This is a genomic window from Streptomyces endocoffeicus, from assembly GCF_016741935.1.
GTDB lineage: Bacteria > Actinomycetota > Actinomycetes > Streptomycetales > Streptomycetaceae > Streptomyces > Streptomyces endocoffeicus.
Genome location: NZ_JAERRG010000003.1, coordinates 230,685 through 343,557, shown reverse-complemented (window position 1 = coordinate 343,557; position 112,873 = coordinate 230,685). Strand labels below are relative to the sequence as shown.

Annotated in this window: 107 protein-coding genes and 1 pseudogene (2 of these 108 only partly in view); 41 read left to right on the top strand and 67 right to left on the bottom strand. The window is 70.8% G+C overall.

Going from position 1 to position 112,873, the window contains the following annotated elements; all coding sequences use genetic code 11:
- Nucleotides 1-392 carry the 3' portion of a GntR family transcriptional regulator gene (locus tag JK364_RS11655; protein WP_201850386.1) on the top strand. 328 nt of this gene lie to the left of the window's left edge, so only the last 392 of its 720 coding nucleotides appear in the window; its start codon lies beyond the left edge, outside the window; the stop codon is at nt 390-392.
- A 124-nt stretch (nt 393-516) separates the two neighbouring features.
- Here the strand turns inward: JK364_RS11655 and JK364_RS11650 are convergent, their stop codons facing one another.
- From JK364_RS11650 to JK364_RS11620, 7 genes are all read right to left on the bottom strand, one after another.
- Entirely contained in the window at nt 517-2,061 is a 1,545-nt protein-coding gene (locus tag JK364_RS11650; RefSeq protein WP_201850385.1) for a sugar ABC transporter ATP-binding protein, read from the bottom strand.
- Nucleotides 2,058-3,125 carry an ABC transporter permease gene (locus JK364_RS11645; protein ID WP_201850384.1) on the bottom strand — a complete coding sequence of 356 codons (1,068 nt, stop codon included), beginning with the start codon at nt 3,123-3,125 and terminating at the stop codon, nt 2,058-2,060. Before JK364_RS11645 ends, JK364_RS11650 begins: the two co-directional genes overlap by 4 nt.
- Entirely contained in the window at nt 3,122-4,201 is a 1,080-nt protein-coding gene (locus JK364_RS11640; protein ID WP_201850383.1) for an ABC transporter permease, read from the bottom strand. The genes JK364_RS11645 and JK364_RS11640 overlap by 4 nt, the downstream gene beginning before the upstream one ends.
- The gene (locus tag JK364_RS11635) at nt 4,198-5,286 is read right to left on the bottom strand and encodes a mandelate racemase/muconate lactonizing enzyme family protein (RefSeq protein WP_201850382.1); all 1,089 of its coding nucleotides are present in this window, start codon (nt 5,284-5,286) and stop codon (nt 4,198-4,200) included. The genes JK364_RS11640 and JK364_RS11635 overlap by 4 nt, the downstream gene beginning before the upstream one ends.
- 95 nt (nt 5,287-5,381) lie before the next feature.
- A complete protein-coding gene (locus JK364_RS11630) occupies nt 5,382-6,434 on the bottom strand; it encodes a substrate-binding domain-containing protein (RefSeq protein WP_307841233.1) in 1,053 nt (350 codons plus the stop codon).
- Nucleotides 6,435-6,677: 243 nt separating this feature from the next.
- Complete coding sequence (locus JK364_RS11625) at nt 6,678-8,063, bottom strand: chitinase (protein WP_201850380.1); 1,386 nt, start codon at nt 8,061-8,063, stop codon at nt 6,678-6,680.
- A complete protein-coding gene (locus JK364_RS11620) occupies nt 8,060-9,340 on the bottom strand; it encodes a glycoside hydrolase family 16 protein (protein ID WP_201850379.1) in 1,281 nt (426 codons plus the stop codon). The genes JK364_RS11625 and JK364_RS11620 overlap by 4 nt, the downstream gene beginning before the upstream one ends.
- Nucleotides 9,341-9,772: 432 nt before the next feature.
- Here JK364_RS11620 and JK364_RS11615 point away from each other — a divergent pair, with 432 nt between their 5' ends.
- From JK364_RS11615 to JK364_RS11605, 3 genes are all read left to right on the top strand, one after another.
- Nucleotides 9,773-10,807: a chitinase gene (locus JK364_RS11615; RefSeq protein ID WP_201850378.1), complete on the top strand. Its 1,035-nt coding sequence runs from the start codon at nt 9,773-9,775 to the stop codon at nt 10,805-10,807.
- Nucleotides 10,808-10,821: 14 nt separating this feature from the next.
- Nucleotides 10,822-12,615 carry a pectate lyase-like domain-containing protein gene (locus tag JK364_RS11610; protein ID WP_230991769.1) on the top strand — a complete coding sequence of 598 codons (1,794 nt, stop codon included), beginning with the start codon at nt 10,822-10,824 and terminating at the stop codon, nt 12,613-12,615.
- A gap of 156 nt (nt 12,616-12,771) precedes the next feature.
- Complete coding sequence (locus JK364_RS11605; RefSeq protein WP_201850376.1) at nt 12,772-14,001, top strand: YyaL domain-containing protein; 1,230 nt, start codon at nt 12,772-12,774, stop codon at nt 13,999-14,001.
- A 25-nt stretch (nt 14,002-14,026) separates the two neighbouring features.
- Here the strand turns inward: JK364_RS11605 and JK364_RS11600 are convergent, their stop codons facing one another.
- On the bottom strand, nt 14,027-14,461 hold the full coding sequence (locus tag JK364_RS11600) for a MarR family winged helix-turn-helix transcriptional regulator (RefSeq protein ID WP_201850374.1): 435 nt from the start codon (nt 14,459-14,461) through the stop codon (nt 14,027-14,029).
- Between the two features lie 87 nt (nt 14,462-14,548).
- Here JK364_RS11600 and JK364_RS11595 point away from each other — a divergent pair, with 87 nt between their 5' ends.
- The 4 genes and pseudogenes from JK364_RS11595 (at nt 14,549) to JK364_RS56950 (ending at nt 18,796) form a co-directional block, all read left to right on the top strand.
- Nucleotides 14,549-16,246 (top strand): FUSC family protein, encoded by a 1,698-nt coding sequence (locus JK364_RS11595; protein ID WP_201850372.1) that lies wholly within the window; start codon nt 14,549-14,551, stop codon nt 16,244-16,246.
- A 319-nt stretch (nt 16,247-16,565) separates the two neighbouring features.
- Nucleotides 16,566-17,588, top strand: a pseudogene (locus JK364_RS11590) (chitinase); the annotation flags it as partial.
- Between the two features lie 84 nt (nt 17,589-17,672).
- Complete coding sequence (locus JK364_RS11585; RefSeq protein ID WP_201850368.1) at nt 17,673-18,668, top strand: aldo/keto reductase; 996 nt, start codon at nt 17,673-17,675, stop codon at nt 18,666-18,668.
- Nucleotides 18,665-18,796: a hypothetical protein gene (locus tag JK364_RS56950; RefSeq protein ID WP_269146217.1), complete on the top strand. Its 132-nt coding sequence runs from the start codon at nt 18,665-18,667 to the stop codon at nt 18,794-18,796. The genes JK364_RS11585 and JK364_RS56950 overlap by 4 nt, the downstream gene beginning before the upstream one ends.
- 68 nt (nt 18,797-18,864) lie before the next feature.
- Here JK364_RS56950 and JK364_RS11580 read toward each other — a convergent pair whose 3' ends face one another.
- Nucleotides 18,865-19,638 (bottom strand): oxidoreductase, encoded by a 774-nt coding sequence (locus JK364_RS11580; RefSeq protein WP_201850366.1) that lies wholly within the window; start codon nt 19,636-19,638, stop codon nt 18,865-18,867.
- Between the two features lie 94 nt (nt 19,639-19,732).
- Between JK364_RS11580 and JK364_RS11575 the strand changes: the two genes are divergently transcribed.
- Nucleotides 19,733-20,308 (top strand): TetR/AcrR family transcriptional regulator, encoded by a 576-nt coding sequence (locus JK364_RS11575; protein ID WP_201850364.1) that lies wholly within the window; start codon nt 19,733-19,735, stop codon nt 20,306-20,308.
- A 10-nt stretch (nt 20,309-20,318) separates the two neighbouring features.
- On the opposite strand, the gene JK364_RS11570 is transcribed toward JK364_RS11575, so the two are convergent.
- Nucleotides 20,319-21,188: a helix-turn-helix domain-containing protein gene (locus JK364_RS11570; RefSeq protein ID WP_201850361.1), complete on the bottom strand. Its 870-nt coding sequence runs from the start codon at nt 21,186-21,188 to the stop codon at nt 20,319-20,321.
- A 176-nt stretch (nt 21,189-21,364) separates the two neighbouring features.
- Here JK364_RS11570 and JK364_RS11565 point away from each other — a divergent pair, with 176 nt between their 5' ends.
- The 3 genes from JK364_RS11565 to JK364_RS11555 all read left to right on the top strand — a co-directional run bounded on the left by JK364_RS11565 (nt 21,365) and on the right by JK364_RS11555 (nt 24,354).
- Nucleotides 21,365-22,282 (top strand): alpha/beta hydrolase, encoded by a 918-nt coding sequence (locus JK364_RS11565; RefSeq protein ID WP_201850358.1) that lies wholly within the window; start codon nt 21,365-21,367, stop codon nt 22,280-22,282.
- A 131-nt stretch (nt 22,283-22,413) separates the two neighbouring features.
- Nucleotides 22,414-23,412, top strand: a complete 999-nt coding sequence (locus tag JK364_RS11560) for a glycoside hydrolase family 64 protein (RefSeq protein WP_201850355.1) — start codon at nt 22,414-22,416, stop codon at nt 23,410-23,412.
- 108 nt (nt 23,413-23,520) lie between these two features.
- A complete protein-coding gene (locus JK364_RS11555; RefSeq protein WP_307841232.1) occupies nt 23,521-24,354 on the top strand; it encodes a class I SAM-dependent methyltransferase in 834 nt (277 codons plus the stop codon).
- Nucleotides 24,355-24,373: 19 nt separating this feature from the next.
- On the opposite strand, the gene JK364_RS11550 is transcribed toward JK364_RS11555, so the two are convergent.
- The 6 genes from JK364_RS11550 to JK364_RS11525 are packed head-to-tail and all read right to left on the bottom strand — an operon-like array spanning nt 24,374 to nt 30,563.
- The gene (locus JK364_RS11550; RefSeq protein WP_230991768.1) at nt 24,374-25,123 is read right to left on the bottom strand and encodes a DNA alkylation repair protein; all 750 of its coding nucleotides are present in this window, start codon (nt 25,121-25,123) and stop codon (nt 24,374-24,376) included.
- Between the two features lie 35 nt (nt 25,124-25,158).
- Nucleotides 25,159-25,623 (bottom strand): ribose-5-phosphate isomerase, encoded by a 465-nt coding sequence (locus tag JK364_RS11545; RefSeq protein WP_201850350.1) that lies wholly within the window; start codon nt 25,621-25,623, stop codon nt 25,159-25,161.
- A complete protein-coding gene (locus JK364_RS11540; RefSeq protein ID WP_201850348.1) occupies nt 25,620-27,365 on the bottom strand; it encodes a dihydroxyacetone kinase family protein in 1,746 nt (581 codons plus the stop codon). Before JK364_RS11540 ends, JK364_RS11545 begins: the two co-directional genes overlap by 4 nt.
- Nucleotides 27,362-28,822 carry an FGGY-family carbohydrate kinase gene (locus tag JK364_RS11535; RefSeq protein ID WP_201850346.1) on the bottom strand — a complete coding sequence of 487 codons (1,461 nt, stop codon included), beginning with the start codon at nt 28,820-28,822 and terminating at the stop codon, nt 27,362-27,364. The genes JK364_RS11540 and JK364_RS11535 overlap by 4 nt, the downstream gene beginning before the upstream one ends.
- Nucleotides 28,819-29,889, bottom strand: a complete 1,071-nt coding sequence (locus JK364_RS11530) for a 2-hydroxyacid dehydrogenase (RefSeq protein WP_201850344.1) — start codon at nt 29,887-29,889, stop codon at nt 28,819-28,821. The genes JK364_RS11535 and JK364_RS11530 overlap by 4 nt, the downstream gene beginning before the upstream one ends.
- Before the next feature lie 5 nt (nt 29,890-29,894).
- Nucleotides 29,895-30,563 (bottom strand): HAD family hydrolase, encoded by a 669-nt coding sequence (locus tag JK364_RS11525; RefSeq protein ID WP_201850341.1) that lies wholly within the window; start codon nt 30,561-30,563, stop codon nt 29,895-29,897.
- 178 nt (nt 30,564-30,741) lie between these two features.
- On the opposite strand from JK364_RS11525, the gene JK364_RS11520 reads away from it, so the two are divergent.
- The 3 genes from JK364_RS11520 to JK364_RS11510 all read left to right on the top strand — a co-directional run bounded on the left by JK364_RS11520 (nt 30,742) and on the right by JK364_RS11510 (nt 33,785).
- On the top strand, nt 30,742-31,530 hold the full coding sequence (locus JK364_RS11520; RefSeq protein ID WP_201850339.1) for a DeoR/GlpR family DNA-binding transcription regulator: 789 nt from the start codon (nt 30,742-30,744) through the stop codon (nt 31,528-31,530).
- A 104-nt stretch (nt 31,531-31,634) separates the two neighbouring features.
- Complete coding sequence (locus JK364_RS11515) at nt 31,635-32,945, top strand: MFS transporter (protein ID WP_201850330.1); 1,311 nt, start codon at nt 31,635-31,637, stop codon at nt 32,943-32,945.
- Between the two features lie 147 nt (nt 32,946-33,092).
- Entirely contained in the window at nt 33,093-33,785 is a 693-nt protein-coding gene (locus JK364_RS11510; protein ID WP_201850328.1) for a carbon-nitrogen hydrolase family protein, read from the top strand.
- A gap of 71 nt (nt 33,786-33,856) precedes the next feature.
- On the opposite strand, the gene JK364_RS11505 is transcribed toward JK364_RS11510, so the two are convergent.
- From JK364_RS11505 to JK364_RS11495, 3 genes are all read right to left on the bottom strand, one after another.
- Complete coding sequence (locus JK364_RS11505) at nt 33,857-34,501, bottom strand: hypothetical protein (protein WP_307841231.1); 645 nt, start codon at nt 34,499-34,501, stop codon at nt 33,857-33,859.
- A 148-nt stretch (nt 34,502-34,649) separates the two neighbouring features.
- The gene (locus JK364_RS11500) at nt 34,650-35,084 is read right to left on the bottom strand and encodes a hypothetical protein (RefSeq protein WP_201850324.1); all 435 of its coding nucleotides are present in this window, start codon (nt 35,082-35,084) and stop codon (nt 34,650-34,652) included.
- Nucleotides 35,085-35,343: 259 nt separating this feature from the next.
- A complete protein-coding gene (locus tag JK364_RS11495; protein ID WP_201850322.1) occupies nt 35,344-35,877 on the bottom strand; it encodes a hypothetical protein in 534 nt (177 codons plus the stop codon).
- Between the two features lie 277 nt (nt 35,878-36,154).
- Here JK364_RS11495 and JK364_RS11490 point away from each other — a divergent pair, with 277 nt between their 5' ends.
- The 3 genes from JK364_RS11490 to JK364_RS11480 all read left to right on the top strand — a co-directional run bounded on the left by JK364_RS11490 (nt 36,155) and on the right by JK364_RS11480 (nt 38,801).
- Nucleotides 36,155-36,841 (top strand): hypothetical protein, encoded by a 687-nt coding sequence (locus JK364_RS11490; RefSeq protein ID WP_201850320.1) that lies wholly within the window; start codon nt 36,155-36,157, stop codon nt 36,839-36,841.
- A gap of 131 nt (nt 36,842-36,972) precedes the next feature.
- Nucleotides 36,973-38,127: a sensor histidine kinase gene (locus JK364_RS11485; RefSeq protein WP_201850318.1), complete on the top strand. Its 1,155-nt coding sequence runs from the start codon at nt 36,973-36,975 to the stop codon at nt 38,125-38,127.
- Nucleotides 38,124-38,801, top strand: coding sequence for a response regulator transcription factor (locus tag JK364_RS11480; RefSeq protein WP_201850316.1), 678 nt, complete (start codon nt 38,124-38,126; stop codon nt 38,799-38,801). The genes JK364_RS11485 and JK364_RS11480 overlap by 4 nt, the downstream gene beginning before the upstream one ends.
- 25 nt (nt 38,802-38,826) lie before the next feature.
- Here the strand turns inward: JK364_RS11480 and JK364_RS11475 are convergent, their stop codons facing one another.
- From JK364_RS11475 to JK364_RS11460, 4 genes are all read right to left on the bottom strand, one after another.
- Complete coding sequence (locus tag JK364_RS11475; protein ID WP_201850314.1) at nt 38,827-39,297, bottom strand: MarR family winged helix-turn-helix transcriptional regulator; 471 nt, start codon at nt 39,295-39,297, stop codon at nt 38,827-38,829.
- The gene (locus tag JK364_RS11470) at nt 39,297-40,739 is read right to left on the bottom strand and encodes an MFS transporter (protein WP_201850312.1); all 1,443 of its coding nucleotides are present in this window, start codon (nt 40,737-40,739) and stop codon (nt 39,297-39,299) included. The genes JK364_RS11475 and JK364_RS11470 overlap by 1 nt, the downstream gene beginning before the upstream one ends.
- Nucleotides 40,740-40,823: 84 nt before the next feature.
- Nucleotides 40,824-41,708: a hypothetical protein gene (locus JK364_RS11465; protein WP_201850310.1), complete on the bottom strand. Its 885-nt coding sequence runs from the start codon at nt 41,706-41,708 to the stop codon at nt 40,824-40,826.
- Between the two features lie 87 nt (nt 41,709-41,795).
- A complete protein-coding gene (locus tag JK364_RS11460) occupies nt 41,796-42,173 on the bottom strand; it encodes a peptidase inhibitor family I36 protein (RefSeq protein ID WP_201850308.1) in 378 nt (125 codons plus the stop codon).
- A 276-nt stretch (nt 42,174-42,449) separates the two neighbouring features.
- On the opposite strand from JK364_RS11460, the gene JK364_RS11455 reads away from it, so the two are divergent.
- A complete protein-coding gene (locus tag JK364_RS11455) occupies nt 42,450-43,388 on the top strand; it encodes an ArsR/SmtB family transcription factor (protein ID WP_230991767.1) in 939 nt (312 codons plus the stop codon).
- Here JK364_RS11455 and JK364_RS11450 read toward each other — a convergent pair.
- Entirely contained in the window at nt 43,385-43,567 is a 183-nt protein-coding gene (locus tag JK364_RS11450) for a hypothetical protein (protein ID WP_201850304.1), read from the bottom strand. The genes JK364_RS11455 and JK364_RS11450 overlap by 4 nt on opposite strands.
- A gap of 239 nt (nt 43,568-43,806) precedes the next feature.
- Here JK364_RS11450 and JK364_RS11445 point away from each other — a divergent pair, with 239 nt between their 5' ends.
- Nucleotides 43,807-44,664: a maleylpyruvate isomerase family mycothiol-dependent enzyme gene (locus JK364_RS11445; protein WP_201850302.1), complete on the top strand. Its 858-nt coding sequence runs from the start codon at nt 43,807-43,809 to the stop codon at nt 44,662-44,664.
- Nucleotides 44,665-44,805: 141 nt separating this feature from the next.
- Here the strand turns inward: JK364_RS11445 and JK364_RS11440 are convergent, their stop codons facing one another.
- Nucleotides 44,806-45,810, bottom strand: coding sequence for a LacI family DNA-binding transcriptional regulator (locus tag JK364_RS11440; protein ID WP_201850300.1), 1,005 nt, complete (start codon nt 45,808-45,810; stop codon nt 44,806-44,808).
- 228 nt (nt 45,811-46,038) lie between these two features.
- On the opposite strand from JK364_RS11440, the gene JK364_RS11435 reads away from it, so the two are divergent.
- The 3 genes from JK364_RS11435 (at nt 46,039) to JK364_RS11425 (ending at nt 52,388) form a co-directional block, all read left to right on the top strand.
- The gene (locus JK364_RS11435; RefSeq protein WP_230991766.1) at nt 46,039-49,059 is read left to right on the top strand and encodes an alpha-L-fucosidase; all 3,021 of its coding nucleotides are present in this window, start codon (nt 46,039-46,041) and stop codon (nt 49,057-49,059) included.
- Between the two features lie 22 nt (nt 49,060-49,081).
- Nucleotides 49,082-50,569, top strand: coding sequence for a glycoside hydrolase family 28 protein (locus JK364_RS11430; RefSeq protein ID WP_201850298.1), 1,488 nt, complete (start codon nt 49,082-49,084; stop codon nt 50,567-50,569).
- 157 nt (nt 50,570-50,726) lie between these two features.
- Nucleotides 50,727-52,388, top strand: a complete 1,662-nt coding sequence (locus tag JK364_RS11425; protein ID WP_201850296.1) for an alpha/beta hydrolase — start codon at nt 50,727-50,729, stop codon at nt 52,386-52,388.
- Between the two features lie 146 nt (nt 52,389-52,534).
- On the opposite strand, the gene JK364_RS11420 is transcribed toward JK364_RS11425, so the two are convergent.
- Both JK364_RS11420 and JK364_RS11415 read right to left on the bottom strand, forming a co-directional pair.
- Nucleotides 52,535-53,284 (bottom strand): SDR family oxidoreductase, encoded by a 750-nt coding sequence (locus JK364_RS11420; RefSeq protein WP_201850294.1) that lies wholly within the window; start codon nt 53,282-53,284, stop codon nt 52,535-52,537.
- Nucleotides 53,285-53,443: 159 nt separating this feature from the next.
- A complete protein-coding gene (locus JK364_RS11415; protein ID WP_201850292.1) occupies nt 53,444-54,349 on the bottom strand; it encodes an AraC family transcriptional regulator in 906 nt (301 codons plus the stop codon).
- A gap of 212 nt (nt 54,350-54,561) precedes the next feature.
- On the opposite strand from JK364_RS11415, the gene JK364_RS11410 reads away from it, so the two are divergent.
- A complete protein-coding gene (locus JK364_RS11410; RefSeq protein WP_230991765.1) occupies nt 54,562-55,974 on the top strand; it encodes an alpha/beta hydrolase in 1,413 nt (470 codons plus the stop codon).
- 30 nt (nt 55,975-56,004) lie between these two features.
- Here JK364_RS11410 and JK364_RS11405 read toward each other — a convergent pair whose 3' ends face one another.
- The 8 genes from JK364_RS11405 to JK364_RS11370 all read right to left on the bottom strand — a co-directional run bounded on the left by JK364_RS11405 (nt 56,005) and on the right by JK364_RS11370 (nt 63,077).
- On the bottom strand, nt 56,005-56,844 hold the full coding sequence (locus JK364_RS11405; RefSeq protein ID WP_201850290.1) for a putative hydro-lyase: 840 nt from the start codon (nt 56,842-56,844) through the stop codon (nt 56,005-56,007).
- Nucleotides 56,841-58,184, bottom strand: a complete 1,344-nt coding sequence (locus tag JK364_RS11400; RefSeq protein WP_201850288.1) for an MFS transporter — start codon at nt 58,182-58,184, stop codon at nt 56,841-56,843. Before JK364_RS11400 ends, JK364_RS11405 begins: the two co-directional genes overlap by 4 nt.
- A gap of 209 nt (nt 58,185-58,393) precedes the next feature.
- The gene (locus JK364_RS11395) at nt 58,394-58,846 is read right to left on the bottom strand and encodes a VOC family protein (protein WP_201850286.1); all 453 of its coding nucleotides are present in this window, start codon (nt 58,844-58,846) and stop codon (nt 58,394-58,396) included.
- 87 nt (nt 58,847-58,933) lie between these two features.
- Entirely contained in the window at nt 58,934-59,872 is a 939-nt protein-coding gene (locus JK364_RS11390) for a 5-oxoprolinase subunit C family protein (RefSeq protein ID WP_201850284.1), read from the bottom strand.
- Complete coding sequence (locus tag JK364_RS11385; protein WP_201850282.1) at nt 59,869-60,513, bottom strand: 5-oxoprolinase subunit B family protein; 645 nt, start codon at nt 60,511-60,513, stop codon at nt 59,869-59,871. Before JK364_RS11385 ends, JK364_RS11390 begins: the two co-directional genes overlap by 4 nt.
- Nucleotides 60,514-60,731: 218 nt before the next feature.
- A complete protein-coding gene (locus JK364_RS11380; protein WP_201850281.1) occupies nt 60,732-61,535 on the bottom strand; it encodes a LamB/YcsF family protein in 804 nt (267 codons plus the stop codon).
- Complete coding sequence (locus JK364_RS11375; protein ID WP_201850279.1) at nt 61,532-62,236, bottom strand: GntR family transcriptional regulator; 705 nt, start codon at nt 62,234-62,236, stop codon at nt 61,532-61,534. Before JK364_RS11375 ends, JK364_RS11380 begins: the two co-directional genes overlap by 4 nt.
- Before the next feature lie 94 nt (nt 62,237-62,330).
- Nucleotides 62,331-63,077, bottom strand: coding sequence for a dienelactone hydrolase family protein (locus JK364_RS11370; protein WP_201850277.1), 747 nt, complete (start codon nt 63,075-63,077; stop codon nt 62,331-62,333).
- 109 nt (nt 63,078-63,186) lie between these two features.
- Here JK364_RS11370 and JK364_RS11365 point away from each other — a divergent pair, with 109 nt between their 5' ends.
- Complete coding sequence (locus JK364_RS11365; RefSeq protein ID WP_201850275.1) at nt 63,187-63,675, top strand: MarR family winged helix-turn-helix transcriptional regulator; 489 nt, start codon at nt 63,187-63,189, stop codon at nt 63,673-63,675.
- Nucleotides 63,676-63,707: 32 nt separating this feature from the next.
- Here the strand turns inward: JK364_RS11365 and JK364_RS11360 are convergent, their stop codons facing one another.
- The 3 genes from JK364_RS11360 to JK364_RS11350 form a co-directional block, all read right to left on the bottom strand.
- Entirely contained in the window at nt 63,708-64,595 is an 888-nt protein-coding gene (locus JK364_RS11360; protein WP_201850726.1) for a serine hydrolase, read from the bottom strand.
- 275 nt (nt 64,596-64,870) lie between these two features.
- Complete coding sequence (locus JK364_RS11355; RefSeq protein ID WP_201850273.1) at nt 64,871-65,605, bottom strand: SDR family NAD(P)-dependent oxidoreductase; 735 nt, start codon at nt 65,603-65,605, stop codon at nt 64,871-64,873.
- 324 nt (nt 65,606-65,929) lie between these two features.
- A complete protein-coding gene (locus tag JK364_RS11350; RefSeq protein WP_201850271.1) occupies nt 65,930-66,526 on the bottom strand; it encodes a TetR/AcrR family transcriptional regulator in 597 nt (198 codons plus the stop codon).
- A gap of 228 nt (nt 66,527-66,754) precedes the next feature.
- Between JK364_RS11350 and JK364_RS11345 the strand changes: the two genes are divergently transcribed.
- The 3 genes from JK364_RS11345 (at nt 66,755) to JK364_RS11335 (ending at nt 69,398) form a co-directional block, all read left to right on the top strand.
- A complete protein-coding gene (locus JK364_RS11345) occupies nt 66,755-67,375 on the top strand; it encodes a hypothetical protein (RefSeq protein ID WP_201850269.1) in 621 nt (206 codons plus the stop codon).
- Nucleotides 67,376-67,476: 101 nt separating this feature from the next.
- Nucleotides 67,477-68,718, top strand: a complete 1,242-nt coding sequence (locus tag JK364_RS11340) for an alpha/beta hydrolase family protein (RefSeq protein ID WP_230991764.1) — start codon at nt 67,477-67,479, stop codon at nt 68,716-68,718.
- 245 nt (nt 68,719-68,963) lie between these two features.
- Nucleotides 68,964-69,398, top strand: a complete 435-nt coding sequence (locus JK364_RS11335) for a DUF6069 family protein (protein ID WP_201850267.1) — start codon at nt 68,964-68,966, stop codon at nt 69,396-69,398.
- A 126-nt stretch (nt 69,399-69,524) separates the two neighbouring features.
- On the opposite strand, the gene JK364_RS11330 is transcribed toward JK364_RS11335, so the two are convergent.
- The 6 genes from JK364_RS11330 to JK364_RS11305 all read right to left on the bottom strand — a co-directional run bounded on the left by JK364_RS11330 (nt 69,525) and on the right by JK364_RS11305 (nt 74,922).
- Nucleotides 69,525-69,965 carry a type II 3-dehydroquinate dehydratase gene (locus JK364_RS11330; RefSeq protein WP_201850265.1) on the bottom strand — a complete coding sequence of 147 codons (441 nt, stop codon included), beginning with the start codon at nt 69,963-69,965 and terminating at the stop codon, nt 69,525-69,527.
- A gap of 70 nt (nt 69,966-70,035) precedes the next feature.
- Nucleotides 70,036-70,842 (bottom strand): sugar phosphate isomerase/epimerase family protein, encoded by an 807-nt coding sequence (locus JK364_RS11325; RefSeq protein WP_201850263.1) that lies wholly within the window; start codon nt 70,840-70,842, stop codon nt 70,036-70,038.
- Nucleotides 70,839-71,930: a Gfo/Idh/MocA family protein gene (locus JK364_RS11320; protein WP_201850261.1), complete on the bottom strand. Its 1,092-nt coding sequence runs from the start codon at nt 71,928-71,930 to the stop codon at nt 70,839-70,841. Before JK364_RS11320 ends, JK364_RS11325 begins: the two co-directional genes overlap by 4 nt.
- Before the next feature lie 121 nt (nt 71,931-72,051).
- Nucleotides 72,052-73,416 carry an MFS transporter gene (locus JK364_RS11315; RefSeq protein WP_201850259.1) on the bottom strand — a complete coding sequence of 455 codons (1,365 nt, stop codon included), beginning with the start codon at nt 73,414-73,416 and terminating at the stop codon, nt 72,052-72,054.
- A gap of 342 nt (nt 73,417-73,758) precedes the next feature.
- The gene (locus JK364_RS11310) at nt 73,759-74,361 is read right to left on the bottom strand and encodes a TetR/AcrR family transcriptional regulator (RefSeq protein WP_307841230.1); all 603 of its coding nucleotides are present in this window, start codon (nt 74,359-74,361) and stop codon (nt 73,759-73,761) included.
- Between the two features lie 186 nt (nt 74,362-74,547).
- Nucleotides 74,548-74,922 (bottom strand): cupin domain-containing protein, encoded by a 375-nt coding sequence (locus JK364_RS11305; RefSeq protein WP_307841229.1) that lies wholly within the window; start codon nt 74,920-74,922, stop codon nt 74,548-74,550.
- A gap of 72 nt (nt 74,923-74,994) precedes the next feature.
- On the opposite strand from JK364_RS11305, the gene JK364_RS11300 reads away from it, so the two are divergent.
- Both JK364_RS11300 and JK364_RS11295 read left to right on the top strand, forming a co-directional pair.
- Nucleotides 74,995-75,468 carry a MarR family winged helix-turn-helix transcriptional regulator gene (locus JK364_RS11300; RefSeq protein WP_201850255.1) on the top strand — a complete coding sequence of 158 codons (474 nt, stop codon included), beginning with the start codon at nt 74,995-74,997 and terminating at the stop codon, nt 75,466-75,468.
- A 148-nt stretch (nt 75,469-75,616) separates the two neighbouring features.
- Complete coding sequence (locus tag JK364_RS11295) at nt 75,617-75,769, top strand: hypothetical protein (RefSeq protein ID WP_201850253.1); 153 nt, start codon at nt 75,617-75,619, stop codon at nt 75,767-75,769.
- 20 nt (nt 75,770-75,789) lie between these two features.
- On the opposite strand, the gene JK364_RS11290 is transcribed toward JK364_RS11295, so the two are convergent.
- A complete protein-coding gene (locus JK364_RS11290; protein ID WP_201850251.1) occupies nt 75,790-76,737 on the bottom strand; it encodes a CPBP family intramembrane glutamic endopeptidase in 948 nt (315 codons plus the stop codon).
- Nucleotides 76,738-77,013: 276 nt separating this feature from the next.
- On the opposite strand from JK364_RS11290, the gene JK364_RS11285 reads away from it, so the two are divergent.
- A complete protein-coding gene (locus tag JK364_RS11285) occupies nt 77,014-78,423 on the top strand; it encodes a sensor histidine kinase (protein ID WP_307841228.1) in 1,410 nt (469 codons plus the stop codon).
- On the top strand, nt 78,420-79,184 hold the full coding sequence (locus tag JK364_RS11280) for a response regulator transcription factor (protein WP_201850249.1): 765 nt from the start codon (nt 78,420-78,422) through the stop codon (nt 79,182-79,184). Before JK364_RS11285 ends, JK364_RS11280 begins: the two co-directional genes overlap by 4 nt.
- A 78-nt stretch (nt 79,185-79,262) precedes the next feature.
- On the opposite strand, the gene JK364_RS11275 is transcribed toward JK364_RS11280, so the two are convergent.
- Nucleotides 79,263-80,147, bottom strand: a complete 885-nt coding sequence (locus JK364_RS11275; RefSeq protein ID WP_201850247.1) for an SDR family oxidoreductase — start codon at nt 80,145-80,147, stop codon at nt 79,263-79,265.
- Nucleotides 80,148-80,259: 112 nt separating this feature from the next.
- Between JK364_RS11275 and JK364_RS11270 the strand changes: the two genes are divergently transcribed.
- Nucleotides 80,260-80,832 carry a TetR/AcrR family transcriptional regulator gene (locus JK364_RS11270; RefSeq protein ID WP_201850245.1) on the top strand — a complete coding sequence of 191 codons (573 nt, stop codon included), beginning with the start codon at nt 80,260-80,262 and terminating at the stop codon, nt 80,830-80,832.
- Nucleotides 80,833-80,838: 6 nt separating this feature from the next.
- On the opposite strand, the gene JK364_RS11265 is transcribed toward JK364_RS11270, so the two are convergent.
- Nucleotides 80,839-81,525: a DUF899 domain-containing protein gene (locus JK364_RS11265; protein ID WP_201850243.1), complete on the bottom strand. Its 687-nt coding sequence runs from the start codon at nt 81,523-81,525 to the stop codon at nt 80,839-80,841.
- A gap of 189 nt (nt 81,526-81,714) precedes the next feature.
- Here JK364_RS11265 and JK364_RS11260 point away from each other — a divergent pair, with 189 nt between their 5' ends.
- Complete coding sequence (locus tag JK364_RS11260) at nt 81,715-83,850, top strand: SpoIIE family protein phosphatase (protein WP_230991763.1); 2,136 nt, start codon at nt 81,715-81,717, stop codon at nt 83,848-83,850.
- Nucleotides 83,851-83,863: 13 nt separating this feature from the next.
- Here the strand turns inward: JK364_RS11260 and JK364_RS11255 are convergent, their stop codons facing one another.
- The 6 genes from JK364_RS11255 to JK364_RS11230 form a co-directional block, all read right to left on the bottom strand.
- Nucleotides 83,864-84,787: a LysR family transcriptional regulator gene (locus tag JK364_RS11255; protein WP_201850241.1), complete on the bottom strand. Its 924-nt coding sequence runs from the start codon at nt 84,785-84,787 to the stop codon at nt 83,864-83,866.
- Nucleotides 84,788-84,847: 60 nt separating this feature from the next.
- On the bottom strand, nt 84,848-86,200 hold the full coding sequence (locus JK364_RS11250; protein WP_201850239.1) for an MFS transporter: 1,353 nt from the start codon (nt 86,198-86,200) through the stop codon (nt 84,848-84,850).
- A 61-nt stretch (nt 86,201-86,261) separates the two neighbouring features.
- A complete protein-coding gene (locus JK364_RS11245; RefSeq protein ID WP_230991762.1) occupies nt 86,262-87,413 on the bottom strand; it encodes a M20 family metallopeptidase in 1,152 nt (383 codons plus the stop codon).
- A gap of 17 nt (nt 87,414-87,430) precedes the next feature.
- Nucleotides 87,431-88,105: a DUF1028 domain-containing protein gene (locus tag JK364_RS11240; protein WP_201850237.1), complete on the bottom strand. Its 675-nt coding sequence runs from the start codon at nt 88,103-88,105 to the stop codon at nt 87,431-87,433.
- The gene (locus tag JK364_RS11235; protein WP_201850235.1) at nt 88,102-88,581 is read right to left on the bottom strand and encodes a RidA family protein; all 480 of its coding nucleotides are present in this window, start codon (nt 88,579-88,581) and stop codon (nt 88,102-88,104) included. Before JK364_RS11235 ends, JK364_RS11240 begins: the two co-directional genes overlap by 4 nt.
- A gap of 10 nt (nt 88,582-88,591) precedes the next feature.
- Entirely contained in the window at nt 88,592-89,887 is a 1,296-nt protein-coding gene (locus JK364_RS11230; RefSeq protein ID WP_201850233.1) for a flavin-containing monooxygenase, read from the bottom strand.
- A 409-nt stretch (nt 89,888-90,296) separates the two neighbouring features.
- On the opposite strand from JK364_RS11230, the gene JK364_RS11225 reads away from it, so the two are divergent.
- Entirely contained in the window at nt 90,297-91,598 is a 1,302-nt protein-coding gene (locus JK364_RS11225; RefSeq protein ID WP_201850231.1) for a family 2 encapsulin nanocompartment cargo protein terpene cyclase, read from the top strand.
- Nucleotides 91,599-91,615: 17 nt separating this feature from the next.
- Nucleotides 91,616-92,521 (top strand): geranyl diphosphate 2-C-methyltransferase, encoded by a 906-nt coding sequence (locus tag JK364_RS11220; protein WP_372461939.1) that lies wholly within the window; start codon nt 91,616-91,618, stop codon nt 92,519-92,521.
- Between the two features lie 75 nt (nt 92,522-92,596).
- On the opposite strand, the gene JK364_RS11215 is transcribed toward JK364_RS11220, so the two are convergent.
- Nucleotides 92,597-93,568 carry a LacI family DNA-binding transcriptional regulator gene (locus tag JK364_RS11215; protein WP_201850228.1) on the bottom strand — a complete coding sequence of 324 codons (972 nt, stop codon included), beginning with the start codon at nt 93,566-93,568 and terminating at the stop codon, nt 92,597-92,599.
- 388 nt (nt 93,569-93,956) lie between these two features.
- Here JK364_RS11215 and JK364_RS11210 point away from each other — a divergent pair, with 388 nt between their 5' ends.
- Together JK364_RS11210 and JK364_RS11205 are read left to right on the top strand one after the other, a co-directional pair.
- On the top strand, nt 93,957-95,528 hold the full coding sequence (locus tag JK364_RS11210) for a purine-cytosine permease family protein (protein WP_201850226.1): 1,572 nt from the start codon (nt 93,957-93,959) through the stop codon (nt 95,526-95,528).
- Between the two features lie 59 nt (nt 95,529-95,587).
- Entirely contained in the window at nt 95,588-98,974 is a 3,387-nt protein-coding gene (locus tag JK364_RS11205) for an RbsD/FucU domain-containing protein (protein WP_307841227.1), read from the top strand.
- A 296-nt stretch (nt 98,975-99,270) separates the two neighbouring features.
- Here the strand turns inward: JK364_RS11205 and JK364_RS11195 are convergent, their stop codons facing one another.
- Complete coding sequence (locus JK364_RS11195) at nt 99,271-100,095, bottom strand: oxidoreductase (protein WP_201850224.1); 825 nt, start codon at nt 100,093-100,095, stop codon at nt 99,271-99,273.
- A 38-nt stretch (nt 100,096-100,133) separates the two neighbouring features.
- Between JK364_RS11195 and JK364_RS57525 the strand changes: the two genes are divergently transcribed.
- Entirely contained in the window at nt 100,134-100,703 is a 570-nt protein-coding gene (locus JK364_RS57525) for a TetR/AcrR family transcriptional regulator (protein ID WP_201850222.1), read from the top strand.
- Between the two features lie 52 nt (nt 100,704-100,755).
- On the opposite strand, the gene JK364_RS11185 is transcribed toward JK364_RS57525, so the two are convergent.
- Nucleotides 100,756-101,949, bottom strand: coding sequence for an alginate lyase family protein (locus JK364_RS11185; RefSeq protein WP_201850220.1), 1,194 nt, complete (start codon nt 101,947-101,949; stop codon nt 100,756-100,758).
- 155 nt (nt 101,950-102,104) lie between these two features.
- Nucleotides 102,105-102,770 carry a DUF4097 family beta strand repeat-containing protein gene (locus JK364_RS11180; RefSeq protein ID WP_201850217.1) on the bottom strand — a complete coding sequence of 222 codons (666 nt, stop codon included), beginning with the start codon at nt 102,768-102,770 and terminating at the stop codon, nt 102,105-102,107.
- Nucleotides 102,771-103,005: 235 nt separating this feature from the next.
- Between JK364_RS11180 and JK364_RS58025 the strand changes: the two genes are divergently transcribed.
- On the top strand, nt 103,006-103,725 hold the full coding sequence (locus tag JK364_RS58025) for a helix-turn-helix domain-containing protein (RefSeq protein WP_201850215.1): 720 nt from the start codon (nt 103,006-103,008) through the stop codon (nt 103,723-103,725).
- Nucleotides 103,726-103,789: 64 nt separating this feature from the next.
- Here the strand turns inward: JK364_RS58025 and JK364_RS11170 are convergent, their stop codons facing one another.
- The gene (locus JK364_RS11170) at nt 103,790-104,404 is read right to left on the bottom strand and encodes a dihydrofolate reductase family protein (protein ID WP_201850213.1); all 615 of its coding nucleotides are present in this window, start codon (nt 104,402-104,404) and stop codon (nt 103,790-103,792) included.
- A 109-nt stretch (nt 104,405-104,513) separates the two neighbouring features.
- On the opposite strand from JK364_RS11170, the gene JK364_RS11165 reads away from it, so the two are divergent.
- The gene (locus JK364_RS11165; RefSeq protein ID WP_201850212.1) at nt 104,514-105,116 is read left to right on the top strand and encodes a TetR/AcrR family transcriptional regulator; all 603 of its coding nucleotides are present in this window, start codon (nt 104,514-104,516) and stop codon (nt 105,114-105,116) included.
- 6 nt (nt 105,117-105,122) lie between these two features.
- Here JK364_RS11165 and JK364_RS11160 read toward each other — a convergent pair whose 3' ends face one another.
- From JK364_RS11160 to JK364_RS11120, 9 genes are all read right to left on the bottom strand, one after another.
- The gene (locus JK364_RS11160; RefSeq protein ID WP_201850210.1) at nt 105,123-105,980 is read right to left on the bottom strand and encodes a class I SAM-dependent methyltransferase; all 858 of its coding nucleotides are present in this window, start codon (nt 105,978-105,980) and stop codon (nt 105,123-105,125) included.
- 63 nt (nt 105,981-106,043) lie between these two features.
- Nucleotides 106,044-106,388: a VOC family protein gene (locus JK364_RS11155; protein ID WP_201850208.1), complete on the bottom strand. Its 345-nt coding sequence runs from the start codon at nt 106,386-106,388 to the stop codon at nt 106,044-106,046.
- Between the two features lies 1 nt (nt 106,389).
- The gene (locus JK364_RS11150) at nt 106,390-106,569 is read right to left on the bottom strand and encodes a ribbon-helix-helix protein, CopG family (RefSeq protein WP_201850206.1); all 180 of its coding nucleotides are present in this window, start codon (nt 106,567-106,569) and stop codon (nt 106,390-106,392) included.
- 55 nt (nt 106,570-106,624) lie between these two features.
- Entirely contained in the window at nt 106,625-107,314 is a 690-nt protein-coding gene (locus JK364_RS11145; RefSeq protein WP_201850204.1) for a siderophore-interacting protein, read from the bottom strand.
- Between the two features lie 176 nt (nt 107,315-107,490).
- On the bottom strand, nt 107,491-108,546 hold the full coding sequence (locus JK364_RS11140) for a 2,3-butanediol dehydrogenase (protein WP_201850202.1): 1,056 nt from the start codon (nt 108,544-108,546) through the stop codon (nt 107,491-107,493).
- 66 nt (nt 108,547-108,612) lie between these two features.
- Nucleotides 108,613-109,626, bottom strand: coding sequence for an aldo/keto reductase (locus JK364_RS11135; protein ID WP_201850200.1), 1,014 nt, complete (start codon nt 109,624-109,626; stop codon nt 108,613-108,615).
- 158 nt (nt 109,627-109,784) lie between these two features.
- Nucleotides 109,785-110,795 (bottom strand): ABC transporter permease, encoded by a 1,011-nt coding sequence (locus JK364_RS11130; protein ID WP_201850198.1) that lies wholly within the window; start codon nt 110,793-110,795, stop codon nt 109,785-109,787.
- Nucleotide 110,796: 1 nt separating this feature from the next.
- Nucleotides 110,797-112,314: a sugar ABC transporter ATP-binding protein gene (locus tag JK364_RS11125; RefSeq protein WP_201850196.1), complete on the bottom strand. Its 1,518-nt coding sequence runs from the start codon at nt 112,312-112,314 to the stop codon at nt 110,797-110,799.
- A protein-coding gene (locus tag JK364_RS11120; RefSeq protein ID WP_201850194.1) for an ABC transporter permease crosses the window boundary here: on the bottom strand, nt 112,311-112,873 show its 3' portion. Its footprint extends 481 nt past the window's final position; only the last 563 of its 1,044 coding nucleotides appear in the window; the start codon falls outside the window, past its right edge — the gene reads right to left on this strand; the stop codon is at nt 112,311-112,313. Before JK364_RS11120 ends, JK364_RS11125 begins: the two co-directional genes overlap by 4 nt.

The following is a 112,873-nucleotide window of genomic DNA, read 5'->3' as shown; positions in this document are numbered from 1 at the left end:
CGAGGGCGGCCGCCCTCGCCGCGGTCAACGCCAGTGAGGACCAGCTCGACGCCATCGAGCGGATCGCGGAGGAGATGCACACCCACCCGGGGACCGCCGCCGGACGCTATGCGGCCTACCGCGGCTTCGCCGCCCTCGACCAGCGCCTCCACGACGCGATCGCCCAGGCGTCCGGGCGGCCGCTGCTCGCGGACGCGGTGGAACGGCTCCACTCCCATCTGCATATCTTCCGGCTGAGCAGCCAACTCGGCGCCGATGACCCGACCCTCGCGGAGCACCAGCGCGTGGTCCACGCGATATTGCGCCGCAATGCCGACCGCGCGGCCGAGGCGATGGCGGAGCACCTCGTCCGCAGCCTCGGGCGTCAGCTCAGCCGGGACGAGGAGCCCTGACCCGCGCGGATGAGCCAGGGCCCCGCGCCACGTGGGTCAGGGCCCCGCGCCACGTGGGTCAGGGCCCCGCGCCACGTGGGTCAGGGCCCCGCGCCACGTGGGTCAGGGCCCCGCGCCAGGTGCGTTACGCCTCCACCGTCCGCGGGCCCACCGCCGACGTCGCGCGGTCGTGGATGATGCGGATGATCCGGCCGCTCATCCGCTCGTAGTCGCGGTCGTTGTCGACCTCACCGCGGATCCGGTGGTCGGCCATCACCACCACCCGGTCCGCGAGCGTGATCATCTCCGCGAGGTCGCTGCTGATCAGCAGAATGGGCAGGCCATCGCGGGCCAGCTCCCAGATGAGTTCGTGGAAGGCGTGCTTGGTGCGCACATCGACACCCACGGTCGGCTCGTCCACGATGAGCAGCCGGGTGTCGGCCGCCAGCCATTTCGCCAGGCTCACCTTCTGCTGATTGCCACCGGACAGCTCACCGGCGTTCTGCGCCAGTCCGGCGATGCGGATGCCGAGACGTTCGACGAGGTCATGCGCCACGTCCCGCTCCTCGCGCGCGGAGACAAAACCGAGCGCCTTCGCCAGCCTCTTCCACACCGTCACCGTGATGTTCCGGGCGATGGGCTGCTCCAGGAAGACCCCTTCCTCCTTGCGGTTCTCGGTGAGATAGCCGATGCCGAACCGGTGCAGCGCCTGCCGGGGAGAGGCGATGCGCACCGGCTCGCCGTGCACCCGGATCTCGCCGCCGGTGACGCGGTCGAGGCCGAGCACGGCCTTGACCAGTTCGCTGCGGCCCGCGCCGACCAGCCCGTACAGCCCGACGATCTCGCCGGGCCTGACGTCCAGGCCGATGTCCCGGTGGCCGGCGGCGGTGGAGACTCCGTCGAACGAGAGCACCGGCGCCGCGGAGGTGTCCACCTCCCGGGGACGCATCTCGGCCGCCGCGTGGGCACGGCCCACCATGAGACCGACCACGTCGTCCTGCGTGTGCTCGGCGAGCGGCGCGGATTCGAGCACGGAGGCGCCGTCGCGCAGCACGGTGACGGTGTCGCAGATGGCGAACACCTCCTCCAGCTTGTGGCTGACGAAGACGACACACGTCCCCCGGGCCTTCAGCCGCCGTACGACCTCGAAGAGGCGCTCCGCCTCGCGCGGGGAGAGGGAGGCGGTCGGCTCGTCGAGGAGCAGCACCCGGCTCTCGGTGTACAGGGCCTTGGCGATCTCCACCAACTGCTGCTGCGCCACGGACAGTTCGCGGACCGGCCGGTCCGGGTCGAGGTCCAGGCCCAGCTCCCCGAGGCACCGCAGCGCGGGGTCGGTCATGGCCGCGCGGTCGATGAGACCCCGGTGTGAGGGAGGGCTCTGCAGCGTGATGTTCTCGGCCACCGAGAAGCCGGGAATCAGATTGCGCTCCTGGTGCACCACGCCGATGCCGGTGCGGGTGGCCTCCAGGGGCGAGCGCGGACGCACTTCGCCACCGCGCCAGAGGAGACGGCCGCTGTCAGGCGCGTGCACCCCGGTCAGGACCTTGATGAGGGTGGACTTTCCCGCGCCGTTCTCGCCGAGCAGCGCGTGGACGGACCCGGCGGTGAGGCGCAGTCCGACGCCGTCCAGGGCCCGTACCCCGGGAAACACCTTGACGATGGCCTGGCATTCGAGAAGGACGTCGTTCATCCGGAGCCTCCCGTGTGCGGCGACACGGCGGCGGGCCGCGCGTCACTTCGCGGTGGTACGGGCGGTGCGCTCCCGCGCGAACCACCCCTCTTGGCCAAGTGGCTCTGGTGGATGCGGCCGCCGACCACCGTGCCGAGCACGACCACGCCGATGAGGAAGTTCACCCAGCTCGGATCGAGCGAGAACTGGGCGCGTGCGGCGTCGATGAGCCGCATCACGAAGGCCGCCAGCACCGTGCCGAGCACCGCGACCGAGCCACCGGTGAGCGCGACGCCGCCGATGATGGGGGCCGCGAAGCTGGGCAGCAGCCAGTCGCCGCCGACACTGCGGTTGACGCCCGGCAGTGACGCCGTGGCGGTCAGGGCGGCCACGCCGATCAGGAGCCCCGACAGGGCGTGGGCGAGCACGATCTGCCGGTCGGTGGAGATGCCCGACAGCCTGGCCGCCAGCGGATTGCCACCCGCCGCGAGCAGCCGCCGGCCGGCGGTGGCGCGGTACAGGAAGGCGGCGAGCAGGGCCGCGGCGGCCAGCGCGGTGACGAACACCAGCGGCACGTTCAGCGGGGCCGCCCGGCCGAAGTCCCGCAGGGCGGCGGAGTATCCGTCGACGGTGCGGGTGCCGGTCAGCCCGTACTGCGCCCCCTGGAGGATCGTCATCGTCCCGAGAGTGACGATAAAACCGTTGATCTTCGTCACCACGATGAACAGGCCCGTCACCAGACCGACGGCCGTGGCCGTCAGCACCCCGGCCACCACCGCGACCGGGGCGGGCACGCCCCGGTCCGCCATGAGGACACCCATCAGACAGGCGGTGAAGCCACCGAGCGCGCCCACCGCGAGATTGAGCTGTCCGACGCACAGCGCCACCATCTGGGCCAGCCCGATGAGGACGGGGGTGGCCAGGTACCGCAGGAAGGTGCGCACCGAAGGGCCCTCGAAGAACGAGCCGGAGGAGGCCACGCCCAGGGCGAGGTAGCCGATGAGCACCACGCCCAGCAGGGTCATCGTCGTGGAGCGGGAGAAGCGGCCCAGGGCCGCGACGCCCCGATCGCGGATCGTGTTCATGTGGAACGCACCACCTTGCGATGGGACACCACGGTGCGCACCCGGTCGGCCGAGAGGGCCAGCAGCAGAACGCAACCGAGGTAGATGTTCAGGCTTTCCAGACCCACCCCGAGCAGATCGAGTCCCTTGCGGATGACGCCGACCAGGGCCGTGCCCAGCAGCGCTCCCACGACGGAGACGACGCCACCGGTGAGCAGGGTGCCGCCGAGCACCGAGCCGAGGAACGAGGGCAGCATGAAGTCGTCCCCGATGGAGGCGCGGAAGGTTCCGGTGCCGACGGCGGCCATGAATCCGGCGAGCGCGGCGAGCAGCCCCGAGAGCGTGTGCGCCAGGATCACGCGGCGGCCGGTGGGAATGCCGGACAGCTCCGCCGCCGCGGGGTTGGCGCCGGTGAGCAGCAGCTCCCGGCCGATACGGGTGGCGCCGTACAGGAAACCGAGGCCGAGCAGGGCCAGGACGGTGAACTGCGCCAGCTGCGGTATCACCGGGGATCCGCACACCGGCCCGACGCAGATGTCGGCGAGCGAGTACGAGCGCAGTTCGTCGAGCCCCGACGGCTTGGTGGTGAAGGCGGCGTTCTCGGTCAGGGCCGAGTAGAGCAGGGAGACGAGTCCCAGCAGCGCGAAGTCCATCGCGAGGGTCACGACGAAGGAGCTCACCCCGGTACGGGTGATGATCCAGCCGGTCAGCGCGCCGATGGCGGCTCCGGCGCACAGACACAGCAGCAGGCCGAGCGGCAGTGGCAGACCCAGCCGGTCGTATCCGAGCCCCGCGAACAGCGCGCCGAAGGCGGCCATCCGTCCGACGGCAAGGTTCATATGCCCCACCGACAGGACGACCATCTGGGCGAGGGCCACCACGGTCAGCGTCGAGATGTCCCGCACCAGCGGGAACAGCACGAGCCGGGCGTCGAGGAAGGTCGGCTGCACCACACCGAACAGGGCGCTGAGGCCGACGACGAGCACGAGCAGGCCGAGCCGCTGGTTGACCCAGAACGGCAGCCGGTGCGCGGGACGCGACGGGGTGGCCCGGGTGGAGCGGATGTCACTGCCCGGCGGGATGACGGGCGTCGTCATGCCACCCTCCGGTCGTCGATGGCGTCCATGTCCCAGTCGATGCCGATGCCCGGTACGTCGGGCGCCACGGCCATCCCGTCGCGCAGCGTCAGCTCACCGCGGGTCACGGCCCGCAGCTGCGGGATGTGCTCGACGTAGCTGCCGTTGGGCACCGCGGCCACGAGGCTGACATGCAGTTCCATCAGGAAGTGCGGGCACACCATGACGTTGTGGCTCTCCGCGGTGTGGGCGACCTTGAGCCATGGTGTGATCCCGCCGACCCGGGCGGCGTCGACCTGCACGACGGAGGCGGCGCCCGTCTCGAGGTAGCCGCGGAACTGCGCCGGCGCGTAGAGGGATTCGCCGACGGCGACGGGAATCCGTGTCGCACGCGCCAGCCGGGCATGGCCGCTGATGTCGTCCGCCGGGAGGGGCTCCTCGATCCAGTACGGGTCGTAGGGCTCCAGCGCGGCCGCCAGCCGGAGGGCGGAGGACATCGTCTGCGACTGGTTGGCGTCCGTCATGATGTGCAGCGAGGGGCCGACCGCCTCGCGTACCGCGCGCAGCCGCTCGGCGTCCTCGGCGGGGTGGGGCCTGCCCACCTTGATCTTGATACCGGCCCACCCGGCCTTCTGCGCCCGCAGTGCCCCCTTGACCAGGTCGTCGGTGGTGAGGTGGAGCCAGCCGCCCTCGGTGTCGTAGACCGGAACCTCCTGGCGGTGGCCGCCGGCCAGCCGCCACAGCGGCTCCCCCGCGCGCTTGCAGCGCACGTCCCACAGGGCGGTGTCCACGGCGGCGAGCGCGAGCGAGGTGATGGCTCCGGTGGTGGTCGCGCGGGTCAGGGCGAACAGCCGCTGCCACAGCGCCTCGACATTGCGCGCGTCCTGCCCGATGAGAGCGGGCAGCAGGTGGTCCCGCAGCAGTGCCAGTACGGAGGTGCCGCCGGTGCCGATGGTGTACGCGTAGCCGGTGCCCGCGCTGCCGTCGGCCGTGGTGAGGTCGACGAGTACCGTCTCCTGCTTGACGAAGGACTGCACCGCGTCGGTGCGGTCGGTCTCCACGGCGATATCGGCCAGCTTGGCCGTGGCGGTCGTGATGATGCTCATCCGGTGATGTCCGCTTTCTGTGCTGCGGCGAGTTTTCTGTGGCGCGGCGAATTTCTGTGGTGCGGCGAATCTCTGTGGCGCGGCGACGGCGGGGATCAGCCGCATGCCAGGACGTCATCGGCGAACCGCTTCTTCAGCTGGGCGGTCTTCGCCTTCCGCGCACGGTCGTAGGTCGTGAGGTTCTCCTTGGTGACGACGAACGAGCCCGAGTCGACGGACTGCCCGGGACTGCGCATGGCGCACTGCCTGGTCTGGAGCAGCGCGAGGGCCCACGCCCCGATCTCGGCCTGCCCCACCGGGTTCTGCACGACGGTGGCGGTGACCGTGCCCTCCCTGATCGAGCTCAGGATCTTGGCGTCGTCGTCGATGGCCACGACCTTCGCCCGCGAACCGGAGCTCCTGACGGCGTCGGCGGCGGCGACGGCCGGGTTGTAGGCGGTGGAGACGATGCCCTGGATCTGCTTGCCCTTGGCCGTCAGCAGGTCGGACACCGCCTTCTGCGCGGTCTGCAGATCCTTGTCGATGTCGGTGACGGTCTGCAGCAGCCGCACCTCGCCGCCCGACTCCTGCACGGCTCGCGCGACGCCCTTGATCCGCAGCTGGGTGTTGGCGTCCACGTTGTTGCCCGTCAGATGGACGAGCCTGCCCTTGCCGCCCATGGCGTCGATGGCGGCCTTGGCCGCCTTGTACGCGGCGAGTTCGACGTCCGTGGAGAGGCAGAAGTCGGCCTCGTTCTTCTTCCCCGCCGGGCAGGAGCCGAGCGATGCCACCGCGAGGCCCTGCGACTTCAGGTCCGCGAACGTGGTGTTGATGTCGGTCGGCGAGACCCCGAAGACGCCGAAGGCGTTGTAGCCGCGCGCGGCGAGGGTGGACAGCAGGTTGTTCTGCTTCTGCTGGTCCCACTCCGCCGTCTCGTCGAACCGCACGTCCCCGAGCCGGTAGGTCTTCTTCGCCTGGGCGCCGGCGGTCTTCCAGGGCTGGAAGTAGGGGTGGGCGCCGCCGGGGACGAGCGCGACCTTGGTGGCGGATCCATCCGCGAGCACGGCCGAGCCGCCGCCCGCCCGCGCGGACGCGGGGGCCTGCCCGCCCGACGGCTCACCCGAGTTCTTGAGCGTGCAGGCTGTCGAACCCGTGGCCAGCAACGCCACGGCGACAACTCCCGGCAGAAGAGATCTGGTCCGGAGACGCACCTCCTCACCCCCATGGAATCAAATAGGAAATTGATGCCGCGATGGTGTGCCAGTCGAGCCGCCCCGTCAAGACTCTCGACAAAACCCCCTGCAAGTCGCCTGGCAGACGCCCGGCAGACGCGAGATCCGGCACCCCCGTGGCTCGGGCGCCGGATCTCGTCTCTCAGCTTCCTATAGGAAATGACTGCGTCGGGTCGTGGGTCAGCCGCCGTACTGGGCGAAGACGCGGGTGAAGTCCCACGGCTGCTGGGAGACGCCCGAGCAGGTGTCGGCTCCGCCACCGGTGCAGGGCCGGTCCCGGTTGACCGACCAGAAGGTCAGCCGCGCGAGGTGGTTCTGCTGGGCGTAGCCGAGGATGGTGCGGAAGTCGGCCACGGTCACCGTCTCGCCGTTGTCGGTGATGCCGTTCATCGACGAGATGCCGGAGTGCCGGTACGCCTGGTCGTCCGAGTACCCGTAGGCGCTCTTGACCGCGTTCTTGAGCCCCTCGGCGGCGCGGATGGTGAGCTGGCCCATGTTCTGGCCCGCTCCCCCGAAGTTGAACGGCATGATGGTCCAGCTGTCCACGGTCAGCCCGGACGCGGCGGCCTTGCTGATCAGGCTGTTGTCGGGGCCGTTCTGGCCGGTGCCGAAGGTCATGTACACCTTGATGCCGGGGTTGTTGGCCTTGACCGTCTTCAGCGCGTCGACCGTGCGCTGCTGGACGGTCGGACTGTCGTACGCCGCGGCCTCGATGTCGATGTCGATCGCCTTGAGACCGTAGGCGTTGATGACCTTCTGGTACGCGGCGGCCAGCTCGCCCGCGCTGCCGCAGGAGCTCTCCAGCTTGTTGCCGCTCCAGCCGCCGAAGGACGGGATGACATCGCCACCGGCCGACCGCACGGTGTTGACGGTCTGCTGGTCGACCCCTCCGGTGAGCGGACGGCCACCGTCCCACTGCGGGTCGCAGTAGCCGTTGCTGAGCACGAAGGCGAGGGTGAACCACTTGACGCCGGTCGCGTTCATCACGGTGGTGGGGCTCGGCGGGCTGCCCCAGCCGTTGTAGAGGTACGGGGCCACGGCCATGGCACCCGGTCCGGGCGGTGTGGTGTCGCCGCTCGGTGCCGTCCACTTCTGGTTGGCGGCGCCGGTGCAGGTCCATATCTGCAGCCGCGTACCGTTCGCCGAACTCCCGCCCGTGGCATCCAAACACTTGTTGGCCTGCGGATTCACAATGTCACGCGCCGCCGGAACCGCCCACTGCTGCGCCGCACTCCCATTGCAATCCCACAACTGAACCAGCGTGCCATCGGCCGTACCACCCGACGCCACATCCAGACACTTCCCCAACACACGAATCGTGCCATCGGAGCCGACCGTCCACTGCTGCGCGGCAGTTCCGTTACAGTCGTAGAGCTGCACGGCCGTGCCATTGGCGTTGTTGGCGCCCGCCACGTCCACACACTTGCCACCGACACCGGTGATCTGGCCGGTGGCCGCCACGGCGCCACTCGCGGGGAGGCTGGTCAGGCCGGTGAGGAGGGCGGCGGCGGCCGCGGCGCCGAGCACGCCACGCACCCCGGGTCCGCGCAGGAGTCCGCGATTCATCTGGTCACCGTCCACTTCTGATTGGCGGCGCCGGTGCAGGTCCATATCTGCAGCCGCGTACCGTTCGCCGAACTCCCGCCCGTGGCATCCAGACACTTGTTGGCCTGCGGATTCACAATGTCACGCGCCGCCGGAACCGCCCACTGCTGCGCCGCACTCCCATTGCAATCCCACAACTGGACCAGGGTGCCATCGGCCGTACCACCCGACGCCACATCCAGACACTTCCCCAACGCACGAATCGTGCCATCGGAGCCGACCGTCCACTGCTGCGCGCCGCTGCCATTGCAGTCATACAGCTGCACCGGCGTGCCATTGGCATTGTTGGCACCCGCCACGTCCACACACTTGCCACCGACACCGGTGATGGCACCGCCGCTCGGCTGTCCGCTGTCGGTGCTGACCCGGACGTAGTCGACGAGGAGCTGCTGGGGGAAGGAGGTGCTGCCGTCGGGGTCCCCGGGCCAGTAGCCGCCGACCGCGAGGTTGAGGATCACGAAGAAGGGCTTGTTGAACACCCACTGCCGGCCACCGAGGTCGGCGGGGGTGCGCCGCTGGTACACCGTGCCATCGACGGACCAGCTGATGGCGTTCGGGCTCCAGTCGATGGCGAAGGTGTGGTACGCGTCGGCGAACGCCTGGCCACCGGGCAGGGAGTACCCGGCGCCGATGCCACCGGAGCCCGAGTACCCGGGGCCGTGGAGGGTGCCGTGCACCGTGGAGGGCTCGAAGCCCACGTTCTCCATGATGTCGATCTCACCGGAGTTGGGCCAGCCGACCTGTCCGATGTCGTTGCCCAGCATCCAGAACGCGGGCCACATGCCCTGCCCGCGCGGGACCTTCATCCGGGCCTCGACCCGGCCGTAGGTGGTGGTGAACTTGCCGGAAGTGTTCAGCCGGGCGGAGGTGTACTCACACCGTCCGTACCAGCACTGGTAGTTGGCCGGGTTCTCGCGGCGGGCGGTGATGACCAGGTGGCCCTGGCCGTCGAGGGCGGCGTTGCTGTTGCCCGCCGTGTAGTACTGCCGCTCGTGGTTGTTGACGTTGTCCCCCGTCTCGATCTGCCACTTGCCGCCGTTGACGGCGGAGCCGGCGGGCCCGTCGAACTCGTCGGAGAACGTGACGGCGGCCGCCGTGGCGGGTCTCGCGGTGGACTTCGCGGCGGGGCTCGCCGCGGAGGCCGAGGTGCCCTGTGCCAGTCCGGTGGACAGCGACACCAGGGCGAGGACCGAGACCAGGGACAACAGCAGTCGCCGGGGTAAGCGCGGGGAGTCCATGACTCTCCCTTCCAGAAACAGGTGATGACAGGTGTGGAGAGGCATGAGGCGCATGCGAACCAAGTGGTTACGGCGCCGACCGGGTGCGTGAGCGATCTCAGCGGTACTTAGTTCATTACGTGAGTTAAGAAGTGAAGGAAAAGCCTGTCAAGGGTTTGGTATGGACCAGATATGCCAACAAGTCACCGCGCGGAGGGCCGTTCACCGACGAGGACGCCGGCGACACGTCCTGCGAGTTCGCCCTTTGAAGGCAGGTCATTCATTGGTGCGGACCTATTGACGAGACACGTTCAACTCCCGAAATATATGGGCCCGAGAGTCCGGCCGTGACCTTCCGGCCGGACACCGCATGTCGCGGGCTGCGGCGGCGCCTGTCCGACGGACATGCCCACTGCCGGGGCCCGTCCGCGTGTCAGGAAGGCATCCCCCCACATGAATCACAGCGAAGACCTCCCCGCCCGGGACCGCGCGCGGCGCCGCCGTCGGCGGACCGTCCTGGCCGTGGCCGCGGCCCTCGCGGCCACCGCCGCGAGCACGACCGCGGCCGCCTGGGCCGACAACACCGGCCAGGACCAAGCCCCGGCATCCGCCGCGCCCGCCGCCGTGGCCCCCTACCTCTACAACGGATGGGGCAATCCCCCGGACCCGGGCGAGGTGATGGACGCCACCGGCGTCGGCTGGTTCACCCTCGCCTTCGTGCTCGACGCGGGCAGCTGCGACCCGCAATGGGACGGCAGCCGCCCGCTGGCCGGCGGTGCCGACGAGCAGACCGTGAAGGCCATACGGGCCAAGGGCGGCGATGTGGTGCCGTCCTTCGGTGGCGCGAGCGGCAACAAGCTGGAGCAGTCCTGTGCCGACGCGAAGGCCCTCGCCGGGGCCTACCAGAAGGTCATCGACGCCTACGGTCTCAAGGCCATCGACATCGACATCGAGGGCGACGCCTACGACGACCCGGCCGTCCAGCAGAAGACGATCGACGCCCTGAAGCAGGTGAAGGCCGACAACCCGGGGCTGCTCACCTACGTCACCTTCCCCAGCGATCAGAACGGCCCCGACGACGGCATGATCCGCCGGGCCGCCGAATCCGACTTCGAGGCCGACAGCTGGACCATCATGCCGTTCGACTTCGGCGGCGAGGGCCAGAACATGGCCGAGCTGACCAAGCAGGCCACCGACGGGCTGAAGAACGCCGTCAAGGGCGCCTACGGCTACAGCGACGAGGACGCCTACCGGCACAGCGGCCTGTCCTCGATGAACGGCATCACCGACGTCAAGGAGACCGTCACCACGGACGACTTCGAGTCGATCCTGGGCTACGCCTCCGAACACCACCTGTCGCGGCTCTCCTTCTGGTCCGTCAACCGCGACCGCCCCTGCCCCGGCGACTACCCGAACGACGACACCTGCTCCGGAGTCGCCCAGGAGCCCTGGCAGTTCACCGGGATATTCGCCCGGTACAAGGGCTGAGGGGGCACATCACCATGACGAACGACACCACCGCGATGGACACCACCGGGGACACCACTCAACCCGGGCACCGCCGTCGCCGTCGCGTCGCCCGCGCCACCGCCGCGTTCGCCGTGCTGGCCGGCGCCGTCGCCGCGGCGCTGACCGTACCGGCGGCGCACGGCGCGGACGCCGAGCCGGACCTGGGTCCCAATGTGCAGGTCTTCGACCCGTCGATGTCCGCGCAGGAGATCCAGGGCAAGCTCGACTCGGTCTTCGGCGAGCAGGAGAAGAACCAGTTCGGCCAGGCCCGGCACGCCCTGCTGTTCAAGCCCGGCTCGTACGACGTCAAGGCCAATGTCGGCTTCTACACCCAGGTGGCGGGCCTCGGCCTGTCGCCCGACGACACCACCATCAACGGCCAGGTGCACGCCGAGGCCGACTGGTTCGACGGCAACGCGACGCAGAACTTCTGGCGCGACGCCGAGAACCTCGCCGTCAACCCGGACGGCGGCGCGGACCGCTGGGCCGTCTCACAGGCCGCCCCGTACCGCCGTATGCATCTGAAGGGCGATCTGCAGCTGGACGACGGCGGCTGGTCCAGCGGCGGTCTGCTGGCCGACACCAAGGTTGACGGACAGGTGAAGTCCGGATCGCAGCAGCAGTGGCTGTCCCGCAACACCGAATGGGGCAGCTGGACCGGCTCCAACTGGAACATGGTGTTCGTCGGCGCGGAGAACGCACCGGCCGGGGACTTCCCCAACCCGCCGTACACCCGCGTCGACAAGTCGCCCATCACCCGTGAGAAGCCGTTCCTGTACGTCGACGACGACGGCGCGTACAAGGTGTTCGTGCCGGAGGTGCGCAAGGATTCGACGGGCACGTCCTGGTCCTCGGGGTCGCCGAAGGGCGAATCGCTCCCGCTGAGCGACTTCTTCATCGCCAAGCCGGATGCCACGGCCGAGGAGATGAACGCGGCGCTCGACGCGGGCAAGCACCTGCTCATCACCCCGGGCGTCTACCACCTCGACGCACCGCTGAAGGTGACCCGTCCCGACACCGTCGTACTGGGCCTGGGGCTGGCCACGCTGGTTCCCGACAACGGGGTCTCGGCGATGAAGGTGGCCGATGTGGACGGCGTCAAGCTCGCGGGCCTGCTCATCGACGCGGGTACCGAGAACTCCGACACGCTGATGGAGGTCGGCCCCGAGGACTCGTCCGCGAACCACGCCGACAACCCCACCTCGCTGCACGATGTGTTCTTCCGGGTCGGCGGCGCGGGCGTCGGCAAGGCGTCCACCAGCCTGGTGGTCAACAGCTCCAACGTGATCGGCGACCACACGTGGATCTGGCGCGCCGACCACGGCGACGGCGTCGGCTGGGACTCCAACACGGCCGACAACGGGCTCGTCGTCAACGGCGACGACGTGACCATGTACGGCCTGTTCGTCGAGCACTACCAGAAGAATCAGACGACCTGGAACGGCGAGGGCGGCCGCACGTACTTCTACCAGAACGAGATGCCCTACGACCCGCCCGACCAGGCCGCCTGGATGAACGGCTCCACCAAGGGATACGCCGCCTACAAGGTGGCCGACTCGGTCAACCGCCATGAGGCCTGGGGCCTGGGCAGCTACTGCTTCTTCAACACCAACAAGTCCGTCACCGCCGAGCACGCCTTCGAGGTTCCCCAGAGCCCGGATGTGAAGTTCCACGACATGGTCACCGTCTCGCTCGGTGGCACCGGCACCATCAACCATGTCATCAATGACACGGGAGGTCCCTCGGACGCCAACAGCAACGTGGCGAACGTGACCGAGTACCCCTGATCCCTGATCCCGTAACACGCTTCACCAGTTCCACCAGCTTCACCAGTTCGCCTGTGGGGCGCGGGTACGTCGCCCGCGCCCCACAGCCGGCCGAGCGCACGGACCGCATGTCGTCATGTCGTTGTCGGATTCACCACTCGTGAAGGGCGGACACTGATGAGCGTTTCCCGGCGAGCCCTGCTGACCACCGCGGCCGGTACCGCGGCGGCGGCCACTTCGATCGCTCCCCCGGCCCAGGCGGCGGAGGAGGTCCCCGGCCATGCCGCCACGCTCCGCACCTTCCGCGAGACGGCGGACTACGCGGTGGCGAAGCTGCGCGCGGTCGCACCGGGGGTGAGTGGCTTCCCGGTCGGTACGAAGTTCGAGAAGTGGACGTACTCCCAGAACGGCGACTGGGTCGGCGGGTTCTGGCCCGGCACGCTGTGGATGGCGTGGCTGCACAGCGGCGAGGATCGGTTCCGCACCCTGGCCCTCGCCGCCGCGGAGAAGCTCGCCCCCCGCCAGAACGACACCGGCACCCACGACCTCGGATTCCTCTTCTACCCGTCGTGGGTCACCGCCTGGCGGCTCACCGGTGACGAGACCTGGCGGGCGGGCGCGCTGCGGGCGGCCTCCTCGCTGATCCGGCGGTACAACCCGCGCGGCCGTTTCATCCGGGCCTGGGGAGCGCTGGACGAGCAGGCGAACGCGGGCCGGGTCATCATGGACACGATGATGAACCTCGATCTGCTGGCGTTCGCGAGCAGCCAGAGCGGGGACAGCGAGTACCTCGACATCGCCGTGGAGCACGCGAGAACCACCCAGCGGCACTTCCCCCGCCCGGACGGATCCACCCCGCACGTCTTCGACTTCGACCCGTCCTCCGGCGCTCCCCTCGGCCCCGCCACCGTGCAGGGCTACAGCCCGGCCTCCTGCTGGTCACGCGGGCAGGCATGGGGGATCTACGGGTTCACCACCATCCACCGCCGCACCGGCCACCGGGAGTTCCTCACCACCGCCCGGAAACTCGCCGACTTCGCCCTGGGCGCGCTCACCCCGGACAACGTCCCCGTGTGGGACTACCTCGCCCCACAAGCACCCCACGACATCAAGGACGCCTCCGCGGGCGCGGTCATGGCCTGCGGCCTGCTCGACCTGTCCAGGGCCACCGGCGAACCGCGCTACCGCGAGGCGGCGCTGCGGCTGCTCACCGCGCTCTCGCAGACCTGCCTGACCACGAAGTCGACCCGCGCCGAGGCGGTCGTGGCACGCTGTACCCGCAACCGCCCGAGCGAGGACGGCATCGAGATCTCGCTCCCCTACGCCGACTACTACCTGCTCGAAGGCATCCTGCGGGTGCTGCGCCCCGACGACGTCGACCGGGCCATCGACCTGTCCACGGTCTGACACCCACCGCGGTCGAGGGCCACCCTCAAGAGTCGGCGAGGCGGTCCATCAGGCGGGCGGCGAGCAGCAGAACCTGGCGCTCGGTCTCATTGAGGCCGGTGAGCGCGGTGTCGAGCCATGCGTCGCGCTGCGCCATGTCATGGGCGAGGGCCTCGCGGCCCGCCTCCGTGATCTCCAGCAGCCGCTGTCGGCCGTCCCGGTCGTCACGGGTCCGGCTGATCAGGCCGTCGCGTTGGAGTTCGGCGAAGACCCGGGTCAGGGATTGCGGCTGCTGACGGTCGGCGGCGGCGAGGGCACCGGCCGACATGGGTCCGTTGCGCCGCAAGTGGCCGAGGACGCTGCTCTTGTTGAGGCTGAGCCCATCCGCGGGGCGCTCCGCGCCCAGCCTGCGGGCGAGCCGGACCACGCCCTGCCGAATCCCGGCGGACAGGTTCTCATGTGCTGGTTGTTCTGCTGCCACATCGCTAAGCTATCACTTACTAAATACCACCGGTTGGGTTTACTCTAGCCTCCATTCTCAGGTCAGCCCAGGCGGTGATGCTACGCAATGCTTACGTTCTCGACGCGGCTACGCCGGGCACCGCGCTTCGACCCGAAGTGGCTGCGTCTGCGGGCGACCGCCGTGACCATGGCCACCGTGCTCGGTACGTTCGGCTGGGCGCTGCTCATCGAGCACGCGGCCGGGCTGCGCGTGGACAGCGTCGTACAAGCCGTCGTGATCGCCTCCGCTCTCGGGCGGGTGCAGCAAGTCCTGGACCACACCGACCGGCTGCCGGCGTGTGCCGTGCTGCCGTGCGCGGCGGCCGGCGGAGCGGAGTTGGCCACCTTGCTCCAGCGCCATCCCACCGTGGGTGACGTGGTCTTCGCCCTGGGCGTGGCCGGGGCGATCTGGTTGCGGCGGTTCGGAGTGCGCGCCACGCGCGTGGGCACTCTCCTCGTCCTGCCAATGGTCGCCGTCCTGGTCGTGCCCGGTGGCGCCGGGCCCGCGGGCGGGCACGAGCGCACCGGGTGGGCGGCGGTGATGGCGCTGGTCGCGGTCGTCTGGGGAGCACTGCTGACGTGGGTGGCGCAGCGCACCCGGCTCATCCGCAGGCCACCGGCGGCCGAAGTGGCCGCGGCAGCGGCCGGGCCACGGCGTGGCGGGATACCGGCCGCCACCCGGATACCGGCCGCCACCCGCATGGCGGCGCAGATGGCGGTCGCGCTGGCGGCGGCGTTCGCCGTGGGCCGGATGCTGTGGCCGGACCACTGGACCTGGGTGGTCCTCACCGCGTTCCTGGTCTGCAGCGGTGCGCGAAGCCGGGCGGATGTGCTGGTGAAGGGGGTGTGGCGGACGGTCGGTGCCGCGGTCGGCACGGTGGCGGCGGGCGCCCTCACCGGATCGTTCGGGCCCCGCTCGGACGCCGCGGTGGTGCTGATCTTCGCGGTACTGGCGGTGGCCACCTGGCTGCGGGAGCTGAGCTACGCGTACTGGGCGGGCTGTGTCACGGCCGTACTGTCACTGCTCTACGACTGGTTCGGGCAGAGCCCGGGGGGCTTGCTGCACACGCGGCTGGCGGGGATCGCGGTCGGCGCGGTCCTCGGCATCGCGGCGTCGTGGCTGGTGTTGCCGATCCGCACCTCTTCGGCGGTGCGGGCCCGCACCGCCGCCGCGCTGGCCGCCCTGACCGAACTGCTGGAAGCCGACTGGCGCGACGGCCGGGCCGTCCGCATGGCCCACGCCCGCTTCAGCCACCGCGTCGAGCAACTGGGTGTGACCACCGCTCCGCTGCGGACCCTGGCCGCGCCGCCCCTTCCCCGCGCGCTGTCCGTGCGGCGACGGCGGAGCGTCGCCGCGCTGCGCGCCGTGGCGGCACTGCGGCACTGCGTCGAACCGGTCGGCGATCTCGCCACCGCCGTCATATCGAGGCCGGACGCGCTCGCCGACGACCCTGGCCTGCGCGGGCGGCGTGGCGAGGTGGCGGCGCACACACTCGCCGTACGCCGCGCCATCGGCCGCCGCCCGGCACCACCCGGCACCCCCGCCTCGGCTCCCCCGACGAAGGCCCGCCCCACCGGACCGGAGGCGGCCGTGGCCGTGGCCGTGGGGGCCCTTGCCACGATCGGCAGCCAACTCGACGTACTCACCGAGGTGTTCGGGCGGCCGCCGATCCCACCCGCGTCGCAACCGGCCGCGGCCACCGACCGCTCCTCACGCATACGGCCGACCACCCATGGAGCAAACTCCGCGGCGACGCAACACTGAACGTGAAGATCCGCTGCCCGTTTTGGTCCGGACCATTGACACTAGTGGTCTAGTCCTGTTGTCTCGTGGGCGCGCAACCTCCCCCATGTCTCCCGTCCATCCCTCCCCCTTCCCCCTCTCCCCCCACACACACTTCAGCTCCGCCTTCCCCCCACACCAAGGAGCGGCCCCCATGAGCCTCCGTATCCCCTTGAGCAAGAGGGTCCTGACCGGCGTGTGCGCCTCCGTCGCCGCGGCCGGGCTGCTCGCCACGGTCTCGACGACGACCGCCGACGCGGGTACCACCTCCGACGCTGGTACCACCTCCGCCACCACGAAGGCGGCACTCCCCGACCACGCGCTCGTGGGCTATCTGCACTCGAGCTTCGCCAACGGCTCCGGATACACCAAGATGGCCGATGTCCCCGACAGCTGGGACATCATCGACCTGGCCTTCGGCGAACCCACCTCCACCACCTCCGGCGACATCCGCTTCAGCCTCTGCCCCCAGAGCGAATGCCCGAACGTCGAGTCGGAGGACGAGTTCAAGGCCGCCATCAAGGCCAAGCAGGCCGCGGGCAAGAAGGTGCTGATATCCATCGGCGGGCAGAACGGCCAGGTGCAGCTCACCACCACCGCCGCCCGCGACAAGTTCGTCGAGTCGGTCGGGGCGATCATCGACAAGTACGGACTGGACGGCCTCGACATCGACTTCGAGGGCCACTCACTGTCGCTGGACGACGGCGACACCGACTTCAAGAACCCGAAGACCCCCGCGATCGTCAATCTCATCGCGGCCGTGAAGTCGCTCAAGGCGAAGTACGGATCCGACTTCGTCCTCACCATGGCTCCGGAGACCTTCTTCGTACAGCTGGGCTACCAGTTCTACGGCTCGGGCGCCTCCGGCGGCCAGGACCCCCGCGCCGGGGCGTATCTGCCGGTCATCCACGCGCTGCGGGACGATCTGACCCTGCTGCACGTCCAGGACTACAACTCCGGACCGATCATGGGGCTCGACAACCAGTTCCACACCATGGGCAACGCCGACTTCCACGTCGCGATGACCGACATGCTGCTCAGCGGCTTCCCCGTCGCGGGCAACGCCGACAACGTCTTCCCCGCGCTGGACCCGTCCCAGGTGGCGATCGGCCTGCCCGCGAGCCCCAACGCGGGCAACGGCCACACCACGCCCGGTGATGTGACCAAGGCCCTCAACTGCCTGACGAAGAAGAGCGACTGCGGCGGCTATGAGCCCCACGGCAGCTGGCCCGCCCTCCGCGGGCTGATGGCCTGGTCGATCAACTGGGACGGCTTCAACGGCGGCGAGTTCTCCAAGAACTTCGACACCTACTACGGCCGTTGAGCCATCGCCCCGGTCATGGGCGTCGATGGCTCCCATGACCGGGGCTTGCCTTCGTGTGCGCTTCAACCCCTACCGTTCACCGGCATGGAGACCATGGCGCACAACAGAACGCTGGGCCGCAGTGGCATCGAAGTGAGCCCCCTCGGCTTCGGCTGCTGGGCCATCGGCGGTGAGTGGCAGTCCACCGACGGGCAGCCCCTGGGCTGGGGCAAGGTCGACGATGACGAGTCCGTGCGCGCGATCCGGCGCGCACTCGACCTCGGCGTCACCTTCTTCGACACCGCCGACGCGTACGGCACCGGCCACAGCGAACGCGTGCTCGGCCGCGCCCTCGGCAAGCACCGCGACGATGTCGTCGTCGCCACGAAATGGGGCAATGTCTTCGACGAGCGGACCCGGATCCGCGAGGGCCAGGACGACTCCCCGGAGCACGTACGCCGTGCCCTGACCGCCTCACTGCGACGCCTGAACGCGGACCACGTCGACCTGTACCAGCTCCACATCTCCGACGCCGACCCCGAGCGGGCCGCCCAACTCCGCGATGCCTGCGAGGAGTTGGTACGGGAGGGTCTCATCCGCGCGTACGCGTGGAGCACCGATGACCCCGACCGGGCCGCCGTCTTCGCCGAGGGCCCGCACTGCGCGGCCGTCCAGCACCGTCTGAACATCCTCCAGGACGCACCCGAACTCCTCGCGCTGTGCGCGGAGTCGGACCTCGCCAGCATCAACCGCAGCCCCCTCGCCATGGGGCTGCTCGCCGGCAAGCACACCGCCGGGCGCGCCCTGGACGACGGGGACATCCGCAACGCGCCGCCCGCCTGGCTGCCGGGGTTCATCGCGAACGCGGGCGCGGACCCGGTCTGGCTCCGGCGGGTCGAAGCCCTGCGGTCCATCCTCACCAGCGACGGCCGCACCCTCGCGCAGGGCGCCCTCGCCTGGATCTGGGCCCGCAGCCCGCGGACGATCCCGATCCCCGGCTTCCGTACGGTCGCCCAGGCCGAGGAGAACGCGGGCGCGATCGCGAAGGGACCGCTCACGGCCGGGCAGATGGCCGATGTCGAGCAAATCCTGGGGCGGTGAGCGGCTGCCGCATCGTTCGCCCCGGCTCGGTCCTGGAGGCCCTGTGCGACAACCTCCGCTCCGTCGAGGACCTCACCGATGTCCACCCGATGTCCACGCGGCCGCCGACCTCTTCACGCGCGATCTGACCGCACCCACCGGCGGTTCACCAGGCTGATGGCAGTCCGGCCTCGTTCCGTGTGGGTGGGGTCGCGGCTCAGACCACCGGGATGATGCCGCCGTCGACCCGGAACTCGGCCCCGGTGAGCCACTTGCCGCGGTCGGAGGCGAGGAACGCGATCATCTCCGCGACGTCCTCGGGTTCACCGGGACGCCCCATCGGCACCTTCAGGTGGTCCACGATCTGCTGCTTCACCTCGTCGAAGGAGACCCCTTGGCCGTCGGCCAGCCGCTGGAGATGGCCGACCGCTCCCTCCGTGGCGACGAAGCCGGGCAGCACGCACACCACGCGGACGCCGTGCTCCCCCACCTCCGTCGCCAGTTCGCGGCTGTACGCGTTGAGCGCCGCCTTCGCCGCGGCGTACGACGCCTCGGCACGCTGGGGGAGCCGGCTGGCGATCGAGGAGACGTGCACCACGACGCCGGAGCCGCGCTCGACCATCCCGGGCACCAGGGCCCGGTCGATCCGCACGGCGCTGAGCAGGTTCATCTCCAGGTCGGCGAGCCAGGACGCGTCGGACCGCTTCAGGGTCGGCATCGGGGCGGTCGCGGCTCCCGCGTTGTTGACCAGGACGTCGATGCCTCCGACGCTGTCCAGCACCCGTCGGCCGAGGTCCGCCACCCCCTCCTCGGACCGCAGGTCCACGGGGAAGAAGGTGGCCGGGAGGTCTTCCGGGGGCGCGGTGCGCGAGGCCGTCAGTACGGTCGCGCCGGCCGCGGCGAAGCGACGGGCCGTCGCCTCTCCCAGTCCACGGCTGCCACCGGTGACCAGCACCCGCAGGCCGCTGAGCCCCTCATCCACGATCGTCATGCGCGTACTCCTTCAGTAAGGTGAACTGGACTCCGGAAACCGGCTCGACAAACTGTACACATAACCGGAGTCCGACTCACCTTATGGAGGACTGTTGCCGTCATCACGCCCGCTGCGCGCCGATGCCCGCCGTAACCGCGAAGCGCTCCTGACCGCGGCGCGCGAGGCCTTCCTGACCGGCGACGCCGACGCCCATGTGGAGGAGATCGCCCGGCGAGCCGGAGTGGCGGTCGGTACGCTCTACCGCCACTTCGAGACGCGCGAAGCGCTCGTCGCCGAGGTGTACCGACAGGAGGTCGCCGAACTCTGCGCGGCCCCCGCCCGGCTGCTCGCGGATCACGCCCCGGACGAGGCTCTGCGCCGTTTCCTGCTGCTGCTCGTGGAGCACTCGGCCGTGGGCAAGGGCATGGCCGAGGCGCTGGAGAGCATCATGGCCACGGACTCCCCGATCTTCGACGACACGCGCGCCGAGATGGCTCATGCCCTTGATGAGCTGCTCGCCGCGGGGGTTGCCGCCGGTGCCATCCGCCCCGGCATCAGCGGACGCGTCCTTCTGCGCGCGCTCGGCGGCATCTGCGGAATGCGCGCCAAGGGATGGGAGGACGATGCGGTACGCATCACCGCGATCTTCTACGACGGGCTGCGCTACGGCGCGACGGGCCGCGGCTGAACGGCCCGCGTCAGCCGTCCGCCACGGAGTGGCCGGTGGATTGCGCGGCCCATGAGGCGAGGATGCGCAGCCGCTCGTGGCTGGGTGTGCCGGGCTCGGCGGTCAGCGTGATCAGCTGCTGGTCGGGGTCGTCGGCGCAGGTGAGGAAGGACCAGTCGAGGGTGAGCTCGCCGACGACCGGATGGTGCAGGACTTTCGTGCCCGTGCCCTGGACGGCGACGCGATGGGCGCCCCACCACCGCCGGAAGTCGGGGTCCTGAAGTGACAGCTCGCCCACCAGTTTGGCCAGCCGTGGATCGTTCGGGTCCCGGGCGGCCTCCATGCGCAGCTGCGCCAGGCTGGTCTGCGCCACCCAGTCCCAGTCCGGGTACAGCGCCCTGATGGCCGGTTCGCGGAAGACCAGCCGTACGAAGTTGCGCTTCTCCACCGGGATGCGCGCGAAGTCGGTGAACAGGGCGGCGGCCATGGGGTTCCAGGCGAGGATGTCCGTGCGCCGGCCCAGGACGACGGCCGGTGTGGTGGCGAGGTCGTCCAGCAGCCGCCGCAGCTGTGGGTGGACCTTCTGCGTGGTGCGCCGCCGGGGCCGGGCGGCATCCCGGCCGGACAGTTCGAACAGGTAGGCACGCTCGCCGTCGTCGAGCCGGAGAACGCGCGCGAGGGTGTCCAGCACCGGTTCGGAAGCCTGGCGGCGGCCCTGCTCCAGGCGCGTGTAGTAGTCGGGGCTGATCGACGCCAGCAAGGCCACTTCCTCCCGGCGCAACCCCTTGACCCGGCGCCTGCCCGCCGAATCGGGCAGCCCGACCTGGGCCGGGCTCAGCTCCCTGCGCCGCGCCTTGAGGAAGGCGCCCAGTTCGCTGTGGTGCGCGTCGCCGCTGCTCATAGCCCCAAGTCTGACAAACAACGAGGCCCGTGACAGGGGGCCTGGCCTGTCCCAGGACAGCGTTGTCCGGGGACACAAGCCGCCCCTTACCCGCCCGCGTACCGCGTGCGAGTGTCCGGTGGTGTGGACCGGCGGACGGCCCGCCCCACTCACCCGCACCCAGGAGCCACGGAACCGTGAAGACCAACGTCACCTTCCCCAGCAGCCATCTCGCCATCGCCGGGATCCTCTTCACCCCCGACGACCACACCGGCGGCCGGTTGCCGGCCGTTGTCATCTCCCACCCGGGAGGCGGTGTGAAGGAGCAGAGTCCGAGCATCTACGCCGAGCGGCTGGCCGGCGCCGGGTTCGCCGCGCTCGTCTTCGACGCCGCCCACCAGGGCGAGAGCGAGGGCGAGCCGCGAGGTCTGGAGAACCCCTTCCAGCGGGCCGAGGACATCAAGTCCGCCGTGACCTATCTGACCACTCGTGACGACATCGCCCCGGACCGTATCGGGGCGCTGGGCATCTGCGCGTCCGGCGGTTACGTTCCCTACGCCGCGCAGACCGACCACCGCATCAAGGGCGTCGCCACGGTCAGCGCCGCGGACCTCGGGTCGGTGTTCCGCGAGGGACTGGGCCGCACCCAGGACCCGGCGGTCCTCCAGGCCATGCTCGACCAGGCCGGCGCGCTGCGCACCGCGGAGGCGCGCGGCGCGGCCCCGCGGCTGGAGGCGTGGATTCCCGGCAACGCCGAGGAACTGCTGGAGACCGCCACCCGGCAGTTCCGGGAGACCTACGAGTTCTACCGCACCCCGCGCGGCTACCACCCCCGCGCGAACCAGGGATGGGTGCTGCGCGGTATCGACCTGATCGCCCAGTACGACTCGTACGCGTTGATCCGGCTCATCTCGCCCCGCCCCCTGCTGATGATCGCCGGTTCGGAGGCGGAGACCGCCTACTTCAGCCGGGAGGCGATCGAGAAGGCGGCCGAGCCCAAGGAACTGGTCATCATCGACGGCGCCACCCATATCGACCTGTACGACAGGGACGCATACGTCACCCCCGCCGTGGACAAGCTCACCGAGTTCTTCGGCACGCACCTGGCCGGCTGACCGCCCGCCGCCCCCATCCGCGATCAAGAGCCACTTCACTTCTTGAAGACCAACTCCTTGACAAGGACATGAAACCCGACAACTCTTCGTGAGAGCGCTCTCACCATGGCCCCCCACACCAGGAGAGAACCATGCCCCCCACCGCACTGCGGCCGCTCCGGCGCCGAGGCCACGCCCGCCTCGCCGCCGCGGCCACGCTGGCACTCGCCACGTTCTGCTCCCTCGGCGCCATGCCGTCGGCCGCCGCCGACAGCGACGCCGGCAACAGCCACAACGGCCGCCACAGCGCCCGCGCCGAGGGCCAGCCGCCGGACGACTTCTGGGGCGACACGAGCACCATCCCGCCCGCGAAGAACGTCCTCACCGTCAAGATCCTCAACCGGACGAACGGAAAGTACCCGGACGACCAGGTCTTCTGGACGTTCAACAACGAAACACACTCGATCGCCGAGCAGCCCACGCTCGACATGCCGGCGAACTCCGCGGGCCGGATGTACTTCCACCTCGGCTCGCCCGACAGCAAGTACTCCGACTTCATCGAGTTCACCGTCGGGGACGACGTCTTCAACGGCAACACCACCCGCGTGGACGCGTTCGCGCTGAAGCTGGCGATGCGGCTGCACGCCCACGACGGCTTCGACGCACAGGTCGGCGAGGACTACGAGACGTTCCAGGAGGACCGGGACGCCACCTGGAAGAAGTTCGCCGACGCCATGCCGGCCGAGTTCGCATCGCTGAGCGAGGTCGAGAAGCCGTACCGGATCCTCGCGCCGGGCAGCGTGCCCGACTTCCGGGAGGGCGGCAAGTACGCGGACTACATGAGCGGTTACGCCAAGACGGTCGGTATCGACGCGCCCACGTCCGACATCTTCGGCTGCGCCGGGGTGCTGGCCAACGAGGCGGGGAAGTGCTCGGCGCTGAACCGGCATGTGGCGCAGCTGCCCGAGGACCAGTGGTCGGATCCGGGCCAGTACTACAAGGACGCACCGGCGAACTACTACGCCAAGTTCTGGCACGACCACGCCATCGACAAGCTCGCCTACGGCTTCCCGTACGACGACTTCGCGGGCCAGTCCTCCTTCGTCTCGCACAACGACCCGCAGTGGCTCGAGGTAGCCGTCGGCTGGTGACCCGCTGACCCGTCCCACCCGCCCGGTGCCCGTCGGCCATCCGGCCGGCGGGCACCGCCGGTTTAACCAGTGGCGGCTCCGTGGATGAGCCCCATAGCTTGTGCGCCCGTGACTGGTGATCCGGAGAAGCGTGCGAACCGACGTGACCTCGGTCGGGTGTTCAACGAGGTGGCCGAGGTCTACGACCGGGTCCGGCCGGGGTACCCCGACGAACTGTTCGCGGACCTTGTCGCCATCACCGGCATGGACGAGCGGTCGTCGGTGCTGGAGGTGGGCTGCGGTACCGGTCAGGCGACGCGCTCGCTGGCAGCGCTCGGATGTTCGGTGACCGCCGTCGAGCCGGGCCGGGAAATGGCCGCACTCGCGCGCCGGCGGCTCGCCACCTTCCCCAATGTCGACGTCGAGACATCGACATTCGAGGAGTGGGACGACCGCGGCGCGCGCTTCGACGCCCTCGTGGTCGCGTCCTCCTGGCACTGGGTCGACCCGTCGATCGGCCGGCGGCGAGCGCACGACGTGCTCCGCCCCGGAGGCCGGCTGGCGCTGCTCGGCAACGTCGTCGTCCGCAGGCCGGGAGAGCCGGAGGTGTACGCCGAGACCGCCGATCTCCACGAGCGGTTCTGCCCCGGGAACCCTGACTGGGGCCATCCGCCGCTCGAGGACGACGTACGCGGCGCCGACGAGGGCTGGGGGCCGGTCGACGACCCCGGCGGCCTGTTCGGCCCGCCGATCGTGCGCTGGTACCCGGCCGTTCAGTGGTTCAACGGGGCGGGCTTCGCCGATCACCTCCGCTCGACGTCGCTCTACCGGAGACTCGACCGCGACGTCCGCGAGCCCCTGCTCGACGCCATCGCCGAGCGCATCCTCACCCGGATGGGTGACCGGGCGTCACGCCGCTATCTGAGCGTCCTCCGGGTCGGCCAGCGCGGAGAGGTTCCGTGAGCTCATCGGGCCGCGCCCGCTACCCCAGCGCCATCAGGGAAGCGCGCGTCTCCTTGTCCATCTTCTCGATCGCGTACCGGAATGTGTCGCGGCTCATCTCGGTGTGCCACGTGCGCAGGAACTCGACCACCTCGTCCGGATGGACCTCGGCGGTGACCTTGAGCAGCCACCCACAGCCCTTCCGCACATACACATCGTCGTCGTGCATCAGCCGGGTGCAGTTGTCGAAGACGTGGGACGGCGGCAGTTCGAACACCGCCCGCCCCACCTTGCGCCGGACGAACTTCACGACGGCCACGTTCGCGGCGCGCCTCGCCCAGCCGGACCGGGATTCGACCCAGGCTCGCGTCCGCGGGATCTGATCGAGGTGTCCGCGGAAGAACGGGTACAGCAACTTCAGGCACAGGTCGTCGCACTGCGCCCAGTTCGACACATACGATCCGAGCCAGTGCTCACAGCGGTCGAGCAGTTCGGGGCCCAGCCCGGCCCTCGCGACCTTGTGCAGGACCGCGAATCCCAGCAGGACCTCTTCGTGGTAGGTGGCGCGCGACAGGACTTCTTCCGCGAGAGCCAGCCTGGTCGCCGCGGGGACGTCCGGCCGCTCGCGGAAGTAGTCGTTCGCGATCTCCACGGCGGAGGCATTGCTCACCCCGAGCGCGCGGATCCGCCGCGGAAAGTAGCGCTGCATTCCGACCGCGAAGTCCGTGTCGGCCCTCGCCGCGAGGGATCCCAGAAGGTTGTCGGCCGCCGCCGCCACGTCCATTGCCATGCTCCCAGTGTGCGGGAGACCGGCCGTGGCGACGATCAGCCCTCGTAACTCCGGATGGCGGCGACCTTCTCCGCCGACGTGGAGGTCTCGTCGAAGCTCTGCGCGAGCCAGTCGTCGGTGAGCGCACGGGCGAGCTCCAGGCCGATGACGCGCTGGCCGAAGCAGAGCACCTGGGCGTTGTTGCTGAGGACCGAGCGGCGCACGGAGTAGCTGTCGTGGGCGGTGACCGCGCGGATGCCGGGGACCTTGTTGGCGCTGATGGCCACGCCGAGGCCGGTGCCGCACACCAACAGGGCGCGGTCGGCGGTGCCTTCGGCCACCCGGCGGGCCGCTTCCACGGCGACATGCGGGTAGGCGGTGTGCTCGTCGCTGCCCACGCCGACATCGATGACCTCGGCGACCCGGGGGTCGGCCAGCAGGTCCCGCTTGAGGACTTCCTTGTAGTCGTAACCGGCGTCGTCGCAGCCGACGACGATCCGGAAGGCATGCGCGGTGGTCATACGGGATCGCTTCCTGTCGTGGCGCGGAGGGTGGCCACCGCGGTGAGCACCGCGGCGAGTGAGGTGGCTCCGGGGTCGGGGGTGCCCACGCTGCGGTCGGCGAGGGGGCGGGCGCGGCCCAGGCGGGGGCGCAGCCCGGCGGTGTTCTCGGCGGCCGTACGGGCTTCGGCCACGGCGGACGCGTACGCCCCGGACACCGGGGCTCCGCTCCGCAGCCCCGTCGCGAAGGCGGTGGCGAACGGTGTGAGGGCGTCGACCAGGGTTTTGTCGCCCACTTCGGCCCCGCCGAGCGAGGTGACGGCGGTGAGCGCTTCCGCGGCGGCGGACGCCAACTCCTCGCGCCCCGGCGCCCGGTCGGCGGGCAGCGCGGCGCCGATGGCGCGCAGCCCCACCCCCCACAGCGCCCCCGAGGTGCCCCCGGCCTCCGCCGCCCAGGCATCACCGGCGGCGGCCAGCACCGCCGCCGGGGCGAGCCGGTCGGTGTGCGCCTTTTCGGCGGCCGCGAGTGCCGCGTCGACGCCCTTGCACATGCCACGGCCGTGATCGCCGTCGCCCGCCACCGCGTCCAGCCGGCCCAGTTCCTCCGCGTCCCGGTGCAGTACGTCGCGGGCGGCGCGCAGGGCGTGGACGGCCAGCTCGGCGACCTCGGCCGCCGCGCCGGACGCCGTGGCGGCGGACCGCTCCGGGCGGCGCGGGGCCGCGGCGGGCCGTACGGCGGTGTCGGCCGGCGGGGACTCGGGCGGTGCCGTACGGCAGAAGGCCGGGGTGTCGGCCGGGGCGAGCCACAGCCGTTCCAGCTCCTCGTCCAGCCAGCTCAGGGTCAGCGAGCAGCCTGCCATGTCGAGACTGGTGACGAGTTCGCCGACCTCGGGGCGTACGGGTGTGAGCCCCGCCTCGTCCAGCTGACGGGCCACGGCGCCCCACAGCACGTACAGCTCCTCGTACTTCGTGGCGCCGAGCCCGTTGAGGACGACCGCGACCCGCCCGTCGTCGCCCACCCCGGCGGGCCGGTCCGCGAGCAGCCCCGTCACCAGGGCGCGGGCCAAGTCCTCCGCGGTGCCCAGGGTGTCCTCGCTGACCCCCGGTTCGCCGTGGATGCCGAGCCCGAGGCCCAACCGGCCCTCGGGAACGGTGAACAGGGGCGCTTCGGCGCCCGGCAGAGTGCAGCCGTCGAAGGCCACTCCGAGCGTGCGGGTACGGGCGTTGGTGTGCTCGGCGACGCGGATGACCTCCTCCAGGGAGGCGCCTTCCTCGGCCGCCGCCGACGCGGTCTTGAAGACGACGAAGCCACCCGCGATGCCACGCCGCCGCGCCGTCTGGTCGGCGGGGGCGGAGGCGATGTCATCGGTGACGGCGAAGCAGCGTGCGGCGATTCCGTCGCCCGCCAACTGCCGTGCCGCGAGGCCGAAGTTCATCACGTCCCCCGCGTAGTTGCCGAAGAGGAAGAGGACACCGCCGCCCGCCTCCGCCGCCTCGGCGACCGAGCGGGCGCGGGCGGCCGACGGAGAGGTGAAGACATCACCGATGACCGAGCCGTCGGCGAACCCGGGGCCGACGACACCGCAGAAGGCGGGGTAGTGGCCGGAGCCGCCGCCGGTGAGCACGGCCACCTTGCCCGCGCGGGCGGGGCGGGCGCGCACCACACCGCCGGGCACGGCCCGTACGTGCCCGGGATGGGCGGCGGCGAAGCCCGTGATCATGTCGTCGGTGAACCGGGCGGGGTCATTGAAGAGCCTGGTCATCGTGTGCTCCAGCCTTCGCGTGCGATGTCGAGGGCCTGGCGGTAGGCGGCATAGCCCTCGGCGTAGTGGTCGATCAGCCCGCGCTCGGCGGTGACGGTACGGAGTTGGGCGCGCCAGGCGCCGGGGTCGACCGGCGTGCCCAGGGAGCGCCAGGCGACATGGGCCGCGCCGCGGATGCCGACGGCGTCGTCGCAGACCTCCAGATCGCCGCCGAGGACCCCGGCGAAGATGCGCGCCCACTCCCCGGAGCGCGCGCCACCGCCGCAGGCGGTGACGGTGCGGGTGACGCCGAGGGTTTCCATGCAGTGCCGGGCCGAGTAGGCGACGGCCTCGCACAGCGCCCGTACCAGGTCGGCGCGGCCGGCCAGCGGGGAGAGGCCGTCCAACCGGCCACGGGCCCGCGGGTCGACGAAGGGCGCCCGCTCGCCGCTGGTGGACAGGAACGGCAGCGCGGTGACGCCCGCGGCGCCGGGCGGGGACTGGACGAGCAGCGCGTCCAGCGCCTCGATCTTCACATCGAGCAGCTTCAGCAGCCAGTCCAGGCCCGCGGTGCCGATCATGGCGGGCATGACCCGCAGGAACCGGCCCTCGTACGGAGTGGCCAGCACCATTCCGGCCGGGTCCTCGGCGAGGGCCGGGCGCGGCTCGGTGTCCAGGACCTGGGCGGCGAGGGTGGTGCCGATGATCAGGTTGCCCTCCCCCGGTTCGGCGACTCCCGAACCGAAGGCGCAGGCCGGGATGTCGAACGGGCCGCCGGAGACCGGCAGCCCCGGGGGCAGGCCCAGGCGTCTCGCGGCCTCGGGCAGCAGCCGGTGCAGGGTGCCGGGCGGCGCCGGGTCGGGCAGCAGCCGGCGGTGTGCGGACAGCCCGCACAGCTCGAGCGCGGTCTCGTCGTACGTACGGGTGGCCACGTCGAGGAACGGCTGCGAGGCGTCGGAGACATCGACGGTCACGGCGCCGGTCAGCCGTTGTACGACGGCGTCCACGCAGTACCCGGCGGTCTCGGCCGCCGCCAGCCGCTCCGGCTCGTGCTCGGCCAGATGTGCCAGCAGGGGTGCCGCGGAGCCCGGGAAGAGGCCGACGCCGGTGCGCCGGTGCAGGGCGTGCAGGGTGCCGTCGGCGGTCCACCGGTCGAGCCGGTCCGCGGCCCGGCCGTCCATCCAGGACAGCGCGCGGCCGACCGGGGCGCCGGAGGCGTCGCGCAGCCACAGACCGTCGCCCTGCCCGGTGAGGGCGAGGGCCTCGACCGGTTCGTCGCCCAGCTGCGCGGCGTCGGCGAGCGCCGCCCGTACGACGGTCTCCACGGTGCCCACGACATCGTCCAGGTCCTGCTCGACGCGGTGTCCGGGCAGGGTGTAGACGGTGCTGCGGGCCTCGTGCGCGGGGGTGGTCCGGCCGTCGCGGGAGATCAGCTGGGCCTTGGTGACCGAGGTGCCGATGTCAACTCCGACGATCATGGCCGGCTCCCGGTCAGCACCTCCGGATTGGCCACGTGCCGCAGCGGTTCGCCGCGCAGGAAACGGGCGGCCTCACCGGCGGTGATCAGGGCCGCCCGGTCGGCGGTCCGCCGGGTGGCGCCCGCCAGGTGGGGGGTGGTGATGACGTTGGGGGCCCTGTGCAGCGGCCAGTCGGCCGGGGGCGGCTCGATGTCGTAGACGTCGAGGGCGAGCGCGCCGAGCCGGCCGGACTCCAGCAGACCGGGCAGCGGCGCGTAGTCGAGCAGCTCACCGCGGGCCGAGTTGACGAGGACGGCGCCCTCGGGCAGCAGCGCGAGGTTGCCGGCGTTCAGCAGATGCCGGGTCTCGGGGGTGACCCGGGCGTGCAGGCTCACCACGGAGCTGCGCCGCAGCAGGTCCTCCAGGGCGGTGAGCTCGACACCGTCGGCGTGTGCCTGTGCCGGGTCCGCGTACGGGTCGGAGACGACGACGTGTGCGCCGAAGGCACGCAGCACCCGGGCCACGATCGAGCCGATGGCCCCGTACCCGACGAGGCCGACGGTGGCGCCGTCGAGCTCGAGACCCGCGTTCTCGTAGGCGTAGTAGTCACCACGCCAGGTGCCCTCCTTGAGGGCCGCGTCGGCGTGGGTGATGCGGCGCATGGCGGCGAGGATCAGGCCGACGGCGAATTCGGCGGCCGCGGCGGCGTTGCGACCCGGTGTGAAGGTGACGGGGATCCCGGCGGCGGTGGCGGCGGCCAGGTCCACGTTGACCGGGCCGCCGCGGGCCACGCCGATGAACCTCAGGCCGGGCGACTCGCGGATGACACGGGCGGTGAAGGGCGCCATCTGGGTGAGGGCGACACTCGCGTCGCCGAGCGCCTCCAGCACCTGCTCCTCGGTTCCGCTGGCCTCCTTGACCCCGCCGTTCCCCTGCCCGTCGGCCCCCACCGGCCCGAAGGGTTCGTTCGGCCAGCGGGTGCGCAGCGTGCGGAAGGTCAGCCCGGTGGAGGGCAGTCCCTCGCTCAGGGCGGCGGAGAAGAGGCCGGGCGCGATGAAGTCGTCACCGGCTACCAGGACCGTGGTCATGTCGGTCACTCCCCTCGGGTCTCGAGCCTGCTGAGCAGGAAGTCACGTACGGCATGGTGGTCCGAAGAACGGTAAGCGGCGGCGGCCAGGGCGTCCTCGGCGGGTGGGTACTGCGGATTGGGAATGGCCACGACGGTCATCCCGGCGGCCGCGGCGGCGCGCAGCCCGTTGCTGGAGTCCTCCACCGCCAGACAGCGCTCCGGGGCCACGCCGAGGGCGCGCGCGGCGGCCAGATAGACGTCCGGGCTCGGCTTTCCGCGCTCCACCTCGGCGCTGGAGACGGTCGCCTTGAAGTGGTGGTCGACGCCGTGGTGGACGAGAACGGCGTCGATGACCCGGCGCGGCGCGGAGGAGGCGAGCGCCACGGGCGCGAGCTCGGCGGTGGCGGTGACCATGTCCCGGGCTCCGGGCAGCAGGCCGATACGGCCATCGGCCAGGGCCTGGACCATGCCGTCGACGACGGCCCGCTCGGTGCTCGCGGCGGCGTCACCCGCCCCGCAGAACCGGGTGAGGTAGGCGGCCCATTCGGGGGCGCTCATCCCCTGGACGTCGCGCGTCTGCTCGGGGCCCCATGTGCGGCCGCGTGCGGCGGCGTAGGCGGCCCACAGCTCCTCCCACAGATGCTCGCTCTCGACGAGCACGCCGTCCATGTCGAAGACCACTGCGTCGGCCATGCGTACCCCTGATCTCCCGGCTGATGATGTCTGGCTGGCGGGGCACGGAGATGTCCGTGCGCCCGGCGGTGTCCGCCAGGTGGTGGCACCCGGCGGGGTCCGTCACAGCGAAATTAACAGTCAGAGCGTGAGTTGTCACTGGTTCTATGTGAGAAATAAACACGGCAGGATGGTGGGCATGACTACTCCCCCGTCGTCGCGCGGTGCGCGGCAACAGCGGCAGCAAGTGATCGTCGACCACGTTCTGGCCCAGGGGGACGCCACCGTGTCCGAACTGGTCGAGCTGACCGGCGTCAGCCTGATGACGGTCCACCGGGACATCGCCGAGCTGGCGGACCGCGGCATCCTGCGCAAGTACCACGGCGGCGTCTCCGCGCAGCCCTCGATGGTCTTCGAGTCCAGCTCGGACTTCCGGCTGCATTCGCACGCCGAGGAGAAGCGGGCGCTGGCCCGCGCCGCCCTGCGGTTCGTGGCCCCGGGGATGTCGGTGATGCTGGACGACTCGACCTCGGCGCTGGCCCTGGCGCGGCTGTTGCCCGAGGTGGGACCGCTCACCGTGGTGACCAACTACCGCCTGATCACCGAGGAGCTGAGGAGCGCCGAGGGCATCCGGCTGATCTGTGTGGGCGGCGAGTACTCGCGCACCCATGACTCATGGATCGGCCTGCCGGCGATGGACATGATCAGCGGCGTCTCCGTCGATCTGAGCGTGCTCTCCACCTCGGCGATCACCGCGGGCATGACGTTCCACCAGGAGCAGGAGATCGTCAGCATCAAGCGGGCGACCCGGCAGGCGGGCGCGACGAGCGTGCTGCTCATGGACCACAGCAAGGTGGGCCGTCGCGCACTGCACCGGCTGGAGAGCGTGGACTCCTTCGACCATGTTCTGCTCACCGGCCCGGTGGACGAGGAGCTGCTCCGGGAGATGCGGGAGCTGACGGATGTGAGAGTCGTCGAGACCGACTAGTTACCATCGATTCTCGTTATTCTTACCAGACCTCTTGATATTTCTCTCGGCTCGCTTGAGTATCTGCGGTCGTACTCCGTCATCCCCGCAGAGTGGAGAAAGCGATGCCGAAACCCTTGATCCTGGGCTATCTGGGCGTACTCCTGTTCATGATCGGCGACGGTGTCGAATCCGGCTTCATCGCTCCGTACATGGCCGATCACGGCGCGGCGACGGACGTACGGGCCGGGTACGTCATCACGGTCTACGGCATCGCCGTCATGCTGGCGTCGTGGTTCTCCGGCGCGCTCTGCCAGGTGTGGGGGCCACGCCGGGTGATGTGGACGGGCCTGGTGATCTGGGCCGTCTTCGACGCCGCGTATCTGCTCTTCGCGCTGGGCACCGAGAACTACCCGCTGATGCTGGTCTTCTACGGCATCCGGGGCTTCGGCTATCCGCTCTTCGCGTTCGGCTTCCTCGTATGGATCACCAACACGGCACCGAAGGCCCGGCTGGGCACCGCGGTGGGCTGGTTCTACTTCGCCTTCACGGGCGGCCTGCCCACCCTCGGCTCGCTGTGGTCGAGCCTGACCATCCCCTCGTTCGGCCGCATGGGCACACTGTGGTCGGCACTCGTCCTCATCCTCATCGGCGGCGCCATCGCCCTGGTCGGCGCCCGGCGGAGGCCCGGCGGTGACCGGATGGCGCCCCCGGAGGTCACCACCGGCGAGAGCCTGCTCAACTCCGTCTCCATCATCTGGACCCATCCGCGCGTGCTGGTGGGCTGCCTGGTCCGGATCATCAACACGGCCCCGGAATTCGGCATGCTGGTGTACCTGCCGCGGATCTTCTCCGACGACGTCGGCTTCGGCGAGGACAAGTGGCTCCAGCTGCTGGCGATCATCTACGGCACGAACATCTTCTTCAACCTCATCTTCGGCGTCCTCTCCGACCGCATCGGCTGGCGCACGACCATCGCGGGCTTCGGCGCGCTGGGCTGCGCTATCAGCGTCACGACGCTGTACTTCGTACCGACCTGGCTCGGCCCGGACTACTACTGGGTCGCGGTGCTCGCGGGCATGTTCTACGGCGCCACCCTCGCGGGATTCGTGCCCATCTCGGCCCTCATCCCGTCGATGGCGCCCGAGAACAAGGGCGGTTCGATGGCCCTGCTCAACCTGGGCGCGGGCGGCGCGGCCTTCGTCGGCCCGGCCGTCGCCAGCCTCTTCCTCCCCCTCGTCGGCGCCGGCGGAGTCACGCTGATCTTCCTCGCCCTCTACCTGGTCGCACTCGTCCTGACACTGACGCTGAAGCTCCCCGAGGAACGCGACGGCGAGCCGTCGGCCCCGAGCACGACGGACGACGGCCAGACGCCCCGCACGGACACGGCCTCGACCACCTCCCCGACCACCTCCTCGCCCGCCACGTCCGCCTGAGAAGCCGATGCTCTTGGCGGGGAACGGGAGGGCGCGGTGTGCGCCCTCCCGTTCCCTGCCAAGACCGCTACAGGGCGGCGATGGCCGCCGTACAGGCTTGGATAGGCTGATCGCGCGACTACGACTCGGCGAGGGGAGTTCGGGGTGGTGGCACAGCCGTTGAGCATCGCGGTGGCACAGCCGAGGTGCGTGGCTCATGACGTGGCGGCCAACGCGGTGGCCCACGCGGAGGCCGTTCGGGCGGCGGGCGCGCGGGTGGTGGTCTTTCCCGAGATGTCGCTGACGGGATACGAGCTGGACGCGACGCCGGTCGCCCCGGACGATGAACGGCTGGCTCCGATCGTCGCCGCGTGCGCCGCCACCGGGACACTCGCCCTGGTCGGCGCGCCGGTGGCGGGTCCGCGCATCGGCATCCTGGCGTTGGACGGAGAGGGCGCACGGGTGGTCTACGGAAAGGTCCACCTGCACCGCGGCGAGGCCGTCCACTTCGTGCCCGGGGAGCCCGCCGTGATCGACGTGGACGAGTGGCGGCTGGGTCTCGCCGTCTGCCGCGACACCGGTTTCCCCGAGCACGCCGCGAAGACGGTGGCGCTGGGGATCGACGGCTACGTCGCCGGGGTCGTCCACGCCGAACACGAGGCCGGGCTCCATGGCGAGCGCGCCCGCCGGGTCACCGCCGACCATGGTGTGTGGGCCGCCACCGCCGCCTTCGCGGGTCCGACCGGGGGCGGCTTCGACCGCACATCCGGCCGTTCGGGCATCTGGTCCGCGGACGGGGCGCTGATCGCCGAAGCGAGTGCCGCGCCCGATGCGATCGCGCGGGCGGTCTTCGTCAAGTGAGCCCGGCTTGGTCAAGTGAGCCCGGCTCCATCAGGTGAGCCCGGGGCGGAGCGGCCGCGGGAGTCGTCGCGTCAGAGCCGGAACGCCCTGGTCACCCGCTCAGTGAGCTCGTCTTCCGTCGTCGTGGTGTCGACCTGGATGGTGTGCAGTCGGAGACGCTCGGCCTCCTCCTCGATGCGCGTGGTGAACATGCGGTCCCGTTCGGCGAGGTTGCGGCCGGCCCTCGCCGGATCGCTGGTCCTCCAGACGAACCCTTCCCCCGGTACCGACCGACTCCGGATGGCGGTCCGACGGAAATCGGGGGTGGGAAGAAGCCAGACCGCGTGTTGAGGAGCGTCGAGCAGCGGCTTTACGAGGCGCGGGAGCAGCCGGAACCCCTCGACGATGACGCGGGGCTCCGGCGGCAGGCGAAGGAGGTCTTCGACGATCAGGCCGAAACCCTCACCCCGAAACCAGTGGAACGTCTCGAGCATGACCTCCGGGGACCGGTTCACCCATCGCTCGTCCATGTCCATGGCGATGAACCGATGCAGAAGCGGCGCCTCCTCGGGGGTGGCCCGCCCGGCGTGATCCCGCATCACATCGTCGGTCGCGTAGAGCCGCCAACCGTAGCGGTCGGCGAGCCGGCGGGCGGTGGTCGACTTGCCCGCGCCACTCCCGCCGCCGATCCAGAAGACGTGGCGCAGCCGCGCCGCGAGCTCCGGGGCGTCGGCCACTTCTTCATCCTGTCCGGGCCGCATTTCTCTCCGATCCAAGGGGCCGACCAGGTGAAGGTACCTGGTCGGCCCCGAGGTGTCGCGGGAGCGCGCACAAGCGCGCACATACGCCCGCGCGCGGTGGCCACCCCGCAGGGGGATCCGATGGTCAGCTGACGGTGAAGTCGATCCTGGCCGCGTGCGGAGCGTCCCAGGCGCGGATCTTCGGGGTGGCGATCTGATTGCCCCACGGGACGGTGCAAGCGCCACCGCCCGAGCCGCAGTTGTACCAGTGGCTGACGCCGTTGGCGTCCATACCGAACGCCTGCATGGCGGCGTACTGGTCGGTCGCCGTCCACCTGTAGGTGACCTTGAGGCCGGGGACGCCGGTGATGGAGCAGCTCGCGTTCCCGTAGCTGTACTTCACGGCGGTGGCGACGACATTGCCGCCGCAGGAGGACGTGGCGGCGCTCGCGGGCTTGGCAGCGCTCGCGGGCTTGGCAGCGCTTGCGGACGGGGCGGCGCTCGCGGACGGGGCCACCGCGATGCCGCCGACGACCGCGGCCGCCGCCGCGGCCAAGGCGATGCGCTTGGACGGCCTCATGCGAATTCCTGTGTTGCCCACTGTGTTCACTCCGTTCAGAGACGACCACGCGATTGGCGAGGCGGTGCGGACAGACCGTGCGGTCCGGCTTGCGACACCAACCCTGGGGCCGGTCCAACGTAAGAGCCACGACCCGCGGGATCATGGGCACCTCGCGGGATGTCTCCCCCTCTGACCTGCGACGATGCAATACGCGGTGACCATGTTCCGGGACGCTGCGGCACGCCGCACGCCGCACGCCGCACACCGCACGCCACCGCTACTCGGCCGCGGGCCCGGCGGCCGGCACCCGGCGGCCGGCGGTGGCCGCTCGCGTCGCGAGGCCGATGGTGCGGGTGAGCGTCATCGCCACGGCCATCAGCAGCAGCGCGTCGGTGAGGGCGTCGGTGGTCACCTGGTGGTCGACCATCCAGCGGCCCAGCCGCTGGGCGAACCAGTGCTCCGTTCCGTACGAGAACGCGGCGCGTGCCCCGACCACGACGATCCACAGCGCCGCGTAGGCGAAGCCCGCGCGGCTGACCGGCTTGCCGGTCGTGGGGCTGGTGTAGACCGTGGTGAAGGTCATCGCCAGCAGGCCGACGATCAACCCCGCGACGACGGCGGCGAGTTCGAGCGCCAGGCCGGAGCCGTGGGTGGCCGGGCTCTTGATGAAGAGGGGGACGATCGCGGCGGTCATCAGCAGCGGCCGCAGGATGCGCAGCTTCCCGATCTTGCGGTGGGGTCCGAGGTCCGCCTCCAGGACGGCGATCAGGACCGCACCGTTGATGATCATGGCTTGACCGATGGTGGACATGGGATGGCGAGCCTCTCGGTGGACGGTTTGCCGGGGATCCGGCTCGCTCAGGTTGGTGCCGGTACGCGTTCCCGCACGCCGTAGCGGGGGGTGACCTCCGGGGTGATCGCTTCGGCCGCCCGGTGGTACCGGTTCCCGGCGGGATCATCCGCGGATCACCCCGCGGATCACCCCGGAGGTCACCGCTCGGGGTGACGCGGTGCCCCGCGGGCCTTCCTAGCCTCGGGGCGAGTCAACAGGCGTACGCAACCGAAGCGTGGCCGACGGGAGTCTTCCAGTGAACGTGCTGCAAGTGCTGGCCGCGATCGCCGTCGTGATCTTCGTCATCGCACGTCAGCTACGCGGCGAGCCGCTGCGCGGCAAGCGGCTGATCCTGCTTCCCGCGATCCTCGCCGTCATCGGCTTCACCAGCCTCGGCAAGGGTGGCCGCCACCTCACCACGCCCGATCTCGCATGCCTCGTCATCAGCGCGGTGATCGCGGCCGGAATCGGCACCGCCCAGGGAGCGCTGCTGCGGTTGGAGCCGCGCGACGGGGTGCTGTGGGCGCGGATGCCGGTGTACGGGCTGTGGCTGTGGCTCGCGCTGGTGGTCTCGCGGGTCGTGATGACGGTCGTAGCCGTGGCGCTGCACGCCCCCGTGGCGGGCTCCACGGCGCCCATCCTGCTGCTGCTCGGCCTCAACCGGCTCGGCCAGGCCGCCGTCGTCACACCGCGCGCCCTCGCCTCCGGTGTGCCGTTCGCCCCGGAGAAGGACGGCCGCCCCTTCGATGTGCGGGGTGCGCTGGCGGGGCTGCTGGGCGGGTCGGGCGCCCCGCCGCCCGGCGCGGAGCGGCCCGCGCGGCGGCCCCGGCCCACGGAGTATCCCGGTCCCACGGAGCATCCCGATCCCACGGCGTCGTACGACCGGTCGGCGGGTGACGGCCTGCGCGACCCGGGCCGCCGGGGCCGCCGGGGACGGCGATGACCGAACGGCGCCCGGCGGGCAACGCGCGCACGGCATCCACCCGAGCCGGCGAGGGAGCGGCGTCCTCGGCCCATGACGCGGTACCCCCCGGCGCCGCGGCCGAGCGGTCTTCGGGTCGCTATCCTGCATCCGTGCTGCGTACGGTGTCATGGCTGATGCGGGCCGGCGCGTACGCGTTCATCGGCCTGCACACCTTCACGGGCCCTCCGGCCGGGGCCGGGGCGGTGACCCTGGCCGTCGTCACGTACGCGCTGGGCGGCCTGGCGCTGCTGCCGTGGGAGCTCACCCACACCCTCGGCGGCGAGGCCGCGAGGCGCGCGCCGCGGATGCGGGTCCTGCTCGGTGTCGCCGCCGCCCTCTCCGGCTACGCCAGCGCCTTCCCGCACGCCGGAGCACTCATCGGCCTCTCGCTGATGGCCGTCATGCACCTGGGCACCGAGCTGAGCCTCCCGGTGGGCTGGGCCGTGGCGGGCTGCACGGTGGTGGCCCTGGAGACCGGGGTCCTGGTCGCCGGGGCGAGCCGCGGGTTCGCACTGGGCTATCCGATGCTGGTGGCCCTGGTCCTGGTCGCGAGCCACAACCGGCGCGCCTACCGGATACGCGCCGAGCAATCGGCCGCCATGCTCGCCCAGAGCGAGCTGCTCCGCGCGGAGCAGCGCCGGGTGGCCGTACTGGACGAACGCACCCGGATCGCCCGCGAGATCCATGACGTACTGGCCCATTCGCTCGGCGCCCTGAGCATCCAGATCCAGGCCGCGAGCGCCCTGTTGACGGATCACCGGGACATCGACCGGGCCGTCGCCGTGCTCGACGGAGCGAGGCGGCTGACCGTCGACGGGCTCGCCGAGACCCGCCGCGCGGTGCACGCCCTGCGCTCCGACCTCGCGCCGCTCGACGAGGAACTGGCCACGATGGCGGACACCCACCGGCAGCGGCACGGCGTTCCGGTCCGGCTCAGGGTCGAGGGCGAGCCCTCCCCGCTCCCGGCCGACCAGGCGCTCCCCCTCTTCCGTACCGCGCAGGAAGCCCTGACCAACGCCGCCAAACACGCCCCCGCCCAGCCGGTGGAGGTCACCCTGACCTATGAGGACGAACACGTGACGCTCACCGTCGGCAACCCGCTCGACGCACCACCCCCATCCCCTCGGCAACCACCCGCGTTCGCCACGGTCGACGGCGGCTACGGCCTCACCGGGATGCGCGAACGCCTCCTGCTGCTGGGCGGAACACTCGACGCGGGCATACGGAACGGACAGTGGCGGGTCCGGGCCGAGGTGCCGCGATGAGCACCCAGGACACCCGGCCGCTGCGGATCGTGGTCGCCGACGACCAGGCCAGCGTCCGGGAGGGGCTGGTCCTCATGCTCGACCTGCTGCCGGACATCGACGTCGTCGGTTCCGCGGCCAACGGACAACAGGCACTCGACCAGGTCGCCGCGCACCACCCGGACGCGATCCTGCTCGACCTGCACATGCCGGTGCTCGACGGCACCGAGGCCACCCGCCGGCTCACCGCCGAGCACCCCGAGGTCGCCGTCGTCGTCCTGACCACCTACGCCGACGACACCTCCGTCCTGGAGACGCTCCGGGCCGGGGCGCGCGCCTACCTCACCAAGGACGCGGACCGCCGCCACATCGCCCGTACCCTGCACAGCGCCGTCGCGGGACTCTCCGTCCTCGACCCCAGGGTCCAGGCCACCCTGCTCGCCGCGGCAAGCGCTCCCACCGCCCCGCCCCCGGGGCCCGACGCCGCCGGCCGGCCGCTCCCGGACGGCCTCACCCGTCGTGAAGCGGAGATCCTCACACTGATGGCCCGCGGTATGACCAACGCGGAGATCGCCACCGCCCTCTTCCTGAGCGGCAACACCGTGAAGACCCACATCAACCGGGTCTTCACCAAGACCGGCTCCCGCGACCGCGTCGCGGCCACCCACTACGCCCGCGACCACGGCCTGGACTGACACAGAGCCACCAGACGCCGTTGGCTCATTTCAGAAGCTTGGCCACCACGCGGTCGAGCGCCTGGATGTCCTCGAGCGGCAGGGCGAGCAGCGCGTCGGGTGGGGTGGTGAGGATCGCGATGGCGCGGGCGGCCAGCGCCTGGCCGTCCTCGGTGAGATGGACCAGCTTGGACCGGCGGTCGGCCGGGTTGGTGATGCGTTCGGCGAGGCCGCGCCGTACGAGATCGTCGACGATGACTGAGGTGTAGGGCGGGTCGGCGGTCAGCCGCTCGGCCAGTTCGCGAAGGGTGATCGGACCGGCGGCGAGGCGGCGCAACGCCCTGACGCGGCTGAAGCTCATGCCGAGGCTCTCCGCGACCGCCTTGCGGCGGTTGTGACGCTCCATCAGGAGCGTGTTCAGCCCCTGCCAGGCCCGGGCGGCCGTCCTGACGGTCTCGTCGTCCCGCTCGTCCCGCTCGTCCCCCTCGTGCGGCTCGTTCTCATGTGGGCGCTCCATCAGACGTTCACTGTCTCCTTGGTCTCCTCGGCGGCGAGCCGCTTCGCCGTGCGCTGGGCCGTTGCCCGCGCCCAACGGCCGGAAGTGAGCGTACCCATGACCAGCACCGCTGCGCCGCAGCCGGCGATGATCCACCATGCCGTGCGTGCCGCGTCCGTGAAGGCCGCCGCGTCCGCGTGCACTCCCCCGGCCATGAGGGCACCGATGACGGCCACGCCGAGGGACTGGCCGGTCTGCCGGCTGGTGGAGGCCACCGCGGCCGCGACACCGGCCTGCGAACGGGGCATCCCCGAGACGGCGGTATTGGTGATGGGCGCGTTGACCAGCCCGAAGCCGGTGCCGAAGAGCAGATACGCGATGACCAGCAGGGACACCGGAAGGTGCTCGGAGTAGGTGAGCGCCTGGAGCACGGCGCTCGCGCAGAACGCCGTCCCGGCGAGCAGCAGCGGAGTACGCGGCCCCCGCGAGGCCACCATGCGGCCGGACACGGGCGCGGTCAGCAGCGCCATGACCGCCATGGGCAGCATGAACAGCCCGGCGTGCAGCGGATCGAGCCGCCGCACATCCTGGAGGTACAGGGAGCTGACGAACAGGAAACCGCCCAGACCGGCGAACGCGGCCACCGCGATCACGGTGGCGCCCGAGAACGGCGCGGAACGGAAGAACCGCAGGTCGATCAGCGGATCGGTGCGCCTCGGTTCGTACCACAGCAGCCCCAGCAGCGCGCACAGCGCCGCGGCCGTACACCCGGCGACGACGGGAGAGGTCCAGCCCAGGTTCGGCGACTCGATGATCGCGTACGTCAGCGCGACGAGCAGCACGATGACGAGCGCCTGCCCGACCGGGTCCACTCGGCGAGCCCGCGGCGCCCGGGACTCCGGCACATACCTGCGGGTCAGGAAGAGCGCGGCGAGGCCGATGGGCACGTTGAGCCAGAAGATCGCGCGCCAGCCGGCCGACTCCACCAGCGCACCCCCGATGATCGGCCCGGCGGCCATGCTGATGCCCACGACACCACTCCACACACCGATGGCGCGGGCCCGTTCCCGCGGGTCCGTGAAGGTGTTGCTGATGATCGACATCGCGACGGGGTTCAGCATCGACCCCCCGACCGCCTGAAGCATCCGCGCGACGATCAGCCAGCCGAGCCCGGGAGCCAGGCTGCACAGCAGCGAGGCCGCGGTGAAGATCACCAGCCCGGCCTGAAACGTGCGGCGACGGCCCACCCGGTCGGCGGTCGAGCCGGAGAGCATCAACAGGCTCGCCAGCACCAGCGTGTAGGCGTCGACCGTCCATTGCAGCCCGGACACCGACGTGTGCAGGTCGCGCTGGATGGAGGGCAGGGCGACGTTCAGGATCGTGTTGTCGAGACTGACGATCAGCAGGCTCATGCAGCAGATGGCCAGTACGAGCCATCGTCGCCGAGGAGCGGGATCCGGCATGAAGGACCTCCGTTTAATTGTGTTGTCGTAATCATTATACAGACACAACTAAACGGGTCCGGGCCGGCTCCGGCACCGCGGAGGTCATTCCGTTGTGCTGCCGAGCCGGCGCGCCGTCGCCAACGCCTCAGCCCGCAGCGTCTTCAGCTCTCCGAGATCGTGCTGGTGGCCTCGGACGGCCGACCGCTCCACATCGTCCTGCGCGGCGCGGATCGCGGGCTCGACGCGCGCCCGCTTCTGGCAGGCGACATCCCTGGCCGCCTGGTCCAGGAGCGCGTTGAACTCGGCCTCGCCGTCGGCTCGGTCCGAGGCCTCTCGTTCCATGCGGCGGACCGCGTTGGGCCGTACGCCCTCCAGCGTGGTCACCGAGTAGCCGGCCCGTCGCATGCACGTGGCCCATGTGTGCTGCGTGGCGTTGACGCGCGGGTCGCGGTTCACCCGGGCGACAATCTTGGCGGCAAGGGTCTCCTCGCTGTAGAGCAATCGCTTCCAATCCTCCCCGTACAGCTCGGTCTGGGCCTGGTAGAAGCACCCGTCGGTACGGACCACGAGTTCGCCGCCCCCTGCCAAGGGGATGGTCTTCCGACTGGTCTCGGTCCCGAACAGGGCGTCGCGCTCACGGTCCGTCAGTCGCGGGTCCGACGGGACCGGGACCGCCCCACGGAGTCCATAGCCCCGTGCCGCGACCTCCGCACTGTCCAGCAAGCCGTACGGGTTCGGCGGGCTCGATGGCATCTCCGCCGTCGCGGCGACGTGGAAGTCCATGCCGCGGTCCCGCATGCAGCGCCTCACCAGCACGTCCTCGGCGTGACGCAGCGACTGCCGCTGCGCCGGGGAAAGCTGCAGGTCGGCCAGGGGTTCGGGTGGCGGGATGGCCGCGGCCCGGTCCTTCCCGCTCCAGAAGCCTGTCAGGATCCACAGGCCGATCGCCGCCGTGACCATCAGCGCCACGGCCGGCAGAGAGCGCACACGCCTGGATCGCCATCGCATCAGTTCGTCTGCTCCCCTACTGGGTCGGAGCCGTGCCCCCGGTCGAGGACCGGGGGCACGGGGCGGTCAGCCCGGGTTGCACCAGTGGTTGCTCTGAATACCCGTAGTGCGGTACTCGGGGATGTGATCGAGGTTGGGGTACCCATCACCCCGGCTCAGGGTGTGCATGACTCCGCTGTATCCCGGCTGGGACCACAGGTAGGCCGTGCAGCGCTCCCCGTTGTTGAAGATCGACTGGACATGCCGGAACTTCGAGTACTGCCGCAGGTCCGAGTTGTCGTCCTTCACCGGCCCCGCCCCTCCCCGGTAATTCGTTTGCGGGTAGGCGCACAGGTACTTACTCGCGCAGTCGCTCGGCGCTGCCTCCGCCTGGCCGACCGCACCCCCGACTGTCGCCAGCGAGGCCATCAGCCCCGCGGCCGCCAAAAGCACGCGCATCCTCATGACCGTCTCCTTCTCTCTCGGTGGCGCCGTCTCTTCAAGGGCGCCTGCACGGGCCCTGGGCCGACCGAGCCCTGAGCCGACCGGGCCCGGCGCCGGACCCGCATCCAGATTCCGCGTCCGCGGCCGTCACTTCGACCTGATTCGGCCTGGACCGAACCACCGTGCTCCCGGGAGACTCGCCCTGGTCCGTACAACGTGGGGTTCGGGGCGAGCGTGGTCTACCGCATTCACTTCACCGTTCAGGATCTGGCGCGCACGCGTGTCGCGGAGGCGCCAATGCCCCTTTCGGAGCTGGACCTCGCGGTGCGTGCGTTTCAGGACCGCGGTCGGCCGGTACGGCTTGATCCCTGGCGGCGTCAGGTCCTGCTCCGGTCGTCCGCACCGACCCGCATGGCCATGTCCCTCATCCCGCCCATCGGCTGGTCCCCCGGATTTCTCTGCCCCGTACGCGCCGGGAGCCCCGAGGAACTGCTGGAACAGGTGCGAGCCACCCCACCCGCGGTGATCCGCGCCGACCTGGCCGCCGTAGCCGAGCAGCAGACGCTGCCGAACTGGGCACGTCAACTCCCCGATGACGCGTCCCTGCGCAACGAGCTGTACGACGGACTCGGCCGGCTCTACGCCGACTTGATGGATCCCTTCTGGGAGCGCCTCAGCCGGCGGTTCACCGTGGACCGAACGGTGCGTACGCGCCAGCTGCTCACCGGCGGTGTCGAGTGCCTGCTCGCGCAGGCGAATCCCCAGTGGATGCGGTGGAAGCCCCCCGTGCTGGAAATCCGGATGCCCAACGGCGTCGACCACGATCTGCGCCTGGAAGGGCAGGGCATCGTGCTGGTGCCATCGGTGTTCGGGGTACGTTCCATCGTCGACAACAGCCCCCGGGAGCAACCCACCGTCACCTACCCCGTCCAGCAGGAACAGCCCCTCGATCGGCTGACCGCTTTCGCCCCCGAGTCCACTGCCCCCACCTCCGCGAGGGCCCTTGGGGCGCTGCTGGGCCGCACCCGGGCGGTCGTGCTGAGGGTGATCGCCGAGCATCCGGGCTGCTCCACCAAAGACCTCGCGTCCCTCACCGGCCTCGCGCCGGCGAGCGCGAGCGAACACGCCACCGTTCTGCGCGAGGCCGGATTGGTCATCACCCGTCGATACCGCAATACAGCGCTGCACAGCCTCACTGGACTCGGTATCTCTCTCCTGAACTCAGCAGGCGGCTAACAGCACTTGTTGTCGGGAAAGTGGTCGCCGGTCACGGCAAGCTGGTGGAGTACCCAGCTGATCGCCGTAGCGGACATTTCGGTGGGCTTTCCTTCCGCATAGGCGGGACCGCCCAGTTTCAAGGCCACTGCGAAGACGGCGACAATCGCTGCCAGAATGATGCGCTTGCCTGTGTTCACGGTACTCATTCCATTTCAGTCTGGGCACCTTCGACGGCCGCTCGGGCGGCCGTCGAAGGATTCTTCCAAGTGGCTCCTGACGTGCGTCGCCAAGAGCTGATGTCACCCAGTGCAGCGACCGGCGGGATTGATTACCAGCCCTCTCCGAGAGCCTGATCAATGGCCGCACATCGATTTCCCATGGCGCCCCGCACCTTTATTCGGTGGCCATCGAGTCATTGGGTCGGCAGGCTTCGGCCATGAACTCCCGACTCCATGGCCTGCCGAGCCATACCTGGCTCGGTACCCCGATTGACGCCCGCTCGCTGTTCGCTCCGGAGCACGCCGCACTGATGGCCACGCTGCGCGGCCTGACGCCCGGCGACTGGAGCCGAGAAGCGGTGCCGGGGTGGACCGTCCGCGATCTCGTCGCACACCTTCTGGGCGACTTCTACGGGCGCGTTTCCCGCGCCCGCGACGGTCACCGGGAAGGCCCGGCACTCGCAACGGGCGAAACGCTGGAGTCGTTCATCCACCGCGTCAACCAGGAGTGGGTGGGCGCCTTCTCCCGAGTGAGCCCGGCCGCGCTCACCGACACCCTCGAACTGGTGGGCGGGCAGGTGGCGGAGTTCTTCGAGGGCATCGACCCCGTTGCGCCGTCACTCGGCGTGTCCTGGGCCGGTGTCGACCCGGCACCGATGTGGCTGGACAGCGCGCGGGACTTCACCGAGTTCTGGACCCACCGCCAGCAGATCCGCCATGCGGCCGGACAGGCCACCGACGCCGATCCGCGGTTCTTGTCCGTGGTCATGGACACCTTCATGCGGGCTCTGCCACACACTCTGCGCGACATCGACGCACCGGCCGGCACGCAGGTCCAAGTGCACGTCGACGGCCCGGCCGGCGGCACCTGGACCGTGACGGCCACCGGGCCCCGCTGGTCGCTGGCACAACCGGACACGGCACGTCCCACCGCGCTCGTCCGCCTGGACGCGGAAACCGCCTGGCGCCTGTGCACCCGCGGCATCCAGCCGGACACCGCCCTCGCACGTGCCCATATCGACGGCGACCGCGAACTCGCCGAAGCCGCCTGCCAGATCGTGTCGATCATCTACTGACCGCGGCCACCGCACCGTCCGGCCGGCGCGATGGCGGTTGATGACGGCCGACAGCCCGGATCGTCACCGACCCGTCGGACAGGCCCCTCAGCCCGCCGTCCAACGACCTCGGCGCCGCGTTCCGTCAGCAGTACGATCACATCAGGAGGACGCGCGTACCACCAGGCGTGGCACGATCACCGTCTCCCCCGTCCCGGCGCCGGTCATCTGCGCGGCGACCTGCCGCACCGCGGCCCGGCCGAGGAGTTCCTTGTCGACCGTCAGGGTGGTCAGCGGCGGGTCCACGAGGCGGCTCAGCGTCAGCCCGTCGCAGCCGACGAACGCGCAGTCCTCCGGCACCCGCATTCCGCGGTCGCGGGCGCGGCGCATGGCGCCGATGGCGATGAGGTCGTTGTACGCGAGCACCGCCGTCGCCCCGAAGCCGCCGGCCAGCACGTCGTCCATGGCCGCCGCCCCGCCCTCGAGGGAGTTGACCGCCGGGAACACCCACCCCTCGTCGGCGGGCAGCCCGTGTTCGGCGGCGGCGCCGAGGAACAGTGAGTGGCGGGTGCCGTGGCCGCCGGCGTCCGGGCGGCCACGGTCGTCGAGCATCGCGATCCGCCGGTGGCCGCGCTCGACGAGATGGCCGACCGCGTGCCGCATACCGGTGGCGAAGTCGATCCGCCCGCCGTTCACGCTCGGTGGCCGGTGCTCGTTGTCGAGCAGGACGAAGGGCATACCGGAGCGGTGGATGAGTTCGATGGCGCCAGGGTCGAGCAGGAAGGCGACACACGCGTCCACGTGGTCCACGACGGTCCGCGCCACCGCGGTCTCGCGTTCCAGGGCGGAGCCGGTGCTGTAGACGGCGACCTGCCAGCCGCGCTCGTCTGCCGCCGCCAGCACACCGGAAACCACCTCGGGGAAGAAGGGGTTGAGCACATCCGCGATGACCAGACCCAGCGTGGTGAGCCGCGGGCCGACCATGCCACGGGCGAACCGACTGGGCCGGTATCCCATCGACTGGGCCACCCGCAGCACCCGCTGCCGGGTGGCGGGGTCGATCTCGGGCTTGTCGTTGACCGCGCGGGAGACCGTCTGCCGGGACACCCCGGCCGAGCGCGCCACATCCTCGATGGTGATGCGGCGCGGCCTGGCGCTCGTGGGCACGGACCCCACCCCTCTCCCCACCCTCGGACGTGGTACGACGTGGCACTCGGGACCGCTCACGGGGGTGATCCCCGAAGCGCTCCTCCTCGATAATCACCGCGGCGACGACAGGCGTCAACGGAACCCCACAGCGGAACACCCCAACCTCGCACACATATTGACACGGCGGCCGGGTGGGCCGGACAGTGCTCCGTGAACGCTCACGGGAACGTTCACGGAGGACAGGACATGCCCACGCCGAGGATCCCGCTCCGCCCCATCCACATCCCCGCAGCCCGCGCCGCCGGTGCTGCCCGTATCGCCCGCGCCGCCGGTGCTGCCCGCACCGCACGCGCCGCCCGCGCCACCCGCTCCCGGTGGCGCGCGCTGTGCGCGGCGGTCGTACTCGCCCTGGCCATCGGCCTGCTGGCCGCCCCCGCCCAGGCCGAGGTCCAGCACCCCCGGCAGGAGTGGCTGCGCCAGTCCACCGCCGGGCTCTTCCTGCACTGGGGCATGTTCACCAACCCCCAGCACCGCGACTGCGCCGAGTGGGAGCGCGATGTCACCGAGGGCGGCTGGAACGCCGACTACTGGGTGGACGAGGCGCGCAAGCTCGGCGCCTCGTACATCGTGCTCGCGACCTTCCACAGCAGGCTGGGCTACGCCCGCCCCTGGCCCTCGAAGGTCCCCGGCAGCTGTGCCACCGAGCGCGATCTGCTCGGCGAGCTCGTGGCCGCGGGCAAGGCCAAGGGTGTGCGCATCATCCTCTACATGACCGACGACCCGCAGTGGCACAACGAGTCGGGCACCGAGACGCTGGATTCGGCCGCCTACTCGAAGTACAAGGGCCGGGATGTCGACCTGACCACGCGTCGCGGCTTCGGCATGTACAGCTACGACCTGTTCCTCGAGGTCATGGAGAAATACCAGGACCTGTCGGGGTTCTGGATCGACAACGACAACGAGTACTGGGAGGAGAACGGGCTCTACGAGAAGATCCGCGAACGCCGGCCGGACTGGCTGCTGAGCAACAACAACGAAGACACGCCGATCATGGACACGGTCAGCAATGAGCAGAAGACCGGCATGACCCCGGCGTACGACTACCCCTCCGCCGTGACCGTCCCCATGCCCCGGCTGACCGAGGCCGACTACAAGCTTCCGACCACCGGCGACTGGTGGTACGACGGCGGGGACCACGAGGTCGACGCCCGGCTCAGCACCGGCCGTTACATCACCAACGCGGGCTCCTCCATCAAGTCGCTCATGGCCGAGACACCCATGGTGAACGGGAAACTCCCGCCCCAGCAGGAGGAGTTCAACGACTTCATGGGCAAGTGGGTCGAGCCCATCAAGGAGTCGGTGTACGGCGTCGAGGGCGGCGGCTACATGTACGGCGGGATGCGGCCCGGCTTCTGGAACGACGGCGCCCACGGCGTGGTCACCGTGGGCCGGGGCGAGAACGGCGACCGCACCCAGTATGTGCACGTGGTCACCCGGCCCCGCACCGACATGGTGCGGCTGGGCGACAACGGCTACACCGTGCGCCGGGTCACCGATCTGCGCACTGGTGAGGCGATGCGCTTCAGCCAGTCCGGTGGCCATCTGTCGATCCTCGGCATCCAGGACTGGGATCCGTACGACACCGTCTTCAAGGTCGAGACGGACGGCCGACGGCCCCTCTACCCGCAGTCCGGTGTCGGCGCCACCGCCACGTCCGCGCGTACCGGCCACCCGGCGGCCGACCTCGCCGACGGCGACTACGAGACCTACTGGGACAGCGACGGCGAGCTGCCCGTCTCCGTCACCCTCGACCTCGGCGCGCGCAAGCACGCCACATCGCTGGCGGTGAACCAGCGCGAGTGGTCCCCGACGCACGCCCGGTCGTCCTTCGGCCGCCCCGAGGACTCCGCGCGCATCAAGGACTACCGCGTCTACGCCAGCGGCGACGGCAAGCGCTGGACCCAGGTGCGCTCCGGCACACTGCCCAGTGCGCGCGGGGTGCGCACCATCGACATCGGCGACCGCACCGCCCGCTATCTGAAGCTGGAGGTGCGCAGCCTCTGGGGCGGCCCGCAGGCGCCCGAGTTCTACCACCAGCTGCGCATCGACGAGATCCAGGTGGCGTACGGCCGCTCGAAGACCACCCGCACCGCGCTGCCGCTGGAGGCCGAGGCACGGCAGAACCGGCCGACGGGCGCGGCCCACTCCGTGGCATGTGGCGCCTGCTCGGGCGGCCGGCGCGTGGACGGCCTCGGCGGCGGGTCGCGCAACTCCGTGACGTACCGCGATGTGCGCGCGCCCGAACAGGGCGACTACCGGCTCCAGTTGGACCACACGGCCGCGGCCGGCTCCGCCCTGTCGGTGAGTGTCAACGGCGCGGCACCGGTCGAGGTGCCCGTGGCCGCGGACAGTTCCGAGGTGCCGGAGAGCACGGCGGTGTCCGTGCCGCTCAAGGCCGGTGCCAATACGGTGAAGGTGTTCAGCACCGCCCGCCGTGGCCCCGGCCTGGACCGGATCGCGGTGGCCCCGCTGCCCCCGGCCTCGTACACCCCCAAGACCACGCTCACCGTACGGCCCCACGGTCTGCAGTGGGCCGGCCCCGGGCAGCGGTCCCTCACCGTCACGGCGACGCTCCGGCTGGACGACGACGAGCAGCTCGACAACGTCAGCCTCGCCCCCCGGCTGCCGGACGGCTGGACCGCGGACGGCGGGCCGGTCACGGCCCGGTCGCTGCGGCTCGGCCAGACGGTGCGGGGCACCTGGACCGTCACCTCCCCGCCCGGCCAGGACGCCGGGTCGGCGGACATCCCCGTCACGGCGGACTACGGGCTGCTCGGCCGGCAGAAGTCGGTGTCGGACCAGGTCCGGGTGCGGCCACTGCCCACCGGCCGGATATGGGCCCGTGAGGCGGAGGACTCGGCCAACCAGTTCGGCAGCACGGGCATCACCGGCTGCGGGCCCTGCTCCGGGGCCGAGAAGGTGCGCAACATCGGCGGCAGCGAGCAGGCGGCCATGGTGTTCCCCGATGTGGTCGTCCCCGACGGCGGAGAGCACACGCTGTACCTCGACTACACGGTCAACGGCACCCGCTCGTTCCAGGTGAGCGTCAACGGCGGCCCGGCGGCCAAGGTGACGGTGACCGACACCGGGAACACCACACCACGTACCACCTCCCTCCCCGTCACCCTGAAGCCCGGCGCCAACACCATCGAGATCTCCAACGACACCGAGTCCGCGCCCGATCTGGACCGGATCTCCGTCAGCTAGCGCGTTGCCAAGGAGGCAGGCCATGCACCCGAGTCCTTCCCGCCGCGCGGCGCTGCGCACCGGCGGTCTGCTGGCGGCGGGCGCGCTGCTCCCGCCGCTGTCCGCGGAGCAGGCGTACGCGGCCACTTCGCACACCGGAGTGGCCACTCCGCACACCGGCACGGCCACTCCGCACACCGGCGCGGCCGCCGCCTACACCGGGGCGTGGCGCGCGGTGCCGGGGATCCTGGCCCGGATCAGGCCGCCCGCCTTCCCCCGGCGTACGTTCAGGGTCACCGACTACGGCGCGGTCGGCGACGGGCGGACGATGAACACCGCGGCGTTCCGGGCCGCCATCGCCGCCTGCCACCGCGCGGGCGGCGGCCATGTCGTCGTCCCCGAGGGCCGCTTCCTCACCGGCGCGATCCATCTGCGCAGCCGGGTGGACCTGCATGTCGCCGAGGGCGCCACCATCGCCTTCAGCCCCGATCCGCGCGACTTCCTGCCGGTGGTGCTCACCCGTTGGGAGGGCACCGAGGCGTACAACTACTCGCCCTTCATCTACGCGTACGGTGAGCGGGACGTGGCGGTCACCGGCCGCGGCACGCTCGACGGGCAGGCGCGGCTCGGGCCGTGGGAGAGCTGGTACCGCGACAGCGGACCGCAGGGGGCCGACCAGAAGCTGCTGCGCGAGATGGGCTCCACGGGGGTGCCGGTGGCGCGGCGCGTCTTCGGCGACGGCCACCATCTGCGGCCGAAGATGGTGCAGTTCTACCGCTGCCGCAACGTCCTGGTCAGCGGACTGACCATCGTCGACCCGCCGATGTGGACCGTACATCCGGTGCTCTCCAGCAACGTCACCGTGCGCGACATCACCGTGGACAGCACGCTCTACAACACCGACGGCTGCGACCCCGAATGCTGCTCCGATGTGCTCATCACCGGCTGCCGGTTCAACACCAACGACGACTGTGTGGCCGTCAAGTCCGGCCGGGACGAGGACGGCCACCGGGTCGGCGTGCCGAGCAGGAACATCGTCGTGCGCGACTGCCGGTTCTCCGGCCGCTGGGGCGGGATGACGGTCGGCAGCGAGATGTCCGGCGGGGTGCGTGACATCTTCGCCGAGGACTGCGAGATCAACCCTCCGGACTTCCCCGGGCGTTACCCCGTGAAGTACGCGCTGTACGTCAAGGCGAACAAGAAGCGCGGCGGCTCCATCGACGGTGTGCACATCCGGAACTTCACCGGACAGGGCGTGGAGCGTGACATCGCCTTCGTGACCATGGACTACAACGGTGGCGAGGACGGCACACTGCCGGTGTCCGTGCGGAACATCCACCTGGACCGGATGGAGATCGACGGCGCCCAGACCGTGCTGCGGCTGGTCGGCCTGGAGACCGACCCGCTGCGCGGGGTGCACCTCTCCCGCTCCGCGTTCACCGGCATCCGCGGCCCCGACAGCATCGCCCACACCGAAGACCTGACCTTCCGACGGGTGTTCGTGAACGGCCAGGAGGTGCCCCGACCCTGAGCGGCACGCGGGTGGGCCGTACAACCAGGGGACCACGCACGGCCGTCATATCACTCCCAAGAGGGAGGGGAGTTGGGGACGCACGGCCGATGTTCCCCGGCGCACACCACCTGAATGATCGTTCCTGTCCCGACACACCACCGGAAGGAACGATTTCGTGCGTAGACGAGGTCTCGCGCCCCTGTTAGCCATCGGTGTCACGGCGACACTGGCTCCCGCGCTCGCCACCTCGACGGCCACCGCCGCCGAGGCCGGCCCCGCATCGACGTCCACCGCCACCGCGAGCGCCCTGGACCCGTACATCAAGCAGAAGCCGAAGTGGCAGCGGTGCGAGGCCGACAAACCGGCGGAGTACCAGTGCGCGACGATCAAGGTGCCGCTGGACTACCGGGCCCCCGGCGGCAAGCGGATCGACATGGCCATATCCCGGATCAAGACCACCACACCGGACAAGCGGCACGGCGTCCTGCTCGCCAACCCCGGTGGCCCCGGCGGGCCGGGGCTCGACATGCCGCTGCAGATGAAGGACATGCTGCCCGAGTCCGCACGGCAGAGTTACGACCTCATCGGCTTCGACCCGCGCGGGGTGGGCCGGAGCACGCCCGTCACCTGCGGCCTGACGCAGGAGGAGGAGGACTGGCTGCGGCCGTACAAGGAGGCGACGTTCGACAAGGACGTCGCCTGGGCGCGGGATGTCGCGCGCAAGTGCCGTGAGAAGTCGGGCGCCACGCTCAAGCACATCACCACGCGCAACACGGCGCGCGACATGGATCTGCTCCGGGCGGTCCTCGGCGAGAAGAAGCTCTCGTACTTCGGCTACTCGTACGGGACGTACCTCGGCGCGGTCTACACCCAGCTGTTCCCGAGCCGGGCCGACCGGGTGGTGGTGGACAGCGCTGTCGATCCGGCGCGCGCCTGGCGGAAGATGATCCAGTGGTGGGCGGAGGGTGCCGAGCCCGCGTTCGACCGGTGGACCGAGTGGGCCGCCACGCGTTCCGAGAAGTACGACCTCGGCGACACCCCGAAGAAGGTCGACCGGACGTTCTGGGACCTGGTCCAGCGGGCGAACGAGAAGCCCATCGAGATGGACGGGGAGAAGTACACCGGCGATGACGTCCGGAGCATGATGCGCGGTGCGGTCTTCAGCGTGCGGGAGGGCACCGAACTGGTCGTGGAGCTGAAGAAGGCCGCGGCCGGCAAGCCCGCCTCCGGGGAGAAGCTCCCGGATCCGGCCGGCACGCCACGCCTGGCCGCCGACTCCGCCGGCTCCGCCGAGTCCGCCGAGTCCGCCGAGTCCGCCGAGGTACCGAGCGACAACATGACCGCGAGCTTCTGGGCCGTGGTGTGCAACGACAACTCGGCAGCCTGGTCCCGCGACCCCGAGAGCTACCGGCGGGACGCCATCGAGGACAAGGGCCGCTACCCGCTCTACGGCGACTTCGCGTCCAGCATCAAGCCCTGCGCGTTCTGGGACAGGTCGGTCGAGCGGGCCACCGTCGTGAACAACAAGGTCGGCTCGCTGGTCGTGCAGAACGAGTGGGACTCCCAGACCCCGCTGCCGAGCGGTCAGGCCCTGCACGCCGACCTGAAGGGCTCGAGGATGCTGACGGTCCTCGGCGGCGAGGGCCACGGCGTCTACCCGAGCGGCAACGCGTGCACGGACGGCACGGTGGCGGGCTACCTGACCACCGGCAAGCTGCCGGCGAAGGACGTGACCTGCGAGGCGACGGGCGACTCCAACGGCGGCGCCCAGAAGGACCGGAAGCGGGACATCCGTCCCGGGGCCCCGCTTCCGCAGCGCTCCCCGGACCGCTTCTGACGGCCGGTAGCTGACGCACAGGGGACGGGGCGGAACCTCCGGCGGGTTCCGCCCCGTCCGCGCCGCAGGTTCCGCCCCGTCCCCGCCGGATCACCGTCCCGGCGGGCAAGGCCGACCGGGGGATGAACACCGTGCCCGCCGGCCGGTCACTTCGCCTGGTCGAGCCGGACCGCGTCGGGACCGGCCGGGAAGCGCAGCCGCCCGGTGGTGTCGTGCACGGCCTGCCACACCGTCTCGGCGACGTCGCTCTCCTTGGTGAACACGTCCTGGCCCCCGAAGTCGTCCATGGACTTCTTCGTGAACGCCGCGTAGGGCGCCGGGACCAGTTCCTCCAGCGGGGCATCGTTCATCGCGCCGGCTCCGAAGTTCGTCGTCAGGCAGGCGCCCGGCTCGACCGTCTTCGCCCGCACGCCGAAGGGCGCGAGCTCGAGCGCGAGGGAGGAGGTGAACCCCTCGACGGCCATCTTGCTCGCCTTGTAGACGGACGTGAGCGGCATATGCCCCAGCACCACGCTGGAGGTCACATTGACCACCACGCCGGAGCCGCGCTCGCGGAACTGGGGCAGCACCGCCTGGGTCGTCGCCATCACGCCGAAGGTGTTGGTCTCGAACACCTCCCGCACCCGGTCCATGGAGATGCCCTCGAACACCCCCATCGACGGGATGCCCGCGTTGTTGACCAGGGCGTCGATGGGCCCCGCCGCCTCGAACGCGGCGGTGATGCTCTCGGGCCTGGTCACATCGAGCTCGACGACGCGGAACCGGTCCGACTCGGGGAAGACGCCCGGCCGTGGCGTCCGCATGGTGGCGATGACGTGCCACCCCCGCTCGTGGAAGTGGAGAGCGGTCTCCCGCCCGTACCCGGACGACGTACCAGTGATCAGAACGGTGTTCATGGGGTGGCCCCTGCGATGTCGGTGGGATCCGCGGAGGAACAGGCGATTCCTGCTCCGCGGGAGGACTTGCACTCCCATTTCACCGCTCCGACCTGCGGAAACGATAGAACTATCCTCGCCCGCGCATGCACGATCCTCCCGGTGGCTGCCCAGCCCCGCTCAGGGCAGGACGCCCGCGGGGGCGCGTACGGTGCTCCGCAGCCGGGCCGCGTCCTGGCTCGGGGGTGCGCCGAACTGGCGGCGGTACTCCCGGCTGAACTGCGACGGGTTGTCGTAGCCGACCCGCTGACCGACCCCGGTGACGTCGTTCGGATGGGTGGCGAGCAGCAGCCGGGCCTCCTGGAGCCGGATCTGCTTCTGGAACTGGATGGGGCTCATCGCGGTCACCGCCTGGAAGTTGCGGTAGAAGGCGGAGACACTCATACCGGACCTGCGCGCCACGTCCTCGACCCGGAACGGCTCCGCGTAGTGCTCGCGGATCCAGCGCACGGCCCGGGAGATATGGCTGAGCCCGCTGTCGGCCAGACCGAGCTGCCGAACCGTCGCCCCCTGCTCGCCGGTGATCACGCGCCACAGGATCTCCCGCTTCACCAGCGGCGCCAGTACGGCCCGGTCGCGCGGCTCGTCGAGCAGGCGCAGCAGCCGGACCACCGCGTCGAGCAGCGCCGCCGAAGCCTCGCTGACCGCGATCCCCGACGGAACACCGCCGCCCGCGCTGGGCGTGTCTCCGGGACCGGCCCGCAACAGCAGTTCGGCGACGGCGGACGGCTCCAGCGTGAGGCCGAAGCCGAGCGCCGGCTGCTCGGGGTCGGCCTGGGTGAACTGCCCCGTGACGGGCAGGTCGACGGATGCCACCAGATACTGCCCGGGTCCGTACGCGTAGACCCGGTCGCCCAGCGCGAGGCGCTTGCTGCCCTGGGCGATGACCGCGAGCACCATGCCGGACATGGAGGGCGCCGGCGGATCCGGCCGGTCGACCTTCGAGACGAGGACGCCGTCGATGGCGGTGGTCCAGTCGGGCCGGGCATGCCGGGCCAGCAGGGTGCGGAGCTCGTCGAGGGACATGGGTCCATTGCAGCACCACGGCCTCCGCCGGCCGCGCACATCGCAGAGCCGTGCACGTTAAGAACAGAACTCCCTGCTCAATGGTGTCGGCGGAACAGGTGTCCTTAACATCGCAACGCCTGGCGCGAGGGAGCGCCACTGAGGTCAGGAGCGTCGCTGTGCACAGCTCGAGTCGGAACGTACCTTCCTCCCTTCTGCGAAGTCTCACGCGTATGCGGCGCACCGTGGCGTCGACCGTCGGCATCGCGGGCATCGTCGCGGGGACGCTGGGCAACGCCGGTCCGGTCCAGGCGGCCCAGCCGCGTCCCGCGCCGGTCACGTGCCCGGCGAGTGTGGGCGACAAGGCCACGTGTTACACCGGCCAGGACGGCAACGGGGCGTACTACGCGATCGCCGTTCCGAAGAAGTGGAACGGGTCGCTGATCGTCCACTCCCACGGCGGCCCCGACCTGGGCGACGGGTCCGATCCCGAACGGAGCGTCGGCGACCTGGACCGCTGGTCGGTGATGGTGTCCGAGGGCTACGCCTGGGCGGGCTCGTCGTACCGGCGAGGTGGCTACGGAACGCGCATGGCGGCCGCCGACACGGAGAATCTGCGCCGCCTGTTCGTGGCGGACTTCGGCAAGCCCGAGCGGACGTACGTACACGGCCAGTCCTGGGGCGGAAACGTCGCCGCCAAGGTCGTGGAGACGTACGGAAGGAAGAACGGCCCCTACGACGGCGCCCTCCTCACCAGCGGTGTCCTGGGCGGCGGCTCCCGGGGCTACGACTACCGCGTCGACCTGCGGGTGGTCTACCAGTACTACTGCCGCAACCTGCCACGCCCCAGCGAGCCCCAGTACCCGCTGTGGCAGGGGCTGCGTCCCGATTCGACCCTGACGACGGCCGGGCTGCGCGCCCGCCTTCAGGAGTGCACCGGCTACGCCTCCGCCCCCGAGGAGCGCACCGCGCCGCAGCAGCGCAACCTCGACGACATCCTCGCCGTCACCCGCCTTCCGGAGCGGACGCTGGAGTCCCATCTGCGGTTCTCGGTGTTCACCTTCCGCGACATCGTGCACAGCCGGCTCGGCGACCGCAATCCGTTCAGCAACCAGGGCGTGTGGTACTCCGGTTCACACGACGACACGGCGCTGAACGCGGGCGTCGAGCGCTTCTCCGCCGCCCCCGACGCCCGGCGTGACCTCTCCTACGACAGCGACCTCACCGGGCAGGTGTCCATCCCGGTACTGACGATGCACGCCATCGACGACCCCACGGCATTCGTCGAGCACGAGTCGGCGTACCGGGCGACGGTCGACGGCGCGCACCGCGGGAAGAACCTCGTGCAGACCTTCACCGAGGAGAGCGAACACAGCGAGCTGAGCAACGCGGAGTACGCCGATTCCATCGCCGCGCTGGACTCCTGGGTGCGCACCGGAAACAAGCCCACACCGCGGTCCATCGCGTCCGCGTGCGCCACGTTCGACCGCGTCTACGGCACCGGGTGCTTCTACGACTCCGGCTTCCGCCCCAAGCCCTACGCCTCCCATGTCCGGCCCCGGCCGGGCGGACTGACGTGGCCGGCCATGACGTCCGCCCAGGAGCGGGCCTGGAGTCGGATCGACGGCGTGGGCATCGCTCCCTGAAACCCCCGCCGCCGGACCGCGAATGGCCGTTCACCCCGGTGCCGGGCCCGCGTCGACGGTGTGGTCGAACACGAACATATGGCCCGGGTAGTGGGTGATGGTGTACGGGGCCCGTGCGGCGGGGAGCGCCAGTTGGGGGGTCACCCCGCAGGCCCAGAACACCGGGACGTCGCCGTCCTCGACGACCGGTGAGGGGCCGAAGTCCGGCCGGGCCAGGTCGGCGATGCCGAGCGCGGCCGGGTCGCCGATGTGCACCGGCGCCCCGTGCCCGGCCGGATAGCGGGCGGTGATCTCGACGGCGCGCGCCACCAGCCGGGCCGGTATCGCGCGCATGCTGACCACCAGCGGTCCGGACAGCCGCCCGGCGGGGCGGGTGGCCACGTCGGTGACGTAGACGGGCGGCGCCGCGGACTCCGGGGCGTACCGGACCGGGACGCCGGCCGCGCGCAGCGGGCCCTCGAAGGTGTGGCTGCAGCCGAGGAGGAAGCCGACCGCGTCCGGGCGCCAGTGGGCGGTGATGTCGGGTGGTTCGGCGGCGAGTTCGCCGTCGTGCCAGACCCGGTAACGCGGCAGGTCCGTCCGCAGGTCGGCGACGGTCGTGCCGAGCCGCACCACCGGGTCGCCCGGCTCGGTGACGGCGAGGACGGGGCAGGGCGCGGGGTTGCGGGTGCAGTACAGCAGGAAGTCGAAGGCCAGATCGTGCGGGACGATCACGAGGTTGGCCTGCTGGTAACCGTCCAGCAGACCGGCCGTGGGCCCGGTCCACCGGCCGTCCGCCACCAGGCGCCGCAGCGCCGCCGGGGTGGCGGGGACGTCCTCGGGAAGGCCTTCTCCGGAGGCGGCGGGGCCGGGCCGCACGGCGGCCGTCACGCCAGTTCCCCGTGGCTGGACTCGGCGACGGTGCGCAGCGTCAGCAGGGCGACGACCACGGCCGCCATCAGCAGGAAGCCCGGGGCGAGCAGACTGCCGGTGGCGGAGATCAGCCAGGTGGACAGATAGGGGCTGAGCCCGCCGCCGACGATGGTGCCGATGTTGAAGCTGAACGAGAGCCCGGTGTACCGCACCCGGGTCGGGAACATCTCGGCGTACGTCGGGTAGGTGACGGACTGGACGACCGGCATCGGCAGGGCCAGCACCACCATGGCCGCGACGGCGAGCGGGAAGCTGCCACGACCCATGACCAGCATCGCGGGGACGACCAGGACCGCGTACCCGGCGAAGCCGGCCGTGATGAGCCGCTTGCGGCCCCACCGGTCCGACAGCGCCCCGCACACCGGCATCAGGGCGGCCACGAACAGACTGATCCCGCCCATGATCCAGAAGGTGGACTCCTTGGGGTAGCCGAGGTCGGTGGTCAGGTAGATGTTCATGAAGATCAGGCCGACCCAGTAGCCGCAGTTGGAGCCGATGGCCAGCAGGGTCACCTTCAGCACCGGGCCGCGGTGGTGGGTGAACACCTCGGTCAGCGGCGCCTTGGCCGTCGCCCGCTCCGACTTCGCCGCGAGGAAGCTCTCGGAGTCCGCGAGCCGGTTGCGGGCGATCAGGGCGACGGCGACCAGGGGCAGCGAGAGCAGGAACGGTATGCGCCACCCCCAGGCGTCGAGCTGGCGCTCGCTCAGCGCGGTCGTGGTGACGCCCGCGACCAGCGCCGCGGCCCCGCCGCCGAGGGCCACCCCGACCGGGGTGAAGGCCCCGAAGAAGCCACGCCGCCCGGCCGGGGCCGACTCGGCGAGATAGGTGGCCGAACCGGTCACCTCACCGCCCGCGAAGAACCCCTGCGCGAGCCGCACCATCAGCAGGGCGACGGGCGCGGCCACGCCGACGGCGTCGGCCGTGGGCAGCAGCCCGACGGCCGCGGTGGCGCCGCCCATCCCGGTCACGGTGAGGATCAGTACGGGCTTGCGGCCCACCCGGTCCCCGAGCCGGCCGAGCACGATGCCGCCCAGCGGCCGCATCAGGAACGCGCTGCCGAACACCGCGAGCGTGGCCAGCAGGGCGGCGGTGGGGTCGTCCCCGGGAAAGAAGTGCGGGCCGATGACCACGGCCAGATAGCTGTAGACGCCGAACTCGTAGTACTCGATGGCGGTGCCGGCGGCCGCCGCCAGCGCCGCCCGGCGCGGGCCGCCGCGCGCCGCGGTGGCCACGGCGGCCGCGCCCCCGGGGTCTCCGGGTGCCGTTGAGGCCGTTGAGGCCGTTGATACGCTCGTCATGGGTTCCTCCGGGTCTGACATGTCCTTTGGCCGGGATGTGCTGTCAGTGCCGCCGGTACGGCGCCGGGGGCCCGTACGACGGTCATCCGCGGGACCAGTCCTCCTGCTGATGACCGTCGTCCTGCCGGGCCGGGCGCCGCCGCGCCGGTGGGTCGGTGGTGGGTCGGTGAGGACCGCCGGGCGGATCAGGACCGCCGGGCGGACGCGGATCAGACGGCGAAGAGCTGTCCGAGGTCGGCGAACGCCTTGAACTCCAGCGCGTTGCCCGCCGGGTCGAGGAAGAACATCGTCCACTGCTCACCGGGCTCGCCCTGGAAGCGGACGTACGGCTCGATCACGAACTCCGTGCCCGCCGCGGTGAGCCGCTCGGCCAGCTTCTGGAACTCCGGCACCGGCAGCACCAGGCCGAAGTGCGGCACCGGCACCTGGTGGCCGTCGACCGGGTTGGTCCCGGCGACGCCGTCGCGCGGCGCCCCGGACGGGCCGTCGCCGACCTGGTGGGTGACGACCTGGTGGCCACCGAAGTTCCAGTCGATCCACTTGGTGTCCGAGCGGCCCTCGGCGAAGCCGAGCACCTTGCCGTAGAACTCACGGGCGGCCTCGATGTCGTCCACCGGGATGGCCAAGTGGAAGGGGACGAGGGAGTCGGGCTGAGTGGTCATGTGGGTGTCTCCTCGAGGTTTCTCAGGGGGTTTCGGGGTGTTTCAGGGGTGGGCATCTCAGGGTGTTTCAGGGGATTCACAGGGGGTTCAGTGGACGGGGGCGAGCCGGAGCTCGTCCCCGGGGAGGGTCTGGCCGACGAGATCGATGTCGGCGTCGGTGACCACCCCGATGACGGGGTAGCCGCCGGTGACCGGATGGTCGGCGAGGAAGACGATCGGCTCGCCCGACGGCGGCACCTGGATGGCGCCGCGTACCGTCCCCTCGCTGGGCAGGTCCACCGAGCCGATGGCCAGCGGCGGTCCGGTCAGCCGCGCGCCCACCCGGTCGCACTGGGCGGAGACCCGCCAGGGCGTGGTGGTGAGCCGGTGCCGGTCCGCGGCGTCGAACAGCTCGTGCCGCGGGCCCCAGCGGAACCGGACGGTGGCCGGGCCGCCACACGGGACGACGCTGAACGCCAGCTCCAGCGGGATCGCCGGGACCGGGCGCACCGGGCCGAGGCCGTACTCCGCCCCGGCGCACACCGGGTCGGGGCCGAGCCCGGTGAGGGAGTCGCGCGAGGCCGACCCCAGCACCCGCTCCGCCTCGATCCCGCCGGAGACCGCGAGGTAGGTACGGCAGCCCGCCCAGGGGCGGCCGATGGCGAGCACGGATCCGGCGCGGAGCCGCAGCCGCGGCGCGCCGTCGACCGGCACCCCGTCGACCGTCAGCGGCGCCGGGGCCCCGGTGACCGCCACATGGCGGGTGGCGGAGAGGGTGATCGCGAGGCCGCCGAGGGTGACCTCCAGGGCCGGAGTGTCCTCCGGGTTCCCGGCCAGCCTGTTGGCGAGCCGGAAGCTGCGCCGGTCGGCCGGACCGGAGGCGGGCACGCCCAGGTGGGCCATCCCCGGCCGGCCCAGGTCCTGCACGCTGGCCGCCGGTCCCGCCCGGACGACCGTCAGCACGGCGGGCTCCGGGCCGGTGCCGGGGTCCGGTGGCCGGTGCCGGGGGCGGACCCGGCGGCCCGGGGCGGCGGAGGTGACCGTCATGGCGCCACCGCCTCGAAGACGATCCGGTCGCCGACGGCGAGCCGGTTCGGCGGTTCGGCCGTCACGTCCCACAGCCGGGTGGTGGTGACGCCGATCTGGTGCCAGCCGCCGGGAGTTCCGCCGGGGTAGACCACCGTCTGGTTCCCGGCGATGGCCACCACCCCGGCGGCCACCCTCGGCCGGGGGCTGGACAGCCGGGGCAGCCGGAGGCTCTCCGGTACGCCGTCCAGATACGCGAAGCCGGGCGCGAAGCCGAAGAAGCCGACCCGGTACTCCCCCGCGCCGTGCCGCCGCGCGACCTCCTCCGGGGCCAGGCCGAGGCGTTCGGCGACCTCGGGCAGGTCCGGGCCGTCGTAGCGGACCGGGATCACGATCCGTCTGCCGGGCGGCGGTCCGGTGCGGTGGGCGCCGGGCCCGTCGAGCACGGTGCGCAGCCCGGCGGCGAGCTTGCCCATCCCGGCGGCGGTCTCCGCCACCACCAGCACGGTCGTGGCGGCGGGCACGACCTCCCGCAGCCCCGACGCCCAGGGCTGGGCGCGGATCGAGGTGGCGACCTCGGCGGGGTGCCGGTCCGCGCACTCGATCAGCCAGCCCCGGTCGCCGGCCCTCCGCAGAAACGTTTTGTCTGACGTTGCCTTCACGGACCTCGCGTCCGCCACAGACTTCACGTCCGCAGGGCGTACGTTCACCTGGGGCGCGCCCGCGGGGGACACGTTCGTCCGGGTCGCGTCCGCGGGGGCCGTGTCCGCAGGAGGCACGTTCGTTCGGGCAGCGCCCGCAGGAGGCACACCCCTCCGGGCAGCGCCCGCAGGAGGCACATCCGTCCGGACCGCGTCCGCGGGAGGCACATCCGCCGGCGTCACGGCCGCACCCCGACCCGGTCCGCGACGGCACCGGGCGGGCCCACCGCGACACCCCCCGACGCCAGCGCCTCCCGTACGGCGGCGGCCAGCCCGGCCGCGCCGGGGGTGTCGCTGTGCACGCACAGCGCGGCCAGTTCCCCGCCGTCCGGGGCGATCCGTACGACGCTGCCGCTCACCGAGACCACGGTCCCCGACTCGGCCATCCGCAGGGCGCGTTCGGCCGCCTCGGCCGGGTCGGTGATCAGGGCGCCGGGCGCGGAGCGGGGCACCAGCAGCCCCTCGTCGGTGTAGCCGCGGTCGATGAACCCCTCGGCCAGCGGGCGCACCCCGGCCTCCACCGCCCGCTCCCAGACCGCGGTGCGCGGCTGGCACAGCAGCGGCAGGGCGCGGTCGTACAGGGCTACGGCCTCGACGATCGCGGCCGCGTGCCCGGTGTGCCGGGCCGCCGCGTTGTAGAGCGCGCCATGGGCCTTCACATAGCCGACGCGACCGCCCGCGAGCCGGGCGAACACCTCCAACGCGCCCATCTGGTAAAGGAGTTCGTTGACCAGCGTGGCCGGTGGCACATCGATGAAGCGGCGGCCGAAACCGGCCAGGTCGCGGTAGGAGACCTGGGCCCCGATGGCCACGCCCCGGGCGGTGCTCGCCTCGCAGGTGCGGCGCAGGATATCGGGGTCGCCGGCGTGGAAACCGCAGGCCACATTGGCCGCGGTGACCTGGTCGAGCAGCTCGCCCTCGTCGGCCGGCCCCCAGACCCCGAACCCCTCGCCCACATCGGTGTTGAGCGCGAGGGCGGTCACCGGGCCGACTCCGCCCAGTACGCCTGGAGGGCGCCGCTGCTGTTCTCCCAGGCCGTGTGCAGCCCTTTCTGCCCGCCGTCGATATGCGCCGTGATCTGCCGGGCCAGCTCCTCCGCGTCCCCGTCGGCCAGCGCCTGGACCATCGCGGCGTGCTCGTGGTGGACGCGGCCGTACGCCGAGGTGCCATGGACGTAGAACCGGGAGTACGGCTCCAGCCGGTGGTACATCTGCGAGATGATCTCGTAGCGCATGGGCAGCCGGGACAGCCGGTACATGTCCAGGTGGAAGGCGAGGTTCGTCCGCGACCAGATATCGGCGCCGGACCCCTGGGCCCGCTCCATCGCCGTCGCCATCTCCTCGAACCGGCTGATGTCGCGCCGGGAGACCCGCTCGGTGACATGCTCGGCGAAACTGGGCTCGATGAGCCGCCGCAGGTTGTAGATCTCGTCGATCTCCTCGAGGTCCAGCACCGTGACGAACGTGCCGCGGCCCGGTGTCGAGCGCAGCAGACCCTCGCTCGCGAGGGTGCGCATGGCCTCCCGCAGCGGGATGCGGCTCACCCCGAAACGGTCGGCGAGTTCGTCCTGGACCAGTCGGTGGCCCGGTGGGTAGACGCCCTCGACGATCAGCCGGCGCAGCTCGTCGGTGAGGGCGTCGGCGCCTTGGGCATCACCGCGGCGGCCTCTGTCTTCTCGGCTCATATACCGTGTATACAGTGCATGCACCGGATGCGGGAAGAGGTCGGACCGCGGGAAATCCGTCCGTCGGGTTCGCTCCCCCGGGCCGGAGGCCTCCTCAGCCGCCCGCCAGGGTGCGGTCCAGGAGCGGGAGCAGCCGGTCCCAGTGGTGTCGCAGTGCCGAGGGGCTGAAGGCGTCGGTGTCGGACATGGTGAAGCCGTGGACGGTGCCGGGGTAGATCTCGGAGGTGTAGCCGACACCCGCGGCATCCAGGGCCTGGTTGAGCTCGCCGAGGGCCTCGGGCGTCAGGTCGGTCTCGGCGTGGCCGAGATGGACCTGAGCGGTGAGCGTGGAGAAGAGGCGGTGCAGGGCGTCGGGACCGTCGGCGCCCACGGGGCCGTGGAATTCGGCGAGGGCGGCCACCTGGCCGGGGTGGGCCGCGGCGGTGCGCATCGCCAGGAGGCCGCCTATGCAGTAGCCGATCACGCCGACCGGTCCGGCGCCGACCTCGGGCCGGGTGGTGAGGAACCGGAGGTAGGCATCGGCGTCGCGCAGGATCCGTTCGGTGGTGTGCTCCTCGATCAGGGGCATCAGCCGGCCGATGAGCGCGGGCCGGACCTCCTCTCCGATGTACTCGGGAAGTTCGATCACCGGTGCCGGGCCGTGCCGGTAGAAGAAGTTGGGGACGAGCACGTAGTACCCGTGCCCGGCCAGTTCGCGGGCCATCTCCTTCAGCACGGGCCGGATACCGAAGGCGTCCGGGTACAGCAGCACCCCTGGGTGCCGCTCACCACGGTCGGGGAAGGCGGCGAAGGCGTCGGCCGCACCGTCCGGGGTGGGAATCCGCAGTGTCGTGGTGGGCAAGGTCTTCCTTCCGTGAAGTTCGCTCAACAAACGTTTGTCGCACTAACGCTGTCGGCGCGAGCGAACGTACATCGTTAGTCGGACTAACGCAATCGGTAGGATGGGCGCCATGACCAGAGCCGAAGCCGCGGACGTCCCCGACGACAGCGTGCCCCAGACGCCCGAACGGCTGCGTCGACTGCCGAGCCGGCTGCTGTCGCAACTGACCACGCGGTCGGACCGGCTGATCAACGAGGGGCTGGCCCGGGCCGACGCCCGCAAGTGGCACTACGCCGTGCTCGCCTCGCTGCGGGAATACGGGCCGGGCAGCCAGGCGGCGCTGAGCGGGCGCACCGGCATCTACCGCAGCGACATGGTCGGTGTGCTCAACGAACTGACCGAGCGTGGCCTCGTCGAGCGGGCGCCGGACCCCGACGACCGGCGCCGCAACACCATCACGATCTCCCGCCGGGGCCGCCACCGACTACGCCGCCTCGACAAGGTTCTGGACGAACTCCACGACGAACTGCTCGCGCCGCTGAACCCTGCCGAGCGCGACCAACTCGTGGGGCTGCTCACCCGCTTGCTGGACCACCACACACCGGGACGGACGCGCTGACCGCGCCGACCGGGCTGACCGGGCCGACCGGGCTAGGGCCGAGCGCTGGAAGCGGGTGCGTTGAGGTCTTGGTGGACCGCCCGGGCGATGCCCTCGATATTGGCGATGCCATCGTCCATCGTGGCGTTGTCCTGCGACAGCACCGTGATCGTGTAGTCGTGGTCGCCGCCGGTGAAGGCGCCCAGGCTGTGCACCCGCCAGCCGTTCGTGGCCCGCTCCAGCCAGCCGTTCTTCACATGCACCTGTGCGTCGCCCGGCGCGCCGGCCGGTGTCCCCCAGCGCTGTGAGGGGATGACCTCGCTCGTCAGCTTCAGGATGTAGCCGCGGGAGTCCTCGCTGAGCACCGGGTTCGCGTGGGTCACCAGGTTCAGGAGCTTTTCCTCGTCGTTCGCGGTGATCTGGGTGAGCCCCCAGTGTCCCTCGCTGTCGAGGACGGTGTTGGTCATCCCCGCGGCCCGCAGGAATCCATTGACCTTGTCCGCCCCGAGCTGCTTCCACAGCGCGGTGGTGGCATCGTTGTCGGACTTCGTGATCATGGCGGTGGCACGGTCCTTCTCCTCCTGCGTCAGGGCGCGATCGTCCTTCTGCGCGTCCCACAGCAGCGTGGCGAGCACGGTCACCTTGACCGTGCTCGCGGAGTCGAATGGCCGGTCCGCATCGAGCGTGCAGGTGGTGTTCGTGGTGCGGTCGTGGAGGCTGATCGCCGTCGTGGCGGTGGAGCCGTCCAGTGCCGAGTTGATGTCTTCGGAGAGTTTGTCGGCGAGCCCCGGCTCGTCCGAGGTGCAGATCGCCGCCTGCGGGGTGGCCGCGTGAGCCGACCCCACCGAGGCGATCGTCGGCACGAGTGCCCCCGCGGCCAGCGCCGCTCGTGACGCCAGCGTGGTCCGGGGAAGCCGGGATATTCGTCGGTGTCGCCCCATGGTGTGCTTGTCCATTCGCTCGTGGTGCGGTTCATCACGCGGGGGCCTTCGCTCCGTCGCGAAGACATCCCGGTGCTCCAGCACTGGAGGACGAACAAGCAAGGGGCGGGGTTCGAAACGTGTCCGAATCTCACAAGATCGCTCCACAACCGGCACAGCACTCCGGCAGGTATGCGGCTCCGCCGCGTGGCAGGGGGAGACACACCTCCTCCAAGCCACCGCCCCAGCCCCGGACCGTGCGTGAGACACACCTGGATCGGCGCTTACGAGAGCGCTCATGCCTGCGCGTATCCACCGTCGGCGAAGAACTCGGCACCGTTGACATAGCTCGACGCGTCCGAGGCGAGGAACGTCGTCACGGCGGCGATCTCCTCGGGCTCGGCAAGCCGGCCGAGGGGAACAGCGCCTTCGGCCTGCTTGAGCATCTCGGGTGTGACCAGCTCGAGCAGACCAGAGGTGCGCGTACCGCCCGGGGATACGACGTTGACCCGGAAGCCATGTGTGCGCGCGCTGAGAGCCCAGCCGCGGGCGAGGGTGCGGACTGCGGCCTTCGACGCCGCGTAGACCTCAAGTCCCTGGTTGGGCCGTGTCGCAGCGGTCGAACCCGTCAGGATCACCGAAGCGTTTGTGCTGAGCAGCGGCAGCGCCTGCTGGAGAGTGAAGATCGTTCCCTTGACGTTGGTGGCGAACACCGAGTCGATCAGATCTTCCGTCACCTCGCCGAACGGCGCCGCGGTGCCGACGCCGGCGTTGGCGACCAGCACGTCGATGCGTCCGGCCTGGTCGCGCACGGTGCGGTAGAACGCATCGAGCTCCGAGGGCACCGAAGCGTCGCAGACCACGCCGGTCACGCCAGGTCCGAGCTCGGCAACCGCGGCGTCGAGCGCGTCTTTGCGGCGACCGGTGATGAACACCGTGGCGCCCTCGTCGCGGAATGCGCGCGCGGTCGCGAACCCGATGCCGGTGCTGGCCCCGGTGACCACGGCGACCTTGTCTTCCAAGACGGCCATGCCGCCCTCCTTCAAGTTATGGACTGTTGCGTCCATAACCTTCCCCGATATGGACCGTGGGGTCAAGATTGCTTCGGCATCGAGGCCCGCGACCCCTGGTCGGACAACCGCGGGGCCACACCACCGGCAGCGCCGACCGCCGCGGCGGTATCGGCCCGCCGGGTCGCGATTCGAGTCGCCTGACGACTGACAGCGCAGCGCACAGGAGCCCGGCCCGCGGAGCGCGGCCCTCCGCAGGAGCCGCGGCGCACAGCTTCAGGGCGCGCCCCAGGGTTCGGAGCCGGTCGCAGGCCGTGGCGGTACAGGTCGGCCGGTGCGTTGCCGCTACCGCGCCGGAGTGGGCAGCAACCGCGCCAGGGCGGACTGGGCTATTACGGTGAGCGCTCCGATGTCCATGCCGGTGCGCCCGAGAGCGATGAGGCCGAGTTGCGCGACGAGGGCCGCGCGGGCGGTCTCAGAAGGGTCGATGTCGGGGTCGAGGTCGCCTTCGCCCTGGGCGCGCTCCAGCGCCGCGGTGAGGACGGTGGCGATCGCGTCGTAGCTGCGGCGAGCCTCAGCCGCGACGTCCGGAGTGCCGGTGGCAAGCTCGGCGTTGCTGTTGGCCAGCAGGCAACCCCGACGCGCGACCGCCCCGGTCGGATCGCCGGTCACGCCGAGCACGAACTCGCGCACCACGTCGATCCCCCGCGCGGCGGAAACCAGACGCTCGCGCAGCACCCGCAGGTTCGCGTCGTCGTAGTCGCGCAGCACCCGCAGGAACAAGCTGCGCTTGTCCCCGAACGCCCCGTAGAGGCTGCCTTTGCCCAGCCCGCTCACGCGCAGCAGGTCGTCCATCGATGTCGCCGCGTAGCCCTTGTCCCAGAACTCGTCACGGATAGCGAGAAGCACACGATTTTCATCGAACTCACGAGGTCGAGGCATATCCGCACAATACAAGTTCTGGACCGCATGGGCCACAATGGACTCCGGGCCGCCATGTGCCCGGCTCAGCTCGGGAAAGGTCCAGCGGACGGAGCGATGACCGAAGCGGCGCGCCATTCCTTTGGAACCGTTCGGTTACAGAACATGCATTCCATGCACACCGATCTGTACCAGGATTCCAGCCATCGCCACACTGATCGGGTTCAACGGAATGTACGGGGGAATTCCATGCATCGTGCCATCGTGGCCGCCGCGGCGGTCGTCACACTCACCGCCACCCTTGTGGCATGCGGCGGTTCGGACGGGGACGGCGACAAGGCCGGGCCCACGAGGAACACCGGCTCCAGCGGCGCCGCCGAACCCGGCGGTGAGCGGACGCCCGACGCCGTGGCCAGCAGCGCGGGGTCGCTGGTCGGCAAGCTCGGCGACACCCTCACGCTGGAGGGACCGGCCATCAACCTGGACACCACGGGCACGGTTCGGGCCGACTTCACGTTGAAGAAGTACGTGGACCGCGCCCAGGCGGCGGTCGACTACTTCAAGGCCCCCGCCGGGAAGCGCCTGGTCGCAACGGAGTTCACGATCGTCAGCACCGGCACGGGCACCTACCAGAGCGGGTACAACGGGGCCAAGGTCATCGACTCGACCGGGCAGGGGTACATCGGCAAGCCCGGTTCCCCCACCGTCGGCGAGTCCCTGGACATCCCCCTGATCCTCCGGCCGGGCAAGCGGGCCACCGGTTGGGTGATCTTCGATGTGCCGGAAGACGCGAAGATCACGGCCGTGACGTACCAGATAAACGCGAACGGAGTCGACGAGGAACGCACCGGCAGGTGGAACCTCGGCTAGTACGCCCCGGGACACCGGTGTGAACACTCGGTGGAATACCAGGGGACACCTCCCCCTCCGGGCGGAGGTGTCCTCGCGCGCGCCGGGACAGAGTTGCCCGCATGCGAATCCACGCACGTATCACCACCGCGGTGGCCCTCGCCCTCTCGCTGCTCGCCGGCGCGGGTACGGCCGCCTCCGCCACCGGCCCATCCGATCCCTTACCCGATCCGGTACGGGAACCCGTGCGCTTCGAACTGCCCCCACCCACGGGACGGCAGCCGGTCGGAGTGACCGAACTCCATCTCGTCGACCGCGCCCGGACCGACCCCTGGGTCACCGGTACGCACCGGGAACTGATGGTCAGCGTCTGGTATCCGGCGCGTTCGGCGAGCGGATACCCCCGCCGGCCCCATATGCCGCCGGGCACCGCCCGTGCCGTGGACGAGTCGGGCTCGTTCGGCCTGGCACGTCCCGGCGAGGTGGACTGGGCCGCCACCCGCACGGACGCCGCCACCGGCGCCCCGGTGGACGGCCACCCACCCCGGCCGGTCGTGCTGTACTCCCCCGGCCTCGGGGTCACCCGCACGCTGGGGACCTCCACCGCCGAGGAACTCGCCGGCCGCGGCTATGTGGTGGTCACCATGGACCACACTCATGAGACGTCCCCGGTCGAGTTCCCCGGCGGCCGGGTCGAGTTGCAAAAGGACCCGTTGACCGATCCCGCGAAGCGCAAACAGGCCATCGAGACCCGTGTCCGCGACACCCGCTTCGTCCTCGACCAGTTGGCCGTCCTCCGGGACGGCGGAAATCCCGATGCCGAGGGGCGCCAACTGCCGCGCGGCCTGGGCGGGGCGCTCGACCTGACCCGGGTCGGCATGTACGGCCACTCGGCCGGCGGAATCACCGCGGCCGAGGCCATGCGCACGGACGACCGCATCGACGCAGGCATCGACATGGACGGCACGCTCAAGTACAGCGGCACCGAATTCCTGCCGGTCGCGCTGGAAGGGCTGAACCGTCCGTTCATGCTCATGGGCAAGGCCAATCAGACCCACCTGAACGAGCCGTCCTGGCAGTCGCTCTGGGACCACTCGACCGGCTGGAAGCGCGACCTGAGCCTCGAACGGGGCGCCCACTTCAGCTACACCGACGCCCAGACGATCGTGCCCGCACTCGACGAACGCCTGGACATCCCGGCCCAGAAGCGCGAAGAGTACATCGGGACCGTGGACCCCACCCGCAGCACCGCCGCCCAGCGCGCCTACCTCACCGCGTTCTTCCACCAGCACCTGCGCGGCCGGCCACAACACCTGCTGGACGGGCCTTCCCCGTCCCACCCCGACGTGCGCTTCGTCCAATAGGCGTCACGGCGGCGGTGTACGGGTCTTTGCCACGATCGGAAGCGTAGGGGCATACGAAGCCCCCGGGAACTCCCCAGGATCCCGGGGGCTTCGCCATGTCCGCCGGCGGGCCGCCCGTGGCCGGAAGCGCGCCCTCTGAAACGATCAACAAGCAGAATGACGTGGCTCTGAACGGCCCCACTCCTGTCCCACCCGACCCGCGGGGCCGCTCACCACACACTTTCCCGAGCCACGGAAGAAGTTCCATGACCGACACCGCATCCACCCGCCCCACCGCCGCCATCGCCCGCCTCGTCATACCCGCGGCCCTGGCCGCGGCGGTCGCCGTCCTCGTCGGCTACCTGATCTTCGACGCCGCCGGAGCCGACTTCGACGTCACCATGTCCGGCACCGAGAGCACCGTCACCGCGGTCCAGGCGTGCCTCGCGGCCTTCCTGGTGAGCCTGGTCGGCGGCACCGCCGCGCTGCTCATCGCGCGGCGCACGGCCCAGCCGACGCGTACCTTCGCCGCGATCGTGACCGTCGCCGTGGTGCTGTTACTCGTCGGGCCGCTGGTGGGCGCCGACCAGGCCCTGACCGTCGTAGCCCTCGAGGTGCTGCATCTGCTCGCGGCGGCGGCCGTGCTCCTCGTCGTCGTGCCGCGCATCGGCACGACCACCACCACATCGACGGACGCCTGACCGCGTCCTTTCCCATGCCGATGTCCAGCGCCGTCCGGCCGGGGCACAGCGCCGGACGGCCTCGGCATACCGGTTCACGACGGGGTCGTGGACCGACAAGAACTCGCCGACCTGCCTACGGTCCCCTCACACCTCCTTGATTTTGGCGTTGAGTGCCTCAAGAGCGTGTGCGTAGCCGTGCCATCCCATTCCTGAGGCATAGACGGCCGCGGACGCCGCGAAGATGTCCGGGCGGGTCCTTCCGTCCACGGCGGCGAACGCGGAGATGTGTACGACGCCGAAGGGCAGACCGGTGTCGTTGAGGGCGTCCAGCAGTGAGTAGCCGTAGGGAGTGAGCCCGGCGGGGTTCACGACGATGAGGTCGAGGCCGTCCTGGCGCTCATGGAGCCAGTCGATGAGCGCCCCTTCGTGGTTGGACTGGAAGTGCTCAACCGCGATGCCGAGCCGGGCGGCGGTGCCATCGATATCGCGCTCGATGTCGGCGAGCGTCGCGTGCCCGTATTTGTCGGGGCGGCGCTTGCCGAGCCGGTTCAGGTTCGGGCCGTGCAGTACTGCGGCTCGCGTCATCGTGTTCTCCGTCGTGGGAAAGGGGGAAGCGGGAGGGGCGGTCATGGTCGCGGTCGCGGTCGTGGATGGGCTATCGCGGTCGGCCCGCCTCCGTGAGCAGACGCGCGGTCGACTGCATGGCGCGCTCGGCGACCCATGCCACGGGCAGTGTTTCCAGGGCGTCCGAAACGGGTTCGATCGTGACGGGCGGAGGCGTGCCGCCGGTGGCCGTGAGCACGGCGCGCAGGAAGTCGGCCAGCGGCAGGACGCCGTCCCCCGGGAACGTCCTCAAGTGCCGGGATTCGTAGGCCAGGTCCACACCGGGCCTGGGGACGAGATCGGACAGCTGGAGGCCCGCGGTCAGGGCGAGGAGGTCGGGGGTGAGTTCGGCGACGTCCGCGCCCGAGCGGAAGAAGTGCACCACATCGAGCACCAGCTTCGCCCTCGGGGACGCGGCGGTACGTACGAGGTCCACGGCGGTGGCCACGTCGCGGACAATGCTGTAGGGCATGAACTCGAACGCGACGTCGGTGGCGGTGATCTGCTCGCACAGGGTGGCGAACTCCCGCTTCACCTCCTCCACCGTCCCCGAGAACGCGGCCACGTGGACGCGGTCCGGGCGCAGAATGCCGATCAGGTCGAGAACGAGCGCGTTGAGGTGCCCGGCCATGCCGCGTTCACCGAGGCGGATCAGTTCGAGTTCCGCCACTCGCAGGTCGCGCTCGCGGAGCGCTTCGGCCATGGCCTCGGGTGGGATGCCGCGTTCCAGGCACGCCACGCACTGCGCCACCGAGATGCCGATCGCGCGGAATCCGCTGCGCTGTGCCGCGTCCAGGGAGGCTTCGAAGTCCCGTCCGCGGAAGGTCATGGCGCCCAGGGCCAGTTGGTCATGGGTCATGGTGCGACCTGCGCGAGGTCGGCCGTGCCGAGGTGCACGGGGCGGCCGGTGCGGGCGGATTCGTAGACCGCGAGGACGATCTCGAGGGCCTTCCTGGCTTCGCGTCCGGTGACGAGCGGTTCGCGGCCGTGGACGACGGCGTCGACGAAGTCGTCTATCTGCCGGGCGTGGTAGGGCGTCAGCCCCTCGTGGATCGTGGCCAGGGGCGGGTCGGAGTCGATCTCGGTGGAGTGGACGGTCCGATAGCTCTCCTCTCCGGCGACGGTCCAGATGTCGTTGAACGCCGGTTCGCCTTCGGGGAACTCGGTGATGCTGACGGTGGCACCGTTGTCCCCGGTGACCAGCACCTGCGTGCCGAGGCCGGGTGCGAAGGTGGTGCCGGCCTGGATGACGCCCAGGGCTCCGCTCGCGAATTCGAGGGTGGCCACGGCCGTGTCCTCGACCTCGATGTGGTCGCTGTGCTTGAGCGTGGCGATGCTGCCGCTCACCCGGACGACCGGCGAACCCACGCACCACTGCAGGAGATCGATGTAGTGGATGGCCTGATTGATGAGTACGCCACCCCCTTCGGCATCCCAAGTCCCCCGCCACGGGTCGGAGTTGAAGTACGCGGCGTCGCGCCCGAGGCGGAGCGCGACGCTCGCGAGGACGGGTGTGCCGATACGGCCGTTCCGTACGGCCTCATGGGCTCGTTGCGAGGCTTCCCAGAATCGCCGCTGGAAGAGGACTCCGAACGTCACACCGGCGGATTCCGCGGCGGCGATCATGTGGTCCGCTTCGGTGAGCGAAACGGAGATCGGTTTCTCGCACAGGACGTTGAGGCCATTACGGGCCGCGGCGACGACGGTGGCTTCGTGGGTGGGATGAGGGGTGCACACGGTGACGGTGTCGACGCCGGAGCGCATCAGGTCGGTGGCGTCGTCGTAGGCATGCGGGATACCGAAGCGGCGGGCGAATTCCGCCGCCCGTGTGCCGTCGATGTCGCAGCAGGCGAGGAGCTCGACGTGGTCGTTGGCGAGCAGCGCCTTCGCGTGGTTGAGCGCGATCTTGCCGCATCCGATGATGCCCACGCGGACTTTCCGGGTCATGTGGTCTCGATCCTTTCGGGGCCGTCCCGGCGCACAGGGCGGGACGAGGTGTGATGCGCGGTGCGGTCTCTCGGGTCTGCCGGGTCCACCGGGTCTACCGGGTCTACCGGATCCACCGGGTCTATCGGGTGCCGGACGGCTGCGGGACGTGCGCGGCCGCGGGTTCCATCGGCTTCCCGAGCTCGGACATCGGGGTCCGGTACGTCTCCCTGCCGGTCGCACACGAGACGGCGGCGATACCCATGGCGACGGCGACGAGAACGGCGACCGGGATCCAGCCACCGGGGCCGTCACCGAGAATCGCGTAGGCGATGGTGGGCGCGAACCCCGCGAAGCCGACACCGACCTGTGTGCCGATCGCCGTTCCGGAGTAGCGCACCGGGGTGCTGAACCACTCCCCGTACATCGAGGGCCAAGTGGCGTTCAGGCAGCTGAAGAAGCAGGAGGTGACGAGGAACGCGGCGATGTAGATGTACGGGATGTTCGCGGTGGACAGGGCGTGGAGATACAGGAACATGGTCACGGCGAAGCCGAGTGCCCCGCCGATGAACACCGGCTTGCGGCCGATCCGGTCCGCCAGCAGCGCGAGGAGCGGCTGCGACACCAAGGCGAAGGCGTTGGCGAAGATGGCCACCCACAGCATGGTGGTCCGCGACAGCCCGACGGTGTCCCCGGTGGCGTAGGCGAGGGCGAAAACGGAGAAGATGCTGCCGCCGACCGAATTGAACTGGCACAGCGCCACCCGCAGCACATCCCGCGGCTGTGATCTCAGGACGGCGACCCCGGGCAATCGCGCGGTCCGGTCGTGCTCCATCTTCTGCCGGAACTCCTGGGGCTCCTCCAGTCGCCGCCGCACCCAGTAGGCCACCACGACCACGACGGCACTGGCCCAGAACGGGATGCGCCAGCCCCAGGCGAAGAGCTGCCGGTCCGGGAGCGTGGAGACGGCCAGGAACATCAGGCTCGCGAGGATGAAACCCGCCTGGGTCCCGGTGAGAGTCCAGCTGGTGTAGAAGGCGCGGCGGTGCGGTGGCGCGTGTTCCAGGGTGAGCGAATTGGCGCCCGCCTGCTCGCCACCGGCGGAGAATCCCTGGGCGAGCCGGAGCAGCACCAGCAGCACGGGGGCCAGTATGCCCATGCTGCGGTAGGACGGCAGGCACCCGATGAGGAACGTGGACGCCCCCATGAGGACGAGGGTGAAGAGCATGACCTTCTTGCGCCCGACACGGTCCCCGAAGTGGCCGAGCACCATGCCCCCGACCGGGCGCGCGACGTAGCCGACGCCGAAGGTGGCGAGCGAGGCCAGGGTGCCGATGGCTCCGTGGGCGCGGGTGAAGAACACATCGTTGAAGATCAGCGCCGCGGCCGACCCGTAGACGTAGAAGTCGTAGTACTCGAGCATGCTGCCGAGGAAGCTGGCACGGGCGGCATGGCGGGCCTTGGCCTCGTTCCACGTGGCCTCGCCGGCTGGGGCGGGAGGGGGCATAGCTGGGCCTTTCCAGGGCGTGCGCCCCTCCGTGCGGCACCGTAGGGCGGCAGCGTGCGTCAGGGACGGAATGCGTGCGGGATGGAATGCGTGCGGGATGGAGTGCCTGCGGCGTGGGCGGTTGTGACGGGTTGCCACCGCGGCAGGCAGGCTCATGACGTGGTCGTACGGCGTCTGGACCACGTACGTCGGGGCCCGGACATAAACTTTGTACCACCTGGACCAAAATCTCGTTAACCCCCTGGACCAAAATGCGGCACACATGAGTCGGGCCCGCCATGCGCCGAGCGCGTGGCGGGCCCGTGGCCTGCGGAGGGTTGGGGAGGGTTGCGGAGGGTCCGGCTAGCGGGCGACGGCGAAGGCGCGTGTCACCACATCACCGATCATGCCGCGGAAATGCGCACGGGCCTCGGGCCCGTCGAGCGCGTAGTCGTACAGGGCGTCGAAGGTGTACTGATTCGTGATGCGGAAGAGCGAAAAGCTGTTGATGAGGACCTGGACGTCGATGGGATCGACGTCGTCGCGGATCGTTCCCTCTTCGCGGCCGCGGCGCAGGATGTCGGCGACGATGTCGAGCATCGGGGCCCAGAGCTTGCGCAGCTCCCCCGAGCGCCGGATATAGGCCCCGCGCAACATGTTCTCGCCGACCACGAGCCGGACGTACTCACGATGCGTGTCGTGGTGATCGAACGTCCGCTCCGCGAGCCGCCGCAGCGCCGCGACGGGCTCGAGATCCGCGGGCCCCACTTCGCGCAGCAGCGTCTCGGCCATCTGCCGGTACGACCGCTCCAGCACGGCCGTGTACAGACCTTCCTTGCTGGTGAAGTAGTAGTAGATCATCCGCTTGGTCGTGGCGGTCTTGGCCGCGATCTCGTTCACACTCGCGGCCTCGAGACCCCGCTCCGCGAACTCCGCCGTGGCAACGGCGAGGATGTCTGCCCTCACCTGCTCAGGGTTACGCCGGCCCCGGGCCCGGTTCTGTCCGCCCGGTTCGGTGACAGCCATCCCGCTCCTCGCCATCCGTTCGCCCCGCGCTCCCGACCACGCGGCCGAGGCCGAGCCTACCCTTGGCCGTCGCCCCGTCGCCCCGTCGCCCCGTCGCCCCGTGGCCCCGTCGCGCGAGGATGAGGATCAATCCGCCCAAGGAAGAGGAATCTTGTCCTCACTGCCCGGCACCATCGCCTTGCCTCCCACACCCATGGCGACAAAGGCCTCCGCCGGACTGCCGACGGCCTTCAGCCGCCGAACCGCACCCGCGGGCAGAATGACCGCTTGACCTGCCTTGACCTGCTCCGTCTCACCGTTCGCCACGACTTCGAACTCGCCCGACACCGCCATCCACACCTGCTCCCGGTCGATGATGTGCACGGGCGTGGCCATATCGGCATCGAGTCGCACCCGCCAGGTGCTGACTTCCGCGCTGCCCTGGCTCGGACCCGCCAAACCGAACATCGCGCCCGAGGGCGTCCTGGTCGTCCGCTGCTCGCTCTCGTCGACGACGTACACGGCACCTCCTGTGGAAAGTGGCTTTACTCGCGCTGAGTAAAGCCACTTTCCACAGGTGTGTCAAGATGAGCCATGGAGATCGACGACCCGCTCGAACGCACCGAGTTGACCTTCCTGCTGGGGATGGCCTTCCAACTGGTCCTGTCCGAGTTCGTAGGCCGCCTCGATGCCGCCGGCTACGCCGACTTGCGCCCCGTGCACGGCCTGGTGTTCCAGGCGCTCCGCGGCCCGGGCGCGACCACGAGCGAGCTCGCCGAACAGCTCGGCGTCACAAAGCAGGCCGCCGGCCAAATCGTCGACGACCTGGAGAAACGCGGCTATGTCGAACGCGGGCCGCACCCGGCCGGAGGTCGGCGAAGGCTCGTCGTGCTGACCGGCAAGGCTCTGGAACACCTCTCCGTCGCCGGACGCCTCCTGCGTGAACTGGAGTCCCAACTGACCAGGCGGCTCCATGAAGACGGTCTCGAGGTTCCACGAGCCGAGCTCGCCGCCATCGTCCGCGCGATGGCCGGCGACTCGATCCCACCGCTTCGACCCATCTGGTGAACCGGCTCAACGCTCCGCCGTGGAGCGGCGACCATGACACCGCCCCTCCGTGTGCCGGTAACGACGTATGCGCCTCGCGCCGCGGCGGCTGTCACGGAAACCTCGACAGGCCGCCGCACACACCCACTTCTTGGCATATGTTGGACCGATGAGTTCACATGACCTGGAGCCCCGGCCTCCGTCCCCGCTGGTGGAAAAGATAGACAGCGCGCTGGCAGTACTGATCATCGTCGGTATGGCCGGCGGATCGTTCTGGCTGGCCTCGGGCCTCACCTCGTCCTACATGGTGCTCTTCAACTGACGCGCCCGCGCCCGGGCCGGCTACCGGCCGGCCCGGGCGTAGAAGCGGTCCCGGCGCTTGGCTTCGCGGAGGAACAGGGCCGTGGGGATCAGGCAGATCACGATGGCCACCAGGCTGGCCTCCGGCCCGAACCCGCCGCCGGTCAGCGCCTCGGGACCGCTCACCGAGGCGGTGAACAGGCTGCCATGGCTGGCGTCGGAGCCGGAGACGGTGGTGCCGAAGACGCCGCCCTCCGCCATGTTCCACCCCAGGTGCAGCCCGATCGGCAGCCACAGGGAGCGGGTCGCCGCGTAGACCGAGCCGAACAGCAGGCCCGCCTCGACCGCGATGGCCAGCCCGCCCCACACCGTGGCGTCCGGGTTCACCATGTGCAGCGCCCCGAACAGCAGGCCCGACGCCGCCAGCGCTCCCCATGTGCCGGTCTTCTCCTCCAGGACGCGGAACAGCGCGCCGCGGAAGGCCAGTTCCTCCGTCACCGCCACGCAGGTCATCAGGCCCAGTGTCGTGAGCGCCCCGCCGAACGTGCCCCAGCCCTCCAAGTGGTAGCCGCCGCCCATCGCGATCACCGCGATCACCAGCGAGAACATCCCGAGTCCGAGCAGCGCGCCGATGCGCAGTTCCGATCGGGCGTTCGCGGGCCGCAGTTCGGCCGGGTTCCGGCGGCTCTCCAGGCGCCGCACCAGCCATACGTACGCGCCGAGCGCGAGGCCCGCTGTCGCCACGCCCGACAGCAGGCCGGTCACCGGGGTCGCGTCCGCCACGCCGTTGATCAGCGTGGTCAGTCCGTTCACTGCCAGGAGCGGTACGAACAGCACCGGCAGCCGCACCCACGCGGACTCCCAGCGCACTGAACGCGGCTTGCGGAGGGTGCGCTGTTCGGGCGCACGCCCCGACGGCGCCGGCATTTCGGGTTGTGGCATCGGTTCCGGTGACGGCGTCGGTTCCGGCCGCTCGTTCGGCTGCGACATGGTGTCCTCCTCGTGGACCGGCCCCTCGTGGACCGGTGCGGATGTGCTCCGGCTCGGCACAGCGAGGAAGCTACGAGCGGGGACCGGCACGGATCGTCCCCGCCACGTGGACAGTTCCCGAGGCGGGGTCCCCCGCGCGGGGCACCCAGGAGTCCACTCGCGGGGGATGCCCGCGGCGGCGTTCGCGGATACGTTCGGCGGGCGCAGACCCGCCCCGCCCTCCCGTGCCCGCCCGTACCGGGCCACGGCCGTATCCCTGGGACCTCAGTGAAATCCGTGAGACGTGAGAGCACCGACAGCACACGGTCGCCCGGACCGGACGAAACGGCCGGGACGCGCCGCGCCGCGCGCATGGCGGCGGTGTGCGCCGGATGGTGGCGCACCGGGACCGCGTGGTGGCAGGGGCGCCCGCGCGCCGCGCGGGACCGGGAGTTGGCGTTCGTGCTCACCGTGCTGTCCTTCGCCGAGCCGCTGGCCGGTGTCGGTGCCCGGTTCGGTGATCTGCCGACCCGGCACGCGCCCGTGCTCGCGGTGCTGCTGGCGCTGGGGCAGACGCTGCCGCTGGCCGTGCGCGCCCGCCGCCCCGCGCTCTGTCTCACGCTGGTGGGCCTGTCCTTCGGGGTGCACCAATCGCTGGGGCTGCCGCAGACGTTCGCCAGCATGGGGCTCTACCTCGCGCTGTACTCGGTGGGCGCGCACGCGGAGCGCGGGCGGCGGCTGCTGGTCATGCCCGCCGTGGCGGCGTACGCCGCGCTGTCCGTCGTCCTGCACGCGCGCGGAGCGCCGCTGCCGCCGCAGGACTACGTCGTCATCGGGCTCGTACTGGCCGCCGTCTGGGGTGGCGGCGCCGTCGTACGGGGCCGTCGGGCGGCCGAGGCCGAGCGGCGACGGCTCGTGGCGCTGGCCGCCACGGCGGCCGAACGAAGCCGTCTGGCACGGGAGTTGCACGATGTGGTGACCCACCATGTGACCGCGATGGTAGTGCAGTCCGACGCCGCGCCGTTCCTCATGGCCTCTCCGGAGCGGGTGACCGAGGCGCTGACCGCGATCAGCGGCACCGGGCGGCGCGCACTGGCCGAACTGCGGTATCTGCTGGGCGTACTGGAGGCCACGGGCGAGTCCGCGGCGAACGGGTCGGCACCGGGCGGGTCGGCGCCAGGCAGGTCCGCGTCAGGCAGGTCCGCGTCAGGCGGGTCCGCGGCGAACGGGTCGGCACCGAACGGGTCGGCGCCCGACAGTCGCGCGCCTGCCCGCGGCGATCTGCGTGACCTGATCGAGCAGACCCGCAGGGGCGGCCAGCCCGTCGACCTGATCGAGGACGGCAAGCGGCTGCCGCTGCCGATCGGCGCGGACCTGACCGTGTACCGGCTCGTCCAGGAATCCCTCACCAACGCCGTGAAGTACGCGTCCGGGCGGCCCACCCGCGTCACGGTCGGCTACGGCCACGAACACGTCGACATCGAAGTCGCCAACGACGGTCCCGACGACCACGGCCGCCAGGGCATCGGCGACGCTCACGGCGACGGCCGTCACCCGGCGCCCGGACCGCGCCATATATCCGGCGGCCGGGGTCTGGGCGGGCTCCGCGAGCGTGTCAGAATGCTCGGCGGCGACTTCACCGCGGGCCCGCGCGCCGACGGGGGCTTCTCGGTCCGCGCCCGTATACCCACCGGAGGCGACGCATGACCGCGGGGCCCCCTCCGCCACTCCCCCTCCCGCCCTTCCCCCCGGCGGACTCCGGCGCTCCGATCCGTGTGCTGATCTGCGAGGACCAGGCCCTCGTACGGGCCGGCTACGTCACGATCTTCTCGGCCCAGCCGGATATCGAGGTGGTGGGAGAGGCGGACAACGGGCAGGCCGCGGTCGAGGCGGCGAAGGCGCTGCGGCCCGATGTCGCCGTGATGGACATCCGGATGCCGCTGCTCGACGGGATCGAGGCCACCCGGCGGCTGGCCGGCCCCGGCACGACGCCCAGCACCCGGATCCTCGTGGTCACCACGTTCAATGTGGACGCGCTGGTATACGAGGCGCTGCGCGCCGGTGCCAGCGGCTTCCTGCTGAAGGACGCACCGCCCGCGGAACTGGTCAACGGCGTACGGACCGTCGCACGCGGCGACTCACTGCTCTCGCCCACCGTGACGCGCGCGCTCATCGGCGAGTTCGCGGGCCGGGTGCGCGCGGCGGACGACCCGGCTCCCGCCCCGGGCCCTGGGCCGGACGCGGCGCGCGAGCGCGAACGGCTGAAGGTCCTCACCCCGCGCGAGTACGAGGTGCTGAGGCTGATCAGCGCGGGCCTCTCGAACGCGGAGATCGCGGCGGAGCTGGTGCTCAGCGGGGAGACCGTCAAGACGTATGTGTCCCGCATCCTGACCAAGCTGGACCTGCGCGACCGCGTCCAGGTCGTCGTCCTCGCCTACCGGGCGGGAGTGGCCCCGGGCCGGGGCTGAGCAGGCGGCCGACACACGGCGCCGCGTCCGGCCGCGTCCGGCCGCGTCCGGCCCCCGCCCCGGCCAGGCCCGTCGGTGTCAGTCGGTGGTGAAGTAATGGCCGTCGTCGAGGTCGGCGATCAGGCCGGGGTGGACCGGCTCCCAGCCCAGCAATCGCCTGGTGTCCGCGTTGGGCATGGTGATGTCCATCGTGATGAACGGGAAGCCCGTGAAGTGGTCCGCGGCCCGTTCGGCCGGGATGCTCTCGGCCGGGACGTTCAGGTGGCGGCCGATGGTCTCGGCGATCTCGCGCACCGTGATGCCTTCTTCGGCCGCGGCGTACAGCTGCGAACCGGCCGGGGCCTTCTCCAGCGCCAGCCGGTAGAGGCGGCCGACGTCCAGGGTGTGACCGGCGGGCCAGCGGTTGGCGCCGTCGCCGACGTAGCCGGACACGCCCGTTTCGCGGGCGATCTTGATCAGCGTCGGGATGAAGCCGCCCCTGTCCCGCGTGCTGTGTGTCACCGGCGGGATCGCGACGAGCACGGTCCGCACGCCGCGTTCGGTGAAGTCGTGGAGCGCGCGCCCGACGGCGGAGCGGGGGTTGGCGTCTATCGCCGCGTCGCGCCGCGCGTCGCCGGTGTGCGTGAAGCCGACGCCGATGAGGGTCTTGCCGGTGCCGGCCAGCGCGTCGCCGAATGTCCGCACCACGGCCAGGTCGACCGCCACCGCCTCGGCGAACTTCCCGGCGGGGATGGCGTCGTGATTGAACGCGAGGTGGACGACCGCGTCCGCGTCGGCCGCGGCCTCGCGCAGCCCGTCCAGGTCGTCGAGGTCGCCACGGCGCACCTCGGCGCCCAGGGCTTTGACGGCGGTGGCCGAGGCGTCGGACCGCGCCAGGCCGACGACCTCGTGTCCGGCCTGGAGCAGTTCGGGCACCACGGCCGATCCGATGTGGCCGCTGGCACCGGTGACGAAAACACGCATGCGTAGCTCTCCTGGAGGCATGCTCCGCCCAGGGCGGAGCGAGGTGATGTGACTTGGTACCGTCACCATAGCCGAAGTGACGTTACCAAGTCACATCACTTATGCTGTGCGCATGGCTCGATGGGAACCGAACGCACAGGAACGGCTGGTGCGCGCCGCACTGGAGCTGTTCACCGAGCAGGGCTACGACGCCACCACCGTCAACGAGATCGCCGATCGAGCCGGTCTGACCAAGACCACCTTCTTCCGGCACTTCCGCGACAAGCGGGAAGTGCTCTTCGCCGGCCAGCACATCCACACCCGGCTCATCGCCGACGCGATCGACGCGGCACCCGGCCCGGCCACACCGCTCGAAGCGGTCCGCGCGGCCCTCGACGCCCTCACGGCCACCTTCACGGACGACCGCCGCGACGTCGGCGCCAGGCTCCGCCCGGTCATCGCCGGTCACACCGAACTACAGGAGCGCTCCGCCCTGAAGCGCGCCAAACTCGCCGAGGCCATGACGGACGCGCTCCACCAGCGCGGCGTACCGGAACCGACCGCGAGCCTCGCCGCCGACCTGGGCATCCGCGCCTTCTACGACGCCTTCGACCAGTGGGCCGATCCGGCGAGCAAGCAGACGCTCACCGAACTCACCCGCCACACCCTCGACGAACTCCGCGCCGCACTGGCCACGCTCGACTAGGGCGCGTCACTTGCCCTGACCGTAGAGCGCGGCGATGTCCTCGGAGCCGGCCCACCGGCTGTAAGTGGACTGCTGTGGCCACCCGTCGGGCGAGTCCTGCCATTCCTCCTGCCGCCCGTACGGCAACAGGTCGATCAGCGCGAAGGAGTGGCTGAGCTGCTCGGTGCCACGGCCGTTGGTGTGCCAGGTGCGGTAGACGGTGTCGCCGTCGCGCAGGAACACATTGACGGCGAATCCGCCGCCGGGCGGGGCGCCGACGTCGGTACCGAACGGGCTGTTCGCCGTGGAGTACCAGGCCATCGTGTTCCCGACCCGCCGCTTGTAGGCGAGTGCCTCGTCGATCGGGCCCTGGGTGACGATGACGAACCGGGCATCGTAGTTGCCCAGGAACTCCAGCCTGGTGAACTGCGAGGTGAACCCCGTGCAGCCCGGACACTGCCACTGCTCGCCGGGGAACCACATGTGGTTGTAGACGATCAGCTGCTTCCTGCCGTCGAAGAGGTCCACCAGCCGAACCGGTCCGTCCGCGCCCTCGAGGGTGTAGTCGGGCATCTCGACCATCGGCAGGCGGCGGCGCTGGGCGGCGATCGCGTCGAGTTCCCGGGTCGCGGCCTTCTCCCGGACGCGCAGCGCTTCGAGCTCACGCCGCCAGGTGTCGGCGTCCACGACGGACGGCAGTGCGTTGGTGGTCATGCCATGGTCCCTTCCCGATCAGGTGTGTGGCGTGCGATATGTAGTTTGCGATATGTAGGTGTAGACCCCGCTCGGTCGCCGAACTCATCGGTGGCCGGCCACTCCGATCGGCAAGCCCCGACCGCGTCCGGGCGCGTTACCCTTTTTGCAGAACATCGACCGATATCGGTGGCTACGGAGGGTATCGGGATGGCGGGTAGAGCCGGGGCCGATTCCGAGGCGAATGCCGAGGCGAAGCGGATGCCGGCCGGCTTCGCGGACGTGCCCGAGGCGCCCGCTCCGGCCCTCGCTCTCCTGGGCTCCGACGGCACCATCCTGGCGTGGGGAGAGGGCTGCCGGCGGCTGCTCGGACACCGTGCGGAGGACGTCGTGGGGCTGCCGGTGCGGGAGCTGCTGGAGACCCCCGTCGAAGCGGTGCGGTGGTCCTCGGCTCCGGGAGACATGGGGAAGCGGGGCGGCCGGCGGGCCGCCAACGCCGTCGTGAAGGTCAGGCACCGGGACGGCGAGCACCTCCGGCTGATGGTGGAGACCGTCGCGCTGACCGGTGGAGACGGTACGAGCTGCTGGTTCGTCGCCGTCACGGGGGCGCCGGACGGAGTGCGGACCGCCGACGCCGAAGCGGCGCTTCTGGACCGGTCACCGCTGGCCGTGGCGGTGTGGGACACCCGCACCCGGCTGCTGTGGGCGAACCGGGCCTGCCGGGAGATCGTGGGCCGCTCCGAGGTGGACGCGCCCACCCGGTCCACGCGGCGTGCCGTGCGTGGTTTCGACCGGACCACCATCGAGCCGGTGATACGGCGGGTGCTGACCTCGCGGGAGCCGGTCGGCGACCATGTGCTGCGGTGGGTGTCGCCGGAGCACGGCCGGGAGGTCGTCTTCTCCTCCTCGGTCTTTCCCCTCGCCCCCGAGGGCGGTGGTCCACTGGGCGTGTGCACCGTCTCGTTGATCACCAGGAGCGGGGAGCGCGAGCGGCTGGCGCTGCTCGGCAGGGCGGCCAACCAGATCGGCACCACACTCGATGTGATGACGACCGCGCAGGAACTCGCGGACATGGCCGTCCCCGCCCTCGCCGACTACGTCACGGTGGATCTGGCCGATGCCGTTCCGCTGGGTGGGGAGCCGCTGAAGCGGATGTCCGAGGCCCCCTCCGGCATCCCCGTCTTCCGCCGCGCGGGTCAGTCCTCCATCCACGGCGGTATGCCCGAGGCCGCCTTCCTGGTGGGGGACGTGGTGTACGTACCGCCCGGATCGCCGTTCCTCACCGCGCTGTACGGGGACCAGTCCTACTTCGAGCCCGCCATGAGGACCGGTCCGGGGACCTGGCTCGACCGTGACCCCCAGCGCAGACAGCTCATCCACGACACCGGCATGCACTCGGTGATGATGATCCCGCTCAGGGCCCGCGGCACCATCCTCGGGATCGCCGTGTTCACCCGGACCGACAACGCCGTGCCCTTCTCCCAGGACGATCTGCTGCTGGCCGAGGAACTCTGCGTCCAAGCGGCGCTGAGCCTGGACAACGCCCGCCGGTACACACGGGAGCGGGCCGCCGCCCTCGCCCTGCAGCGCAGTCTGCTGCCGCAGGAGCTGTCGGGCGGCGCCGCGGTGGACCTGGCCGGCCGCTATCTGCCGTCGGACCGGCACGAAGGGGTGGGCGGGGACTGGATGGACGCCATCGAGCTGCCGGGCGACCGGATCGCCCTGGTCATCGGCGACGTCATCGGCCACGGCATCAACGCGGCCGCCGCCATGGGCAGGATGCGCACCGCGGTCCACACCCTCGCCGCCCTCGACCAGCATCCCGCGGAGCTGCTCGACCACCTGGACAAGGTCACCGCCCGGCTCGCCGAGACGGGCACCTGGTCCCCGGGGTACTCGTCGATCACCGGCGGAACCTGCCTCTACGCCGTCTACGACCCGGCCACCCGCGTCTGCACCCTGGCCCGCGCCGGACATCCGCCACCGGTGCTGGTGGCCCCCGACGGCCACGCCAGGATCGCCGACACACCGGTGGGCCCGCCGCTCGGAATCGGCACCGGACGCTATGAATCCGTCGACCTGGAGCTCCCCGGGGGGAGCCTGCTCGCCTTCTTCACCGACGGCCTGGTGGAGACCCGGCACGGCGACATCGACGCCGGTCTTGACCGATTGCTCGCCGCGCTGCATCGCCCCTCGGCGAGCCTCGAGGACCTGTGCGCCCGCGTCATCGAGAGGATGATCACGGACGCTCCCCCGGAGGACGACATCGCTCTCCTCATGGCCCGGACCCGCGCCGACGACGGCAGCCGCGCGGCCGACGGGGAGCACCGCGGGCTGTCGGCCTGACGCGAACGGTCCGTCACGGGACCGCGGGGGCGGCGACCTCCCGCAGCAGCCCCATCACGGCCTGGGCACGGGCGGTCTGGGTCATGCCCTTCACCGAGGCGATCTTGACTTCGAGCGGGGGGCTGCCGTCCCGCAGCTCCAGTTCCGCGATCTCGCCGCCGCCGTAGGTCTGGCTGGTCGCCGGCCGCTGGTTCAGCACGGAGTATCCGAGCCCCCTGGCCACCAGGGAACGCACCGTTTCGTAGCTCCGGGTGCGGTAGCGGACATCCGGGGCGGTGCCGGTGGCGGCCACCAGCGAGCGGAAGTAGTCGCGGCTGTGCGGCAGGTCGAGCAGGACGAGGGGTTCCGCGGACAGCTCGGCCAGCTCCACGGTGCCCTGCCGGGCCAGCGGATGATCGGCCGGGACGATGACGTAGGCCGGGGCCCGCGCGATCGTCTCGCTGAGCAGGTCCGGCTCGGCCGACAGACCGAGGCCGTAGGTGAGGGCGAAGTCGATGCGCCCCGCGCCCAGGGCCTGGACGAGCTGATCGGTCTCCGCCTCCACCACGTCGATCTCGATGCCCGGGTAGCGGCGGGTGCATTCGCTGAACAGGGGCGGCAGATAGTACGGGGCCAGCGTCACGAAGCAGCCCACGGCCACCGGCCCGGAGATGGTCTCACCGTCTCCCCGGGCCTCCCGCTCGACCTCGCGCGCACGGACCAGCAGCTCCCGCGCATGGCTCTGGAGCCGCTCCCCCGCGGGCGTCAGGGTCAGTCCCCGCCCCCTGCGGCGGATGAACAGCTGCACCCGCAGATCGCGCTCCAGGTTGTGGATGGCCGCGGACACGGCGGACTGCGCGATGTGGAGCGCCCCCGACGCCTCCGTCATCGAACCGCGCTCGGCGGCGACGAGGAAGTAGCGGAGTTGCAGGAGGGTGAAACCCACCGGTGACGTCATGCGTGACCCCCGCGCCTGGTGATCGGTGTCCGTGCCGGTGCCGACCTTATGCGGCGGCGTCTACGGGTGCTCGGGGGACGCGTCGGCGACGTCCTCGGGGCGCAGCAGGGCGGACCCGGTGGTCTCCTTCAGGGACAGGGCGGCGATGAGACCGCCGGCCGCGAACACCATCAGATAGGGGCCGGGCAGCAGGGTGGAGCCGGTCGCGGAGATGAGCACGGTCATCAGGTACGGCACCGTGCCGGCGAACAGGGCGGCGGTGAGGTTGTAGGCGATGGACAGGCCGCTCTGGCGGGTGCGGGTGGGGAAGATCTCCGCCGACCACACCGCGTACGTGCCGAGGATCGCGGCGAGGATCGCACCGAGCAGCAGACCGGCGATCCAGGTTCCGGCGAGCCCGGTCCGCATGAGGAGGAACGCCGGGGTGGCGAGGACCAGGAGGGCCGCGGTGGCGCCGACGAAGACCGGTTTGCGTCCCACCCGGTCGGACAGCAGGCCGAACACCGGGACCAGCACCAGCCCCAGCAGCGAGATCACCGTGGACAGCAGGGCCGCGTTGCCGGCCGAGTGCCCCAGGTGGTCGGTCTCGTAGGTGACCAGGTACGTCAGCACCGCGTAGAAGGGCACATGCATGGCCGCCATCAGGCCCGCCGCCTGGAGCAGCTGCCGCTTGTGGTGGCGGAGCAGCTCCCGTACGGGGGTGCGCGGCACGGCGTCGTTGGCCTCGAGCGTCCGGTACTCGGGGGTGTCCTCGATCTTGTTGCGGATGATGAAGCCGATGACGCCGAGCGGCGCGGAGATGAGGAAGGGGACGCGCCAGCCCCAGGAGGTCAGCTGGGCCTCGTCGAGCCCGGTCGACAGCAGCAGGTAGACGAGCGAACCGGCGAGAAAGCCCAGCAGGGAGCCGACCTCCAGCCAGCTCACCCCGAATCCGCGGCGGTGCCGGGGGGCGCTCTCGGCGAGGAAGCTCGCCGCGCTGCCGAACTCGCCGCCCGCCGCGAATCCCTGGACCAGACGCAGGATCACCAGGAGCACCGGGGCGCCGACCCCGATCGCGGCGTAGCCGGGGAGCAGACCGATGGCCAGGGTCGCGCCGGACATCATGAAGATGACCAGCGACAGTGTGCGCTTGCGGCCGATCCGGTCGCCGAGCGGCCCGAACACCATGGCACCGATGGGCCGGATGCCGAAGGACACGGCGAACACGCCGAACACGGCGAGCAGTCCGGTGGTGCTGTTCTCGTCCGGGAAGAACACGGTCGCGACCGTACCGGCGAGATAGGCGTAGGCGGCCCAGTCGAACCAGTGCACGAACACGCCGACGGCTCCCGCGGCAACGCTTCTGCGCAGGGCGACGGCGTCGGTGGCCACCTCGACCTCGGTCGTGGTGACGTCGGTGTGAGTGGTAGGCATTGCGCGCCTCCTTGGGGATGGGGTGGAAGAAGCCGGAGCTGTGCGGGGGGGGCCGCCTCGGTCAGTGGCTCTCGTATCGGGCCGGGCTCCGGTCCACACCGGTCCAGGCCAGCGCCGTCGCCGCGTCGAGCAGGGCCCGCCGGGCCGTACCGCCCACGCAGAACGCGGCGAACTCGTGCTGGTGGTTGGTGGCGGGCAGTGAGCCGATGCCGATGTAGGGGTGGATGGCGGGCACCACCTGCGAGACGTTGCCCATGTCGGTGGAGGCGCGGTTCATCCGGGCGGCCTGGCCCGGCGGCGCGAACTCCCGCCCCAGGGCGAGGGCGTTCGCGCGGTAGTGGCCGAGGGCGGTCTCGTCGTTACGGAACTCCGCGTACGGTTTGCTCTCCGGCTCGATCTCCAGCTCGCACCCGGTGGCGAGGGCGCCCGCCTCGAAGGCCCGCATGACCCGTGGTTCCAGCCCGGCCAGTTCGGCGAGGGTTTCCGCCCTGACGTACCAGCGGCCGGTGGCCCGCTCCGGGATGGCGTTCGGGGCGTCCCCGGCGTGGGTCACCACACCGTGCACCCGGGCGGAGGCCGGGAGTTGCTGGCGGAGCAGCCCGATGGCGACCTGGGCCACGGTGAAGGCGTCGGCCGCGTTGATCCCGGCCTCGGGGTAGGCCGCGGCGTGCGCGGACCTGCCGGTGTACGAGATCTTGGAGTGGCTGACCGCGAACGGACGGGCCTCGGCGACGTCGACCGGCGCCGGATGCGCCATCATCGCCAGGTCCACCCCGGCGAAGGCGCCCCGGTCGAGCATCTCGATCTTGCCGCCGCCGCCCTCCTCCGCCGGGGTGCCGTAGACCTCGACGGTGAGGCCCGCGTCGTCGGCGACGGCGGCCAGGCCCAGCGCGGCGCCGACCGAGCTCGCCGCGATGAGATTGTGCCCGCACGCATGGCCGAGGCCGGGCAGCGCGTCGTACTCGGCGCACAGCGCGATCCGCACCGGCCCGCTGCCGAACCGGGCGTGGAAGGCGGTGTCCAGGCCCAGGTAGGACGAGGTGACATCGAATCCGGCACGGTCCAGCGGCTCGGGTACGGCGGCCGCCGCCCGGTGTTCCTCCCAGGCGGTCTCCGGGTCGGCGTGCAGCCGCTCGGACAGCCGGATCAGCTCCTCGGCGTGCCGGCCGACCTCGCGCCGGGCGGCCTCTTTCAGCGGCCCCGCCATCCCCATCGTTCCCATCGTTCCCATCACCGATCGCCCGGGACGCCGTACGAGGGGGCGGCGGCGGGATCGAGTCCACGGCGTACGTAGTCGTCCCGCTGCGGCAGCCAGACGGCGAGGAGTTCGGCGAGCCGGTCGACGGGGTCGTCGGCCCAGTCCACGCGCAGATCGGTCACCCGCCAGTCCACGTCCGCGACGACCGCGAGGCCCGCGGAGTGCACCGGCCCCTCCTCGCCACCGGCCGCGACGGCCGCCCGCAGTGCGATGACCAGCCGCTCCTCCAGCTCCCCGGTGGCGGCGGAGTACGCGTCGAGGAGGACGCCGGGGATGTGCTCGCCGCACAGCATGTTCCCGCCGGCCACCGCGCCCTCGGCGGTGGCCGAGGCGTATGTGCCCAGGGTGTGCGAACCGCTGTAGGCGAACCCGGGCCCGGAGCGGCCCACCACGGTCAGCTGACGGTAGGCGATGGACTTCGCGTTGCGCGCCGCGCCGGTGACTCCGGCCAGGGCGCGTTCCGCGTCGCCGTGGTCCGCCAGCTCCTCCAGCAGGCTCGTGCCGAGGGTGGGGTCGGTGATGTTCTGCGAAGTCGCCGCGCCGACCCCGGGCCGCAGATGGGCGACCCGGGCGGCGACCGCCGGACTGGACGAACTGGCCACGATGCCGAACCGCTCGCCGTCGCGGACCACCAGGGAGAACGTCATGCCCGCACCTCCTCGGGGAGCACGGCGACGGCGTCGATCTCGCACAGCCACTCCGGACGGGCCAGGGCAGACACCACCAGTCCGGTAGAGATCGGGTGGACGCCCTTGGTCCAGCGGCCCACGGTGCGGTACACCGCCTCGCGGTAGCGCGGGTCGATCAGATAGATGGTCAGCTTGACCAGGTGCTCCATCCGGCTGCCCGACTCCTCGAGCAGCGTCTTGATGTTGGCCATGGCCTGTTCGGCCTGCGCCTCGGCGTCGCCGATGCCCACGGACTCGCTGGTGTCGAGGTTCTGGCCGATCTGGCCCCGGACGTACACGGTGTTGCCCGCGACGACGGCCTGACAGAGGTCGTTGTCGAGGTTCTGCTCGGGATAGGTGTCGCGGGTGTTGAACGGGCGGATCCGGGTGTGCCCGCCGGTGACGATCGGGGCCCTGACGGCCTTCGCCCGGCCGCCCTCGCTCGTGGAGGTCATGGTCTGCTCCTCAGTTCTTCCAGGCGGTCGGCGTGGCGCCGGGCCGGTCGCCGGCGCCGTACGCGAGGTAGCCCCGCTGGGTCGTGATGTGGTCGGCGACGTATCGGGCGTCGTGCCAGACGCCCCAGATGAAGCTCGATCCGCGGCGGGACAGCCAGGGCAGGCCCAGGAAGTAGACGCCGGGCTCGGACGACACGCCGCGCCGCTGGTCGGGACGGCCGTGCTCGTCGAACGCGTCGACCTCGAGCCAGCTGTAGTCGGTGGCGAAGCCCGTCGCCCAGACGATCGAGCTGACCCCGGCCCCGGCCAGGTCGAGCTCCAGCCGGGGCTCGGCCACGCCTTCCGGGTCCGGCCCGAGGACGTGGGCCGCCGGCTCCTCGGGAAGGTCGAGCCCATGGCGCTCGACGTACGCGTCGGCCGCCCGGAGGAGCTCGAGGTACTTGGCGTCGCCGAGCGCGATGTTCGTGGCGAGATCCGGCGCGAAACGCAGCACTCCGTCGTCGTAGGACGCGGTCAGACCGACGAGCTCGATGCCTTCGGCTGCCAGGGCGCGGAAGTCCACGGTGTGGCCGCCGCGGGCGCCGCTGACCGCGATGGTGACGTGTTCGGCACCCTGCGGGGGCGTCTCCGCGTCCCAGCGCCCGAGCACACCGAGCCACCAGCAGAAGTCACGTCCCCGGTACTCGCGGGCGGGGCGGTCGTGCGGGCCGACGGAGAGGAGGACCCGGCGCCCGGACCGGCGCAGCTCATCGGCGATCTGCACCCCCGAGGACCCGGCCCCGACCACGAGGACCGCACCCTCGGGGAGCTGCCCCGGATTGCGGTACCCGCTGGAGTGGATCTGCACGGGGACGGCGCCGTCCGGGACGATGGGCGGGATCACGGGTCGCTGGAACGGTCCGGTCGCGGCCACGACGAAGCGCGCGTCGATGGCGCCCTCCGATGTCTCGACCCGGAAGCCGGGCCGACCGGTGGGCTTGCGCACCGAGGTCACCTCGACACCGCACCGGATCGGGGCACCGATCTTCTCCGCGTACGTGACGAAGTAGTCCGCGATCTGGTCCTTCGAGGCGAAGGCGTCGGGGTGGACGCCGGGGTCGACGTCGGAGAACTCCAGCCCCGGGAACCGGTCGTGCCACGCGGGCCCGTTCGCCACCAGGGAATCCCACCGCTCCGACCGCCACCGCTCGGCGATCCGGTGCCGCTCCAGCACGATGTGCGGCACCCCGTGGGCCGCCAGGTGCTCGCTCATCGCCACGCCCGCCTGGCCCGCCCCGACGACGACTACTTCGGTCTCTTCACTCAACGTTCAGCCTCCACTCAGGCGGTGGTCCATCCCGGTGTCGCGTTGACCGGGCCACCGCACGAGGGATCCTTGGACATGGCCGTAGTTCTGTCCAACAGATGTTTCCGTGGTAGGCGATCTGATTTATAGATTCAGAAATCTCGGCTGAGGCCCGGACAGCGCTGAATTCGTCCCGCACGGCAGGCACTCGGGCGGCCCAGGAGGCGAAGATCGCACCCTCACCCGGGCAAACATCGCGCGGGACTAGATCATCTTATCGAGTTAATGTCAATGGCTTCTCAGGGCCGACCGGGCGCACCAGCCGCTAGTGTTCCCGAGGATCTGGACGGATTCCTGAATGTTTGCCCCCTTCCTCTTTCCCGGTGACCCGCACGCACACCAGCCACCCCACCCCACCGAGGAGCCACGCATGCCCGCCCCTGAGCCTTCCCCTCCGCAACCGAGCCTGCCTGCGGCCGCTTCCCGCTCCGGGGCGAACGTCCTCGCCGAGGCCGCCGCCCGCGCCCACGACATCAAGGCCGCCACCGGCGTCCGCCCCCCTGTGCCTTCCTCGCCCGCCCCAACTCCCGTCGACATCCCTCCGGTCGACATCCCCGCCGTCGAGGTGCGGACACCCGGCGCCGACGTCGAACGGATCCTGCGTGGTCCGAGTGGCCTCGGCACGGCGGGCCTGCACCTGGCACGGCGCGAGGAGCCGACGGCGCCACCGACGCCAACAACGACTCCAGCGGAAGGCAACCCGATCCCCGGGCTCTACTACCACCCGGTGCCGGAGCCCGACCCCGTGCGGGTGGCGGAGCTCGGCCGCAGGATCAAGGCCTGGGCATTGGACGAGGTCGACCTGTACCCCGAGGAGTGGGAGGAGCAGTTCGACGGCTTCTCCGTGGGGCGCTACATGGTCGCCTGCCATCCGGACGCGCCCACCGTCGACCACCTGATGCTCGCCACCCGCCTGATGGTGGCGGAGAACGCGGTGGACGACTGCTACTGCGAGGACCACGGAGGTTCGCCCGTCGGCCTCGGTGGACGCCTACTGCTGGCGCACACCGCACTTGACGCCCTGCACACGACGCGGGAGTACCAGCCGCGGTGGGCGGAGTCGCTCCACTCGGACGCGCCCCGGCGCGCCTACCGCTCCGCCATGGAGTACTTCGTCCAGGCGTCCAGCCCCTCCCAGGCCGACCGGTTCCGGCACGACATGGCCCGGCTGCACATGGGGTACCTCGCCGAGGCCGCCTGGGCGCAGACGGACCACGTCCCCGAGGTGTGGGAGTACCTGGCGATGCGCCAGTTCAACAACTTCCGCCCCTGCCCCACCATCACCGACACCGTCGGCGGTTACGAGCTACCGGCCGACCTGCACGCCCCGCCCGCCATGCAGCGGGTCATCGCGCTCGCCGGAAACGCCACCACCATCGTGAACGACCTGTACTCGTACACCAAGGAACTCGCCAGCCCAGGCCGGCATCTGAATCTGCCCGTGGTGATCGCCGAACGCGAGGGCCGCTCCGACCGCGACGCCTATCTGAAGGCGGTCGAGGTCCACAACGACCTCATGCGCGACTTCGAGGCCGAAGCCGCGGCCGTGGCCGTCGCCTTCCCCGTCCCGACCGTGCGGCGCTTTCTCCGGGGCGTGGCCGCGTGGGTCGACGGCAACCACTACTGGCACCAGACCAACACCTTCCGCTACAGCCTGCCCGATTTCTGGTAAGAAGAATGGAACCATCTGTGACCAGCACCGACCTCAGCGCCGACGTCGCCGCCGCCTCCGCCTCCTCCAGCGCCGCCATGTTCATCCCCGCCCCGGCGACCCCCTATCAGGGGGACATCGCCCGCTACTGGGACCGCGAGGCCAGGCCCGTGAACCTGCGTCTCGGCGATGTCGACGGCCTTTACCACCACCACTACGGCATCGGAGAGGTCGACCGCACCGCCCTCGGCGACGCCGACGACAGCGCCTACGAGAAGAAGTTGATCGCCGAGCTCCACCGCCTGGAGTCGGCGCAGGCCGCACTCCTCCTGGACCACCTCGGCCCCATTGGACGTGACGACACGCTCGTTGACGCCGGCTGTGGCCGCGGCGGCTCGATGGTGATGGCCCATCAGCGCTTCGGGTGCCGGGTCGAGGGCGTAACACTGTCGGCCAAGCAGGCCGACTTCGCCAACCAGCGCGCCCGCGAACTCGGCATCGAGGACCACGTCCGCGCCCGCGTCTGCGACATGCTCGGTACGCCCTTCGAGACCGGGCGGGCCGCGGCCTCGTGGAACAACGAGTCAAGCATGTACGTGGACCTGGAAGACCTCTTCGCCGAGCACTCCCGCATCCTCGCGAGCGGCGGCCGCTACGTGACCATCACCGGCTGCTGGAACCCGCGTTACGGCCAGCCCTCGAAGTATGTCTCCCAGATCAACGCCCACTTCGAGTGCAATATCCACTCCCGCCGGGAATACCTGCGCGCCATGGCCGACAACCGTCTCGTACCGCAGGCCGTCATCGACCTGACCCCCGCGACGCTGCCCTACTGGGAGCTGCGGGCCACGTCCTCACTGGTCACAGGGATTGAAAAGGCGTTCATCAACTCTTATAAGGACGGTTCCTTCCAGTACCTGCTCATCGCCGCCGACCGCGTCTGACCGTCGGCCTCCGTTCCGCGCGTCGGGAGCACGGGGTCCAGCGGGCGCTCGTGCTCCCACCCCGGGAGCGGCCGGTCAGCCGCTGGAACCGCGGACCACGAGTTCGGGTGTCAGGACGACGTCATCGCTGCCGCCGTCGAGGAGGGCGAGGGAGGCCTCGACCATGCGCTCGGCGGTCGAGCCCAGGGTGGTGAGCCCCGGCGCCGCGGTGTCGGAGATGTACGTACCGTCGAAGCTGGTGATCGCGTACTCGGCGGGCACCCGTTTACCGGCGTGCTGAAGCGCCGTCAGCAGGCCGAGCGCGACGGTGTCGGCGGTGCAGATGATCGCGTCGGTGTCGCCGGGGTTCGCGAGCAGGAGCTTCGCCGCGTCGGTGCCGCTCGCCACCGTGAAGTTCGGCATTTCCAGAACCCGGTCGTCCGGCCCGGCGAGCGCGCGGAACGCGGCTGTGCGCTCGATGCTCGACGAGGAGTCTTCCTGGGCGTCGACCATCAGGATGCTGCGGCGGCCCCGCGCCCGCAGGTGTTCCACGAGCAGGCGGACCCCGGCCGCGTTGTCGAGCCGTACCGACGGCGCTTCGACGCCTCGTGCGCGGCGGTCGACCTGCACGACGCGGTTGGACCGCGCGAGCTCCGTGATCGCCGCGCCACTCCGCTCGAACGCCGCGGGCACCACGAGCACCGCGTCCACCAGCACCCGGTCCATGGCGCCGAGCTGGCGCTGCTCGGTCTCCGGGCTCTCGCCCGTGTCGATCGTCACCAGCCGCTTGCCCTGAAGGTCCAGGCGGCGCGAATACGCCGACACCAGCTCCGCGAAGTACGCGTTCGCGATGGCCGGAACGACGAGGGCCAAGGAATCCGTCGACTGAATCCGCAGCGCCCGCGCCGCCGCGTTCACCCGGTAGCCCAGTTCCTCGCATGCGTTCCGCACCCGCAGCGCCAGCTCGGGATCGACATTGCGCTGGACGCCGGAGAGCACCCGGCTCGCCGTCGGCACTGACACCCCCGCGCGCAGCGCCACGTCCTTCAAGCCTATGCGCGCACCCATCCTGATCTCCCCTGATTCCTGCCGGCCGATGTTATCAGGACGGTCTCGGCGACCCATTGACGCGGCGGGGGCTGCCGTGCTTGGGTTCGGAAATGGTTTTCCCGGCGATGAGCGTACGCTACGACGACCGCCCGCCGCAGGCCCCGGCGGCCGACGGTTTAGCGGCCCACCCCGCCGCTCAGCGCTCCGCCTGACCGCCGTACACGCCTCCCACCGCGGGCGCGACGGCGGTTACCGCGCACGGCGTACGTCCCACACGGAGCCGCGTCGCCCCCGGACGCGGTCCGCGCACCCCTCGAACGCGAGCCCACGACTCCCCCGAGCTCGAAGTCCGAAGCTCGACCATCCGCTCCTCCCCACCTCGCCATACGTCGAAAGGCGCCCTTCCATGAGCAATGAGGCTCAGCAAGGTCGTAGAGGCACGACCGTCGAATCGAACGGCGTCAATCCCGTTCCCGATGCCGAACGGCGCGGGAAGCCGCAGGGGCTGTTCGCCGTGTGGTTCGCCTGGAACATCTCGATCCTCGGCATCAGTTACGGCATCTTCGTCTTCGGCCTCGGTCTGAACGTCTGGCAGACGATCGTCGCCGGGACCGTCGGCTACCTCATCTCGGCCACCCTCGTCGGCATCCTCGCGGTCGGCGGGCCCCGCACCGGACTGCCGACCCTCGCCCAGACGCGTTTCGCGTTCGGCATCAAGGGCAACAGGATCCCCGCGTTCTTCGCCTATCTGTCCAATATGGGCTGGAAAGTGACGATCATCACCCTTGCCTCGACCACCGGCGCGAACCTGTTCGCGAAGCTGTGGCCGTCGGTGTTCGCCGACGCGGACGGGTCGAGCACCACGACCACGATCGTGCTGTGGTTCGTGCTCGTGCTCGCCGTGACGATGGCGGTCTCCGTCCTCGGCCACGAGCTCATCATGAAGGTCGAGGTCTGGATCTCATGGGTGACCGGCATCATGACGGTCGCGTTCCTCGGATTCATGGTGCCCGAGATCGAGTGGGCGCACCTCGGTGACACCCCCGCGGGCGGACCGCTGGTGTTCGTCGGCGGCATCATCATGGCGATGACCCTCGTCGGCCTCGGATTCCTCAACTACGGCGGCGACTTCGCCCGTTACCTCCCGCGCGACACCCCGGCGCGCTCCGTGATCAGCTGGACGGTCACCGGGCTCAGCCTGCCGGTCGTCATCCTCCTCGCCGTCGGCGCGCTTCTCGTCGGCGGGGATTCCAAGCTCGGCTCCGCCACGGCGTCCGACCCGATCGGGGCGCTCACCGCGCTCCTGCCGATGTGGTTCTTCATCCCCTTCTCCATCGTGATCGTCATCTCGCTCGTTTCGGCCGCCATCACCGGCATGTACAGCTCCGGCCTCGCGCTCATGGCCGTCGGCGTACCGCTGCGCCGCTCCGTGACGACCGCGATCAACGCGATCATCATCGCGGCGGGCGCCTTCTACCTGCTGTTCATCTCCACCTCGTTCCTCGCGACGTTCCAGTCGTTCCTGTCGCTCATCGCCGTGATGATGGGCACCATGGGCGGCATCCAGCTCATCGACTTCGTCCGGCAGCGCCGCATGGGCTGGAACACCGACATGGCGAACCCGCGCGGCCACGGCGGCCGCGACGGGCGCTGGACGGCGATTCTGAGTCTGATCACCGGAACCGTCGTCGGTCTCGGCCTCGTGACCAGCTCCGACCCGAACTTCGCGAAGATCACGGGATTCCTCCTCACCGAGAAGGGCCGCACCGGTGTGTTCGGGTCGAGCGGGCTCGGCATCGTCATCGCCCTGGCGCTCGGCGCCACGCTCTACGCGATCCTCACGTTCGGACTCCGGCTGGACCCGAAGCCCGACTACTCGCTCGTGGCCGCGGAAGCCGCCCCGTCCGAGGAGGGCACATCCGAGCTCCCGAGTCCCGCCCCGGCCGTCAGGCACGTGGCCGACCGCACCGAACGCTGACCGACCTGGTGGCGGCGGGGCCCATGCGGACCTCGCCGCCGCCCGAGGAGCTGACACCCGTGTCCGCCTTGCCTACTTTGCCCGCCTCATCCGCGTATGAGACCGCGCATGAGACCGCGCTGCACCGATTCCGGAACCCGGACCCCTGGCATGCGCCCGCCGCCTACTGGTTCTGGCACCGGCTACCCGACGAGGACACGATCCGCGCCCAGGTGCGGCAGATGCACGACGCCGGGATCCGGAGCTTCCAGGTACAGGCGCGGCTGTCGTACCCGATCGGGGGTTACCTGGACGACGACTACCTCGCCGCATGCCGTACGGCCGTCGAAACGGCCGCCGAGCTCGGCATGATCGTCGGCATCTACGACGACTACAACTGGCAGACCGGTCATGCGGCGGGCCGGGCCGTGACCGGACACGACGAGCTGCGCGAACGGCATCTGTTCTGGGTGCGGATCCCCGCGGGCGCGAGCGAGGGCTCGCTCAGCGGGATCCGCTCGGCGACGGAGAACCTCGGCCCGGCCGCGATGGACTGGCACTACGAGGGCGGCGTCGTCGCCTGGGCGGACTGGCGGGTCGAGTACGCGCTCGTCGTGGGAGCCGTGGAAGCCATGGAAGCGGTGGAAGCGGTGGAAGCGGTGGAAGCCGTGGCAGCCGTGAGCGGGGAGCAGGGCACGGCCGCCGAGCGGCCCGAGCTCGTCGACCGCGTGGACGGCGCCGCCGACAGGTGCCGGGTCCGCCTCGTCGAGCCCGTGCCCGACGGCGCGGAGGCGATCGTGTTCGTCTCCGCCCGCTGCGCGACCTCCCGGCTCGTGAACCCCGTCGACCCGGTCGCGGTCGATCGCTTCATCGAGGCCGGCTACCAGCCTTTCGCCGACGCCCTGGGCGACTTCTTCGGCTCCACCGTCGCCTACATGTTCTTCGACCAGCCGCACGCCGTGTACTACGACTGGGCGGAGCGCACGGGGGACCTGCGTTCGGCGATGCCGTTCCACGAGAGCCTGGCCGTCTCGATCCGGGAGCGCTGGGGCGGGCGGACCCCCCAGGTGCTCGCCGCCGTGCTCGACGGGGACGACCCGGAGCGGCTGAGCCTCCGCGCCCAGTTCTACGAGCACTTCAGCGGCTACGCGATGGAGACGTTCCTCGGCAGGCTGCGCACCTGGAGCCACGCCCACGGGCTGCGTCAGTCCGGCCATGAAGTCCTCGGGCACGTCGGCGGCTGGGCGCTCGACACCGCGTTCGCGAACTGGGACCTGCGCGTGAACTTCGGACTCGACCACTTCGGCGTGGACGGCTACCGCGACCTCACCGCGGTGGACGCGCAGGACGCCCTGGTGCAGCTCAGCCCCGTGTTCGGCGACTCGGTCGCCCGCCACCACGGCCGCCGCGGGACGATGGTGGAGCAGTACTTCGTCACCCCGCCCGAAGGCGGGACCCCGTGGTCCGGCCACTGGGGGCTCACCTTGCAGGAGTTGCGCACAACGGCGATCAACCACCATCTGCAGGGCATGCGACAGATGATCTTCCACGGCTTCTACCAGACCCACGGCCATGGACACGATCACGAATCGCTGCGGAATCCGCGCTTCGACTTCCCCCCGGGCATCAACTTCGAGCCGTGGTTCGCCGATCACCACCCGCGGTTCGCGCTCGAGAGCGCGCGGCTGAGCGAATTCCTCGAACCGGTGTCACCACAGAACGACGTGGCGGTCCTGTACCCGTTGCGTACGGTGTGGACCGCGGGCCAGCTCGGCGAGCAGGCGTCGGCGATGGGCGAGTGGGCCCGCGCGCTCACCGAATCCCGGGTGGGCTTCCACCTCGTGGACGAACGCGATCTCGAGGCCGCCGCCGTGGCGGAAGGCGCGGTGTGGATCGGGGACCGCCGGTACCGGGCGCTCGTGCTCCCCGCCGTGACGACGCTGCGCTCGGCCGCGTCGCTGCGCCAACTTCGCCGCCTGACCGAATCGGGCGTACGGGTGCTCGCCGGCGGCGCGACGCCCGCCGTCTACCAGGAGGGCCCGCAGACCGCCGCCGAGGACTGGGCGGACCTCGCCCCCGCCGTGGAGACGTTCCACGCGGTCCCCGAGGAGGCGGTCCTGCGCGGGCTCGCCGCACAGCGTGGCCGGACCGAGCCGACCCTGCGCGTGCCCGCGGGCTCGCCGGTGCGCTGGCGCGGCGGCCCGGACACGGCCGACGGCTTCCGCTTCGCGTGCTTCACCGAGACCGAGGGGACGGTGGAACTCCTGCTGCCCGACGGGCCCTGGCACATCGAGGAATGGGAGGCCGCCGACGGCACCGTGCGCACCCTCGAAGCAGCCGGGAACCCGGTCGCGCTGCGGCTGGAGCAGAACGCGCTGCGCCTGTTGCGTGTGCGCAGGGACGCGGAGCCCGCTTCCGGTCGGACGGCGGACGCCGCGGAGGGTTCCGAGGCCGCGGAGGGTTCCAAGGCCGCGGAGGGTTCCGAGGCCTCGGCCGGTCGCGGCACACCTCGGTGGTCGGCGCCGGAGGCGCTCGAGTCCGGCTGGCTGCTCGAGGTCGCCGAGGACGCGTACGAGGAGGCGGGCACCCGCCGCGATATCGCGGTGACCCGCGGCTGGGAGCGCCAGGGCCTTCCGGCGTTCGCGGGCACCGCCGACTATGTGCGGCGGATCGAGCTCGACACGCCGGTCCCGCTGGAACTGACTCTCCCGGCCGTCGCCGGAGCCGTGGCCCTGTCCGTGAACGGCACGCGGGTGGCGGAGCGCGCCTGGGCGCCGTACCGCGTCACGATCCCCGCCGACGCCCTGCGGCCCGGGGGGAACGAACTCCGCATCCGGGTCGCGCCGTCGGCGGCCAACCGCTACTACGCCGGGACCGGGCTCCGCGCCGAGCCCGAGCCGTGCGGGCTGCTCGCGCCGCCACTGCTGCGCCATGCGCTGGGGACTCCGAACCCCGGTGCGTCCCCGGACGGTTCCGGCTCCGGCCCCCGCTCATCCTCGATCACGGAAAGGCGATCCATCGTGCTCAAGGGACTCGACCCGCTCCTGACCCCGGACCTGCTGTACACGCTCGCACAGATGGGACACGGCGACACCATCGCCATCGTCGACAGGAACTTCCCCGCGCACTCCGTGAACGACCGGGTGATCCGGCTGGACGGCACCGACGTCGTCTCGGCGGGCCGGGCAGTGCTCGGACTGCTGCCGCTCGACACGTTCATCCCCGAGCCCATCGCGAGGATGGAGGTCGTCGGCGACGCCACCGCCGAACCGCCGGTGCAGACGGACTTCATCGCCGCCGCGGAGGAGGCATCGGGCCGCCCCGTCGCGGTGGAGACGGTCGAGCGCCACGCGTTCTACGGGCGCGCCCGCTCCGCGTTCGCGGTGGTCATCACGGGTGAGGACAGGTCGTACGGATGCTTCCTGCTCACCAAGGGCGTGCTCCCGGAGTTCTCTCCGGAGGGCTGATGGCCTGCCGCCGGGCCGTTGGCGACACGGCAGCGATTACGCCAGCAGGCGTATGCGGACGCCGCGGTGGACCGGTATGGCTCCGACCCCACCGTCAGTGGCGGGGTCGGACCCATACCGGTGTTCATGAACACGCCTCGGCGGTTCAGCCCTGAAGGCGGTCGGGCGACCGGGGCAGGTCGCCAGGCCCGTTGTCGCACTCTCCGCTGGAGCCTCGTCCAGACGAACACCCGAACGCCGGGCACGCTCCGGTCGGGGACGGCCGCACACGTCAGCCCGCGTGCCGAGGCCGGGCATCACACCTGGGCGAGGATGCCTCCGTCGACGCGGAACTGGGATCCGGTGAGCCAGCGCGCCCGCTCCGACACCAGGAACGCGACCAACTCGGCGGCGTCCTCAGGGGTTCCGGGGCGGTTCATCGGCACGTTCAGCCGCGCCGCGAGATCGCGCTGCGCCTCCTCCAGTGAAACCCCTTGCCGGTCGGCGATCTTCTGATGGTGCGCGATCGCCCCCGGGGTGGCGATGAAGCCGGGCAGGACGCACACCACCCGTACCCCGGCCGGGCCGACCTCGGCCGCCAGCGAGCGGCTGTAGCTGTTCATGGCGGCCTTGGCCGCCGCGTAGGCGGCCTGGCCCGGCTGCGGCAGGTGGCTCGCGATGGACGAGACATGCACCACGACCCCCGAGCCGCGCTCCACCATGCCCGGGACCAGTTCCTGGTCCAGCCGGACCGCGGACAGCAAATTGACCTCGAGGTCCGACCGCCAGGTTTCCTGCGGCCGGGTCAGCGTGTCCTCCGGTGCGCTGCCGGCGCCGGCGTTGTCGATGAGGATGTCCACTCCGCCGGCGGCGTCGCGCACCCGCTCCGCCAGCTGTCGTGCTCCGTCGGGGTCCGCCAGGTCCGCGGTGAGGAACCGGGCCGGCAGCGAACCCTCGGGCGGCGCCGTTCTGGCCGCCGCGAACACGGTCGCGCCCGCCGCGGCGAGTCGCCGCACGATCGCCGCGCCGAGCCCGCGGCTCCCGCCGGTGACCAGCGCGCGCCGCCCCGCGAGCCCTTCGTCGGGAATCGCCCGGGGCGCGTGGCTCCCACCAGCGGGTACGTTGCTCTCTATGCCGTTCATGCGGCCAGAATACCTGACTTACCAGTAAGGCAGTTTTCATGGGAGAGCAAGCCGATCGAAGGCGCACCGACACGCGTCGACGCGTACGGGCCATCGCGCTGGAACTGTTCACCGAGCAGGGCTATGAGCTGACCTCGTTGACTCAGGTCGCCAGGCAGGCGGGCGTCACCAGGCAAGCCGTACTGCACCACTTCGCGAACAAGGAGGAACTGCTCACCAGTTCCTACGAAGAACTGCTCCCGGCGCTCGACGCCATCATCGAGTCCGCACGCGCCCACCCGCCTTCCGCCGCGACCCGCATGCGAGCCATCGAGCGGTTCGACGCCCTGGTCCGCGGCGAACACGGCGCCTCACTGGTGTGCGCCCAGCTCAACGAGCACGCCCTGCGCGGCCTGTCCGCCGCGCGCACACTCCAGCGACGGCTCGACGACCTGACCCGCGCACTGGCCGCCGGCGAAGGACCCGAGGGCACGATGCGCGGACGGCTGGCCCTGTCCGCCGTGATCATGGCCGTGGCACGCGGACGCGAACTGGGCGGCCGGCAGGCGGAACGCCATAAGGCCGCGCTCGCGGTGGCCCGCTCACTGATCGGGTCCGAGAACGCGTGACCTGCCGCGCCCCGGCCCCCCGGTGACAGCGGGGGGGCCGGGGCATCGCCCGTCAGGACGGGTTGTCCGCGTGGGTGAGGGTCGTCCAGGCGTTGAAGTAGTTGTCCGTGCCGGACGGGCGGTGGGCCTCGGTGTACTTCTGGGTGTTGGACATGGTGATGCCGAGTCGGTTGTGGAGGGCGTTGTAGCCGACCTCGGTGACCTCGTCGAGGCCCTTCTTGACCGAGCCGCCGCACAGCCAGGAGGGCACGGCGGTGCCGTTCTCGTAGGCGGTGTGGAAGCCCAGCGCCTGGCGCAGCCGGTCCTGGATCTTCGGGTAGAGGTCCTGGCCCTGGATGCGGCTGGTCTCCGCGATGTCGGCGATGGAGGCGAGGCCCCAGCCGGTGTGCCCGAAGTCGCGGCAGGTCTCCTGGGAGAGGCCGTCGGCGAAGGTGCTCTGGCCCTGCCAGTACTTGATGATCTCGGCCTCGGTGTCGATGCTGCTGTTCGCGGGCGGCTTGGGCAGATCGCCGTCACTGGTCAGGTACACGTACGCCGGGACGCGGGCGAGGTAGGTGCTGACCGCCTTGTCGTAGGCGGAGCGGTCATCGAGGAAGACCGCGATGCCGATGGCCGCCTCGGTCATCACCAGTTCCCAGTTGCCGTTCTTGGTGGTGGCCGAGCCGTTGCTCACCTCGGGGAGGTACACGTTCCGCAGCATGGTGGCGAAGCGTCCGGCGCCCGGCCAGCCGCCGTCGTAGGTGTACTTGATGATCTCGGCGGCGCGCGGCCAGGTGGCACCGGACCAGCCGGACTGGAGCGGGGCGTTGCTGTTGGTGTGATCAGTGATCGTGGAGGACCAGGCGTCCATGATCTCGATCGACTTCTTGGCATATCTGCTGTCGCGGGTGAAGTACCAGGCGAGCGCGTCGGTGTACGCCGCGATGGCGTCCTGGCGCTCCTCGGTGCACCCGTGGTTGGGGTTGGACGACGAGCCGCACTCCACGACGGCGCGCGGTTGGGGGGTGCGCGACAGCGAGGCGTAGGAGCTGCCCAGCATGTCGTCGTAGGCGGCCTTCCAGGGCTGCTGGCCGGCCTGCACCTTCGAGCGGGTGTAGTCGAGTTGGGCCCGGCTCACCAGCACCCCGGGATGGGTGAAGGCGGCCGGCGCGGCCGTGGCCCGTGGGGCCGGTCCGCCGAGCTGAAGGCTCAGCAGACCGGCCAGCAGGGCGAGAACACTGAGTAACGCGGTTCTGGTTCGTGCCATCCGATGACCTCTTCTGTTCATGGATGAGAACACAGTTCCCACATACGGACAGGATGGCCTGGACCATAAGGACAGCTCGCGAACATGTCAATGTCTTCGGGCACCGGCCGGGCAGTCCTTTGCGAGCCCGGCCGGGTCGTCCTGGTTCCACTCCCTCAGAGGCTGCGTGCGGTGATGTCGCCATGGGAGGTGGTGGCGCGGATGTCGAGTTCGGCGGTGCCGTCGTTCTTGAGGGCGTTGCTGATCCGGCCGTAGCCGGTGTCGGCGTCCAGGGCGGCCGAGACGCCGACCGCGGCGCCGACCGAGATGTCCCCGGACTGGGTACGGAGCACGACCCTGCCGCGCGCCGCCTCGGTGATCCGGATGTCGCCCCGCGCGGTGCTGATCTCCGCGGGGCCGCCCAGCCGGCCGACCTCGACGTCGCCCTCCAGTGCGGTGAGACGGACGCTCGCCGCCTCGTCGATCTTGATCTGGCGGTACGCGCCGTCGAAGGCGACGTCACCGAGGCGGCCGACGCCACGGAGCTCGGAGGCGGCGGCCTTGACCTCGACGCGGGAGCCGGCGGGCAGTTGGACGGTGACCTCCAGGGATCCGGAGGAGCCGATGAGCTGGTTCCTGGACTCGGGGGCGTGGATCCGCAGGACGCCGTCGGCGTAGGCGACGGTGGTCTGCTCGGCGGCCTGGACATCGCGGCCCTTGGCGGGGTTGGCGGGCAGAACCTCGACGGTGGTGTCGGCGCGGTCGGCGGCGATGAACTGGACGCGTCCGGCGGGGATGGCCAGGACGGCGCGGATCGGGGCGGGGGTGTCGAACTTCGGCATCATGCTCTCCTGTGCTCGGTTGTTGTTTCCGATGCCAGAAACGCTACGTTGCTTTCCATGACACGGCAACGAATTCGTTGCACAGAATTGCCATTGTCGCAGGTAAAGGCGGAGAAAGTGTTGCAATGGATTTGAAGGTAATGCAACAGCCAACATCGCGATCATTGCAATGAGATAGAGGTGAACGCTATCGTGGGGGCAGGGACCACCACCAAGGACCACCAAGGAGATCGCGATGCCGGGAGGCAGGCTCACCCAGCAGGAACGCCAGCAGATCGCGCTGGGGCTGGCCGACAGCCTCCCCTACGCCGAGATCGCCCGGCGCCTCGACCGTCCGACCTCGACGATCACGCGTGAGGTGATGCGCAACGGCGGCCCCACCGCCTACCGCGCCGACCTGGCCCACCGCGCCACCGAACGCCGCGCCCACCGGCGCAGGCCCGCCTCCTCGCGCGGATCGGCGTCAGTCCCCCAGCCACACGGGCGCGACGCCGAGGCCGTGGCCGAGTACGAGGAGACGCTCACCACCGTCCTCATGGCCTCGGGCCTGCCCAAGATGACGGCCCGGGTGCTGACCTGCCTGTTCACCACCGACGCGGGCAGCCTCACCGCGTCCCAGCTCGCCCAGCGCCTCCAGGTCAGCCCGGCGTCCATCTCCAAGGCGATCGCCTTCCTGGAGAGCCAGAGCCTCGTCCGCCGAGAACGCGACGAGCGCCGCCGCGACCGCTACGTCGTCGACGACGAGCTCTTCTACCAGGCGACGATCGCCAGCGCCCGAGCCAACGACCAGCTCGTCGAAACCGCACGCCAGGGCGTCGCCGTCCTCGGCCCTCGCACCCCCGCCGCCGCCCGCCTGGAGAACATCGCCCGTTTCCTCGACTTCATCAGCGAAAGCATCACCCGCGCCGCCGAACAGGCCCGCGAAGTCCTCCACACCAAACGCGAAACAACCTGAGACGCGGTTCCGCGACGACGCCGGACGCCGTCAGAGGACGTCATAGGTCAGCGGACGTCGCAGGTCAGCGGACGTCGTAGGTCAGATGCGTCGCGGTCGTTGTCGAGGTCACGCTCCGCTGGACCAGTGTGCGCGGCGTTCCGCCGGTGAACAGTGGCGTCCCGGCGCCCAGCACGACGGGCGCGAGGTGCAGCGACAGCACGTCGACCAGCCCGGCCTCGATCGCCGAGCCGACCGTGGCGCCGCCGCCCATGAGGACGACGTCGAGGTCCTTGCCGCTGTCCGACGACGCCGCCTCGGCACGCTCCCGCGCGGCGGCGACGGCGTCGGAAAGACCGGTGGTGACGAACGTCCAGTCGAGGTCGGTGAGCCGCACCGACTCCGGCGGCGAGCTCGTCACGACGACGAACGCGGGCTTGCCGACCTCGGCGGCACCGTAGCCGATCGTGTCGTCCCAGCCGTCCGGCCCGTCGACCGCGTCGAAGAGCCGGCGGCCGAGGACGACGGCGCCCGAGCGGACGGTCCCCTCGCGCAGGACCCGGCGGTCGTCGGGGTCGTCGGAGAACGCCCAGGTGTGCAGGGCCTCGCCGCCGGTGCCCAGACCGCTGTCCGGGCCGGGGTCGGGCCCGGTGACGAAGCCGTCGAGGGAGACCGAGATGTCAGCGATGATTCGAGTCATGTCAGGGCAGACCCGATCCGCCGCCCGGACTCATCGCTCGCGCCGGAGAAACGCTTCGATCATCACATACTTGTCGGTCAACACGCAAGTTACTTGTTAAGATATCCGCATGGTCACCACTCGCCGTACCCAGCAGGAGCGCCGCGCCCAGGCCGAAGCCGCGCTGCTCAACGCCGCCGCCGAACTGGTCGTCGAGCACGGCGTACGGTCACTGACGCTGGCGCGGGTCGGCGAACAAGCGGGGTACAGCCGCGGCATCGTCACCCACCACTTCGGGTCCAAGCAGACCCTGATCGAGCGACTGGCCCGCACCACGCAAACCGGCTTCGTCCCCGGGCTCGCGGACCTCCCACCCGGACTGGACCGGCTTCTGCGGCTGGTCGACGGCTACATCGGCGCCTCGGGGGGCGCCGGAACGATGAACCGGGCCTTCCTGCTGCTGTGGGCCGAAGCGGCCACCGCGTCCGAACTGGCCCCGATCTTCCGCGAGCGCGACGAGGCATTCCGCTCCGACCTGCGCGTCGACGTCACCGCCGGGATCGCCGACGGCGACGTGCGCCCGGACATCGACCCCGACGACGTCGCCATCGCGGTCCTCGGACAGCTGCGCGGGATCGGACTGCAATGCCTTCTCGACCCCCGCGCCGTCGACATCGCACGGCTGCGCCACACCGTCACCGACTACTGGCGCCAGGCGTTGCGCGTCCCATAGAGGGGCTCAGGTGGTGGCCAGCAGCAGATCTTCTCCGCTCGATGGGCGGAGGCCGTCGGTGCGATCGGCGAAGTAGCGCTCGGCGAGCGAAGCTCCCGACACATGCCGGACGTCCTCGAAACCGGCTTCGCGGGCCAGTGCCAGCATCTCGGGCGGTTTGTAGAAGCTGATGAACGGCGTTCCGGATGCTTGCGCGCCTTCCATACTCGCGCGGAAGCCGGGCCGGTCGGCGTCGTCGAGAAGGTCGATCGGCAGCAGGAAGGTCATGGCGAGCGTCGAGCCGGGCGCGAGCCCGGCGATCTGGCGCAGGGTGGCCGCGATGGCGTCTTCGGTGAGGTACATGGTGACGCCGGTGGAGACGATGACCGCGGGCCTGCCGGCGTCGAAACCGGCCGCGGCCAGCCGCTTCAGCCAGTCTTCGCTCGCCTCGAAGTCGACGGGCACCAGATGCAGCCAGTCGGGGACGCCGTAGCCGAGTTCGTCCAGGCGGTGGCGTTTCCATGCCTGCGGGCCGGGCTGGTCGACCTCGAAGACCCGTAGGCGGGAGGCGGTCTCCGGCCTGCGCTGGGCGAAGGTGTCCAGGCCGGCCCCCAGGATGACGTACTGGGTGACGCCGTGGCCGACCCGCTCGGCGATCAGGTCCTCGATGAAACGGGCGCGGGCCACCATGGCCGCCCGGAACCCCCTGGTGGCGGCCGGGTCCATGTCGGGGCGGCGGCGCCAGTCGGCGCCGGGGGCCGCCAGCCGCAGGCCGATCTCGTCCTCGAGCACATGCGGCGGTGGGTCGACCTGGACATGCATCGCCCGCCAGAGGGCGGTCCGCACCGCGGTACTGTCCGGCGCCCCGGTCTCCTCGTCCACCACGGTGTTCCCCTTTCGTCGCGATCAGTCCGTCGCGGTCAGTCCGTCGCGGTCAGTCCGTCGCGATCAGTTCTTGCCGGGAGCCTGGAGGTTCCACAGGCGTCCGTCGGGGTCGCGGACGGTCATCTCCCTGGTCCCGTAATGGGTGTCCTCGAACGGCGTGACCACCTCGACGGCGGGGTCGGGACGGAACCCGTCCGCGTCCGCCACCTTCAGTACGATGCGCGTCTGGGGCTCCCGATCCTCGGGGACCTCGGAGATGAAGACGTACGGCCCGTCACCGTTGCGGAGCCGGCCGGAGTTGTGGTCGGTCTCGAACTCCAGCTCGTACCCCAGCGCCTGGAAGAACCTCGCCGACTTGCCCCAGTTGTGGGTCGTCAGGAACACGGCCTCGATTCCTTCGGTCGCCATGTCAGCTCTCCTTCTCGGTCGATCGCTGTTCGTCCCCATGGGCGTCGTCGAGATAGGCGCGCAGCGCGTCGGCGACCAGCGCCGACAACGACATGCCCGACTCGATGGCGTGGTACTTGACCTGCTTGATCAGCTCGATCGGCAGGTACACGTTGAACTGCTTGACTTCCCTGTCACCCACGAGTGCGATGCTAGCATCCTAGCAAGCTAGGCGCCAAAGGGCGTGCCGGCCCGCCCTACTCCAGCCCCCGCTTCCCCGGCGCCCAGAACGGCTTGGTGAGCACCGCGCGCCGGTCCCAGCCCGCCTCCCGGACGAGCACCTGCCGCACCCGCTGCACGGTCCGGGCCTCCCCCGCGACGTAGGCGATCCCGCCCGGTTCGGGGGCGAGGCGCCGTACCTCGTCCGGGAGTGAAGTGCCGCCCCTGATAAGCCAGTTGAGGCGTTCCGAGTGGGTCAGCGGCAGCCGGTCCGTGGCCGTCCCCGTCTCCACGCAGCCGGAGACGCGCGCCCCGGGCGGCAGTGCGGCCAGCATCGCGCCGAAGGCGACGGACGCCGTCTCCTCCCCCACGAAGACATGATGGGCGGCCTCGGACCGGAGCGTGAACGACCCCTCGGGTTTGCCCAGCCGTACCCGCGCGCCGACCTCCACGCCACCGCCCCAGCGCGCCCCCGGCCCCGCTCCGGCGTGGTCCAGCACGCACAACTCGACGGCACCGGAGGGGTCGTAGCGCCACACGGAGTACGTACGACGGGTCAGCCCGGAGCCGACCAGGACGCGCACCTGCTGCCCCGGCCGGACATCGAGCCCGGCGAGGGCGTCACCCTCGATGCGCAGCCGGCGCATACGGGCGGCGATCGGTTCGGCCTCGGTGACGGTGCCGCGGAGCATCAGCAGATCCAGGACCGGGTCCAGCAGCGTGGGCATGGGAGTGCTCCTCGGAGAAATCGGGGGCGCGCGGGGGGAGTTGAACGGCCACGACTGACCAGAACGCGATAGTACGCGTTCTCGATTGAATGCGATAGTGCGCGACTTGGCGGTGCCGCGGTATCCCATGACGGCCGACCTCGCGGATTTACGCCCTCACCGAGCGTCCGGCGTTCCTAGGGCCGCACCAGGATCTTGATGTGGTCCCCGCTGCCGTCGAGGAGCGCCTGGAAACCGCCCTCGACCAGGTCCTCCAGGTCGATGCGCCCGGTGATGAACCGGTCCACCGAAAGCTTGCCCGCGTTGAGCAGGTCGATGACGGGCTGATGGTCCCCCGCGTAGCAGATGGTGCCCACCAGCCGCACCTCCTTGAGCACCAGCGGAATCATGTCCAGCGTCGCCGGATGGCTCCATATGGCGACGTTGACGACGGTCCCGCGGGCCTTGACCGCCGCGACGCATCCGGCCAGCACGGAGTCGGCTCCCGCGCACTCGAAGGCCACATCGGCCCCGGCGCCGCCCGTGAGCTCCCTGATGCGCTCGTCCGCCTTTTCCGCGAGCGGGTCGATGACCGCGTCGGCTCCCGCGTCGAGCGCTCGGCGGCGACGCCCGGCGGACGGTTCCACCACGCTGATGTGCCCGGCTCCGGTCGCCTTCAGCACCGTCACGACCAGCAGCCCGATCGGCCCGGCGCCGAACACGGCGGCACTGGCGCCCGGTGCGATCTCCGCCCTGCCGACGGCGTGGTGGGCGACGGCCAGCGGCTCGATCAGCGCACCGGCCTCGGTCGTCACCTCGCCGAGGGAGAACACGAGATCGCGGTCGACGACGATGTACTCGGCCAGGCCCCCGCCGCCGCCCGCCAGTCCGATGGTGGCGGCCCGGTCGCAGCTGTTGTGGTGACCGGCCAGGCACGGAGGGCAGGACCGGCACACCAGCCTGGGCTCGACGGTCACGCGCTCGCCCACGCTCAGGTCGTCCACATCCGCGGCCAGTTCGGCGACGGTGCCCGCGAACTCGTGGCCCAGGACGACCGGTGAGGTCTCCCCGGTCATCGGATGGGGCTCCCCGGGGGCCGGGCAGAAGATGGGGCCGTCCACGTACTCATGCAGGTCGGTGCCGCAGATGCCGCACCAGTCGACCTTGATCTTCACTGTGCCCGGCCGTACGGCCGGTTCCGGGATCTCCTCGATGCGTATGTCGCCTCGTCCGTGGAATCGAGCGGCCCTCATGCGTTTCCTGCCTGTTCGTTCGGTGGCTGTCCGGGTTCCGTACCGGCTGGGGGGAGGGACGCCGTGCTACGGCGTCGGGGCGTCGGGGCGCAGCAGATCCGCGTCCCGCAGGTCGTCCCACAGTCGCGGGGGGATCCGGGCTCCGAACAGCGCGGCGCTTCCGCTCTGCTGCTCGGGGGTGCGGGAGCCGACGCATACGCTCGCCACGGCCGGGTGGGCCGCGGCGAACCCCAGTGCGGCGGCGGGCAGGGCCACGTCGTGTGCGCGGCAGATGGCGTGGATCCGCGCCGTCCGCCGCAGGATCTCCGGGGGCGCGGGGGCGTAGTTGAACTTCGCCCCTTCGATGGCGCCGGTGGCCAGCACACCGCTGTTGTAGACCCCGCCCAGGATCACGCTGACGCCCCGCTTCTCGCACAGGGGTAGCAGTTCGTCCAGCGGATCCTGCTCCAGCAGGGTGTACCGGCCGGCCAGCAGCACGCAGTCGGCATCGGTCCGCCGGACGGCTTCCAGGCACACGTCCGTCTCGTTGACGCCGAATCCGATGGCCGACACCACTCCTTCCTCCCGCAGCCGGACCAGGGCGGGAAATCCCTCCTCGACGGCCTGGCGGAACATCTCCGGCTGGGCGTCGCCATGGGTGTAGTGATCCACGTCGTGCATCAGCAGGATGTCGATGTGATCGGTGAGCATGCGCTGGAGGCTCTCCTCCACCGAGCGCATGATCCCGTCGTAGGAATAGTCGTAGTGGGCGGCGAAGGGCGCCGGGTCGACCCACAGGCCGGAGTCGAAGGTGCCGGGCGCGGCGGGCTTGAGCCGCCGGCCGACCTTGGTGGAGATGACGTACTGGTCACGCGGGTAGCCGCGCAGCGCGTGACCGAGCCGGTGCTCGCTGAGCCCATGGCCGTACAGCGGAGCGGTGTCGAAGTGGCGAATTCCCAGATCCCATGCCTGGGACACCATGTCCATGGCCATGGACTCGCTGAAGGGGCGCAGGAAATTGCCGATGGGGGCCGCGCCGAAGGACATGGCGGTGGTGCGGACGGATGTCCGCCCCAGCGGACGGGGTTCGTTGACCCGCATGAGGACCTCCTGAAGGGGTGGTCAGGCGCCGGCTGTCCGGCGGTTGTCGATGATGGCGGGCACATACGTCACACAGACGACGATGTTCACTGTCGATGGCTCCTTGTCTCTCCCGGGGGGTCCGGCCACGCGTCGATGAGCGATCAGTCGATGAGCGGTCATGCGACCGGGGCTCCCCGCCGTCGGTTCGCGGTCGCCGCGATCGTCATGATCACGATCCCGCCGTAGAGGATGGGCTGGAACGCCGCGTTGATGCCGACGAGGTCCAGGCCGACCCGGAGCAGCGCGATGACCAGCGCGCCGCACAGGGTGCGCCCCACCCCGCCGATGCCCCCGGAGATGGCCGTGCCGCCCACGATGACCGCCGCGATGGCGGGGAGCAGCAGCGTGTCGGAGGTGGTGGCACCGGCGGATTGCAGCCGGGCCACCTGGAAGACCGCGGCCAGCCCCGCCAGGGCCGCGGAGGCGGTGAAGACCGCGATGACGATCCCGCGGGTACGGATGCCGCTGTGGGCCGCGGCCCGCTCGTTGAGCCCGATGGCGCGGATACGGCGGCCGATCGGCAGCGCCTTCATCCAGGCCATCAGCGCGAGGGCGACCAGCAGCACCAGGAGGTAGGAGATGGGCAGGCCGAAGATCCGGTAGAAGATCCACTCGATGGAGCCGTAGCCGTCCGTGACGAGGATCGAGTCGGCCCGTGAGGTCGTCAGCGAAAGACCGGCGAAGATTCCCAGGAAGCCGAGGGTGATGATGAAGGAGGGCACCTGGGTGGTGATGTGGATGACGCCGATGAGCGTCCCGCACAGCGCCGCGCCGACCACGACCAGGGCCACCGCGGCAGGGCCCCAGCTCCCCAGTCCGTGGGCGAGGGCGACACCCGCGAGGCTCGCGAGTCCGGCGTTCGACAGATCGATACGTCCGGTGAGCACCACCAGGGCCTCGCCGATCGCCAGCAGGGTCAGGGGCGCGGCCTGTTCCAGCAACGAGATCAGGCTCGCGGCCTGGAAGAACGAGGAGTCGTACGCGCCGACGGCGATGACCAGCGCCGCGAGGACGAAGAAGGGGGCGGCGCCGGCTTCGTGGAGCCGCCTGAGCCGCGAGGTCCCCGCCGTGTCGGTCCGCGCCGTGTCGGTCCGCGCCTCCGGCGGCGCCTGGGAGGTGGTGGCCATCTCAGACCATCCTTTCGAGGACGTCGGTGCGCTGCGGCCGGGCGCCCACACCGGAGGTGAACTCGTCCGTGATGCGGCCGTCCTTCATGGTCAGGACCCGGTGGCTCATCGCTATCCCCTCGTCGAGAGTGTCCGCGAGCAACAGGACGGCCAGACCGCGCGCGGCGAGCCGCCGGATCAGCGCGTACACATCCGCCTTGGCGCCGACGTCGAGCCCCCGGGTGGGGGTGTCGAGGACCAGCACCCGAAGCTCGGGGTCGAGGAGCCACTTGGCGAGCACGACCTTCTGCTGGTTGCCGCCCGACAGGTCGCGCAGCGGGGTGTGCTGGGAGGGGGTGCGCACCCGCAGGTCCCCGATCCACTCCTGGACCGTGCGCCGCTCGCGGGCCGGATCCAGGAGCGGGCCCCGGCTCACCTGCCCGGGGTGGGCGAGGGTGAGGTTCTCCCGGACGTCCATACCGAGCACCGCTCCGTCCACCTTGCGCTCGGAGGGCACATAGCCGATGCCCGCCCGCACCGCGTGCGCCGGAGACCTGGGCCTGATGCGCCGTCCGTCGAGCGTGATGGTGCCCGACTTCACCGGGACGGCCCCGAAAATGGCGCGGGCCACGTCCTCCCGGCCACTCTCCTGGACACCCATCAGGCTCACCACCTCGCCGCGCGCGATGGTGAGGGAGACGTCGTGGAAGGCCGTGCCGGTGAGGTCGGTCAGCTCGAGCCGCGGCCGGGACTGTGCGGGCCGCTGGTCCGACTCGTGGTAGTAGCCGGCGCTGAGATCCTGCCCGACCATCATCGAGAAGAGCTGGTCGGTGGTGACATCGGCCGGGCGGCACTCGCCGACCACACCGCCGTCCCGCATGACGTAGACCCGGTCGCAGATCGCCAGCACCTCCTCCATGCGGTGGGAGACGAAGACGACGCTGGCGCGCTCGCGCAGCTCGCGGACGATGGAGAAGAGGGTCTCTATCTCGGAGTGCTCCAGGACCGAGGTCGGCTCGTCGAGGAGGATGACCGGTTCGTGGTGGCCGCGCTCGCCCGAGGCGAGCGCCTTGGCCACCTCGACCATCTGCCGCTTGGCGAAGGACAGCCGGCCGGTCGGTGTGGCGGCGCGCAGGGAGCCGCCCACCAGGTCCAGATACCGCTGGGCGCGCCGGTTCAGATCCGACCACCGGTAGAGCCCGAACCGCACCGACGGCCCCTCGTTGCCGAGCAGGACGTTCTCGGCGACCGTGATGTTCTCCAGCAGGGACTGCTCCTGGAACACCATCGCGACACCGTTCCGGTTCGCGTCGGCCACTCCCTGGAAGACGGCCTCCGAGCCGCGCAGCAGCAGGGAGCCCGAGTCGAGCCGCTGGAGCCCGCACAGGACCTTCAGCAGCGTCGACTTGCCCGCGCCGTTCTCCCCGATCAGGCCCAGCACCTCGTGCTGCCGGACCTCCACGTGGACGTCGCTCAGGGCACGGACACCGGGGAACGACTTCGTCGCCCCGCGCAGTTCCATGACCGGTGTGCCATTCACTTGATCACCCTCAGACGTTGCCGGGCGCGCCACAGGGTGAGGCTCGCCGCGGTCACCACGACGGCTCCCTGGACGGTTTGCTGGATGTAGGAGCTGACACCGGCCAGGACCATGGCGTTGGCGATGGCCACCATCACGACCACCCCGACCAGTGAGTGCAGCACTCCGCCGCGGCCACCGGTCAGGAGGGTCCCGCCGATGACCACGCCGGCGATGGTGGTGAACAGCAGACCGGTCCCGATGCCGACGTCGCCGACACCGGACCGGGCGGTGGCCATCGCCGAGGCCAGTCCCGCGGTGGCACCCGCGAGGACGAAGGCGGCCGCCCGGTAGGCGCGTACCGGGACCCCGGAGAGCAGCGCGGTCTCCTCGCTGCCGCCGATGACGTAGGCGTAGCGGCCGAAGCGCGTATAGCGCTGCAGCGTCCAGCCGACGGCCACGACCAGCAGGGCGATCCACACGATGCCGGGGAGACCGGCCGTCTTGTGCTCCGCGAGCGCCCGGAAGGACTCGTCGGTCACCCGGGGCGGAGTGTCTCCGAACAGCAGTTGGGCTATGC

Coding starts and splice junctions, on each gene's coding strand:
- JK364_RS11295 (WP_201850253.1), top strand. CDS start 75,617: ATGAGTTCACATGACCTGGAGCCCCGGCCTCCGTCCCCGCTGGTGGAA.
- JK364_RS11225 (WP_201850231.1), top strand. CDS start 90,297: ATGCCCGCCCCTGAGCCTTCCCCTCCGCAACCGAGCCTGCCTGCGGCC.
- JK364_RS11390 (WP_201850284.1), bottom strand. CDS start 59,872: ATGACGGTCACCTCCGCCGCCCCGGGCCGCCGGGTCCGCCCCCGGCAC.
- JK364_RS11350 (WP_201850271.1), bottom strand. CDS start 66,526: ATGCCTCGACCTCGTGAGTTCGATGAAAATCGTGTGCTTCTCGCTATC.
- JK364_RS11520 (WP_201850339.1), top strand. CDS start 30,742: ATGACTACTCCCCCGTCGTCGCGCGGTGCGCGGCAACAGCGGCAGCAA.
- JK364_RS11500 (WP_201850324.1), bottom strand. CDS start 35,084: ATGAGGCCGTCCAAGCGCATCGCCTTGGCCGCGGCGGCGGCCGCGGTC.
- JK364_RS11165 (WP_201850212.1), top strand. CDS start 104,514: ATGGTCACCACTCGCCGTACCCAGCAGGAGCGCCGCGCCCAGGCCGAA.
- JK364_RS11625 (WP_201850380.1), bottom strand. CDS start 8,063: ATGAATCGCGGACTCCTGCGCGGACCCGGGGTGCGTGGCGTGCTCGGC.
- JK364_RS11185 (WP_201850220.1), bottom strand. CDS start 101,949: ATGGCACGAACCAGAACCGCGTTACTCAGTGTTCTCGCCCTGCTGGCC.
- JK364_RS11245 (WP_230991762.1), bottom strand. CDS start 87,413: ATGGGGATGGCGGGGCCGCTGAAAGAGGCCGCCCGGCGCGAGGTCGGC.
- JK364_RS11495 (WP_201850322.1), bottom strand. CDS start 35,877: ATGTCCACCATCGGTCAAGCCATGATCATCAACGGTGCGGTCCTGATC.
- JK364_RS11530 (WP_201850344.1), bottom strand. CDS start 29,889: ATGACCACGGTCCTGGTAGCCGGTGACGACTTCATCGCGCCCGGCCTC.
- JK364_RS11645 (WP_201850384.1), bottom strand. CDS start 3,125: ATGAACACGATCCGCGATCGGGGCGTCGCGGCCCTGGGCCGCTTCTCC.
- JK364_RS11325 (WP_201850263.1), bottom strand. CDS start 70,842: ATGACCCATGACCAACTGGCCCTGGGCGCCATGACCTTCCGCGGACGG.
- JK364_RS11335 (WP_201850267.1), top strand. CDS start 68,964: ATGACCGACACCGCATCCACCCGCCCCACCGCCGCCATCGCCCGCCTC.
- JK364_RS11455 (WP_230991767.1), top strand. CDS start 42,450: ATGCCCCTTTCGGAGCTGGACCTCGCGGTGCGTGCGTTTCAGGACCGC.
- JK364_RS11470 (WP_201850312.1), bottom strand. CDS start 40,739: ATGCCGGATCCCGCTCCTCGGCGACGATGGCTCGTACTGGCCATCTGC.
- JK364_RS11635 (WP_201850382.1), bottom strand. CDS start 5,286: ATGAGCATCATCACGACCGCCACGGCCAAGCTGGCCGATATCGCCGTG.
- JK364_RS11130 (WP_201850198.1), bottom strand. CDS start 110,795: ATGGCCACCACCTCCCAGGCGCCGCCGGAGGCGCGGACCGACACGGCG.
- JK364_RS58025 (WP_201850215.1), top strand. CDS start 103,006: ATGCCGGGAGGCAGGCTCACCCAGCAGGAACGCCAGCAGATCGCGCTG.
- JK364_RS11270 (WP_201850245.1), top strand. CDS start 80,260: ATGGCTCGATGGGAACCGAACGCACAGGAACGGCTGGTGCGCGCCGCA.
- JK364_RS11650 (WP_201850385.1), bottom strand. CDS start 2,061: ATGAACGACGTCCTTCTCGAATGCCAGGCCATCGTCAAGGTGTTTCCC.
- JK364_RS11585 (WP_201850368.1), top strand. CDS start 17,673: ATGGAGACCATGGCGCACAACAGAACGCTGGGCCGCAGTGGCATCGAA.
- JK364_RS11240 (WP_201850237.1), bottom strand. CDS start 88,105: ATGACGTTCTCCCTGGTGGTCCGCGACGGCGAGCGGTTCGGCATCGTG.
- JK364_RS11135 (WP_201850200.1), bottom strand. CDS start 109,626: ATGCGGGTCAACGAACCCCGTCCGCTGGGGCGGACATCCGTCCGCACC.
- JK364_RS11395 (WP_201850286.1), bottom strand. CDS start 58,846: ATGACCACTCAGCCCGACTCCCTCGTCCCCTTCCACTTGGCCATCCCG.
- JK364_RS11415 (WP_201850292.1), bottom strand. CDS start 54,349: ATGTCCCTCGACGAGCTCCGCACCCTGCTGGCCCGGCATGCCCGGCCC.
- JK364_RS11355 (WP_201850273.1), bottom strand. CDS start 65,605: ATGGCCGTCTTGGAAGACAAGGTCGCCGTGGTCACCGGGGCCAGCACC.
- JK364_RS11365 (WP_201850275.1), top strand. CDS start 63,187: ATGACCAGAGCCGAAGCCGCGGACGTCCCCGACGACAGCGTGCCCCAG.
- JK364_RS11360 (WP_201850726.1), bottom strand. CDS start 64,595: ATGGGGCGACACCGACGAATATCCCGGCTTCCCCGGACCACGCTGGCG.
- JK364_RS11445 (WP_201850302.1), top strand. CDS start 43,807: ATGAACTCCCGACTCCATGGCCTGCCGAGCCATACCTGGCTCGGTACC.
- JK364_RS11545 (WP_201850350.1), bottom strand. CDS start 25,623: ATGACCACCGCGCATGCCTTCCGGATCGTCGTCGGCTGCGACGACGCC.
- JK364_RS11540 (WP_201850348.1), bottom strand. CDS start 27,365: ATGACCAGGCTCTTCAATGACCCCGCCCGGTTCACCGACGACATGATC.
- JK364_RS11255 (WP_201850241.1), bottom strand. CDS start 84,787: ATGACGTCACCGGTGGGTTTCACCCTCCTGCAACTCCGCTACTTCCTC.
- JK364_RS11550 (WP_230991768.1), bottom strand. CDS start 25,123: ATGGCAATGGACGTGGCGGCGGCGGCCGACAACCTTCTGGGATCCCTC.
- JK364_RS11610 (WP_230991769.1), top strand. CDS start 10,822: ATGACGAACGACACCACCGCGATGGACACCACCGGGGACACCACTCAA.
- JK364_RS11315 (WP_201850259.1), bottom strand. CDS start 73,416: ATGCCCCCTCCCGCCCCAGCCGGCGAGGCCACGTGGAACGAGGCCAAG.
- JK364_RS11235 (WP_201850235.1), bottom strand. CDS start 88,581: ATGACCTCCACGAGCGAGGGCGGCCGGGCGAAGGCCGTCAGGGCCCCG.
- JK364_RS11180 (WP_201850217.1), bottom strand. CDS start 102,770: ATGCCGAAGTTCGACACCCCCGCCCCGATCCGCGCCGTCCTGGCCATC.
- JK364_RS11375 (WP_201850279.1), bottom strand. CDS start 62,236: ATGAGCCGAGAAGACAGAGGCCGCCGCGGTGATGCCCAAGGCGCCGAC.
- JK364_RS11525 (WP_201850341.1), bottom strand. CDS start 30,563: ATGGCCGACGCAGTGGTCTTCGACATGGACGGCGTGCTCGTCGAGAGC.
- JK364_RS11345 (WP_201850269.1), top strand. CDS start 66,755: ATGCATCGTGCCATCGTGGCCGCCGCGGCGGTCGTCACACTCACCGCC.
- JK364_RS11265 (WP_201850243.1), bottom strand. CDS start 81,525: ATGACCACCAACGCACTGCCGTCCGTCGTGGACGCCGACACCTGGCGG.
- JK364_RS11460 (WP_201850308.1), bottom strand. CDS start 42,173: ATGAGGATGCGCGTGCTTTTGGCGGCCGCGGGGCTGATGGCCTCGCTG.
- JK364_RS11340 (WP_230991764.1), top strand. CDS start 67,477: ATGCGAATCCACGCACGTATCACCACCGCGGTGGCCCTCGCCCTCTCG.
- JK364_RS11170 (WP_201850213.1), bottom strand. CDS start 104,404: ATGACTCGAATCATCGCTGACATCTCGGTCTCCCTCGACGGCTTCGTC.
- JK364_RS11620 (WP_201850379.1), bottom strand. CDS start 9,340: ATGGACTCCCCGCGCTTACCCCGGCGACTGCTGTTGTCCCTGGTCTCG.
- JK364_RS11570 (WP_201850361.1), bottom strand. CDS start 21,188: ATGAGCAGCGGCGACGCGCACCACAGCGAACTGGGCGCCTTCCTCAAG.
- JK364_RS11410 (WP_230991765.1), top strand. CDS start 54,562: ATGCGGCGCACCGTGGCGTCGACCGTCGGCATCGCGGGCATCGTCGCG.
- JK364_RS11595 (WP_201850372.1), top strand. CDS start 14,549: ATGCTTACGTTCTCGACGCGGCTACGCCGGGCACCGCGCTTCGACCCG.
- JK364_RS11475 (WP_201850314.1), bottom strand. CDS start 39,297: ATGGAGCGCCCACATGAGAACGAGCCGCACGAGGGGGACGAGCGGGAC.
- JK364_RS11615 (WP_201850378.1), top strand. CDS start 9,773: ATGAATCACAGCGAAGACCTCCCCGCCCGGGACCGCGCGCGGCGCCGC.
- JK364_RS11195 (WP_201850224.1), bottom strand. CDS start 100,095: ATGAACGGCATAGAGAGCAACGTACCCGCTGGTGGGAGCCACGCGCCC.
- JK364_RS11430 (WP_201850298.1), top strand. CDS start 49,082: ATGCACCCGAGTCCTTCCCGCCGCGCGGCGCTGCGCACCGGCGGTCTG.
- JK364_RS11215 (WP_201850228.1), bottom strand. CDS start 93,568: ATGGGTGCGCGCATAGGCTTGAAGGACGTGGCGCTGCGCGCGGGGGTG.
- JK364_RS11275 (WP_201850247.1), bottom strand. CDS start 80,147: ATGCGTGTTTTCGTCACCGGTGCCAGCGGCCACATCGGATCGGCCGTG.
- JK364_RS11140 (WP_201850202.1), bottom strand. CDS start 108,546: ATGAGGGCCGCTCGATTCCACGGACGAGGCGACATACGCATCGAGGAG.
- JK364_RS11320 (WP_201850261.1), bottom strand. CDS start 71,930: ATGACCCGGAAAGTCCGCGTGGGCATCATCGGATGCGGCAAGATCGCG.
- JK364_RS11260 (WP_230991763.1), top strand. CDS start 81,715: ATGGCGGGTAGAGCCGGGGCCGATTCCGAGGCGAATGCCGAGGCGAAG.
- JK364_RS11560 (WP_201850355.1), top strand. CDS start 22,414: ATGCCCCCCACCGCACTGCGGCCGCTCCGGCGCCGAGGCCACGCCCGC.
- JK364_RS11155 (WP_201850208.1), bottom strand. CDS start 106,388: ATGGCGACCGAAGGAATCGAGGCCGTGTTCCTGACGACCCACAACTGG.
- JK364_RS11480 (WP_201850316.1), top strand. CDS start 38,124: ATGAGCACCCAGGACACCCGGCCGCTGCGGATCGTGGTCGCCGACGAC.
- JK364_RS57525 (WP_201850222.1), top strand. CDS start 100,134: ATGGGAGAGCAAGCCGATCGAAGGCGCACCGACACGCGTCGACGCGTA.
- JK364_RS11280 (WP_201850249.1), top strand. CDS start 78,420: ATGACCGCGGGGCCCCCTCCGCCACTCCCCCTCCCGCCCTTCCCCCCG.
- JK364_RS11435 (WP_230991766.1), top strand. CDS start 46,039: ATGCCCACGCCGAGGATCCCGCTCCGCCCCATCCACATCCCCGCAGCC.
- JK364_RS11640 (WP_201850383.1), bottom strand. CDS start 4,201: ATGACGACGCCCGTCATCCCGCCGGGCAGTGACATCCGCTCCACCCGG.
- JK364_RS11300 (WP_201850255.1), top strand. CDS start 74,995: ATGGAGATCGACGACCCGCTCGAACGCACCGAGTTGACCTTCCTGCTG.
- JK364_RS11210 (WP_201850226.1), top strand. CDS start 93,957: ATGAGCAATGAGGCTCAGCAAGGTCGTAGAGGCACGACCGTCGAATCG.
- JK364_RS11330 (WP_201850265.1), bottom strand. CDS start 69,965: ATGACGCGAGCCGCAGTACTGCACGGCCCGAACCTGAACCGGCTCGGC.
- JK364_RS11535 (WP_201850346.1), bottom strand. CDS start 28,822: ATGATCGTCGGAGTTGACATCGGCACCTCGGTCACCAAGGCCCAGCTG.
- JK364_RS11515 (WP_201850330.1), top strand. CDS start 31,635: ATGCCGAAACCCTTGATCCTGGGCTATCTGGGCGTACTCCTGTTCATG.
- JK364_RS11250 (WP_201850239.1), bottom strand. CDS start 86,200: ATGCCTACCACTCACACCGACGTCACCACGACCGAGGTCGAGGTGGCC.
- JK364_RS11290 (WP_201850251.1), bottom strand. CDS start 76,737: ATGTCGCAGCCGAACGAGCGGCCGGAACCGACGCCGTCACCGGAACCG.
- JK364_RS11580 (WP_201850366.1), bottom strand. CDS start 19,638: ATGACGATCGTGGATGAGGGGCTCAGCGGCCTGCGGGTGCTGGTCACC.
- JK364_RS11400 (WP_201850288.1), bottom strand. CDS start 58,184: ATGACGAGCGTATCAACGGCCTCAACGGCCTCAACGGCACCCGGAGAC.
- JK364_RS11420 (WP_201850294.1), bottom strand. CDS start 53,284: ATGAACACCGTTCTGATCACTGGTACGTCGTCCGGGTACGGGCGGGAG.
- JK364_RS11145 (WP_201850204.1), bottom strand. CDS start 107,314: ATGCCCACGCTGCTGGACCCGGTCCTGGATCTGCTGATGCTCCGCGGC.
- JK364_RS11605 (WP_201850376.1), top strand. CDS start 12,772: ATGAGCGTTTCCCGGCGAGCCCTGCTGACCACCGCGGCCGGTACCGCG.